The sequence below is a fragment of the Bacillus sp. FJAT-26390 genome (assembly GCF_001682865.1).
In the GTDB taxonomy this organism is placed as follows: domain Bacteria; phylum Bacillota; class Bacilli; order Paenibacillales; family Paenibacillaceae; genus Pristimantibacillus.
Map to the genome: position 1 here is coordinate 1,033,571 of NZ_MAQX01000001.1, position 115,343 is coordinate 1,148,913.

118 protein-coding genes, 4 pseudogenes and 1 riboswitch (2 of these 123 running past the window's edge) are annotated in these 115,343 nt (G+C 46.9%); of the genes and pseudogenes, 48 read left to right on the plus strand and 74 right to left on the minus strand.

The window, feature by feature from the left end:
• Nucleotides 1-875: the 3' portion of an MFS transporter gene (locus A7975_RS04890; RefSeq protein ID WP_082197969.1), read on the plus strand. Its footprint begins 337 nt before the window's first position; the window shows 875 of its 1,212 coding nt (coding positions 338-1,212); its start codon lies off the left edge, out of view; it ends in the stop codon at nt 873-875.
• A gap of 171 nt (nt 876-1,046) precedes the next feature.
• Here the strand turns inward: A7975_RS04890 and A7975_RS04895 are convergent, their stop codons facing one another.
• A complete protein-coding gene (locus tag A7975_RS04895) occupies nt 1,047-1,400 on the minus strand; it encodes a DoxX family protein (protein ID WP_065384339.1) in 354 nt (117 codons plus the stop codon).
• Nucleotides 1,401-1,545: 145 nt separating this feature from the next.
• On the opposite strand from A7975_RS04895, the gene A7975_RS04900 reads away from it, so the two are divergent.
• The gene (locus A7975_RS04900) at nt 1,546-1,890 is read left to right on the plus strand and encodes a winged helix-turn-helix transcriptional regulator (RefSeq protein WP_065384340.1); all 345 of its coding nucleotides are present in this window, start codon (nt 1,546-1,548) and stop codon (nt 1,888-1,890) included.
• Nucleotides 1,891-2,074: 184 nt separating this feature from the next.
• Here A7975_RS04900 and A7975_RS04905 read toward each other — a convergent pair whose 3' ends face one another.
• The gene (locus A7975_RS04905; RefSeq protein WP_065384341.1) at nt 2,075-2,311 is read right to left on the minus strand and encodes a methyltransferase domain-containing protein; all 237 of its coding nucleotides are present in this window, start codon (nt 2,309-2,311) and stop codon (nt 2,075-2,077) included.
• Between the two features lie 319 nt (nt 2,312-2,630).
• On the opposite strand from A7975_RS04905, the gene A7975_RS04910 reads away from it, so the two are divergent.
• The 23 genes from A7975_RS04910 to A7975_RS05010 all read left to right on the plus strand — a co-directional run bounded on the left by A7975_RS04910 (nt 2,631) and on the right by A7975_RS05010 (nt 21,206).
• The gene (locus tag A7975_RS04910) at nt 2,631-3,233 is read left to right on the plus strand and encodes a TetR/AcrR family transcriptional regulator (RefSeq protein ID WP_065384342.1); all 603 of its coding nucleotides are present in this window, start codon (nt 2,631-2,633) and stop codon (nt 3,231-3,233) included.
• A gap of 5 nt (nt 3,234-3,238) precedes the next feature.
• Nucleotides 3,239-3,985 carry a type I methionyl aminopeptidase gene (map, locus tag A7975_RS04915; RefSeq protein ID WP_065384343.1) on the plus strand — a complete coding sequence of 249 codons (747 nt, stop codon included), beginning with the start codon at nt 3,239-3,241 and terminating at the stop codon, nt 3,983-3,985.
• 310 nt (nt 3,986-4,295) lie between these two features.
• Nucleotides 4,296-4,712 carry a MerR family transcriptional regulator gene (locus A7975_RS04920; protein WP_065384344.1) on the plus strand — a complete coding sequence of 139 codons (417 nt, stop codon included), beginning with the start codon at nt 4,296-4,298 and terminating at the stop codon, nt 4,710-4,712.
• The gene (locus A7975_RS04925) at nt 4,709-5,236 is read left to right on the plus strand and encodes a hypothetical protein (RefSeq protein WP_065384345.1); all 528 of its coding nucleotides are present in this window, start codon (nt 4,709-4,711) and stop codon (nt 5,234-5,236) included. Before A7975_RS04920 ends, A7975_RS04925 begins: the two co-directional genes overlap by 4 nt.
• Nucleotides 5,237-5,335: 99 nt before the next feature.
• Nucleotides 5,336-5,419, plus strand: a complete 84-nt coding sequence (locus A7975_RS34680) for a hypothetical protein (protein ID WP_255314212.1) — start codon at nt 5,336-5,338, stop codon at nt 5,417-5,419.
• Nucleotides 5,420-5,497: 78 nt separating this feature from the next.
• Nucleotides 5,498-5,683, plus strand: a complete 186-nt coding sequence (locus A7975_RS04930) for a hypothetical protein (RefSeq protein ID WP_065384346.1) — start codon at nt 5,498-5,500, stop codon at nt 5,681-5,683.
• 455 nt (nt 5,684-6,138) lie between these two features.
• Nucleotides 6,139-6,711 carry a TetR/AcrR family transcriptional regulator gene (locus A7975_RS04935; RefSeq protein ID WP_065384347.1) on the plus strand — a complete coding sequence of 191 codons (573 nt, stop codon included), beginning with the start codon at nt 6,139-6,141 and terminating at the stop codon, nt 6,709-6,711.
• Between the two features lie 141 nt (nt 6,712-6,852).
• The gene (locus tag A7975_RS04940) at nt 6,853-7,467 is read left to right on the plus strand and encodes a cysteine hydrolase family protein (RefSeq protein ID WP_141680201.1); all 615 of its coding nucleotides are present in this window, start codon (nt 6,853-6,855) and stop codon (nt 7,465-7,467) included.
• Nucleotides 7,468-7,559: 92 nt separating this feature from the next.
• Nucleotides 7,560-8,519, plus strand: a complete 960-nt coding sequence (locus A7975_RS04945; RefSeq protein WP_065384348.1) for an aldo/keto reductase — start codon at nt 7,560-7,562, stop codon at nt 8,517-8,519.
• A 151-nt stretch (nt 8,520-8,670) separates the two neighbouring features.
• The gene (locus A7975_RS04950) at nt 8,671-9,285 is read left to right on the plus strand and encodes a cysteine hydrolase family protein (RefSeq protein ID WP_065384349.1); all 615 of its coding nucleotides are present in this window, start codon (nt 8,671-8,673) and stop codon (nt 9,283-9,285) included.
• Nucleotides 9,286-9,341: 56 nt separating this feature from the next.
• A complete protein-coding gene (locus A7975_RS04955) occupies nt 9,342-10,688 on the plus strand; it encodes an MFS transporter (protein WP_065384350.1) in 1,347 nt (448 codons plus the stop codon).
• 51 nt (nt 10,689-10,739) lie between these two features.
• On the plus strand, nt 10,740-11,564 hold the full coding sequence (locus tag A7975_RS04960; RefSeq protein ID WP_065384351.1) for an enoyl-CoA hydratase/isomerase family protein: 825 nt from the start codon (nt 10,740-10,742) through the stop codon (nt 11,562-11,564).
• Between the two features lie 195 nt (nt 11,565-11,759).
• On the plus strand, nt 11,760-12,296 hold the full coding sequence (locus A7975_RS04965; protein WP_065384352.1) for a hypothetical protein: 537 nt from the start codon (nt 11,760-11,762) through the stop codon (nt 12,294-12,296).
• A gap of 218 nt (nt 12,297-12,514) precedes the next feature.
• Nucleotides 12,515-13,054, plus strand: coding sequence for an NAD(P)H-dependent oxidoreductase (locus A7975_RS04970; protein ID WP_065384353.1), 540 nt, complete (start codon nt 12,515-12,517; stop codon nt 13,052-13,054).
• 288 nt (nt 13,055-13,342) lie between these two features.
• Nucleotides 13,343-13,765 (plus strand): organic hydroperoxide resistance protein, encoded by a 423-nt coding sequence (locus A7975_RS04975; protein ID WP_483295904.1) that lies wholly within the window; start codon nt 13,343-13,345, stop codon nt 13,763-13,765.
• Nucleotides 13,766-13,914: 149 nt separating this feature from the next.
• Nucleotides 13,915-14,490 (plus strand): TetR/AcrR family transcriptional regulator, encoded by a 576-nt coding sequence (locus A7975_RS04980; RefSeq protein WP_065384355.1) that lies wholly within the window; start codon nt 13,915-13,917, stop codon nt 14,488-14,490.
• 897 nt (nt 14,491-15,387) lie between these two features.
• Nucleotides 15,388-16,545 (plus strand): nucleotidyltransferase domain-containing protein, encoded by a 1,158-nt coding sequence (locus tag A7975_RS04985; protein ID WP_065384356.1) that lies wholly within the window; start codon nt 15,388-15,390, stop codon nt 16,543-16,545.
• A 136-nt stretch (nt 16,546-16,681) separates the two neighbouring features.
• Nucleotides 16,682-16,828, plus strand: a complete 147-nt coding sequence (locus A7975_RS33985; protein WP_176707645.1) for a hypothetical protein — start codon at nt 16,682-16,684, stop codon at nt 16,826-16,828.
• A gap of 101 nt (nt 16,829-16,929) precedes the next feature.
• A complete protein-coding gene (locus tag A7975_RS04990) occupies nt 16,930-17,724 on the plus strand; it encodes a hypothetical protein (protein ID WP_065384357.1) in 795 nt (264 codons plus the stop codon).
• Complete coding sequence (locus A7975_RS04995; protein WP_065384358.1) at nt 17,721-17,999, plus strand: PqqD family protein; 279 nt, start codon at nt 17,721-17,723, stop codon at nt 17,997-17,999. The genes A7975_RS04990 and A7975_RS04995 overlap by 4 nt, the downstream gene beginning before the upstream one ends.
• Nucleotides 17,992-18,435, plus strand: coding sequence for a S24/S26 family peptidase (locus tag A7975_RS05000; protein WP_082197970.1), 444 nt, complete (start codon nt 17,992-17,994; stop codon nt 18,433-18,435). The genes A7975_RS04995 and A7975_RS05000 overlap by 8 nt, the downstream gene beginning before the upstream one ends.
• Before the next feature lie 37 nt (nt 18,436-18,472).
• Nucleotides 18,473-20,707, plus strand: coding sequence for an ABC transporter ATP-binding protein (locus A7975_RS05005; RefSeq protein ID WP_082197971.1), 2,235 nt, complete (start codon nt 18,473-18,475; stop codon nt 20,705-20,707).
• A gap of 1 nt (nt 20,708) precedes the next feature.
• Nucleotides 20,709-21,206, plus strand: coding sequence for a DUF1854 domain-containing protein (locus A7975_RS05010; RefSeq protein WP_065384359.1), 498 nt, complete (start codon nt 20,709-20,711; stop codon nt 21,204-21,206).
• A gap of 1,252 nt (nt 21,207-22,458) precedes the next feature.
• Here the strand turns inward: A7975_RS05010 and A7975_RS05020 are convergent.
• The 3 genes and pseudogenes from A7975_RS05020 to A7975_RS05025 all read right to left on the minus strand — a co-directional run.
• The gene (locus A7975_RS05020) at nt 22,459-23,253 is read right to left on the minus strand and encodes an SDR family NAD(P)-dependent oxidoreductase (RefSeq protein WP_053376066.1); all 795 of its coding nucleotides are present in this window, start codon (nt 23,251-23,253) and stop codon (nt 22,459-22,461) included.
• Nucleotides 23,254-23,413: 160 nt separating this feature from the next.
• The gene (locus A7975_RS35340) at nt 23,414-23,518 is read right to left on the minus strand and encodes a hypothetical protein (protein ID WP_442950622.1); all 105 of its coding nucleotides are present in this window, start codon (nt 23,516-23,518) and stop codon (nt 23,414-23,416) included.
• Nucleotides 23,497-24,474 (minus strand): annotated as a pseudogene (locus A7975_RS05025) (helix-turn-helix transcriptional regulator); the annotation flags it as partial. The gene A7975_RS35340 and the pseudogene A7975_RS05025, both read right to left, overlap by 22 nt.
• A 271-nt stretch (nt 24,475-24,745) precedes the next feature.
• Between A7975_RS05025 and A7975_RS32825 the strand changes: the two are divergent.
• Nucleotides 24,746-24,947 (plus strand): annotated as a pseudogene (locus tag A7975_RS32825) (IS3 family transposase); the annotation flags it as partial.
• A gap of 6 nt (nt 24,948-24,953) precedes the next feature.
• Here the strand turns inward: A7975_RS32825 and A7975_RS05030 are convergent.
• A complete protein-coding gene (locus tag A7975_RS05030; RefSeq protein WP_065384362.1) occupies nt 24,954-25,712 on the minus strand; it encodes an endonuclease/exonuclease/phosphatase family protein in 759 nt (252 codons plus the stop codon).
• Between the two features lie 268 nt (nt 25,713-25,980).
• On the opposite strand from A7975_RS05030, the gene A7975_RS05035 reads away from it, so the two are divergent.
• Both A7975_RS05035 and A7975_RS05040 read left to right on the plus strand, forming a co-directional pair.
• Nucleotides 25,981-27,867 (plus strand): glycosyl hydrolase family 8, encoded by a 1,887-nt coding sequence (locus A7975_RS05035; protein WP_141680202.1) that lies wholly within the window; start codon nt 25,981-25,983, stop codon nt 27,865-27,867.
• A gap of 95 nt (nt 27,868-27,962) precedes the next feature.
• Nucleotides 27,963-28,970: a LacI family DNA-binding transcriptional regulator gene (locus A7975_RS05040; protein ID WP_331459282.1), complete on the plus strand. Its 1,008-nt coding sequence runs from the start codon at nt 27,963-27,965 to the stop codon at nt 28,968-28,970.
• Between the two features lie 72 nt (nt 28,971-29,042).
• On the opposite strand, the gene A7975_RS05045 is transcribed toward A7975_RS05040, so the two are convergent.
• The 7 genes from A7975_RS05045 to A7975_RS05075 all read right to left on the minus strand — a co-directional run bounded on the left by A7975_RS05045 (nt 29,043) and on the right by A7975_RS05075 (nt 35,719).
• Nucleotides 29,043-29,960, minus strand: a complete 918-nt coding sequence (locus A7975_RS05045) for an MBL fold metallo-hydrolase (RefSeq protein ID WP_255314173.1) — start codon at nt 29,958-29,960, stop codon at nt 29,043-29,045.
• A 16-nt stretch (nt 29,961-29,976) separates the two neighbouring features.
• Nucleotides 29,977-31,011, minus strand: coding sequence for an ABC transporter substrate-binding protein (locus tag A7975_RS05050; protein WP_065384365.1), 1,035 nt, complete (start codon nt 31,009-31,011; stop codon nt 29,977-29,979).
• Nucleotides 31,012-31,048: 37 nt separating this feature from the next.
• The gene (locus A7975_RS05055; RefSeq protein WP_065384366.1) at nt 31,049-31,813 is read right to left on the minus strand and encodes an ABC transporter permease; all 765 of its coding nucleotides are present in this window, start codon (nt 31,811-31,813) and stop codon (nt 31,049-31,051) included.
• Nucleotides 31,746-32,585 carry an ABC transporter ATP-binding protein gene (locus A7975_RS05060; protein ID WP_065384367.1) on the minus strand — a complete coding sequence of 280 codons (840 nt, stop codon included), beginning with the start codon at nt 32,583-32,585 and terminating at the stop codon, nt 31,746-31,748. Before A7975_RS05060 ends, A7975_RS05055 begins: the two co-directional genes overlap by 68 nt.
• A 31-nt stretch (nt 32,586-32,616) precedes the next feature.
• Nucleotides 32,617-33,282, minus strand: a complete 666-nt coding sequence (locus A7975_RS05065) for a Crp/Fnr family transcriptional regulator (RefSeq protein ID WP_053376074.1) — start codon at nt 33,280-33,282, stop codon at nt 32,617-32,619.
• A 209-nt stretch (nt 33,283-33,491) separates the two neighbouring features.
• Nucleotides 33,492-33,857: a VOC family protein gene (locus tag A7975_RS05070; protein ID WP_065384368.1), complete on the minus strand. Its 366-nt coding sequence runs from the start codon at nt 33,855-33,857 to the stop codon at nt 33,492-33,494.
• Nucleotides 33,858-33,907: 50 nt separating this feature from the next.
• Nucleotides 33,908-35,719 carry an SgrR family transcriptional regulator gene (locus tag A7975_RS05075; protein ID WP_082197974.1) on the minus strand — a complete coding sequence of 604 codons (1,812 nt, stop codon included), beginning with the start codon at nt 35,717-35,719 and terminating at the stop codon, nt 33,908-33,910.
• A gap of 158 nt (nt 35,720-35,877) precedes the next feature.
• Here A7975_RS05075 and A7975_RS05080 point away from each other — a divergent pair, with 158 nt between their 5' ends.
• A complete protein-coding gene (locus A7975_RS05080; protein WP_065384369.1) occupies nt 35,878-36,090 on the plus strand; it encodes a hypothetical protein in 213 nt (70 codons plus the stop codon).
• 77 nt (nt 36,091-36,167) lie between these two features.
• On the opposite strand, the gene A7975_RS05085 is transcribed toward A7975_RS05080, so the two are convergent.
• The 7 genes and pseudogenes from A7975_RS05085 to A7975_RS05105 form a co-directional block, all read right to left on the minus strand.
• Nucleotides 36,168-36,809, minus strand: coding sequence for a Bax inhibitor-1/YccA family protein (locus A7975_RS05085; RefSeq protein WP_065384370.1), 642 nt, complete (start codon nt 36,807-36,809; stop codon nt 36,168-36,170).
• 76 nt (nt 36,810-36,885) lie between these two features.
• Nucleotides 36,886-37,092 (minus strand): CysS/YqeB C-terminal domain-containing protein, encoded by a 207-nt coding sequence (locus tag A7975_RS35610; protein ID WP_483295905.1) that lies wholly within the window; start codon nt 37,090-37,092, stop codon nt 36,886-36,888.
• Nucleotides 37,070-37,440: pseudogene (locus A7975_RS34685) on the minus strand (YqeB family protein). Before A7975_RS34685 ends, A7975_RS35610 begins: the two are co-directional and overlap by 23 nt.
• A gap of 175 nt (nt 37,441-37,615) precedes the next feature.
• Nucleotides 37,616-37,792, minus strand: a complete 177-nt coding sequence (locus A7975_RS33990) for a hypothetical protein (RefSeq protein ID WP_176707666.1) — start codon at nt 37,790-37,792, stop codon at nt 37,616-37,618.
• A gap of 194 nt (nt 37,793-37,986) precedes the next feature.
• Nucleotides 37,987-39,522 carry an MDR family MFS transporter gene (locus tag A7975_RS05095; RefSeq protein WP_065384371.1) on the minus strand — a complete coding sequence of 512 codons (1,536 nt, stop codon included), beginning with the start codon at nt 39,520-39,522 and terminating at the stop codon, nt 37,987-37,989.
• 69 nt (nt 39,523-39,591) lie between these two features.
• Entirely contained in the window at nt 39,592-40,509 is a 918-nt protein-coding gene (locus A7975_RS05100) for a helix-turn-helix transcriptional regulator (RefSeq protein ID WP_065384372.1), read from the minus strand.
• A gap of 3 nt (nt 40,510-40,512) precedes the next feature.
• Nucleotides 40,513-40,920 (minus strand): TerB family tellurite resistance protein, encoded by a 408-nt coding sequence (locus A7975_RS05105; RefSeq protein WP_053376082.1) that lies wholly within the window; start codon nt 40,918-40,920, stop codon nt 40,513-40,515.
• A gap of 137 nt (nt 40,921-41,057) precedes the next feature.
• On the opposite strand from A7975_RS05105, the gene A7975_RS05110 reads away from it, so the two are divergent.
• Complete coding sequence (locus A7975_RS05110) at nt 41,058-41,954, plus strand: YihY/virulence factor BrkB family protein (RefSeq protein WP_063846097.1); 897 nt, start codon at nt 41,058-41,060, stop codon at nt 41,952-41,954.
• A 6-nt stretch (nt 41,955-41,960) separates the two neighbouring features.
• Here the strand turns inward: A7975_RS05110 and A7975_RS05115 are convergent, their stop codons facing one another.
• A complete protein-coding gene (locus A7975_RS05115) occupies nt 41,961-42,890 on the minus strand; it encodes an NADP-dependent oxidoreductase (RefSeq protein ID WP_082197976.1) in 930 nt (309 codons plus the stop codon).
• Nucleotides 42,891-43,045: 155 nt separating this feature from the next.
• Here A7975_RS05115 and A7975_RS05120 point away from each other — a divergent pair, with 155 nt between their 5' ends.
• The 3 genes from A7975_RS05120 to A7975_RS05130 all read left to right on the plus strand — a co-directional run bounded on the left by A7975_RS05120 (nt 43,046) and on the right by A7975_RS05130 (nt 45,460).
• Nucleotides 43,046-43,522 carry a MarR family winged helix-turn-helix transcriptional regulator gene (locus A7975_RS05120; protein ID WP_065384373.1) on the plus strand — a complete coding sequence of 159 codons (477 nt, stop codon included), beginning with the start codon at nt 43,046-43,048 and terminating at the stop codon, nt 43,520-43,522.
• 26 nt (nt 43,523-43,548) lie between these two features.
• On the plus strand, nt 43,549-44,562 hold the full coding sequence (locus tag A7975_RS05125; RefSeq protein WP_065384374.1) for a S66 family peptidase: 1,014 nt from the start codon (nt 43,549-43,551) through the stop codon (nt 44,560-44,562).
• Nucleotides 44,563-44,632: 70 nt separating this feature from the next.
• The gene (locus tag A7975_RS05130) at nt 44,633-45,460 is read left to right on the plus strand and encodes an alpha/beta hydrolase (RefSeq protein ID WP_255314175.1); all 828 of its coding nucleotides are present in this window, start codon (nt 44,633-44,635) and stop codon (nt 45,458-45,460) included.
• A 76-nt stretch (nt 45,461-45,536) separates the two neighbouring features.
• Here the strand turns inward: A7975_RS05130 and A7975_RS05135 are convergent, their stop codons facing one another.
• The 3 genes from A7975_RS05135 to A7975_RS05145 all read right to left on the minus strand — a co-directional run bounded on the left by A7975_RS05135 (nt 45,537) and on the right by A7975_RS05145 (nt 47,933).
• Complete coding sequence (locus A7975_RS05135; protein WP_176707667.1) at nt 45,537-46,802, minus strand: MFS transporter; 1,266 nt, start codon at nt 46,800-46,802, stop codon at nt 45,537-45,539.
• A 62-nt stretch (nt 46,803-46,864) separates the two neighbouring features.
• On the minus strand, nt 46,865-47,308 hold the full coding sequence (locus A7975_RS05140) for an Rrf2 family transcriptional regulator (RefSeq protein WP_065384375.1): 444 nt from the start codon (nt 47,306-47,308) through the stop codon (nt 46,865-46,867).
• Nucleotides 47,309-47,423: 115 nt separating this feature from the next.
• A complete protein-coding gene (locus A7975_RS05145; RefSeq protein WP_053376087.1) occupies nt 47,424-47,933 on the minus strand; it encodes a hypothetical protein in 510 nt (169 codons plus the stop codon).
• 214 nt (nt 47,934-48,147) lie between these two features.
• Between A7975_RS05145 and A7975_RS05150 the strand changes: the two genes are divergently transcribed.
• Nucleotides 48,148-49,107 carry an IS30 family transposase gene (locus tag A7975_RS05150; protein ID WP_065384376.1) on the plus strand — a complete coding sequence of 320 codons (960 nt, stop codon included), beginning with the start codon at nt 48,148-48,150 and terminating at the stop codon, nt 49,105-49,107.
• 50 nt (nt 49,108-49,157) lie between these two features.
• Here the strand turns inward: A7975_RS05150 and A7975_RS05155 are convergent, their stop codons facing one another.
• The 13 genes from A7975_RS05155 to A7975_RS05215 all read right to left on the minus strand — a co-directional run bounded on the left by A7975_RS05155 (nt 49,158) and on the right by A7975_RS05215 (nt 66,366).
• The gene (locus A7975_RS05155; RefSeq protein WP_065384377.1) at nt 49,158-50,600 is read right to left on the minus strand and encodes a bifunctional 2-methylcitrate dehydratase/aconitate hydratase; all 1,443 of its coding nucleotides are present in this window, start codon (nt 50,598-50,600) and stop codon (nt 49,158-49,160) included.
• A 25-nt stretch (nt 50,601-50,625) separates the two neighbouring features.
• Nucleotides 50,626-51,747 carry a bifunctional 2-methylcitrate synthase/citrate synthase gene (gene prpC, locus A7975_RS05160; RefSeq protein WP_053376089.1) on the minus strand — a complete coding sequence of 374 codons (1,122 nt, stop codon included), beginning with the start codon at nt 51,745-51,747 and terminating at the stop codon, nt 50,626-50,628.
• Nucleotides 51,737-52,636, minus strand: coding sequence for a methylisocitrate lyase (gene prpB, locus A7975_RS05165; RefSeq protein WP_065384378.1), 900 nt, complete (start codon nt 52,634-52,636; stop codon nt 51,737-51,739). Before prpB ends, prpC begins: the two co-directional genes overlap by 11 nt.
• A 30-nt stretch (nt 52,637-52,666) precedes the next feature.
• Complete coding sequence (locus tag A7975_RS05170; protein ID WP_065384379.1) at nt 52,667-53,809, minus strand: acyl-CoA dehydrogenase family protein; 1,143 nt, start codon at nt 53,807-53,809, stop codon at nt 52,667-52,669.
• Nucleotides 53,810-53,845: 36 nt separating this feature from the next.
• Complete coding sequence (locus A7975_RS05175; RefSeq protein WP_065384380.1) at nt 53,846-54,697, minus strand: 3-hydroxybutyryl-CoA dehydrogenase; 852 nt, start codon at nt 54,695-54,697, stop codon at nt 53,846-53,848.
• Between the two features lie 15 nt (nt 54,698-54,712).
• On the minus strand, nt 54,713-55,885 hold the full coding sequence (locus A7975_RS05180; protein WP_065384381.1) for an acetyl-CoA C-acetyltransferase: 1,173 nt from the start codon (nt 55,883-55,885) through the stop codon (nt 54,713-54,715).
• A 15-nt stretch (nt 55,886-55,900) separates the two neighbouring features.
• On the minus strand, nt 55,901-57,025 hold the full coding sequence (locus tag A7975_RS05185; protein WP_065384382.1) for an acyl-CoA dehydrogenase family protein: 1,125 nt from the start codon (nt 57,023-57,025) through the stop codon (nt 55,901-55,903).
• Nucleotides 57,026-57,228: 203 nt separating this feature from the next.
• Complete coding sequence (locus A7975_RS05190) at nt 57,229-58,173, minus strand: TIGR03943 family putative permease subunit (protein ID WP_065384383.1); 945 nt, start codon at nt 58,171-58,173, stop codon at nt 57,229-57,231.
• Nucleotides 58,170-59,081 (minus strand): permease, encoded by a 912-nt coding sequence (locus A7975_RS05195; protein ID WP_082197977.1) that lies wholly within the window; start codon nt 59,079-59,081, stop codon nt 58,170-58,172. Before A7975_RS05195 ends, A7975_RS05190 begins: the two co-directional genes overlap by 4 nt.
• A gap of 35 nt (nt 59,082-59,116) precedes the next feature.
• On the minus strand, nt 59,117-60,688 hold the full coding sequence (locus A7975_RS05200; RefSeq protein WP_065384384.1) for an ABC-F family ATP-binding cassette domain-containing protein: 1,572 nt from the start codon (nt 60,686-60,688) through the stop codon (nt 59,117-59,119).
• A 110-nt stretch (nt 60,689-60,798) separates the two neighbouring features.
• Nucleotides 60,799-62,934, minus strand: a complete 2,136-nt coding sequence (gene nasC / locus A7975_RS05205) for an assimilatory nitrate reductase catalytic subunit NasC (RefSeq protein WP_065384385.1) — start codon at nt 62,932-62,934, stop codon at nt 60,799-60,801.
• Complete coding sequence (gene nirB / locus A7975_RS05210; RefSeq protein ID WP_065384386.1) at nt 62,919-65,072, minus strand: nitrite reductase large subunit NirB; 2,154 nt, start codon at nt 65,070-65,072, stop codon at nt 62,919-62,921. The genes nasC and nirB overlap by 16 nt, the downstream gene beginning before the upstream one ends.
• 28 nt (nt 65,073-65,100) lie before the next feature.
• On the minus strand, nt 65,101-66,366 hold the full coding sequence (locus A7975_RS05215) for a molybdopterin molybdotransferase MoeA (RefSeq protein ID WP_065384387.1): 1,266 nt from the start codon (nt 66,364-66,366) through the stop codon (nt 65,101-65,103).
• Nucleotides 66,367-66,753: 387 nt separating this feature from the next.
• On the opposite strand from A7975_RS05215, the gene A7975_RS05220 reads away from it, so the two are divergent.
• Nucleotides 66,754-67,995 carry a nitrate/nitrite transporter gene (locus tag A7975_RS05220; RefSeq protein WP_065384388.1) on the plus strand — a complete coding sequence of 414 codons (1,242 nt, stop codon included), beginning with the start codon at nt 66,754-66,756 and terminating at the stop codon, nt 67,993-67,995.
• A 59-nt stretch (nt 67,996-68,054) separates the two neighbouring features.
• On the opposite strand, the gene nfsA is transcribed toward A7975_RS05220, so the two are convergent.
• From nfsA to A7975_RS33510, 9 genes and pseudogenes are all read right to left on the minus strand, one after another.
• Entirely contained in the window at nt 68,055-68,813 is a 759-nt protein-coding gene (gene nfsA / locus A7975_RS05225) for an oxygen-insensitive NADPH nitroreductase (RefSeq protein ID WP_065384389.1), read from the minus strand.
• A 44-nt stretch (nt 68,814-68,857) separates the two neighbouring features.
• A complete protein-coding gene (locus A7975_RS05230) occupies nt 68,858-69,061 on the minus strand; it encodes a CLC_0170 family protein (RefSeq protein WP_053376100.1) in 204 nt (67 codons plus the stop codon).
• Between the two features lie 36 nt (nt 69,062-69,097).
• On the minus strand, nt 69,098-70,339 hold the full coding sequence (locus tag A7975_RS05235) for a Ger(x)C family spore germination protein (protein WP_141680204.1): 1,242 nt from the start codon (nt 70,337-70,339) through the stop codon (nt 69,098-69,100).
• The gene (locus A7975_RS05240; protein WP_053376102.1) at nt 70,305-71,423 is read right to left on the minus strand and encodes a GerAB/ArcD/ProY family transporter; all 1,119 of its coding nucleotides are present in this window, start codon (nt 71,421-71,423) and stop codon (nt 70,305-70,307) included. The genes A7975_RS05235 and A7975_RS05240 overlap by 35 nt, the downstream gene beginning before the upstream one ends.
• A 5-nt stretch (nt 71,424-71,428) precedes the next feature.
• Nucleotides 71,429-73,057, minus strand: a complete 1,629-nt coding sequence (locus tag A7975_RS05245; RefSeq protein WP_082197979.1) for a spore germination protein — start codon at nt 73,055-73,057, stop codon at nt 71,429-71,431.
• 183 nt (nt 73,058-73,240) lie between these two features.
• On the minus strand, nt 73,241-73,912 hold the full coding sequence (rpiA, locus tag A7975_RS05250; protein WP_065384391.1) for a ribose-5-phosphate isomerase RpiA: 672 nt from the start codon (nt 73,910-73,912) through the stop codon (nt 73,241-73,243).
• Between the two features lie 36 nt (nt 73,913-73,948).
• Complete coding sequence (locus A7975_RS05255; protein ID WP_065384392.1) at nt 73,949-74,401, minus strand: GNAT family N-acetyltransferase; 453 nt, start codon at nt 74,399-74,401, stop codon at nt 73,949-73,951.
• A 30-nt stretch (nt 74,402-74,431) separates the two neighbouring features.
• Entirely contained in the window at nt 74,432-74,608 is a 177-nt protein-coding gene (locus tag A7975_RS33505) for a S66 peptidase family protein (protein WP_141680205.1), read from the minus strand.
• Between the two features lie 98 nt (nt 74,609-74,706).
• A pseudogene (locus A7975_RS33510) lies at nt 74,707-74,925 on the minus strand (LD-carboxypeptidase); the annotation flags it as partial.
• A gap of 201 nt (nt 74,926-75,126) precedes the next feature.
• Here A7975_RS33510 and A7975_RS05265 point away from each other — a divergent pair.
• Complete coding sequence (locus A7975_RS05265) at nt 75,127-75,417, plus strand: hypothetical protein (RefSeq protein WP_053376105.1); 291 nt, start codon at nt 75,127-75,129, stop codon at nt 75,415-75,417.
• A gap of 440 nt (nt 75,418-75,857) precedes the next feature.
• On the opposite strand, the gene A7975_RS05270 is transcribed toward A7975_RS05265, so the two are convergent.
• The 6 genes from A7975_RS05270 to A7975_RS05295 all read right to left on the minus strand — a co-directional run bounded on the left by A7975_RS05270 (nt 75,858) and on the right by A7975_RS05295 (nt 83,273).
• Nucleotides 75,858-77,498: a GGDEF domain-containing response regulator gene (locus A7975_RS05270; protein WP_065384394.1), complete on the minus strand. Its 1,641-nt coding sequence runs from the start codon at nt 77,496-77,498 to the stop codon at nt 75,858-75,860.
• A 16-nt stretch (nt 77,499-77,514) separates the two neighbouring features.
• A complete protein-coding gene (locus tag A7975_RS05275) occupies nt 77,515-80,355 on the minus strand; it encodes an ATP-binding protein (RefSeq protein WP_082197980.1) in 2,841 nt (946 codons plus the stop codon).
• The gene (locus tag A7975_RS05280) at nt 80,348-80,713 is read right to left on the minus strand and encodes a response regulator (protein ID WP_053376108.1); all 366 of its coding nucleotides are present in this window, start codon (nt 80,711-80,713) and stop codon (nt 80,348-80,350) included. Before A7975_RS05280 ends, A7975_RS05275 begins: the two co-directional genes overlap by 8 nt.
• Before the next feature lie 196 nt (nt 80,714-80,909).
• The gene (locus A7975_RS05285) at nt 80,910-81,176 is read right to left on the minus strand and encodes a CD3324 family protein (RefSeq protein ID WP_053376109.1); all 267 of its coding nucleotides are present in this window, start codon (nt 81,174-81,176) and stop codon (nt 80,910-80,912) included.
• A gap of 447 nt (nt 81,177-81,623) precedes the next feature.
• The gene (locus A7975_RS05290) at nt 81,624-82,403 is read right to left on the minus strand and encodes a Cof-type HAD-IIB family hydrolase (RefSeq protein WP_053376110.1); all 780 of its coding nucleotides are present in this window, start codon (nt 82,401-82,403) and stop codon (nt 81,624-81,626) included.
• 126 nt (nt 82,404-82,529) lie between these two features.
• Nucleotides 82,530-83,273 (minus strand): RNA polymerase sigma factor, encoded by a 744-nt coding sequence (locus tag A7975_RS05295; protein WP_065384395.1) that lies wholly within the window; start codon nt 83,271-83,273, stop codon nt 82,530-82,532.
• A gap of 184 nt (nt 83,274-83,457) precedes the next feature.
• Between A7975_RS05295 and clpP the strand changes: the two genes are divergently transcribed.
• Nucleotides 83,458-84,042 (plus strand): ATP-dependent Clp endopeptidase proteolytic subunit ClpP, encoded by a 585-nt coding sequence (clpP, locus tag A7975_RS05300; protein WP_053376112.1) that lies wholly within the window; start codon nt 83,458-83,460, stop codon nt 84,040-84,042.
• On the opposite strand, the gene A7975_RS05305 is transcribed toward clpP, so the two are convergent.
• Together A7975_RS05305 and A7975_RS05310 are read right to left on the minus strand one after the other, a co-directional pair.
• Entirely contained in the window at nt 84,029-84,931 is a 903-nt protein-coding gene (locus A7975_RS05305; protein WP_065384396.1) for an NAD(P)/FAD-dependent oxidoreductase, read from the minus strand. The genes clpP and A7975_RS05305 overlap by 14 nt on opposite strands.
• Before the next feature lie 142 nt (nt 84,932-85,073).
• Nucleotides 85,074-86,015, minus strand: coding sequence for an EamA family transporter (locus tag A7975_RS05310; RefSeq protein WP_065384397.1), 942 nt, complete (start codon nt 86,013-86,015; stop codon nt 85,074-85,076).
• A 79-nt stretch (nt 86,016-86,094) separates the two neighbouring features.
• A riboswitch (purine riboswitch) is annotated at nt 86,095-86,203 on the minus strand.
• Between the two features lie 179 nt (nt 86,204-86,382).
• Between A7975_RS05310 and A7975_RS05315 the strand changes: the two genes are divergently transcribed.
• The gene (locus A7975_RS05315) at nt 86,383-88,434 is read left to right on the plus strand and encodes a molybdopterin-containing oxidoreductase family protein (RefSeq protein ID WP_065384398.1); all 2,052 of its coding nucleotides are present in this window, start codon (nt 86,383-86,385) and stop codon (nt 88,432-88,434) included.
• 77 nt (nt 88,435-88,511) lie between these two features.
• Here the strand turns inward: A7975_RS05315 and A7975_RS05320 are convergent, their stop codons facing one another.
• The 4 genes from A7975_RS05320 to aroC all read right to left on the minus strand — a co-directional run bounded on the left by A7975_RS05320 (nt 88,512) and on the right by aroC (nt 92,086).
• Nucleotides 88,512-89,117 (minus strand): NAD(P)-dependent oxidoreductase, encoded by a 606-nt coding sequence (locus A7975_RS05320; RefSeq protein WP_053376116.1) that lies wholly within the window; start codon nt 89,115-89,117, stop codon nt 88,512-88,514.
• A 149-nt stretch (nt 89,118-89,266) separates the two neighbouring features.
• On the minus strand, nt 89,267-89,803 hold the full coding sequence (locus A7975_RS05325) for a GNAT family N-acetyltransferase (protein ID WP_053376119.1): 537 nt from the start codon (nt 89,801-89,803) through the stop codon (nt 89,267-89,269).
• 148 nt (nt 89,804-89,951) lie between these two features.
• Nucleotides 89,952-90,920: a 2-hydroxyacid dehydrogenase gene (locus A7975_RS05330; RefSeq protein WP_053376120.1), complete on the minus strand. Its 969-nt coding sequence runs from the start codon at nt 90,918-90,920 to the stop codon at nt 89,952-89,954.
• A 110-nt stretch (nt 90,921-91,030) separates the two neighbouring features.
• A complete protein-coding gene (gene aroC, locus A7975_RS05335; protein WP_065384399.1) occupies nt 91,031-92,086 on the minus strand; it encodes a chorismate synthase in 1,056 nt (351 codons plus the stop codon).
• A gap of 116 nt (nt 92,087-92,202) precedes the next feature.
• Here aroC and A7975_RS05340 point away from each other — a divergent pair, with 116 nt between their 5' ends.
• Entirely contained in the window at nt 92,203-93,081 is an 879-nt protein-coding gene (locus A7975_RS05340; protein WP_065384400.1) for a LysR family transcriptional regulator, read from the plus strand.
• 50 nt (nt 93,082-93,131) lie between these two features.
• Here A7975_RS05340 and A7975_RS05345 read toward each other — a convergent pair whose 3' ends face one another.
• The gene (locus A7975_RS05345; protein WP_065384401.1) at nt 93,132-94,154 is read right to left on the minus strand and encodes an NADH:flavin oxidoreductase/NADH oxidase; all 1,023 of its coding nucleotides are present in this window, start codon (nt 94,152-94,154) and stop codon (nt 93,132-93,134) included.
• 165 nt (nt 94,155-94,319) lie between these two features.
• Between A7975_RS05345 and A7975_RS05350 the strand changes: the two genes are divergently transcribed.
• Nucleotides 94,320-94,658, plus strand: coding sequence for a winged helix-turn-helix transcriptional regulator (locus tag A7975_RS05350; RefSeq protein WP_053376124.1), 339 nt, complete (start codon nt 94,320-94,322; stop codon nt 94,656-94,658).
• Nucleotides 94,659-94,720: 62 nt separating this feature from the next.
• Here A7975_RS05350 and A7975_RS05355 read toward each other — a convergent pair whose 3' ends face one another.
• Complete coding sequence (locus tag A7975_RS05355) at nt 94,721-94,945, minus strand: S-layer homology domain-containing protein (protein ID WP_065384402.1); 225 nt, start codon at nt 94,943-94,945, stop codon at nt 94,721-94,723.
• 224 nt (nt 94,946-95,169) lie between these two features.
• On the opposite strand from A7975_RS05355, the gene trhO reads away from it, so the two are divergent.
• Complete coding sequence (trhO, locus tag A7975_RS05360) at nt 95,170-96,069, plus strand: oxygen-dependent tRNA uridine(34) hydroxylase TrhO (RefSeq protein WP_065384834.1); 900 nt, start codon at nt 95,170-95,172, stop codon at nt 96,067-96,069.
• 279 nt (nt 96,070-96,348) lie between these two features.
• Here trhO and A7975_RS35345 read toward each other — a convergent pair whose 3' ends face one another.
• Complete coding sequence (locus A7975_RS35345) at nt 96,349-96,513, minus strand: Ger(x)C family spore germination C-terminal domain-containing protein (protein WP_082197981.1); 165 nt, start codon at nt 96,511-96,513, stop codon at nt 96,349-96,351.
• Complete coding sequence (locus A7975_RS05365) at nt 96,473-96,853, minus strand: spore germination protein (protein WP_065384403.1); 381 nt, start codon at nt 96,851-96,853, stop codon at nt 96,473-96,475. Before A7975_RS05365 ends, A7975_RS35345 begins: the two co-directional genes overlap by 41 nt.
• 164 nt (nt 96,854-97,017) lie before the next feature.
• Here A7975_RS05365 and A7975_RS33995 point away from each other — a divergent pair, with 164 nt between their 5' ends.
• Nucleotides 97,018-97,164, plus strand: coding sequence for a hypothetical protein (locus A7975_RS33995; protein ID WP_176707668.1), 147 nt, complete (start codon nt 97,018-97,020; stop codon nt 97,162-97,164).
• Between the two features lie 85 nt (nt 97,165-97,249).
• Here A7975_RS33995 and A7975_RS05370 read toward each other — a convergent pair whose 3' ends face one another.
• The 3 genes from A7975_RS05370 to A7975_RS05380 all read right to left on the minus strand — a co-directional run bounded on the left by A7975_RS05370 (nt 97,250) and on the right by A7975_RS05380 (nt 100,273).
• Complete coding sequence (locus A7975_RS05370) at nt 97,250-97,777, minus strand: hypothetical protein (protein WP_053376127.1); 528 nt, start codon at nt 97,775-97,777, stop codon at nt 97,250-97,252.
• 77 nt (nt 97,778-97,854) lie between these two features.
• The gene (locus A7975_RS05375; RefSeq protein ID WP_065384404.1) at nt 97,855-98,979 is read right to left on the minus strand and encodes a glucosaminidase domain-containing protein; all 1,125 of its coding nucleotides are present in this window, start codon (nt 98,977-98,979) and stop codon (nt 97,855-97,857) included.
• A 286-nt stretch (nt 98,980-99,265) separates the two neighbouring features.
• On the minus strand, nt 99,266-100,273 hold the full coding sequence (locus A7975_RS05380; RefSeq protein WP_065384405.1) for an SDR family oxidoreductase: 1,008 nt from the start codon (nt 100,271-100,273) through the stop codon (nt 99,266-99,268).
• Between the two features lie 141 nt (nt 100,274-100,414).
• Here A7975_RS05380 and A7975_RS05385 point away from each other — a divergent pair, with 141 nt between their 5' ends.
• A complete protein-coding gene (locus A7975_RS05385; protein WP_255314181.1) occupies nt 100,415-100,954 on the plus strand; it encodes a PCYCGC domain-containing protein in 540 nt (179 codons plus the stop codon).
• Between the two features lie 80 nt (nt 100,955-101,034).
• On the opposite strand, the gene A7975_RS05390 is transcribed toward A7975_RS05385, so the two are convergent.
• Nucleotides 101,035-101,550: a hypothetical protein gene (locus A7975_RS05390; protein WP_065384406.1), complete on the minus strand. Its 516-nt coding sequence runs from the start codon at nt 101,548-101,550 to the stop codon at nt 101,035-101,037.
• 183 nt (nt 101,551-101,733) lie between these two features.
• Here A7975_RS05390 and A7975_RS05395 point away from each other — a divergent pair, with 183 nt between their 5' ends.
• From A7975_RS05395 to A7975_RS05405, 3 genes are read left to right on the plus strand one after another with little or no spacing between them, the layout of a single operon-like run.
• Nucleotides 101,734-102,513 carry an SDR family NAD(P)-dependent oxidoreductase gene (locus A7975_RS05395; protein WP_065384407.1) on the plus strand — a complete coding sequence of 260 codons (780 nt, stop codon included), beginning with the start codon at nt 101,734-101,736 and terminating at the stop codon, nt 102,511-102,513.
• 21 nt (nt 102,514-102,534) lie between these two features.
• A complete protein-coding gene (locus A7975_RS05400) occupies nt 102,535-103,320 on the plus strand; it encodes an SDR family NAD(P)-dependent oxidoreductase (RefSeq protein ID WP_065384408.1) in 786 nt (261 codons plus the stop codon).
• Between the two features lie 37 nt (nt 103,321-103,357).
• A complete protein-coding gene (locus A7975_RS05405) occupies nt 103,358-104,746 on the plus strand; it encodes a mandelate racemase/muconate lactonizing enzyme family protein (protein WP_065384409.1) in 1,389 nt (462 codons plus the stop codon).
• Nucleotides 104,747-104,931: 185 nt separating this feature from the next.
• Here A7975_RS05405 and A7975_RS05410 read toward each other — a convergent pair whose 3' ends face one another.
• From A7975_RS05410 to A7975_RS05425, 4 genes are read right to left on the minus strand one after another with little or no spacing between them, the layout of a single operon-like run.
• Complete coding sequence (locus tag A7975_RS05410; RefSeq protein WP_065384410.1) at nt 104,932-105,930, minus strand: mannonate dehydratase; 999 nt, start codon at nt 105,928-105,930, stop codon at nt 104,932-104,934.
• A 30-nt stretch (nt 105,931-105,960) separates the two neighbouring features.
• On the minus strand, nt 105,961-107,304 hold the full coding sequence (locus tag A7975_RS05415; protein WP_065384411.1) for an ABC transporter substrate-binding protein: 1,344 nt from the start codon (nt 107,302-107,304) through the stop codon (nt 105,961-105,963).
• Nucleotides 107,305-107,343: 39 nt separating this feature from the next.
• Nucleotides 107,344-108,174: a carbohydrate ABC transporter permease gene (locus A7975_RS05420; protein ID WP_053376137.1), complete on the minus strand. Its 831-nt coding sequence runs from the start codon at nt 108,172-108,174 to the stop codon at nt 107,344-107,346.
• Nucleotides 108,171-109,133 carry a carbohydrate ABC transporter permease gene (locus A7975_RS05425; RefSeq protein WP_082197982.1) on the minus strand — a complete coding sequence of 321 codons (963 nt, stop codon included), beginning with the start codon at nt 109,131-109,133 and terminating at the stop codon, nt 108,171-108,173. Before A7975_RS05425 ends, A7975_RS05420 begins: the two co-directional genes overlap by 4 nt.
• 230 nt (nt 109,134-109,363) lie before the next feature.
• Between A7975_RS05425 and A7975_RS05430 the strand changes: the two genes are divergently transcribed.
• Nucleotides 109,364-110,269 carry an RraA family protein gene (locus tag A7975_RS05430; RefSeq protein ID WP_053376138.1) on the plus strand — a complete coding sequence of 302 codons (906 nt, stop codon included), beginning with the start codon at nt 109,364-109,366 and terminating at the stop codon, nt 110,267-110,269.
• Nucleotides 110,270-110,326: 57 nt separating this feature from the next.
• On the opposite strand, the gene A7975_RS05435 is transcribed toward A7975_RS05430, so the two are convergent.
• A complete protein-coding gene (locus A7975_RS05435) occupies nt 110,327-111,496 on the minus strand; it encodes a helix-turn-helix domain-containing protein (RefSeq protein ID WP_065384412.1) in 1,170 nt (389 codons plus the stop codon).
• Nucleotides 111,497-111,541: 45 nt separating this feature from the next.
• Nucleotides 111,542-112,189, minus strand: a complete 648-nt coding sequence (locus A7975_RS05440; protein WP_053376140.1) for a GntR family transcriptional regulator — start codon at nt 112,187-112,189, stop codon at nt 111,542-111,544.
• A 495-nt stretch (nt 112,190-112,684) separates the two neighbouring features.
• On the opposite strand from A7975_RS05440, the gene A7975_RS05445 reads away from it, so the two are divergent.
• Nucleotides 112,685-113,875: an ROK family protein gene (locus A7975_RS05445; protein ID WP_065384413.1), complete on the plus strand. Its 1,191-nt coding sequence runs from the start codon at nt 112,685-112,687 to the stop codon at nt 113,873-113,875.
• A gap of 53 nt (nt 113,876-113,928) precedes the next feature.
• Here the strand turns inward: A7975_RS05445 and A7975_RS05450 are convergent, their stop codons facing one another.
• On the minus strand, nt 113,929-115,035 hold the full coding sequence (locus A7975_RS05450) for a DUF4179 domain-containing protein (protein WP_065384836.1): 1,107 nt from the start codon (nt 115,033-115,035) through the stop codon (nt 113,929-113,931).
• Nucleotides 115,035-115,343, minus strand: the 3' portion of a protein-coding gene (locus tag A7975_RS05455; RefSeq protein WP_065384414.1) for a sigma-70 family RNA polymerase sigma factor. The gene runs 255 nt beyond the window's last position; the window shows 309 of its 564 coding nt (coding positions 256-564); its start codon lies off the right edge, out of view; the stop codon is at nt 115,035-115,037. The genes A7975_RS05450 and A7975_RS05455 overlap by 1 nt, the downstream gene beginning before the upstream one ends.

A 115,343-nucleotide genomic window follows, 5' to 3' on the forward strand; every position in this document is an offset into this window, starting at 1 on the left:
GCCCGCTGTTCACGCAAAGCAACAGCTTGATCCTTAACGTGATTGAGGGGACCAACCGTAAGTTCGGGGAGTTCCGCGCGTGGGGTTCGCTGGGATGGGCGCTTATTGCGGTCATAGCGGGTCCAATCATTGGCTGGCTGGGAATCAGCAAGCTCTGGATCATATTCGATTTGATGCTATTATTCGCCATTTTCTTCACCATCCTGATGCCAAGCGGCAACGAAAGGGCGCAGAAAGAGAAGTTTACGAACAAAGGCTACTTAAAGGTGTTTCAAAATAAATATTTTCTGATCTTCGTCTGTTTGGGCGTGCTCATATCGATCCCGAACTCGATTAATATGACCTTTCTCGGCATTTACATTAAGGGTTTGGGAGGATCGAATACGGTTGTCGGTTGGTCTGCCTTTGCCACGGCAATTCTGGAAGTTCCCGTATTTTTATTGCTGGATCGGTATTTGAAAAAAAATTCGCGCACGATGCTGGGCTGGCTGACTGTGATCTGTCTACTCTTCTCGGTTCGCTGGTTATTGATGTCCGTCGCGAGCTCGGCTATCCAAGTTATATTCATCCAATTGCTGCATTCCATTACATTCGGTGGCTATTACTATATTGGGACGCAGCTTACTTCGCACCTTGTACCCGGCGAATACCGCTCTAGCGGGCAAGCCATCTATGGGCTGACGTGGGGAGGCATATCCGGGATCGTCGCAGGGGTACTCGGCGGTTGGATGTTCGAGAATCTCGGAGCGTCCGTATTGTACCGGATTTGTTTTGGCATCACGCTTTGCGGGTTTTTCGGTTTCTTCTTATTGCGGCTATCGTTCCGGACGCTTGGCAGCCATGCCGGCACACAAAGCGCACAAAAAACGATATAGGAGAGTTTTGGAGAAAGAGAACGCGGACCCGTAGAATTGCACGCCTTGACGAGTGGCTCTCCTACGGGTTTTTGCGTTTCTCGGTGAACCTTGGGACACACCTTCTCCTGAACCAGCAAAGTGCAGCCTTTTATTTGCTAACCAAGCGATAAAAATTTGTACAACGTGGGCCTAAAAACGACTGATCGCAACAAATACAGCGAACGCGAAGAAGACGAAGTTCACGCTGATTTCTCGATACTCCTTACGCTTAACATGAAAGAGGGCGCCGAAGAGAACGACTGAGGCAAGTCCTATTGCGGCAATCGGGGTCAAAACAGGCAAGACATTTGTCGCTTGAGGCAGAATGATTCCAAGTGCCCCCAACAATTCTACTAATCCAATAAAGATCACGAACACTTTTGAAACGTCCTTTACCCATCCCCAAGATGCTTTGGCTTTTTCATGCTGAAATGCCTTCAACCATCCTGAGTAAACAAACCCCAGTGCTACGAGACCTTGAACGATCCATAACGCGATATTCATTAATGATGCCACCTCCTGACTACTTATTTGCTACTTGATATAGGTATAATAGACCTTAGTAATAGGTTTAATGAAGTAGGCACTTTAATTAAACCTAGTTAACAAAAAGTTACCTAAACGAAGCAAAGGGAAATGGGAGGGTTCAATGAAATCGTATTGTAAGTTTGAATCGACATTGGATATATTGGTTGGGAAATGGAAGCCTGTCATTCTGCTTCAACTTATTTCGAATGGCATAATGAGATTCAGTGAGCTACAAAGAGCAATACCGGACATAAATAAAAAGATGCTCACTCAACAATTAAGAGAACTTGAGTATAACGACATCGTTTATCGCAAGGTATATAGCCAAATTCCACCGAAAGTGGAATACTCCATTTCAGACTACGGCAGAGGCTTAAGCACTGTGCTACAGGCAATGAACGATTGGGGAGAGACCCATAGCGAGCATATGAACAAATTATATGGGGCAGATCGTTCAGAGAATTAATTTGGGTGAGAAACTATGGCGAGCAGAGGTTATATAAGCATGCTAGGCGTTAGTTAATGTGGAGGGCACCTGTTAAGGTGCCCTCCAACTGGCCGTTTCAGACAGCGGATCCTTTCTTATACCTTTCATCAAAAATGGTCGCATGAGCATAGTTTATGTTTGCGATGTTTCGTTCTTTGGCCTTTTATTCGGCAATTGTAATCATATTAGAAGATATATCAATGGCATGAATTTCTTTTACATCTTCGGAAATCTCATTGGCGATTAATCCAGTTCCACAGCCGTATTCCAACGTTACGTCGCTAGTTGTGAAACGCGTTTTCGATAGTTGAATGATTTGGAGGTAAGTCTTTTGATCCTTCCGCTCGATTTGATCATAATGACTTGCGGTTTTGTCCCAAAAACGTTCAGATTTATTCATTGCCGTTACACCTTCTTTTCTAACGTATTCTTCCTATGGGATACAAAATGCTATTCCTTCGAGTTAAAAACCTCTTAAGATTAATCGAGCAATTTGGTTATTTCGTGTGGAAGTTAACTTCTATGAATGATAGGGTACTATCAGTGTTTTTCCCTTTAACAGGGTAGATAGCATCATTTGCGAGTGGAGGAACCTCTAAGATTCCTTCAAACTAAAGCTTTATCCGAAAGACAGGCGAATCGAAGTACTTGATCCTTACTTCTAAATGATGTATATTATTTTACATTGACATTACAGCAGGTCTAAAAAAGGAGGAGCCATGTCACCACGTACCAAAGAACAGAATGATGCGATCCGGGAGATGAGGATGCACCAAATTATGCAAGCGGCTGCGGAAGTATACTTGGAGAAGGGCATTCAATTGGAAATACGCGATGTTGCGGTCAAGGCAGAGCTCGGCTACGGAACCGTGTATCATTACTACAAAAACAAGCACATGCTTTTGGAGGATTTACTATGGGATGCCTTGAATCGAACGGAGTCGGCTGTAATGCCCGCATTGACGGGGGACGGCGGCAATTTGCTTAAAGCTGAGTCGTTCTCCAGGCTGCTCCTGCGGAAGTGTATCCAGGATCTTTCCGTATTTATTTTGCTTAAAACGGTTTCGGATAATTTTCATCACTTCCCGGGAAAGCGGTTCATCAAGCTGTTTTCCGATTTTCAGGAACGGATCTATTTGCCGTTTGTGGAAATGATTCGTGAAGGAATCGGCTCCAAATCACCGGAAAAAACAGCTAATCTGATATTTGGATCGCTTGTTGGCTGCGCAGCATTGAACATCCACCACAATATGCGGAACGAGATGGAAGCGGAAGATATCGTCGATATGATTTTTTCAGGCATACAGTCAAAGGAGAGATGAATGGAATGGTCATTCTGAAATCGAGAGCAGAAATTGAAGAAATGAGAAAAGCCGGCCGAATTGTAGCTGCTTTTCATCAAGCAATCGCAGATATGATCCGGCCGGGTGTCACGACGCTCGATATCGAGTCGTTCGCGGTGCGGTTCCTGAAGGAGAATGGCGCCAAGGCTTATACGATAGGCTACAACGGCTATCCGTTTGCGACATGTGCGTCTGTCAACGACGTCATTGCGCATGGTTTTCCGAGCCAGGAGCCGCTCAAGGAAGGCGACATCGTCAAAATCGACATCGTCGCGGAAGCGGATGGCTGGATCGGCGATTCAGCTTGGTGTTATGAGGTCGGCGAGGTGTCGGAAGAAGCCCGTAATCTGATGCGGATAACGAAGGAAAGCTTATATCTTGGCATCGAAAAAGCTGTCGTCGGAAACCGGATCGGCGATGTGATGCACGCGGTTCAAACCCATGCCGAGCGAAACGGATTCTCGGTGGTGCGCGATCTGCTCGGTCATGGCGTAGGAAGGGAGATGCACGAGGAACCTAATTATCCCCACGTTGGGAGTCCGGGCAAAGGGTTCCGCTTGAAGGAGGGGATGGTATTTACGATCGAGCCGATGCTAAATGCCGGTAAAGCGTTAATGACGATTGATGCCGACGGATGGACCGCCAGAACAGCTGACGGCTCGCTTTCCGCACAGTACGAGCATACGATCGCCATCACTGCGGATGGCCCGATTATATTGACCTCACAATAGAATTCAATCCTTTTAAATGTTCAAATTTGATTTTTGCGGTCATCTCCTCTTCCAGATTTCAAGCAAAAAAATCGGCCACTGTTCGCGGTTTTGAACATAGCAAGGATGCCGATTATCGCGACATAGATCGAGTCAGACAGCGTAACATACAGTTAACCAAGCCAGAGTTAGTTGATTTACCGCTCTTCTTAATTTGAGCGGTTTTTTTATTTGAATGATTTAATCCTGTTGACTGACGAATATAGTTACAGTAAACTGTACACAATACACTTAACTGTAATGGGTAAAAAATTTTGATTGGAGTGGATTCATGAGCGGGTACACAGCAAAACAGGTCGCGGAGATACTTCAACAGGATGACTCTAGAATGAATTTAAGAACGATAAGGTACTACACACAAATTGGAATGGTACCGGCATTGGAACTAATCGGTAATAAAAGGGTGTACACAGATAGACACATTCACTTTTTTCGAGCCATCATTACCTTAACAAGAACAGGTGAAACCCTGGCATCAATACAAGAGACACTCAAGTCACTCACGATAGAAGAAATAGAAAAAATTGGTCAGCAGATGCATCTGTATGATCCTAATCGGGTATTGGTAAACGAGACGCTCACCATAAGCGAAGATATCGCAATAACGTTAAGTCCTAGGGTTTCTGCCGAATTAAAACAAAAAGTCATTGATTCTGTTTCTCAGCTTTTAAGGGGGGATAAGAGTTGATACTAAATCTGAGACTGGCTAAGTCAATCATGGAACAAGAAGAAGGGATGAATCATTTATGGATTCAACTCTTACCTCTGGAATTTTCAACAATCGAAAAAGCGGAAGTCAGCATTCAATTACCAAATGGATTGTATCGTATGTCCAATCTAAATGGTTATGAAGAAGGTGATACAAATGGTATCTTTATAAATTTGTCCCAAGATAATGATATACTCCTAGAACTGTACACTCAAACCGCAGTTGACTTTGATGAAGCCAGCGTAATTGTTACCTTAAGTTTCAAAGATACCGAGAACCGATGGAAAAAGTTGAGCAAGGTTATAACTATTCGCTTCGTCGCTGATGAGGAGATGGGGGAAACCTTGGAGCTTGATCAACAGGTAATTGAACGCGTGAAAGAGCTAAGAAACCACGCAACAGGCGAGCCTGATTCAAATGATTTAGTTGTATTACAACCCAGGATATATGAATTAAGAAACAATAAGTACGCTTATTTTGAAAAAATGTACCGAGTGGAATAGAAATAGCTTTAAAGCGGAGCTTTTATTCTTTGATGCAACAGGCATAGGCAATGATGTAAGTATTTAGATCAACTCCCCTGGGGGTCCATAACAGCTGGAATGGGTATATTTGATACCATGCAGTTAGTAAAAACGGATGTATCCACCTTTGTGCGTTGGTTTAGCTTAGCCAAGGGAAAATGATTTGCCCTGCCAAACTGTGAGTTTATTCATCGATCAAGTCATCAGAAAAGCTTGAAAAATAAACGATAGGTGGTAAATATGAAAAACGAACAATCACAATTTACTGTGGAATATCAAGATCACTATGGCGTGGTGTATTACCGTAATGTGAAAGCCGCAAATATAGCTGAAGCCAACATGATTATTCGACAAAAGCAACCTGACGTTATTATTCGAGCTGTTACACTTGTTCCAATTGATGAAAAAACTGACAGAGATGATTAATGTATTAGTCCCGCCAAATTATGGCGGTTTTTTTCTTTTATTATGGGAAGGGCAACTGACTTTTTTTTATCATTAAAAGATCGATCAATATAGTGTATGACAATAATAATCTAATATAATGTCGGAAGACAAGAACATGAGCCGATTAAATAACGCATAAATCGCGTTTTTTTGTTTTATCGGTACATATTCATGTCGATGTACAATAATAAGAATATATAGACAAAGGGTGCGGTTTATCATGTTATAAACTGCTTAGCGTACGATTTTTTCCGTATTAAGAGGTGACCCAATTACATTGGAACATTCATTTAAGAACGATCGTTCAAATTTATTCTTGACCGACCGTTCTTAATGTGATAAATTTGCAATACAAGTTTAAGAATGATCGTTCAAAAATGTTTTCGGCCGATCATTCTAGATATGAAAGGTGCTCTTTGAAAGGAGGGATACGAGTGGTCAGAACAAAGGAGTTTGATGAAAATGCCGTTTTGCTTAAAGGCATGCGTTTATTCTGGGACCAAGGATATGAGAAGACATCTATGCAGGAGCTAGTGTCACATATGGGGATTCATAAAGGGAGCATGTATGATACCTTTGGTGATAAAAGATCTTTATATATCAAAGCATTAAAACACTACAGTGCAAGTTTAGAGCAATCGTATAAGCTTCGTATGGTTGGCCTTTCTGCCAAAGAAGCAATCCGAATGTTGTTTGAAAGGGCTATATACCCAGGAGAGGAGTCTCCTTTGGGATGCTTCATTGTGAATACCGCGATTGAGTTGGCAAAGCATGATTCAGAGGCAAGAGATTGCGTCCATCAGTTCTGGGACTATACGGAACAGTTAATGCGTGACCTTATTATAGAAGGGCAACAATCGGGCGAAATTTCCAAAGTACTCAACGCAGAATGGCTTTCTCAATACTTAAACAATGCTTTGATTGGACTACGCGTTATGGTTAAAACGATAAGGGACAGGGAGAAATTACTTCAAATTATTGAAGTGAATATGTCTGTAATAAATTGAGGGTATTTTAACGATGTTTGAAACGAGTAGTTAATTAAAAATGAATGTTACTGGTCAATTTGCACACAATATAAGCAAAAACACTTAGGTTATTATCAATTAATCAAATTAAATTGTGAGATTTGAAGGGAGTGCATACCCGTGTCAAAAGTATACAATCAAACAACAACAGGGCTTCTTTTGGTTGACCCTTATAATGACTTCTTATCACCGGAAGGCAAGAGTTTCTCTCGTGCTAAAGAAGTAGCTGATTCCGTGAATTTGCTCGAACATTTAAAAGAAATTGTTGGCGCTGTACGGAAAGCCGGTATTCAAGTCTTTTTTGTTCCTCATCACAGATCTGAACCGGATGATTTCGAAAATTGGTTGCACCCAACTCCGTATCAACTTCTTACTAAACAAAGGCAGGTGTTTGCTAAAGGTTCATGGGGCGGGGAATTCCATCCAGATTTTCAACCTCAGAAGGAAGATGTGGTTATTAAAGAGCACTGGTCTAGCAGCGGGTTCGCTAACACTGATTTGGACCATCAGCTTAAAATGCATGGCGTACAAAAGATAATTGTTATCGGCATGTTAGCCAATACATGCATCGAAGCGACAGCACGCTTCGGAATGGAACTTGGTTATCACGTTACCCTTGTTAAAGATGCAACAGCTGCTTTTAGCAAAGAAGCTATGCATGCGGCGCATGAAATTAATGGCCCTACTTTTGCTCATGCTCTTCTAACAACAGAAGAACTTCTTGCAATGTTATAAGAAGCTAGAGAAAACTGTTGTTCGCGCCTTAATGTGGCGGATGATCGTCGTCCGTGCAAATTTTGATCTTATCTTAAAAGGAGAGATATGCAATGAAAACCGTTCAGCTAAAAGACATCCAGATTCCGGCTGTTGCCCTTGGTACTTGGTCTTGGGGAACCGGTGCTAATGGTGGGGACGCAGTTTTTGGGAATGACCTGTTTTCTGAGGACCTCAAACCCATATTTGATGCGGCATTAAATGCAGGATTGAATCTTTGGGACACAGCCGCGGTTTATGGAATGGGCGCTTCGGAAGCAATCCTAGGAAAGTTCATTCATGAGAGAGATGATGTCCTGATCTCAACAAAATTCACGCCCCAAAGCGATCAATCAGACGATGCTGTTGAAGATGTCCTCGCCGGAAGCTTAAAGCGGCTTGAAACGGATCACGTCGATATATATTGGATTCACAATCCGAAAGACGTTCAGCGCTGGACTTCCAAATTGATCCCGTTGATGAAAAGCGGAAAAGTCAAATACGCAGGCGTATCCAATCATAATTTGGAGGAGATTAAGCTCGCGGCTAACATGTTGGCTCAAGAAGGACTCCGTCTCTCAGCCGTTCAAAATCATTACAGTCTGCTTTACCGCTCCTCCGAAGAAGCAGGCATAATTGAGTATTGCAACGCCAATGATTTGATTTTCTTCTCCTATATGGTATTGGAACAAGGTGCATTAACTGGTAAGTATCATGCTCAGAATCCTTTTAAAGCGGGAACCCGAAGAGGAGACGCCTTCCATAAAGATGTGCTTGTCAAACTTGAAGATCTGATAGAACTGATGAGAAACATCGGCTTACGGTATCATGTCAACCCTGCTGAAATCGCAATTGCCTGGGCTATGGCCAAAGGAACGGTTCCGATTATTGGCGTGACGAAACCATCGCATATCGCCAGCGCTGTTTCTGCCATTAACGTCAAGTTGACAACTAAGGAAATCGAAGAACTGGAGCAAGCCGCGAAGTCTACCGATGTGGAAATCCGGGGAGCATGGGAAAATAACATGATGTGAATTGGCCGAAGATCGCGTACTGCTGATTGGGCATGTGTAGATGAAAGGAATAGGTCACTATTGAAATGTGAAGTAAGGCATCAGAGCAAATAATTTCAGCAAAACATTAAGAATTAAATACTATTGTTAACTACAAAAGGAGAGTATACCCATGACAAAAGCGTACGATAAAACAACGACAGGACTTCTATTAGTTGATCCGTATAATGATTTTTTGTCAGAGGAAGGCAAGCTTTATCCTCGTACGAAAGAAGTATCGGAATCCGTAAACATGATCAAACATTTAAAAGAGACCGTTGAAGCTGCTCGTAAAGCTGGTATTCGTGTTTTTTATGTGCCTCATCACAGATCTGAGCCAAATGATTTTGATTCTTGGCTGCATCCGACGCCTTATCAACTTAAAGCAAAACAAGGTCAGGTCTTTGCCAAAGATTCATGGGGCGGGGAATTCCATCCTGACTTCCAGCCTCAACAAGGCGATGTGATTATTAAAGAACATTGGGGCAGCAGTGGATTCGCGAATACGGATCTGGATCATCAGTTGAAGATGCATGGCCTGCAAAAAATTATCGTTGTCGGCATGTTAGCCAATACTTGCATCGAAGCGACCGCGAGATTCGGCATGGAGCTCGGCTACAATGTTACGCTCGTCAAAGACGCGACATCGGCTTTTACAAAAGAGGCGTTGCATGCGGCACATGAAATTAACGGCCCTACATTTGCCCATGCAATACTCACAACAGAAGAACTTCTTGCCAAACTATAAAAACTGGCTTTTATTCACAAACCAATGTGTAGGAATAGATAAGGAAGTGTTTCGACATGAATGACAAAGTTGTAATGCCGGTGTGGACCTTCGGACTGTTCATTGTGCTAATGAACACGACGATGTTTAATGTCTCAATTCCGAGCATTATTCGGGATATTGACGTTTCGGCGTCACTTGGTTCATGGATTATTTCAAGTTACTCGATTGGCTATGCCTTATCGACCATGATTTACAGTAGGCTTTCGGACGTACTGCCGATCCGAAGACTGTTGATGGTTGGACTAGTAATATTGGGTCTCGCATCTGTCTTTGGCATCTTTGCTACGAGTTTTCAAGCGCTATTGTTCGCTCGAATTGCACAGTCTGCCGGCGCAGGCGTGACGGCGGGACTCGGTCTTGTTATCGCCAGCCGGTATATACCTTATGAGAGACGAGGCCGAGCGATATCTATGATTTCGGCGGGTGCTGCCATGGCATTCGGTCTAGGGCCGATCGTCGGAGGGCTGATTACCGAATTTATCGGCTGGAACGGGCTATTCGGCTTCACGAGCCTTGTGCTTTTACTTCTTCCTGTTTTACTGCGGCTGCTCCCCAAAGAGCAGCCAAAGCCATTCCGGTTTGATATGCTGGGTGCCGTACTGACCGTTGTCAACTCTGTAGCCATTCTGACTGCCGTCACGCAGCGATCATTTTTCTGGCTGGCAGTCGGAATCATATCGATCGCTGTTCATATCTGGCACCTACGCCGAAAAAATGAATCTTTTATCAACCCGAAACTCTTTGCAGAACCGATGTATCGGAAACTCCTTTTCGTCGGCTTCAGTATCTTGATGATTAATCTCGGGAACTTGTTTATCATGTCGCTGGTACTTGCGAATCTATTCAGAGATTCGCCGCTGATGATCGGCCTTATGATTGCGCCTGGTGCTGTTTTATCCGCCTTTTTAACGCGCTATGTCGGGCGCTTGATAGATCGATACGGTAATATTCGGGTTCTCATTATAGGACATGTTATTTTAACCTTGGTTTTGATTGTATTTTGGTCGATTCTCGACGCATCGCCGGCCGTACTCTTGTTCGGGTACCTATTCTTTTCGCCTGCAGCTTCTGCATCCTTATCATCATTAAACAATGAAACATCTCGCATTTTGCCATCCAACTTGATTGGTTCCGGTATGGGATTTATGCAACTCACTCAGTTCTTCGGCGGTTCGTTTTCCGTTGCATTTTGCGGCATGCTGCTCGACTATCAAAAAAAATCTTCACTTGTCCATGCATATGAATTTGTATATGCCGTCTTGATAGCAGTAGGTGTTTGCTCGTTACTCGTACTGTTTCGGTACTTGCTGTCGAATCACCAATCGAATTCCTTGCCAGACAATGAGGCAAAAAGCACGTAAATCGAGAAAAAAAGCTTGAATACAAAATTATAAATAGATGGAGAAGTGAATATGCAAAACACGTACAAACAATTTACTGTCAATCGAAAAACACCTGCTTATTGGCGAATTACTTTTCAAAATCCGCCTATCAATCTTCTCAATCCTGATACCATTTTCGAACTATTAACACTCATGGATCAAATCGAGACAGACAATGATTTGAAAGTCATTGTTTTCGATAGCGCCGATCCTGAATATTTCATTGCGCACTACGATATGGCGAGAGCCGGCGAAAAACAACAAACACCAAAGGAAATCGAGCTTCCGGCCTGGATTGATTTCGTCGCGCGACTGTATAGAACCTCGGTTGTTACCATTGCAGAAATTCGAGGTCGAGCGCGGGGGGTTGGTAGTGAGTTTGCGTTGGCCTGCGATATGAGGTTTGCAAGCAAGGAAAAGGCAATCTTTGGACAACCTGAAGTTGGTATCGGCGTTGTACCCGGGGGAGGTGCCAACGAGGCTTTGGCTCTTTTGGCAGGACGTGCTAGGGCACTTGAAATTGTACTTGGCGCCGATGATTTCGATGCCGCAACAGCAGAACGTTATGGATGGATTAACAGAGCTATACCCGATTCAGAATTAGACGGTTTTGTGGAAAACCTGGCTCGCAGAATATCGTCATTTGATAAACAGACGCTAAATGATGCGAAGAAACTTCTTAATCGGACCGGAGTTCCTGAAGCTGAAGAAATACTGGAATCTCGAACAGTTTTTATTACAGGAGCGATGTCAGCAAACACGCAGAAAAAGGTGTCGACTGCTTTTGCGCGTGGTCTTGGCAAATCAGGTGATTTCGAGCTTCACTTAGGGCAACACATAGCAAATCTGGAATAATAGCACACTCCAATAACGATTGGTATGGAATAACGAGTGCGATGCTTTTTGCTTCGCGCTCAGCTTCTGTATAGGTGCATATCTATGATAAAACGTTGAGAAATGCGGTCGCTACTTGTCATTTTTTCTTGAATAAACCTGCCTAAGTAACCTTATAATAACGAAGACTTAAAAGTTAGAGAGGGAGGCTTTTCAATGTCCGTGATACGCCAAGACCTTACGCTCACCCAATCAGTCTGTAATCATGTTATCGATGTTCCTGTGGAGAAAGTCGATATTGGGAAGTGGATTTTTTCACTTTCCGATGCTGAATATCAACGATGCTGTCCCCCTGATCATATTGCTGTAGGAACTACCAAAACGGAAGACGGTCGTCCAATGTCTATCAACGTAGAGACAATCGGCACGAGTCTCGCAGTACAGCATTATGTGGGAGAAGTCGTCAATAAAGATTTTTGCCGGATGGTCTCTACATCTGACATCTTTCTTACAAACGGAAGAACTCAAATGCAAGTCATATGGGAGCTTAGCGTAAAGCCTGTCAACGATAATCAGACAGAATTCACTAATTCTGTTCGATCACATCCTACCGACAATTTTTTGAAAATCATCGAGAGTCAGGGACTAACGTTTGAACAGGTCGCGAAGGATCGGCAAAAAGTCGTAGAGGATCACAACGGACGCGAAACGCCACTTTTTGCGGAAAGCATAGCACGTGCAGCGCGAGGGTAATTGCATCCCATAGTCCACAAACCGCGCTTGATAAACATGCTTATCAGGATTATTTGCAGACGGATTAAGTTTAGTTCCATCATACAGCCATCGCCCTCATCTGGTTAGGCCTAGTGAAGGGCGATCTTCTTTATTCGCTTTTTATATACCTGCATTAAGCTGCTTCAATTTCTCATCTGCTACTGAATTTTATTACAATCAAGAATGGAGCTAAGAAAATGAAAACATTAGTCATCGTTGCTCATCCTAACATTGAAGGATCTAGCTGGAATAAATCATGGGTAAAGGAATTGCAAAAGCATGATGATATTACAATTCATGAATTATACAAATCATATCCGGATGAAAACATTGATGTTTCTAAAGAGCAGCAGCTTATCGAGTCACACGACCGCATTATTTTCCAATTTCCACTTTATTGGTACAGCACGCCATCATTGCTAAAAAAGTGGTTTGACTCCGTATTGCAGTATGGTTGGGCGTTTGGTCCAGATGGCACTAAAACAGCAGGTAAAGAAATCGGTGTCGCTATTTCAACTTTCGGTACTGCTGAATCGTACCAAGCAAACGGATTCAATCGCTTTACTCTGCAAGAAATTTTGCGGCCGATCGAAGCACTGGCTCATTTTATTAGCGCTTCGTATCTTCCACACTTTTCACTAAACGACACTACCGATGTTACAGAAGAACGACTAGTGAAAAGCAGTCTTGATTACGTTCAGCATATTAAAACGGTAAAGCCATTCGTGGTCAAATAATAAACGGTTGAGTATCGACGTATTCATAGACACGGTTGTTAGAACAATCAGCCCGCGCAGGGAAAAGTATTTGTAATAACAGGTGGAAGCAGCGGTCATAGGAAGGTTATGGCAACATCAACAACATAACGGCAAAGAGAAAGATCTATCATTTAAAAACGAGAACGATTCGTTCAGTAATTATTTTGGAACGATCATTCATAAACTGTTATATTTAATGGGTAAGATAGCAAGAGTGAAGGATCTAAGAGTTCTACATTGTAAAGGAGAGCAGCCAAGATGGATAAAATGGAAAAGGAATTGTATACGGCTACCGTATTAGTAGAAGGCGGAAGGGCAGGTAAAGCGGTTTCCAGTGACGGTGTTCTAGAAATAGATTTAAAAGTTCCTGTGGAATTGGGAGGACCTGGCGGATATGGAACCAATCCTGAGCAGCTATTCGCAGCCGGATTTGCCGCATGCTTCGAAGGTGCGATAGGCATTGTTCTGAGAAAAAAGAGAATTAAATCTGAAGGCATTAAAATATCGTCGCATGTTACGATTGGCAAGGATGTAAACGATGGTTTTGTCTTGTCTGTAAACATGGACATTTCGATTAAGGGTGTAGAATCTAGTATCGCAAAACAAGTCGTCGAGGAAGCACATGATATTTGCCCATATTCACGAGCAACCCGCGGTAATATCGAAGTCATCACGAAGGTGCTGGATTAATCTCTAAGCATGGATCTCAGAACCTGCCATGTTAGCAGAACTATCGGGACTTGAATGACATAAGATTGAAGAATGATCGATCGAAAACATTTTCGAACGATCGTTCTTCAATTATAATTATAATTATAATTTTGAAAGGAGTGAGCAAGATGGTCAGGCCCAAGGAGTTCGATGAAGATGCCGTACTGCTCAAAGCGATGCATCTATTCTGGGATCAAGGCTATGAGAAGACATCCATGCAGGAACTTATCTCCCATATGGGGATTCATAGAGGAAGTCTGTATGATACCTTTGGTGATAAAAGATCACTATATATCAAAACCTTAAAGCGATATTCCGATATGTTGGAGCAATCGGTAAAGCGAAGGCTAGCGGAAACCCATACGGCTAAGGAAGCAATAAGGCTGCTGTTCGAAATGGTTATTCAACAGCGGGAAGAGTTGCCCGACGGCTGTTTCATCACGAATACCGCGGTTGAATTGGCCCAGCACGATGCTGAAGCCAAAGAATGTGTTCAACTGAGTTGGAACTTCACGGAACGATTGATATGCAACCTGATCGAGGAGGGTCAGCGATCGGGAGAGCTAGCCAAGAATCTCCAGCCGGAGTCGCTGTCCTTTTTTTTGAATAATGCCTTAATTGGACTTCGCGTAATGGTGAAATCGATCACGGACAAGGAAAAGTTAGAACACATCGTAGAGACGAATTTGTCGATATTGAATTGAAGGGATCTGCTAGCGTTGGAATTGATGGATTGATCCAAAAACTCGAACATGAAGAGTTTGACTTCGTCGCCATAGGCCGTGCACTATTGGTTGATCCTTGGGTAACTAAAATCCAGAGGGTCGGACAGACGAATTGATTCCTTCTCTCACAGGGAAATATTTAATATAAACACGGCTTTTTTGCTTGAATAGATGGTTCAAATACTTAATATGATAGTCCGACTTACGAAAGAATATCAAATCAGATGAATAATTGATAAAGCCTAACCACCTTGCGTACTATAAAGCGGGTGGTTTTCATTTCTGACAACTTATTATTTTTACTGAGGAAAACAGCGGCATATAATGTGTAACAATATATTTATATTGATAATCAGATCATAAGAGAGGTATTTGTGATTCACAGACATATGTACAAAAGACATTGCAATCATAATTTCAATGAAGCACTAAAAAATATTATCACATCATGCATTAGAATATGAGTTGTCAACCTATATGATTTTATTTAATCAGTCACTTAACGATTACTCAACGAAGAACGAAACTACAAAGACATAGGGTGTTGGTTATTGGGAAGTCTGTTTAACTTTCGGGCAGAACCTAGCACTTATCAGGAGTCTACGGGGCAGTTAAATCCTAGTTTTACGAGGTAGCAGATAGAGAGAAAAGAAGACTTTCTAGAAAGGCTGATTGCCTTTTTTTGGAGGGTCATTTCGTTTTATAGGTGGTGAATGCCATTACTGCGCGGTGAAGACAGGCGCTTTATCTTTGAACCGGTTAGCCGATTTATCTTGGAGATTAGAAAATTTTCACAATTGGCTTCGTTCGCTTACCCCCTCAAACGACATTATAAATCCGAAACTAGTTTATTAACGAAAGTGAAGGGAGCGGCTCATGAAACACTCGAAAGCGGTAACGCTTATAAGCCGGATCTACCAAAACCAACAACCGTTATTTGATTCCGAGGAGTCGGCTAAAGCAGCAATTGACGATATCGATATTTTTCAAGTCGCTCCCCAAGTTTATTATTTATTGAAGAGCAGCGGCTTATTGGAAGCCGTGCCTTCCGAGCATCAAAGCAGGCTTAAATCGGGTGTGGATGCTGTTTTGTTTCAAAACATGCTGATCCGCTCCGAGATGTACAAGCTTCTTGATGCGTTTGAGCGTTCAGGAATTCAAGTGATCGTGCTGAAAGGCATTCGGTTGTCTGAACGTTTTTTTGGACATTTTTCGGGCAGGGGAACATCCGATATTGATCTGCTTGTACGTCCAGAAGATTTGGAAAAGGCGGTTTCCCTATTGGAGCGCCATGAGTTTATCCGGTATATAGAAGACGATGCGGATCATTTCCATATGCTGTTGAATAAATTTTATGCAAATGAGGATTTCCCGCTGCTTGGGGTGGAGCTGCATTGGAATATTTTGCGCGAACATGTCTCGGATACGGATATGAGCAGCTTTTGGATGGATGCCGAACCGATTTCTGCCTATCAGTTGGTGAAGGAGCTTTCGGCCAAGGACACCTTTTACTACTTATGCCTTCATGGCTATAACCATAATATGTTATCACTGAAGTACGTTATCGATATTGTGCACGTCCTGAGATGCTGCAGCGCAGAAATAGACTACGGCCAGCTCTTTGCACAGGCAAAGAGCGATGGGAACTATGCCAAAGTATTAATTGCGCTGACAATTGTCTATGATTTGTTTCCCGAGCTGCATGAAACCAAGCAGCTAAACGTACGGAGACGCTGGCCGCTTTGGAATATCGAACTGATGCGAAATGCCCAATTCGGGATTAGAAACTGGAGATTTTATGGCTTCCATCTGTTTTCTGCCTTCGTCGCCTATGATTCGGTTAAACAACAGTGGGCGCATCTGCGATATTTACTGCTGCCGCCAAGAGATTATGCCTTGGACCTATTAAAGTATGCCAATAGATCAGACGTCCCGGATTCGAATGAGCCGATGATCAAAATCTATGCCAAAATCTATAAGAGAAGACTCCAATTTTGGATTCGAACCATTCGTGCCAAACAAAAGAAGAATTAATTCGAATATTCTTGTATTAGATTTATAAAAAGCAGGTATTAATACATTTTATCGTAGTATTATTTTACTAAATGTTATAAAAATTATTGACTAACACTATAATATGACATAAATTCCTTGAAAGGAGGTGAATGAAATGAAAAAATATGAAGCTCCTAAAATACTTACGCAGCATACTGTCGAATTTGGAACAGCAAGACCAAGCGATAAAGTCGGTGGCTACGAATGGTGCCAAAAACGTAATTTTAAACCTATGTTTTGCAGGCATTATGTCGGAGGTTAACTAGACAGCAATGATAAATTTTATCTGAGAAGCGGAGCTAACAATCGAGTTTGCTCCCTTCTTCTTCTCAGAAATAACTTCTGAAGAACGGGCGGTGCATAATGACGTACACATTGCATACACAGGTCGGCAGGAGTTCGATCGATTTTCAAATTCAAACTACCTTTTTATATGATGAATTGACCGCGCGTTTTCGTTCTTTTAAAGCAAGCGGAAATCTTAAAGCGCCTGACATTCAGGTGGAGGTCTACGACTTTTACGGGAAACCTTTCGACGACGGGCCTGTCGAGATTCAAGAGAACGGCAGCGAATATGTCTATATCCGTGCGGACTATAAGCTGGTGACAACACCTGATTACAGCCATGCAAAAATGTATGTTCACGATGACCTTGCACTCAAGCACGCCTTAATCAATCTCTACAGCGCCTGGCTGATCCATCGGCGCGCAGGGCTGCTCATCCATTCATCATGCGTGGTGGAGGATGACCGCGCTTGGATGTTCGCCGGGCCTTCGGGCGCAGGCAAGTCGACGGTAGCTGAACTTTCCGTTCCCCGTCCTATTCTTTCCGATGAGGCTACGCTCCTATTGTTTGAGCCGGATGGTTCGATTACAATCCATGATTCCCCATTTCGGAGCGAAATGGAAGAAGCATGCGAGCTTCCAAGCAGTCCCTTGGCAGGCATTCATTTTCTGATCCAATCGCAGGATGTAAGGCGGGTAGGTATCCGCAAAGGCGACGCGCTGATTTCATTGCTGGATAAGGTTTTTTATTGGGAGCATAACAAGCTGGAAACGGCAAAGATGATTGCGCTTTGCAAGCAGGCGGTAGAAGGCGTACCGGCTTATGAGCTGTATTTTCAGAAAAACGATACCTTTTGGAGAGTGATATCATGACGATACTGGCAGACCAAACACTGCTGAGACGGGAAAATATCGAGACGGCTGAGCTGGATGGCGAGTGGCTGCTGCTGAACATCGACACCCACGCCATCACGAAAGTGAACGAGCTAGGAGGCTTTATTTGGTCGATTCTTCCCGAATATCCAACTGTCGCAGAGCTTGCCGAAAAAGTTCGTACCGAATACGACGTTGAGATGGAAGTTGTCCTCGATGACGTTCAGGCGTTTGTTGAGATGCTGATCGAGGCTGGACTGCTAATAAATGCATGATTTGACGCAAGTCATGTCAGCAGTAATCCAGCGTACCGGAAAGATCGAGCTGCCCTCTGCGGGTATCAGCATGTATCCCTTGATCAAGGAAGGAAACGTAAGCACTTTCCTGCCCGTGCAACGGGAAGAATTGAAACTTGGCGATATATGTTTATTTGTTACGGATCAAGGTGCGTTGATCGGACACCGGCTGTACGCCACAAAGCAGTACGGCTCAAAGGAATTATTTATCTTCAAGGGAGATACATGCTTTGAGCCGGATGATCCCTTACCGTTCACAAGTATTCTGGGACGATGGTCCGGCGTTCGCCGTAACAGCCGCTTTCTAGCTGCGAATCATTGGAGATCCAGGCTGCTTGCTGTACTGGCTTTGCGCTTACCTGAATGGCATAAAGTGATTCGCTGGTGCGCAGAAAGAAACGAGCGTTATACGTAACTGCCGGAGAGTGACTTTGACAAAGGAGTATTTTAAATTGAAAACGGAGAATGCGAAGCGGGAAGCTGGTAAACCTGTTAACGGCGTCGCAGTCGAACAACAGGATGCGGAGAATCCATGGCTCCGTTTAAGGTCGGATATGGATTTCACCCTACAACGATTTCGGCATTACGAGGTTGTTTTCAAGACTTTGACCATGGAAATGGTGGACGGGCAAGGGAAAACCATCACGACCTTCCATAAGAATAACATGATCGATGTATCCGTTCGCGAGGCTTTCGGCGGGGCATCGTTTTTTATTATAACCGGTGATGGCGAGATAGAAGCTGCGAGATTCTCGCTTCCGTACATTGAGCCTTTCCGACAGGCTGTTCCCGCGATAAGGAACTGGCTGGCGGAAGGGGACGAAACTGGAGGTCTTACCCTCCCAGCTCTAGAAGAAAGTACGGAAACGTATAGATGCTCTAAATGCGACAAAACTGCCTCTCCCGGTACAAGCAAGTGTTTAAACTGCAGGAGCAAATGGTCCATGCTGCGCAGGTTAGCGGCTTACTGTACCCCGCACCGAAGCCCCATGCTGGTAAGCGCGCTGTTGCTTGTTTTATCCGTATTTATTGAAGTGATCCCACCCTATTTGATCAAAATAATTGTGGATGAAGTGGCCAAACCGTCTGGAAGCTTGAACGTGCTTTTTGCCTTGGCAAGCAGTTTGGCCTTTGTACAGGTGTTATCTGCTGCGATGCAAGTCATTCGAAGCTACCTTGGCGTTCGAATAGGCGGGAAACTGGTAGGGGCGATCCGCCGGGATATGTTCGGCGCTTTGATGAAGCTTTCGATGCGCTTCTTCGATCACCGCCAGGTCTCTCAATTTATCGGTCGCATCCAAGATGATACCGATGAATTAAAAGAATTTTTGACGAACGGCATGGTGTATCTAGTCACTCAGATACTGCTCGCCGTAGGCATCCTGTTAATGCTATTCCATCTGAATTGGCAGCTGGCTGCGATGATTCTGATCCCGACCCCATTCTTGTTTGCCGGATTCTATTGGCTGTGGAAGAGGCTTAGCTCGCTTTGGTATTCGCAATGGCAATCCGCTTTACATGTCAACAATGTGATTGGCGAAGCGCTACAAGGCATTCGAGTCATTAAAGCATTTGCGCAGGAAAATGCCGAGAAAAACCGTTTTGACAAGGTAAATAATCATTGGATCAATCGCACGATTTCCTTCGGTAATCTTTGGCTTGGCGTATCTCCGATTTTTACGGTACTGACGGCTGTTTTCGGCATTGCTGTTTGGTATTTGGGAGGACGATCGGTCATGTCCGGCACCATGTCTATTGGAACATTGACCGCCTTTACGACCTATTTGCTCATGTTCTTCGGGCCTGTTCAAGCCTCCGGGCAGCTATTAAGCTGGCTTAACCGCTCGCTAGGCTCGGCCGAACGGATTCTCGAAATCATCGATGCCAAGGTTGATGTCCCTGATAAACGGGACGCGGTAGAGCTTTCTTCCGTTTCTGGCGAGATCCGCTTTCATGGTGTGCGATACGGGTATGAAGTGGAACGACCGGTGCTAAAAGATATTAACCTCACCATACGTCCAGGTGAAATGATCGGGCTGGTTGGCCGCTCCGGTGCAGGGAAAACGACTCTCATAAACATGATTTGCCGGTTTTATGATCCGAATGCCGGAAGCGTTGCGCTTGACGGGCACGACTTGAGAGATATCCGGCAAGAGAGCCTACGGCAGCATATTGGCGTCGTGCTTCAGGAGACGTTTTTGTTCGATGGTACGATTGCCGAGAACATAGCCTACGGACGTCCGGATAGCCCGCCGGAGACCATTATCTCAGCTGCCCACGCCGCGAATGCCCACGATTTTATTTGTCGTCTGCCGGAAGGCTACGACACGCGCGTCGGGGAACGCGGACACCGCTTATCGGGCGGGGAGAAACAGCGTATCGCAATTGCGAGAGCGCTGCTGCTTGATCCGGAGATTTTGATCTTAGACGAAGCGACGGCATCTGTTGATACGGAGACGGAGCGGCTAATTCAAGAAGCGCTAAACCGCTTAATCCGGGGAAGAACCACCATCGCGATTGCCCATCGCCTATCCACTCTACGTCATGCAGACAGGCTTGTAGTCCTCGACCAAGGCCGCATTGTTGAAATGGGGACACATGAAGAGCTTTACGCAAAACAAACGCATTATTATCGTTTGGTCGAATCGCAAAAACAAACGGCGAAAATACCATCGGAGGTCGGATAAGATGAACCCTTTATTCTTTTTAAACCGCTCTGAGCTGAGTCAAATCCGTTTGTTCCGAACTTCTGACGGTATTTTGCATTTGGAGCAGGAAGGTAAGAGTTTTGCCCGCGTAACGCTTATACGCAGTTTTCCGTATACAATGCCCGACAGGTTCATCTCGGTTCGCTCGGCGGAAGGGCGGGAATTTGCAATGATACAGGATTTGAAGCTTCTCGCAGAAGATAGCTTTCAGGCGGTACGAGAAGAGCTTGACCGAAATTATATGATTCCTGTCATTACACAAATCCTGACCGTTAGAAAAAGAGGCAGCGAGTGGCATTTGCAGGTTGATACGAATTTTGGCCCGGCAGCATTGGTCATGGATAACCTCCATGAAAATATCCAACCCGTAACGGAAAGCCGCTGGATGGTAACGGACAATGAAGGACGCCGCTTCGAGCTGTCCGATCCGGGGCAGATGGATCCCCGAAGCCGTCGATATTGGAAGAAGCTAGTCTGATTAACGGTTTGTAAAAGTCAAGAGGTATTCGTTTGGAATACAAAGGGTCATACGCTTATGACAACACTGATTTTTTTGTTAACTACTTATAGAGAAGAAACGCGCATACGAACAAATAACGAACGCCATAAATTATTATCGACTGAGGATTTTGAATCGGAGAGAGTGACTATACAATATAGAGAAAATATATATGATGCTGAAATTATTGAAGTTAATAATAAAACGTTGTTCTATTCGCTATTAGATGGGCCTGAAAGTCCTCCGATTACGATAAGTGGTTACAATAATAAGGGGAAGAAAATTATAACTCTGATAAAGGCAGTTCCCTCTAAAAGCCGCTTAACGCGGCTTTTTATTATGCGAAACTTTTGCAATGACTCGCTAATATTGGTTTACGAAAATTCTCTCACCACATCTACAAATTGAAGGACCTGTGAGGCGGCTGCAGACCGTGAGCTAACTGAGTCTAAAATGCACCCGCAGGGACCCGCTTATACATGTCCCTTGCGGGTGAAGTCATCATGAAGAGAGGCGAATATATTACAAAAAATGATCGATTATTTAGCAGAGTTTGAGCAACAACACATCAAGGAGGCGTTTTTACTATGAAGTTTAAGCAATCAGGCGCACAAAATCAACGGATTAAGATATACTAGAATACAACCAGTCAGAGCAAGTCCTTGAAGTCCAGCTTATATACATATGTACAAAATACGAGTTTTGTGAAGAAGTGTAGCGATTCATCGTAAAAGGTTAACGTCATCTTATTTTATAATCACTAATTTAACAATTGCTATCTTCATCTCATCAATCTGTTTCATTTGCTGCTTCTCGCGTTTCGTTAGCATTAATCTGATACATCTTTAATTTCTAGATTGTATTTTGTTTCAAATAAATAACGTATTTGCAGTTGATATTCCTCAAACCATTTTTTCTTATAATTTCAGGTGTTTACAGTTCGTATCTATAAAAACAAAAACCAGCGTCAATTTTATTTGACGATGATTTTTGCTTTAACTCTGTGCTTTATTTAAATTGTTAACCATATTAAGCATTGTCGACTAATCATACAGAAATCATTCATTTACATGGTTCATGCTAATAAATGGGATATTTTTGAAAAACGATGATTTATTACCGCTTTGGAGTTTTTACCGATCTTCCAAATAATCATTGCTATCCAATATGCTGCAGTTCATCCGATTTAGCCGTTGTGATTTTAAAAAAATTCAAATTTCCATTTTCGAAATTAAAAAATAGTCGGCACCATTCCCCCATCCATACGGATTGGAGAACCTTTAAAAGCGGATGAATAAGGACTGCATACAAATGCAGCTAGTCTACCTATTTCAATAGGTTTGATAAATCGCTGTATTTCCGATTGTGGCAGGTTTGTAGTCATAAAATCTTTCTCTTTTTCTGAAAAAGTCATATCTTCATTAGGATATATCCCCTCAATTATTTGTTGCACTTTTTCAGAGAGTGTTGGCCCTGGCATGATCGTATTGATTGTAACTTCCCTTCCAATTGTTAATTTAGACAAGCTTTTTGACAATGATAATAGCATAGATTTTGTCATACCATACTGAGGCATTTGCCCTGAAGGCATGATGGCTTCTTCGCTTGCAATAAAGATAATGCGGCCATAATCATTTTTCAACATGTTGGGTAAATAAAATTTAGATAATCCATTTGCAGCGAGAACATTCGTACGGAAGTATTTTTCCCATATCTCATCGTCAACGTCCTCATATTTCATAATTTCATAAATACCCATGTTGTTAACTAAAATATCAACTTCGGGGTATTTCTCGAACAATGCTTCTCTTTGCCCAATATTCACAAGATCGGCTGTAGCATTTTGAGGAGAAGTAGCCGGGAAATCTAGCTTGATTTCATTTACAATTCGTTCTACCTCTTCATCATTCCGTCCATTAATCAGTACATTGACACCTTCTTTAGCAAGTTCAATGGCAATTGCTTTACCTATCCCTTTCGTTGATCCTGTAACTAAAGCTGTTTTATTGTTTAATCCCATATCCATCAATTATTTCTCCTTCTAAAATCTTTTTTTGCCTCGGGTAGTGTTTATAATACCTCGTTTGGTTTGTTCGGTAACTAGCCCATTGCGCCAACGTTCTTTCTTAACACGCCAAATGATAAAACACACAGTTAAGACCAGTTCTCTATATCATTGGTTAGGCTCATAATTCTATTAATGAATAGTCGGTATTTCTATGCGTCCATCTGATATCGAGTTTGTACCTACATGTTCGGTACGCCAATTTGAAGGAGTATCGCCTTCCCATAGGCGGAAGGCTCGGTAGAACGAGTTCTGGTCTTCATATCCTATCAAGAACGCAACTTCCTTAATATCAAGTGAGGGATCTGCCAAGTACTCTCGTGCCTGTTCATGTCTAGCTTGCGAAAGCAGTTGCTTGAAGCTCGTCTTCTCGTCAGTAAGCCGGCGCTGCAGGGTGCGATCACTCATACCAAGCTCCTTTGCAACAGCCTGAATGTCAGGTCGCCCTCCAGTAAGGCTGCGTTTCATGATCCATTTAACCATTTCAGTAATGGAGCGGCTTCGCTGCTGTTCGTCCAAAGATCGATCCAATATGGGGGTCAGAATCTCAAGCAGCTCTTCGTTGTATGATACAAAGGGGCGGCCCAGATCACTTCGCTGCAGTGTCAACCGGTTATATTTTGCTCCAATCCGTACAGGACAGCTAAAGTAAGCTTCAAGGGCTTGTACATCTCCCATAGCGTGCGAAAATTCGACCAACCGCGCCGTCAAATGCTGACCTGTACCGCGGCGCCCAAGCTCCAGAAGAAAAGCCAGCGTGATACCAACCAGCAATGGCGGACAGGGCTGCTCGGTATCCAACCAATCCAACTCGATCGTACAGTGCTCGCCTTCCTCGGCGATACGTAAGCTTTCGGGCGGACACAATTGTTTGTACCGAGCCATTCGGTTTAAAGCGTCTCGGTAGTCACGAGCGTGGTAAGTCGCTAAGACGGTCGGCGGGTATTTCGCGGTTTCAAAGACGGTCGCAAGCTCAACGATTCCTTTGGCAGTGTCACCAATGAGATCGGAATAAGCCTGCCAGATCGCCAAATATTGGGCTGTGGTGACTACTGGGTCAGTAATTATGGTGAGCGGAAGTCGTGCTTTGCGAGCTACGTCGTGCGCGGCAATCCCTAATTGGCGTAGTCCTTCCCAAAATCCTGGAGGGAATTTAATACGGTCGGTTGTTTGAGACTTCATAGCTACGGGCCTCCTTTAGCTTCTTATATATTCGTTTTGGTTTTAGTTATGGTTGTGGTAGGGTGTCCTGCCTGATTGGCGGAACAACTTTAATCGTATCTCCCAAATGTCAATTTGTAACTAGCAGAAAGTGACAACTCACTTGCCAACTACGCCAAATCTTAAGTACAGATCATTTGATTTTGAGCAAACACAATAAAAACCAAGGTTGCATGGGGACTGACCCCATAACGTGAGACGAATCAGGTGTACCAAGAAGCAAGTATAAGGAAAAGGCATTACCATGAGCGTGTCCGCAAGGGAAAGCTCGCTGATAATGCCCTATCGAATCGTTTCATTCCACACTAAAGTCTGAAACGTTCTACCTCGAAGGTCTCACATATACAACGACGGCAATCGCTGAACAGACCGTTCGAGACTACATTTATTACGATAACTTAACTCGCATTCAAACGAAACAAAATATCAAGTCGTTGGAATTAGATTTGAAGAGTTGCGATAACCGGATAATGATCCGATGGGTATCTTCCTTCGTATTTGCTCTTGTCCACATGGGCAGACAAGATCTGGATTTGCGGCGCTGCAAAGATGTAATCGATCGGTTCTCCTTCATCGCCACCTGCAAATCCGTGATAGGTACACCCGGGCTTCGTCTCCTTATGCGATGAGTATGTTTGATGCAGCCCAGCCTGATTGAGAATTTCAACCGTCCTGCTTTCCGGCTCGCAGTTGAAATCTCCGGTTAGGATCGCAGCTGTCCCCGTAACTGCATCCATTCTGTCCCTGATGAGCATGGCCCCCCGATTCCTTGCTTCCTCGCTAATGTGATCAAGATGGGTGTTGAAAATTAGGCACTCTTCCCCATCCGTATGCTGAAACTTCACCCATGTGCATATTCGCGGACAGCCCGTATTCCAGCTCTTGAAACCAAGCTGCTCTGGACGCTCAGAGAGACCAAAGGTACCGCTCTCAACTGGTTTAAGCATGCTTTTTTTATAAAAAATCGCACAGAATTCACCTTGCTCGCCACCTTCCCTGCCTTCGCCTGTCCACTCATAATCTGGAAGCAGCGATGCGAGGCTCTGAAGCATAGGCAAGCTTCCTTCTTGTGTACATATAACGGCTGCTTCTGATGATAAAATGGCTTTGGCTGCCGCTTCTATCCGATTTGGCCAAGCATTTTCCCCGTCCTCTGCGACATGAATGCGTAAATTAAAAGACATGACTGCTATTTCCATAATGGTTCCCTCCAGAGTCAGATATAAGATAAGCATATGGCGACTCTAATGGATAATCAAGCCCTTAACTCTTCTGGTCCGATCATCGAAAGGAAACGGTTAACCGAACATCATGACTGACAAAAGTTTAAGCGCTTTAATTTTTGTTGACATCCATCTTTTGTCATCCTACAATACAGAAGTGACGGTCATTCTCTTTACAAGATGTAAACAAAAAGCTTCTATTATCGAAGAAAGGTCGTGTTGGAAGATGAAAAAAGGCAATCTTATGAAATCGCATTCATTTTTTAATCTCAGGTCTGCTATGTCGATTGCGCTGTCCCTTGTTTTGATGCTCGCTTTAATACCTACCGGATTTGCTGAAGAAGGCTCAACTGCTGCGCAGACGCCGCAAAAGCCGTTTCCGCAGCAAATGGCTTACACAAAAGGCACAATAAAACCTAACCATGTAACCCAGAACCAAATGAATAAGGAGGTTGTACTGCTCTATAAGGAATGGAAGAAAAAATATGTAAAAGCTAATCCGTATGATGCTGGCCAATATTATGTCTGGTATAACGATGGTGGCTGGAATGACGACGCGGTAACCGTATCGGAAGCCCATGGCTATGGCATGCTGATTACAGCCATTATGGCAGGTGCTGATCCGGATGCCAAAAAACTGTTCGATGGCATGTATCGCTATTTCCGCGCTCATCCAAGTCAATTGAATCCCGATCTAATGGCTTGGCAGCAAGCTGATCGTGACGGTGCGATCATCGACGTTAATGGAGCTGATTCGGCGATTGACGGCGATATGGATATCGCCTACTCTCTGCTGCTCGCGGATAAACAATGGGGCAGCGCAGGCGCGATTAACTATCGTGCCGAGGGGATAAAAGTGATTAACGCCATTATGGACAACGAGGTTCACCCAGAAGATCATCACCTCCAATTGGGAGATTGGGTTAAAAACTCGGATAGCGAGCCTAGCTTCAAGCCCTCCACTCGCCCATCGGATTTCATGCTTCAGCATATGAAGGAATATGGCAAAGCAACCGGAGATGCCCGCTGGGATAAAGTGCTCAATACTACTTACGGCATTATGAAAGACGTGCATGCGAACTATAGCCCCGGCACAGGACTTCTTCCCGATTTCCTCTACAAGGATGCTGCCGACGGCAAATACAAGCCCGTCAATGAATTCAAATGGAAGACGGAAAGCGGTCATTTTTTGGAATCGGAATTTGACGGCGCCTACAACTATAACTCTTGCCGCACGCCTTGGCGGATTACGACGGACTACCTCCTTACCGGCGACAAAAGAGCGTATGACCAATTATCCGTTCTGAACAAATTCGTGCAGGACAAGCATGATTCACCAGACCAAATATGGTCGGGCTACTCGCTCGATGGCAAGACTAAGCTAAGCGAATGGGACGGCGGATTGGACTTCACTGCACCATTGATGGTCAGTGCGATGATCGATTCCGCGAATCAGGAATGGCTGAATGATCTGTGGGATTATCACACCGATGCGGTCAATCCGACCGCAGTTGAATGGAGATATTATTATGGCAACTCCATCCGCCTGCTCAGCATGATCGTGGTTTCCGGTAATTGGTGGTCGCCAACAGGCATCGCCGCTACAGATATTTCCGGTCACTGGGCTGAGAATGACATTATTACCTCTTTATCCGAAGGCATTGTAAGCGGATTTCCGAATGGCGCTTTTAAACCTGATTCAGCCGTGAAACGTGCTGAGCTTGCTGTCATGACTGCAAGCGCGCTGAAGCTATCCGGCGAGGGTGCTCCACTCCCTTTTAATGACAATGAAGCCATCGTTCCATGGGCCAAGCAATCGGTTGGCAGGCTCGTCCAAGCTGATCTCTTAAAAGGCTGGGTGAAAGAAGACTTCCTCCCTTCTGCTGAAGTTACGCGTTCTGAAGCAGCAGTATTGCTAGCAGCAGCTTTGAAGCTGCCGCTTGAAGAACAAGCAACGAGCACCGGCTTCTCCGACGATGCTTCTATCCCAGATTCGGCGAAGCCATCTATCAAAGCATTAGGTACCGCAGGCGTTAATTGGTTTAAAGTACAGGATGCACCCTTCCAGCCTAATGCAAGTTTAACGAGAGCGGAAGCCGTCACGATTTTGCGTAGTTTATCGGTTAAGTAATTCTATTGCTGCTTCCTAAGTACTGCATACTGCCAACTTGCCACAAAATGTGGTATGGTAGAAGAATATGCAGTTATGTTCCAAGGAGCGAAGCGATGATGAAAGTTAGTATTTTTGACGTAGCCCGAAAATCTGGATTATCAGTCGTTACCGTCTCAAGAGTGATCAATAACGCGGATACGGTACGTGAAAAAAATCGTAACAAGGTGCTGCAAGCGATGAAAGAGCTGGACTATCATCCAAATGCTGCCGCCAGAAGTCTTGCTAGAGGGAAAACCGGTGTCATCGGCATTATCATCATCACGCTGAATGACTCCTTCCTTGATGCGGTAGTGAAAGAAATCAACGATAAGTTAGAGGCTCACCATTATCTACTAGCCTTGTTTATATCCAAAGAAGACGAAACGGATCTTCATAGCGCTATTTTTCAAGAGGATCGAGTTGATGGCATGTTTATCCTCTCGCCTATTCATGAGGAACGGTATGTTGAGGAACTCACGCGAAAAAACATTCCGTTTGTCATGATTGATAATCAACAGGAAAATTCGACCGTCCCTTCCGTTCAAGTTGATAATTTCCGAGGCGGCTATGAGGCAACTAAACATCTAATCGATCTGGGGCATACAGATATCGTACACATAAGCGGCCCCCCACACTTTCTGAGCAGTAAGGAGCGCATTCGCGGCTACTTAACGGCAATGGAAGAAGCTGGACTTGCTTCCCGCATTGAGCAAGGCAATTTTGATATTAATTCCGGCTACGAGATAGCCGAACGCTGGATCAAAACAACCTCTCTGCCTACTGCTGTGTTCGTTGCAGATGACTTAATCGCATTCGGGGTAATGGATGCCCTTAAGAATAAGGGTTTCCGTATTCCTCAGGATCTTTCCGTCATCGGGTTTGATGATCAGCTCTTCGCTGACCAGTTCCGTCCGGCGCTCACGACCGTTCGACAACCAGTCGAGCTTATTGGAAGCCATGCGATTGAACTGCTGCTTAAACGAATGGAAAACATTCATGCTCCCGTCTCTCAGGAGCCTCTGAAGCTGCAGCCGGAGCTCATTATTCGGCAGTCAACCTGCCCGCCAGATTCCCGTAGATAAAGCTAAAACAGCCAAAGAAGGAGATGCGCCATGCACCTCCTTCTTTGGCTGTTTTTATGGTCTTATTTGCCCCTAAAGCACGAACTCCATTAAGTCTCTGCCCATCGTAATTTTGTTCGGATAAATATCGCTCATCCCCGCTGTATATGCCGCTTCCGCTTCTTCCGTAGCGGCAGGCGCTGGAATATGATGCGTTAAGACGAGATGGGGTACGCCCGCGCGTCTTGCTATTTCTGCGACCTGCAGCGTAGTCGAATGATATTTGGCGGGATTGGATAATGACTGCGCTTGCTCTGGAAATCTAGCGATCAGCTCATCCAGCCATTTCTTATTATATGATTCATGGATAAGCAGATCAGCGCCATGGCTGTATTTGATCATGTTGGCTACGGGCACCGTATCCCCGGAGATAACGACCGATTTGCCATTATACTCGACCTTGTAAGCAAGGGCTGGATAAACAGGTCTATGATCAACCTCGAAGGCTGTAATCTTAATGCCATCGGATTCATACACGACTCCTTCATTGTTCTCGAAATAATTAATCTTCGCGCCTTCATTTGCGGATAAGTTATAATTCACCCTAAGATTGGCATCAAAATCAAACGAATCTCTCATTTTCCCGATAATTTCCTTTGTCGTCGTTGGGCCATAGACGTTCATCGGCACTGAACGTCCTTCAAAGACGCGATCCGGAATGACATGTGTCCGCCAGCTTGAAATAAATACGTCAAAAAAACCTGAATTGTGATCGCTATGATGGTGCGTGAACAACACATCCGATATCCGCTGCGGCATGACACCTGCTTTTATGAGCTGATCTACCGTAGCACCGCCGCAATCTATCAGAAATGCTTTGCTGCCGGCAAGGACGACGATTCCTGATTTGGCCCTTCCGCTAAACGCACGCGGCGTGCCTGTTCCTAATAAAATAACCTTTAAATGCTCATGAAAATCCGAAACTAGCTTATCTTGCGTTTGTATTAGCACACAGATGTCCTCCAAACTATTTATTTTCTTTATTTACTTCATCCAGCAGCGATAAATCGATAAACTCACTTAAATCAAGCCCATCTTCCTTGATCCCTTTTATATATCCAGCATCGAAAGAAACTTTTGCCATCGTTTTAATAACAGCAAGATCAACCGCTTGCGTTAAATTCAAATGGTCCAACGCCGCTTTGATCAGCTCTGTGTCCATCCCTTTGCCGCTAAGCTCTTTCAGTTCATCGCTAATTAACGAGTACGCTTCGGTGGGATGATCTTGAATGAAGTTGATCCCTTCAAGATTGGCGTTTATCGCTTTCTTAGCCAGTTCGCGATGCTCCTTAAGGAACTTATCGCTCGCCATCAGTATCGTAAGCGGATAATTACCGTCATTGGGTGGAATTTTGTCCCAATCAACGAGCACAACGCCACTGCCCTCTTCAACCATTTGGGTTCCCCATGGCTCAGGAATTAACGTTGCATCAATTTCCTTTTGCCGCATCGCAACGAGTGTATCTGCCGGATTCCGTGTAATGAGTTGAACGCCGGAAGTGTTAGTCGTGACCTGTAAGCCTGCTTGCTGCAGCAGCAAGCGGAGAGAAATCTCATTGGTGCTTCCTTTGGTTGGAATGGATACCGTTTTGCCTTTTAGATCGCTAACCGAATGGATTCCGGCCTCTTTGCCTGCAATTAAGACGGCGCCGCCGTTGTTGGAACCGGATATGACCCGAATGTTCTTGCTCTTCAAATATTGATTGATAGCCGGTCCTGGTCCGACGTAACCTAAATCGATCTGGTTTGTCGCAAGCGCCGTTGAGAAGTCCGAGCCGTTGTCGAAGGCTGTCACTTCAATCGTAATGTTTGGCCCGAAGCCATCCTGCAAATAACCTTTCTTTAAGGCGATGAAGCCTGGAGCGTGAGTGACATTTTTTAATAAGCCGATCTTAACCGTTACCTTCTCCTCTGCCTGAGCAGACTTGCTGTCCGAGCCGCATGCGGAAAGAACACCTGTGAGAACAAGCAGCAAACTTACTATTGCGATCATTTTTTTCATCGTTTTGCCTCCAATAGAAATTAAAATGGTTGCGGATCTACTTCTTCGCTGCATGCAAGCCGAAGCGCACTAAAATTTGATCTTCGAGCCGTTTAAAGCAGAGATGGTCGGAAAGCGTTCCGATGACCGCGATAATAATGACTACGCAGAGGATGGTCGCCGTATCGCCGATATCCCGGCTATCTTGAAGCGTCTGACCAAGTCCGGCACCCTTGGCAATGAGCTCGCCTGCAGTAAGCGCCCGCCATGCGAAAGCCCACGCAACTCGTACGCCCGTTATTAATTGCGGGAAGGCAGCCGGAAGCATAACTTGAAAAAAGAGCCGAAACCCGCTGCCTGCTCCCATCATTTTTGCCGCACGCAAATGAATGGTTGAAATTTGTTTAATCCCCGTCCGGCTCGCCATGGACATCGTCCAGGTAGCACCAATCGTCGTAATGAAAATGACAGAGTTATCATTAAGACCGAACCATATGATGGCAAATGGCAGCCATGCAATGCTCGGAACGGTCTGAAGCGCTACGACTAAGAAACCAAAGGTCTCATCAAAAAATCGATAGCGAGCAAATAAAAACCCGAGTGTCGTTCCAATAACGATAGATATCGCAAAGGAAATCAATAGCCGGCGCAGGCTTGCAATGATGGCTTCAAGCATGTGGCCTTCCGTGAACCCATAATAAAAGGCTTGCAGCGTCTGGATCGGGGAAGGGAATTTCCAGCCCCAATCAAAGATTCTATATCCCAATTCCCAAATTACGATCAGGAGAACTAGAAACAGTGTTCTTCTTAATGCGGTATTCATTGCCGAGCTCCTCTCTTACGACCTTATCGAGCTCGTCCGTGAGCGCCTCCATTATTTTGTTCTCATAATGATGAATTAATGGATCTGCATGATCATGCGGCCTTGCCGCCTTTATCGCAAATTGCTGCTTCACTCTGCCAGGCTGCGTCGACATCACGAGCACGCGATCGGACAAAATGACCGCTTCACGAATGTTATGGGTGATGAATAGAATCGTTTTGCGAGTTTTAAGCCAAATATGTTCCAGATCCTTCTGCAAAATATATCTGGTTTGTTCGTCTAAGGCAGCAAACGGCTCATCCATCAATAAAATATCAGGTTCCATGACGAGTGCTCTGGCAATCGCCACGCGCTGCTTCATTCCGCCTGAGAGCTCATGGGGGTAACGATCAATAAATTTGCTTAAATGAACCGATTTGATTTGCTCGAAGGCGCGCTCATAACGTTCCTTTTTTGATACGCCCTGCTGCTTTAACCCAAAAGCGACATTGTCGATAACGCTTAACCAAGGAAATAAACCATGCTCTTGAAACACGACGACGCGGTCGGAGCCCGGTTCTTTTATTGGCTCTCCATTTACGGTAATAGATCCTTCATACGATGACTCAAATCCGGCTATGAGATTTAAGAGTGTAGATTTGCCGCAGCCCGAAGGACCGACGATCGAAACAAATTCACCCTGTTTGACATGGAACGATGCACCGTCTAGCACGGTATAGGATGTTCCTTTTTTCTGTGCGAACACTTTACTCACATCTACAACATCGATCATGCTTGGTCTCTCCCTACTCGGCTGCTTCCTCTTAGATGCTTGACAAGAAGCGGCTCGGATTAATCATAATTATTTTTTTCTTTGTATACGCAATTAGCTCTTTCTCGCGCCACTTGTTCAACAATTCCGTGACGGTTTGCCTGCTGCAGCCAATCACATACGAGATTTCCTCGTGGCTTAGCTGAAGCTGCACTTCAAGCACGCCATCCTTTTGCTTGCCCATCTGGACGAGAAACCACGCTAGCCGCCACGCAACCGGACGGCTGATCAACGTTTCAACCATATCCTGCGTCTGCAGCAGCCTGCGTGCTGTTATTACAGCCAATGAATAAGCAAACCTAGCATCGTCCTTGGCTAATTCAAGATACTGCCTTGATTCAAGCACAATTAATTGGCTATCCGTCAAGCATTTGGCGTAACGTCTGCGCTGAAGATTGGCAAGAATCTCTGCATTGCCGAACACTTCGCCCGGGTAGCGCAGAAATAAAGTGATCCCTTGACCCTCTTGGGAGGATTGGGAAATTTTAATGAGCCCTGATTCCACATAATGCGCTGCAAGAGGAGACTCATTCTCCTGAAAAACAAATTCATTTTTTCTACATTTCTTCGTGACCCCATATTTGCGAAAAACGCCAAGGATGACCTCGTTATGACGATCCATTTCTTGCAAATCGGTCTGCTCCTGTAATTCATCCATTGCCTCAACCACCTCTAGTTCGATCATTCCTGCTGCAATTAATCCGACTATTCGGATGCGTTATATGAAGAGTACCATATTTTCAGGCGCTAAAATGTCGGATAGCTGACAAAAATGACTTTCATGGACATTTTTTTATTTCCATCGCTATAAACAGCAAAAAACCTCGCTTTTAACAAAGCGAGGTTAACTGTCATGATTAGATGGGATTATGCATGAGGATCGGCTTGAGAGATGCCTACGAGCACGCCGGCAGGATCAGTAAAATAAGCAAGATAACCCATCCCGGGCATACTCATTTTGGGAACGACTACGGTTCCGCCATTTGAAGTTACAGCCGTTAAATAGTCATCAATGGAGGTAACCTCAATCGAATTCACCGTTCTCGTTGAGCCGTCAGGGGATTTCATCAATCCGCCGTCAATGCCCGGTTCATCGCTATTGCCTGTTTTAATAAACCAATAATCCTGTGGACCTGGAAATTTCATAAACTCCCATTGGAACGTATTCGTATAAAACGCGATTGCTTGCTCGGGATCAGCAACTTGAATTTCAAAACGCAGCATTCTGCTCATCGGTACTCCTCCTTATACTGTAACATGACCATTATACCGAACGTATGTTTCTATTTCAACGATTGTTTCTCTTTGGTGTCTGTATGCTCTAACCATATATCTTTAAAATCAATCCAGCCTAAGGAGTTGACGCCTACCCCTTTAATGTTCGGGTTGTAAAACGTATTCAGCTTCTTATGAAGCAAAAAGAGGACATGCGTTTCATCCTTCAGCTTTTTCTCGATTTCAAACAGCTGACCCCATCGATCCTCTGCCCGCTCGCAGGCGAGCGCAAGGTCGATTTGTTCTTTCACCCAGCCTAGCAGGAGCGGGTCTAGATGTTCACGCAGAAAGCTGCCGGTCTGTTCATATAGCTCGATTAAGCATACCTCATCCTCAGCAAATACGACGCAATAAAGCAAACAATCGGCGTTATCAAGTACAATCGCGTCTCGTATGCTCATCCAAGTCTCAATTTGGACGATCACTTCAATCCCGAATGCGGACAAATGGCGCTGCAGCCAAATAGCATCCTGTTCATGAATGCCGTAGGTGCTTATCCGAATCGCCTCTCCATCATAACCCGATTGCTTGAGCAGCTCTGCCGCTTCCTCAAATTCGCATCGGTCCGTCCATTCGTTGGAAGCGGCATTTGGATAGAACCCCCGAGCAGGATACATGCGATCCTCTCCAAGCTCCGTTATCATACGGGACCGATCAACGAGAAGATCAATGGCTTTGCGGAATGCAGCAGATCGCTGCGGTCCCTCTTTGCCCAAATTCCATGTGAGCAAGCTGCATCCGTTGCAGATCGATTCGATTTTTTTCCAGCCTTGCTCCGGCTGTATATCTCTTAGGTCGTGATCAACGAGCAGCTGTTCCCAGCTCTTCGTATAGACAACCGTATCCTCTGGCATGATGACAATGACGACGCCGTCCAAATGAGCTCTGCCTTGAAAATAACCAGCGTTCGCCTGCATCGTGAACCGGTCTGCTGTCCAATCCACGAACCGGAATGGCCCTGTGCCAACCGGATGCGTCCAAAATAATTCATCCTGCTCCACCAGGTCATGAGGCACGATCGATAAACCCGGCGAGCATAGAAATCTTGGGAATAGCCAGTTCGGATTAGCTAGCTTTATTCTGACCGCTCGCTGGCCAATCGTTTCAACCTTTACGATGGAGCGTACGAACCAGGCCGACGCGCTGCTGCCGTCTAAACGTTTGAGCGTATAGACGACATCCTCGGCAATCAGCTCCCTGCCGTGATGGAACAAAACTCCCTTGCGGAGATGAAAGGTCCATTCCCTGCCCGTTCCGTCATGCTCCCATGCATGAGCTAATGCCGGAACGATTTTGCCTGCCGCACGATCGTATTGAACGAGGCAGTCGAACAGCTGCTTAATCATATGTGCGCTGAACGCATAATAAAGATCCTTTGGGTCAAGTGTCAAAATAGGCCTGTGAACGGGAAGCCGAAGTATGTCGGATTCCTTGTCGTTAAGCTGCATCGTCCGATATCCGAAATGACCGTTGAGCCATTCTGCGAATACGCTTCTTGCCGCCGTCTCTTCCCCGTAGCAATCTATAAGCTCAAACGCATGCTTATACTCGCCTTTCATGGCAAGCTGCTCCGCAAGCTCAAGCAGTTTCTTCTCTTTGGCATGCAAAAAGGTAATTTGCGAGCGGTTGCCGCGCCCTCGCCCTGCCATCCACTCGATGTAACCCTCTTCTTCAAGCTTCCGAAGGATGAGCTTCACATTGCGGGAGGAACAGTAAAGAGCATCCGCCAGCTGCTCTAATGATACCTCTACTGCTTTGCCTGCTCCGTCCGCACTTGCAAACTTCGTATATAACAAAAAATAACGTTCATTCGTCAGCAAAAAAGCATCCTCCTTTACGCCAATTCGGACGGTTTAAAATAAAAGGGGAAATATATGAAAATGATTATACTCTTTTTATCCCCTTTTAGCGACCGCATAATAAAGAGACCAACATTATACAAAAAAGGACGTTTATCGTTCTAAGGAGGAAATGGAGTATGAGTCTTAACCATTATATCGCTGAGCAATTATGGAAAGATCAAGAGCAGGAATGGGAGCGTCGAGTGCGCCGAGGGGAATTTATCGAATATGGTTTGCCGAAAGCATCCTTTTTCAAAAAATGGTTTTCAAGCCGCAAGGTTAAAGTAAGCCGTCTATCTGTAAATCAAAATTCGCCAAACTGCAGCCATGCCGAAACGATGGAAAAATAGATGAAGCACGCGACTAAAGGAACCTTGACCATTAAAAAAGGTTAATCTCCTTGGAAGAAGATTAACCTTTTGTTTTATTAATCATCAAGCAATGATTTGACGAAACGAAGCGCGTAGAGAATGATGTTCACCAAATCAAGATAAATGTTTACGACCATCAATGGGATATCACTGTCATCAAAGCCTTCTTTGGACATCCGGTTGAAATCATATAACGTATAGCCGATGAAGATAAGTAAGCCAAAACCTGAAAACAACGTCTCCATCATCCCGTCAAAAGGAAAAATAAATTGCAAAAGCCCGATAACGACGAGACCGATCAAGGAAGCGAATAGGAATCCGCCTAGAAACCGGAAATCCTCTTTCGTGAAAGTGGCATAAACGGCAAGGCCGGCGTAGACGATAACAGCTACTGCTACGGTCTGGATGACAATGCCTGAACCCATGGACGCAATATAATAGCTTAAAGCAAATTGAAGCGTTGCACCCGATACGACCATAAACGCATACATCAGCGAATAGCCGATCGCTTTGGATTTACGGAGAAACACAATAGCGATAATAAGACCGATTTCTACAATGAAAAGTGGAATTCTTGCAGCGCTTGGCAGCATCGTGCCGATCAGCATCCCGAACACGGATACAAGTAAAGCAAAGAAAAACGTTAGCATTAATTTTTGCATGGGCTTTCTATACCCGCTTGACTGACTATTAATCATCTTCTTTTTCTCCCCAGCATGAATTTTTTTATATGTCCAATAATAGCATGATTTTCGACTATAAAAAAGAAATATTTTACAAATTAAACTTGCGCCAATATTGGCGTCTATCCTCATCACGCACACAAATGCCTATCTTGCTGAGCTCGGCCTTCAAATCCTTACGATCATCCTTCTCCCCTTTTTGCAGCGACTTTTCACGCGCTTTGAGCACTGCATTTGCGCTTGCCGAAAGTTCGGGCGTATCGGGGACCCAACGTTTATATTCGCTTTTTGGATTCAGGTTTTTCGCGAAATAGCTCCTGTCCCTTTAACCCGTTTATGACGAGCAGTTTCCCATCTAGAAAGGCAGCGGAAATTTTTCTTTGCTTAGGATCGTTTCCTCGTTATTTATTTTAAAATGAACGCTTTGATCAGTTAAGCGAGCAACGAGGCTTTCCTTGAATGCGACGTGCGTTAAGCATAGACCGGCAATTAGCCCAAGGCAGGTGGTTGCGATAATAACCCATGGTCCATGAAGCGAAGCGATGAGCTTGATTATGCCTTCAAATGGAACCCATGGCAGTGCTGCCGCCCACTGTGCGATCGCTGGGATAAACCAACCTAACACTAGGCCGAGCAAGCTTGGCACAACCCAAACGAGCAGTTTTTCGGATGAGGACAATTCAAGTACGGTAGCCTGATTTTTATCCGTGTTCAATTCATTCCCACCCTTTCATCAGAACGCTGTTCACCGCGTCTTTTCATATTTGCTTATAGTTCGGTTTCATTTGCATCATCATAAAATTGGATATATTATCGATCAATCATGCGAGCATATGGGCTTTGGAATCCGTATGGCTCGGTGAAACGACGCCTAGCTCGGCTCCCTTTTGCAACAAATCCCGAAAGCCATCCAAAAATTGCTGCTGCATGTGGATCAGCCGCGCTGCGTAAGTGTCATTCCGACCGATCGTTAACATGAATTCATTGAGCAGGCGCATGATCGCGTAATGTTCTTCATTAGTAAGCTCTCGTTTTTCATAAGTGGCGCCCCTTTATTTTTTAACATCCGGTAGGTAAATTAAATCGCGAATGTTAATATCTCGTCATTGCAAAGGTGCAGAAAACAAAATAAACCCCCGCGCATCCATTTGGAAAGCGGAGGTTTATGTACTGTTTTTTATTGCAGCACGCTCTAGTGCGCCGAAGAATATTCCGTTGATTCCGCCGTAGCATCAAGCTTCTTGCGGCCCATGAAGAAGGCGGACAGCAATGCGAAGCCGACGGGGATGACCGCCCAAGCGAAAGTATGAACGATTGAGGCTGAGAGTGCGGTAGAGAAGCTATCGAGCATATCGGATGGAATTAATGCCCGCGTATCTGGCGAGAGCAGCGCGTGAGGGTCTTTGAGATCAAGCCCTTCAGGCATTCCCTCCTGCTCATTAGTACCGAACAGCGTCGACATTTTGGTCGTAAAATAGTGGCTTTGAATAAGGCCAAACGTTGTAATGCCTATCGTCATGCCTAACGAACGTATAAAGTTCAACGTTGCTCCAGCTGTTCCCCTCTGGCGGTACGACAGGCCATGGATAGCAGCATTGCTAAGTACGGAGAATGACGCGCCGATCCCAAGACCGATAAGTACCATATAGATGGTGATCGTCAGTCGAGACGATTCGGGAGTAAGGCTGGCCACAAGCGCGATTCCTATTGCTAATAAAGCAAGCGTGGGTAACATGATGTTGCGGTACGAAATCTTGTTCATGAGACTTCCCCCGAGTGTCGCGGTAATGACCGATCCGACCATCATCGGCAGCAGGACAAGGCCTGAATTTGTTGCAGACCCGCCGAGCACCCCTTGAATAAAAATCGGGATGTATACCGACGCTGCGATAAATGCGGCTCCGCTGAACAGCGCCACCAGAATACTGGATGCGTACAGCTTGTTTTTAAACAGTCCAAAAGAGATGATCGGCTCCTCCGCTCGCCTCTCAGCCATAAGAAAGGCGATCAACAAAACGGCAAAACCTCCGAACAAGCTCAAAATCATTGGCGATTGCCATGCGAATGATTTGCCGCCAAGCTCAAGAGCGAACATGAGGCAAATGATGGCGCCAATAAGCGTAAACGCGCCTAACCAATCGATTGGCTGCTTGGAATGCTCATGCGATTCCTTGTAGAAAAACGTGACCATGATAAAGGAAATCAACCCTAGCGGGAGGTTGATATAAAAAATCCATTGCCAAGCGATATGGTCGGTAATGAATGCTCCAAGCAATGGTCCGAAGATGCTGGATAAGCCAAAAACAGCACCGAACAGTCCGCCCAATTTACCGCGATTCTCAAGCGGAACGGCGTCGAACATAATCGTGAACGTAATCGGTACGAGCGCGCCACCGCCGATGCCTTGTATAGCCCGAAAGATAGCGAGCTCCGTAATGGATCCAGCCGTTCCGCAAAGTGCGGAGCCAGCCATAAACACGATGATTCCGAAAATAAAAAACTTTTTGCGCCCATACATATCGGACAGCTTTCCGAATATCGGCATGCCGGCCATCTCCGCTACCATATAAGCGGATGTTACCCAAATGAATTTGTCCATGCCTCCGAGTTCGCCTACGATATTGCCCATAGCCGTGGCTACGATCGTATTGTCCATGGATGCCATTAAAATTCCGAGCAGCAAGCCTGCAATGACGATGGAAAGGCTGCTTGATTGACGTTGCTTCACTGATAAACACTCCTTCTGATCTCGTATTTCTTATTATCAGTGTAATAAAAAAAGTATGACAGCTGAGTGTCATACTTCGGAATATCGTTTCAACATTTTTTCAATGGACGCTTTAACCCTGTCTCGAACCTCGGCAGGCTCAACGACGATTACGCCGTCCCCGAAGCTTAACAAGCTCGGAATGAGCCATCGCTCCACCGACCAAGTATCCACTTCCAGCGTCATCGTCAGCGTGCCATCTTCATTGAAGGTTTTTTCCGCGCTATAGTAAAAATCCATCGCACGTGCCAAGTATTCAATTGAAAAATGGAGCATAACTTTTACTTTACTCACTATTTGCGCATCATCATACCGGTTGCCTCTTTCGGGCAATCGACTATGCTTCTGAAAATATTCCGCAGAGGCAAGCAAATTAGCCATCCGCGGCAGCTTAAACTCTCTGAAGTCTTTGCGTTCCCTGCAAAATCCGTATAAATACCACGAGTCATATTTATAAAGCAGGCTGATCGGCTCGACGCACCGTTCCTTCCGCTCGCTCTTGGCATTGACATATTCGAAGCGGACGACGCGGCATTCCGTGATCGCTACGCGGAGGATGCGAAGAGAATCGTTGTAGGCTCCGCTTCCTCCTATGTCCATCGTCAAGCTTGGCGATGCTTCGCCGTGCTGCAGCGTCTGCAGCTTATGGATCGTCTCTAGTGCCCGTTCATCATCAAATACGGTAGACATGCTGTGAAGAATCGTGATGAGCGAGCTTACATCGTAGGAGCCAAGCAGGCTTTTGTCCATTTTATACGAGTCCATGATGCCGTACCCGCCGTTAACGCCTTGAAACGATACGACCGGAATTCCTGCCGCGCATATCGCATCAATGTCGCGATAGATCGTGCGCTGGGACACCTTGTATTTTTCTGCCAAGGCGGAGGCTGAAAGCACCTCATTGTTCAGCAGCATATAGATCATCGAAATTAATCGTTCGAGCTTCATCGGTTAAGGGTTCAAAATAAGCTTTAAGCCTTCGATTTTCAGCTGATCCATTCGAATGACCCAGTCTTTTAAATTTTCATAGGTCTCGTCAGAAAAGCGGAACAGCTTCTGCATATCGTGCGTAATTTTTTTCTCATCGTCATTGTAGTCCCCATCAGCGAATATGAGCAGCAAAATTTCTGCAAAAAAGATTTTTTTCACATGCTCGTCTTCCAGGCCGCCGATGATATCCGAAAGCTGCTTTTCTTGTGAGAAGCTAAAGTCGGTTTGCACGATGTCCATCTCTTCCATAAACGATTGTAAAAAGCCGCGTTCCTTTTTGTGGACAAATCCATCGGCATTCGCTACGAGATGCGCGAGTTCTAGAAATGCTTGTTTATGTTCCTTGGATTGCAGAAAATGTAAAAACAATCGGTCCACTCCCTAGTTTGAAATATGTTTGACTATACTCTTATTCGACAGGTCGGAGTTTTTTCCTACATTTTGAATCAACTTGTTTAGTATTCTTAGCTTTTTGTTTAATTTTAAATAAAGGATGGTGACCGCATATGACGCGAATGACGCAGACGGTTCAGTTTTTGAAATGCTTATACGCCCGTTTTCGCGAGGATGATGTACAAGCGCTTGGCGCTCAGCTTACTTATTATTTGATCTTGTCGTTTTTTCCGTTTCTTATTTTTATGGTCAGCTTGCTTAGCTTTATTGAGCTGTCAGGGGATAGCGTTATCAGTGAGCTCATTCGCATGCTTCCTTCCGATGCGAGCGATACGATTAGCGGCATATTGACGGAAGTGATGAACAACAGCAGCGGCACGCTGCTCTCCTTCGGCATGGTCGCTACGATCTGGTCGGCATCAAACGGCATTAATGCCATTATTAAAGGCTTGAATAAAGCCTATGATCTTGAAGAGGAGCGTCCATTCTGGAAAGTGCGGGGCATCTCGATAGTCTCGACGATTTTTCTTGTGGTCGTTATTATGATCGTCATGGTGATGCTGATCTTCGGAAAAGCGATTGGACAATATCTGTTTGAGTGGTTGAATTATCCGGATGGATTTGAGTGGACTTGGGGCGTTTTAAAATATGTGATTCCCATTGCGGCGATGATCGGAGCCTTTACTCTGCTTTATTGGATCGTGCCGAGCAGACGGCTCGGCTTCAGAGAGGTGCTGCCGGGAGCCGTCTTTACAACCTTCGGCTGGATCGTTACATCCCTTTTATTCCAATTTTATATGAACAACTTTGGCAACTATTCGAAAACCTATGGCAGCCTTGGAGGAATGATCATTCTGTTGATCTGGCTATACATCAGCTCAATCATCATCATGCTTGGAGGCGAAATTAACGCTACTCTAGCCTCGGCGAAATCTAAAATTCCACACTTGAAATCAGCGCGCCATAGCTTTCGAATGCGTCCGAATAATCGTAAAACGATTCATTCTTAAAGGGATTTAATCAGCAATATGCAGCACGATTCTTCCTCGGCCGTGGCCGATCTGGCTTCTCTCATGGGCTAGCTGTGCGTCTGTTAATGGTAAGGCTTGCTGGATAAAGGTTTGGACGCAGCCTTTATCCATTAATGCTGCGATCTCCTCTAGCTGTGCCTTGCCTGGCAAGCTTGGCCTTAATATCCTAACTCCTAATTGCTCCGCGCGATCCGGTGCCGGCTGTCCGGCAATAGAAACAAGCGTTCCTCCCTTTCGGACAACGGACCAGGAACGTGCAAGCGTATCCCCTCCCACCGTATCCAGCAGGTGATCAACTTGGCTTGCATGCTCTTCGAATCGGCTCTCCGTATAATCGATCACCTCGTTTGCCCCTAATGAACGGACAAAACCAACATTATCCGTCCCACAGGTAGCGATAATGTGGGCACCCTTCCACTTTGCGAACTGGACGGCAAACAAACCTACGCCTCCTGCAGCGCCATGAATAAGCACCCGATCCCCTGCCTTCAAGCCGCCTTCATGAATAAGAGCTTGCCAGGCGGTCGTTGCGCCGCCAGATATCGTCGCAGCCTCATCGAAGCTGAGCGAGTCTGGCTTGCGTGCAAGCGCTTCTGCCTTAGCCGTCGCATATTCCGCATAGGCTCCTGCCGTGCTTCGCCCAAACACTGCTTGCCCCTTTTGCAGCGCGGTTACGCCAGGACCTATCTCTTCAACAACGCCTGACAGAGCTGTCCCCGGGATCCAAGGAAACTTAATCGGCATCGGAAATTTTCCCGTTCGAATTTTCCAATCGACCGGCAGCACGCCTGCTGCATGTACTCGAATGAGCACTTCTCCAGCTGCAGGCACGGGACGGGGTATCTGTTCAAGCTGCAGCACTTCCGGTCCTCCGAATTGATGATATCGAATCGCTTGCATCATTTTGGCTGTCATTTGTCTCTCCTCCGTGGAACGAACTTTATTTTGCAAAACCATTTATCGTGGGCTACAATTGAAAAATACAGAGTATAAATATATTGTGTATACTCACTATATCGTTAATAAGGTGAGTATACTCAGCAATTAGGGATTCGTCAAGGAGGATTATTATGACCCCATCTAAGCGGTCTTCATCAGAAGTAATGGTTACAGCAGGCGATGTATTGCAAAGCCTGTTCAAAACGACGCATCAACTCCACCAACAGTTTGAAGCCGAGCTTATTGCGCTGCATATCCCAGCTTACCTGACTGGACCGAGACTGCGTTTTTTAATTGCCGTATCGGAATCCGCTCCTATCCGAATGAGTGATTTGGCTGCCAAAATAGGCATCAAAGCGCGTACCGTCACCCAGTTCGTCGATGCCTTGGAGCATGAAAAGCTGATCGTCCGCGTGCCCGATCCAGAGGATCGCCGCGCCACCTTTATTCAGCTAAGCGACTCCGCTCCTCCGCTGATCCAGAAAGCGCGCGCCGCCATGGGTGAAGCCGCCGAGAAGGTGCTTGCCACTTTGCCAAGCGACAGCCGCAAGCAATTGTTGGACATTTTAGACCAGCTTGAAGCGTCAAAGGCCAACGAACAGATCTGAAGAGGAAAATCGATTAGGAGGACGATATGATTAAATATCCTTTTTTAGAGGAAAGAGCAACGATTGGCGTAACCGCTCCTTCATCAGGTGTGAAAGCTGAAAGGCATGATTTAGTACAATTAGCGACAAGCAGCATGCAAGCTAAAGGGTATCAAGTCATTTGCGGTGAAACGGTTTGGACGCAGCATAAAGCCAAATCCGCCTCCGCTCCGATTCGTGCGAAAGAGCTGAATGAAATGATGCAGGATGACCAAATCCAGCTCATTATTCCGCCTTGGGGCGGCGAATTGTTAATCGAAATCGTTGAACATCTCGATTATGAGCATTTTCCCAACAAATGGATACTTGGATATTCGGATATAAGTGTATTATTGCTAGCTATTACATTAAAAACTGGCATAGCGACTGCTCATGGAACGAATTTCGTTGATCTACGAGGAGAATATTCAGATGCCACGACCGCAAGCTGGCAATCGGTTTTATCAACCAGGGCGGGTGAATCGAATATTCAGCATTCTTCGCCAAAATATCAGAAGGATTGGAATTTTGCCTCCCCTTCACCTTGCGTCTTCCAGCTAACCGAACCGACCTGCTGGGAAACTCACTCCAATGCGAATGCAAACATAAGCGGACGATTGTTGGGCGGCTGCATAGACGTTATCAGGCATTTAATCGGCACGCCATATGGCGACCTGCATTATTTTCAAAAACAAATGATCGATAACGAGCCTATTATATGGTTTCTTGAAAATTGCGAGCTGAATACAGCGGATTTGCGAAGATCAATCGTTCAGATGAAGCTCGCCGGCTGGTTTAACAACTGTTCGGGTATTCTGTTTGGGCGAAGTCCTGCAAATCAGACGTTTGAGGATTATTCGGTTGAGGATGTGTATAACGATCTCTCTGAGGAGTTGAATATCCCGATTGTTTACAACATCGATTGTGGACATGTTCCGCCGCAAATGACGTTCATCAATGGTGCTTACGCTAATGTGGGAGTGGAAAATGGCAAAGGTACGGTTACGCAATATTTTAAATGATTGGTTAATAAAGAACCTCGCAGAAAAATAGGCATATGCTGAACTATCTGATCTTGAGGGGAAATGAAAGATGTATGCCTACGAACAATATGGGATGAACTGGAATTATCCATACGTAAACACCTATCCAATTTATGAACGTCATATGCCTAACTACCCGCCTGCTCTTACCTTCGTGCTTGTTCATGGCTCATGGGCGGATGCAAGCTTCTGGGACGAGACGGCTGCGGTATTGCGGCAAATGGGCCATATCGTGTATACGCCGGAATATGCGGGACACGGCGTGCTGACCGACAAAAACGTCACTCATGGAATGATAACCAAATCCGTCGTTGATTTTATTCTCGCCCATAATCTTCAGCAGATAATTTTGGTAGGTCACAGCTTTGGCGGAACTGTCGTTCAAAAGGTAGCTGAGCAAGTTTCAAACCGCATCAAACGACTTGTATTTTGGGATGCTTTCGTACTGAATGACGGAGAATCGGCATCGGACGAAATTCCGCCAGCCGCTTTGGGCTTTTTTCAGCAGCTAAGGGACAGCTCGAAGGATGATACAATCATGCTCCCCTTCGCTTTTTTCCGCGATACCTTTGTCAATGTAGCGCCCCTCGATGTAGCACAGCTTATATACAATAAAATTACGCCAGAACCGGCAAAACCGCTATTCGAAAAGCTGGATCTCAAAAAGTTTTACAGCCTCGCCACGCCAAGAAGCTATGTTTTCTTTACTCAAGATAATGTGCTGCCTCAATACAGCAGCGAATACGGCTGGCACCCCCATATGTCCGGTCGGCTTGGTCTCTTCCGTTATATTCAAGGAAGCAGCGATCATATGTCGGCAACCAAGATGGATCCCGCCATGCTTGCGCAAAAAATATATGAAGCCGGAAGAGATTGACGGTTAACAGTAAGAGCACGGAAAAAAGGGTAAGCTGCCGGAATTGGCGTCTTACCCTTTTTTTGCGCGTAAATGATTAAGTCAGCGAAGCCGTCTTCCTTGCACCGCGAATGCGAAGCGACATCACGGCTGCAAATAAGCATAAGAAGCCAGCCAGCACGAAAGGAACGGTATAATTGCCAAGCAAATCCCGCATCATGCCTGCTCCGTAGGCAGCAATCGATGCGCCTGCCTGATGGGCAACGACGATCCAGCCGAATATCATGCCGGCCTTCTCCTTGCCGAATGTGTCGGAGGTCAGCTTAGCAGTAGGCGGCACGGTTGCGATCCAATCGAGCCCGTAGAAAACGGAGAAAATCAATAGCTGCGTATATCCCGCACCAAGCGCATAGGGCAGAAAAATAAGCGAGAGTCCGCGAAGGCCGTAATACCATAGCAGCAGCCATCTGCTGTCAAATCGATCCGTTAGCCAGCCTGACATGGTGGTGCCCACTAAATCAAACAAGCCCATAAGCGATAACAAGCCGGCAGCTATGACGATCGGAATTTGAAAGTCGCCGCATGCCGGAATAAGATGAGTGCCGATCAGCCCATTCGTGGAGAAACCGCATAAGAAAAAGGTTCCTGCCAGCAGCCAGAACGTTCCGCTCTTGCTTGCCGATATAAGGACAAGAATGGGCGATAAAAAGAGGTTGCCTACAAATGGCGCTGGCTTAACGACCGCTGTTTCACCAAGCGGCGCTCTTCCTACATCGTAAGGATGGTTCCGCATCCAAATCGCAACGACGGGAATAAGCAGCAGCAGCACGGCAACAACGGAATAGACGGAATATCGCCATCCGATATCACTGGTTATTTTTGCGATTACCGGAAGGAATAATAGTTGTCCCGTTGCTGCGCTTGCCGTAAGCAAACCTATGACAAGCCCTTTATGCTTCACGAACCAGCGGTTCGCAATGGTCACGCCAAGAACGTTGGCAAGCGCGCCTGTTCCAAGTCCAACAAACACTCCCCAAAGGAGTACAAATTGCCAAATTTGCGTAATGAGCGGCGTTAGCGACATGCTCGCCATTAACAGCACCATCGCAATAACCATTATTTTTCGAATGCCGTAACGGGCCATTAATGCGGCGGAGAATGGTCCCATCAATCCGTACAGCAGAATTCGAATCGATACCGCGCCTGAGATCGCGCTGCGGTCCCAGCCGAACTCCTTCTCAAGCGACAGCATCAATACGCTCGGTACAGAGCTGATAGCGGCGGATACAAGCAAGGTTAGAAACGCAATCGCAACGACGATCCAGCCGTAATAAAAGGTTGAAGCAGGACGTTCTTTTATCATGATGTCACCTCTCTTCTCTTCAAATGTAACTGACTTGGTTGTATTTGAACCCACAAAAAATCTTACTCTTTTGCAGCGTGTTCAAGCGTCTCGGCTACAAGCGTAGCTAACGTTGTTTTCGCGAGATCATGACGAAACGCCGCTTCTGCAGATTCATAATATTTATACAAGGCGGGTTGTATGCCTCTGCCGATCGGACATGCGCGATTAGGCTCGCTATGATGCAGTCCGTTTAAGGGCTTCTCCTCTACTGCATCATATACATCGAGCAGCGTAATATCCTCTGCCGATTTTGCGAGTATCCAGCCGCCATTGACACCACCGCGACGCACCTCTACTAAACCAGCTTTATTCAAAGCGCTCAATATACGGCGAATAAACACGGCGTGCGTGTTCACGCTCCGCGCGATCAGCTCCGAAGAAATATAGGGCTGGCTCTTATCATGCTCCATTTCAATTCGCGATAAAATATGCAGCGCTATCGTAAAATGGCTGTTTGATCCCATATCCTCACCTCTCAATGTAACTATATTAGTTTCAATGAACTCGGATGTCAATTGATATTTGCATGTAGAATTTATAAAATAAAAAAAAGCCGCGTTTCCGCGACTTTGCTTGTGTTTATGGGACGTACTGCTGTACGATCTGAACGATTTCCCCGTCCTTAACGGTCAGATGATACGGAAAGCTCTTCATGTTAAGATCATCTTCCGTATCTAATAGCTGAGCGAATTTTTCAACGGTAATCGGTTCATTCCAGACGATATCCGCTTCATTCACATTGCCTGTACGGTTATAAATTTGCATAAGTACTTTGGCATCGTCAGCGATTGGCAAGTCATGAAGGGTTTCATCATCATTGACGATATAATAGCCATCCGGCGGGCCATCAAGGCCTGAATCCCCTTCAAGCTCCAAAAATTTATCAATGGCTTGCTGACCTTCAAACCAATCGATTTGATCAATGGACAACACGTAATGATTATTTTGCTTATGGACGCTTTCGATGTAGCCCGTTTGCATGTTCGGCGTTTGCTCTACCGGTGTATATTCACGGCCTCCCGTCGGCGCAAAGCTAAAGGCCGTGAGACAAGCTATCGCAGCAACAGCGATTAATGTATATTTTTTCATAGCGCAGACGCTCCTTCTATATGGTGTATATTTTTATTCGGCTTACTTATAGAATATAACGTTTGCGGGGGGCAATAAGTTACAGAAAAGCTACAAAAATTTTTAAATGACGAATTGTAATATGAAGTGCGACACCTAGAAAAACAAAAGGCCCATGCAGGCTTCGTGTAAAATGGAAGTTACCACACCACCATTTTGTACAGGAGAAACCAACATGAGCTACTCCCATCTTAACATAATTGAACGAGGACAACTAGAAGCGCTGCATCGATTGGGCTGGTCATGCCGCAAGATTGGGCATGAGCTAGGTCGACATCCTTCTACTATCGCACGAGAACTGGCACGTAGCGGCAGTAAGAAGAACGGGACTTATGCGGCTAGCTCTGCCCAAGAAGCGTCCCATGAGCGGAGAGCTTCTAGCGTGCCTGTCGGTAAATATACCAAGGTACTTGCTGAAGAACTCAAACTGAAGCTGCATGAGACCTGGTCCCCTGAGCAGATCGCCGAGAAGCGTCGTACCGAAGGGAAACCTTTCGTGTGCTTCAAGACGATCTACAGATGGCTATACGGGGGGCGCCTCGCAGCGGGAGCCAACGTACTACGACATAAGGGCAAGCGTCAAAAGCCGATGGAAACACGTGGTCGCTTCCTCGTCGGTACGCCGATCAGCAAGCGACCGAAAGAAGTCCGTAAGCGTACGACGTTCGGTCATTGGGAGCTTGATACCGTGGTTTCCAGCCGTGGCAAAAGCAAGGCCTGCGCCGCTACCTTCATCGAACGAAAGACGCGACTGTACATTGCACTGAAGATGCCTGATCGAACGGCCCACTCGATGGAGGTCGCCTTCGGTGTCGTGCTCAGCCAATACCCACACGGCACTTGCCAGACGGCGACAACTGATCGTGGCAAAGAGTTTGCCTGCTACGCGAGCCTAGAAGCTGTGTATAACGTGAAGGTCTACTTCGCCGATCCCTATTCTTCTTGGCAGAGAGGCTCTAACGAGAACGCAAACGGTCTCCTTCGGGAATTCTTCCCTAAAGGGCATGACTTCGCTTCCGTTACCGATGACCAACTCGCCGATGCAATTCGTTTGATTAACAACCGCCCTCGTAAATGTCTCGGGTGGAGGTCGGCTCACGAAGCCTTCATGGAAGAGGTGTCGCACTTAGCTTGACAATTCGTCAAATATAAAAAGAAAAACCTGCGCTTCACGCAGGCATTCGCTTATATGACAAAAAGGTCCACAAACTGATGCACGGGAGTCGATTCCAACGTCTGCTGGTCACCGCATTGCTCGATGATTCGCTGGATTTGCTTGGCGGGAAAACAGGTTCTCAGATTGGATTCGAATTTACGCTGAAGAAGCGGGATCGCTTCCGTGCGCCTGCGCCGATGGCCGATCGGGTACTCGACTTCTTTCTTCTCTGACGTCGTTCCATCCGTAAAATAAACCTGGATCGCGTTTGCGATCGAGCGTTTGTTAGGATCTAGATAATCCTGCGAATAGGCCGGCTCCTCGGCGGTAACCATTTTCAGGCGAAGCTCATCGATACGCGGGTCTTGCGCAGCCTCATCTTCATAATGATCTGCTGTCAAATTTCCGAACAGCAGGCCGATGGCCACCATGTACTGCAGACAATGGTCGCGATCCGCCGGATTGTGGAGCGTCCCCGTCTTATCAATAATGCGCAAGGCGGATTCATGCGTTGTGAGGACGATTTTATCTATTTCATGCAGTCTATCTTTGACGAACGGGTGCAGCTGCATGGCACATTCGACGGCTGTTTGCCCATGAAATTCTGCAGGATATGCGATTTTGAACAATACATTCTCCATTACGTACGAATCAAAGCCGCGATTGATGGCAAAGGAGTTTCCTTTATAGAGCACATCATAGAACCCCCACCCCGGCGCACTCAGCGCGGAAGGATAACCCATTTCGCCCTGCACCGCCATAAGCGCAAGCCGAACGGCGCGGCTTGTCGCGTCGCCTGCTGCCCATGATTTGCGACTCCCCGTATTTGGGGAATGCCGGTAGGTGCGCAGCGAATGGCCGTCTAGCCATGCCTGCGATACGGCTGCGATAATCTCTTCCTGCGTTCCTCCGAGCAAAGCCGTCACGACTGCCGTCGAGGCGACTTTTACGAGAATGACATGATCGAGCCCTACCCGGTTAAAGCTGTTTTCAAGGGCGAGGACGCCTTGAATTTCATGGGCTTTGATCATGGCAGTCAGTACGTCGCGCATCGTTAAAGGCGCTTTTCCTTCCGCGATGTTATTTCTGCTTATATAATCTGCAACAGCAAGGATGCCGCCTAAATTATCGGAAGGGTGTCCCCATTCGGCTGCCAGCCAAGTATCGTTATAGTCAAGCCACCGAATCATGCAGCCGATATTAAAGGCGGCAGTAATTGGATCGAGCTGATAGGCGGTGCCGGGTACGCGTGCCCCGTTTGGCACATACGTTCCTTTAACGGTAGGCCCTAGCAGCTTCGTGCATTCCGGATAACGGAGCGCGAGCAGTCCGCAGCCGAGCGTGTCCATAAGGCAATGCCGCGCCGTTTGGTACGCCTCTTCGCTATTGATTGTATGATTAGCAGCATACATAGCGATTTCAACTAGCACTTGATCGGGCTCGGGTCTGTTATTGCTGGTTGGCGTGGTCATATGAAGCTCCTCCTCCCCGTTTTTCTTAGGATCGTTGCTCGAATGGAAGCCAAGGCGCAGGCTCGGGTCCGATATAATCCGCATTTGGACGAATGAGCCGGTTGTTGGCACGCTGCTCGGTAATATGCGCAGACCAGCCGCTCAGCCGAGAAATAACAAAGATTGGGGTGAAGAGCGCTGTTGGAATGCCCATTAGCCGGTATGCGGATGCGCTATAGAAATCAAGGTTCGGAAAGAGCTTTTTCTCCTTCCACATGATCTGTTCAATTCGCTCAGAGACATGATAAAGCGTCATATCGCCATCGTTCTCAGAAAGCTTTCTCGACCATGCCTTAATCAAATCCGATCTTGGATCAGAGACCGAATATACGCGGTGGCCAAAGCCCATAATCAATTTTTTGTCCTTCAGCAATTGCTTAACGCCGTTTTCCGCATCACCCGGGCTCGTATATTGCTCGATTAATGCCATTGCCGCTTCATTTGCGCCGCCGTGCAGATTTCCGCGCAGCGTCCCGATTCCGGTCGTTACGGCAGAGTATATATCGGACAAAGTAGAGGTCGTCACGCGCGCTGCGAATGTGGATGCGTTAAACTCATGCTCCGCATACAAGATGAGAGAAACATCCAAAGCCTTCTCATGAAGCTCGCTTGGCTTGTTACCATGCAGCAGCTGGAGAAAATGCCCGGCAATGCTGTCATTATCCGTAGCCGTATCGATCCGGCTGCCATCTCTGCTGTAATGATGCCAGTACAGCAGGATGGAAGCGCAGCTTGCGATTAGTCTGTCGGCGATATCGAATTGATTATTAGAATCGGACTCCGGTTCAAAGGCGGCAAGCGCGGAAATACCGGTACGAAGAACATCCATCGGATGCGTGCTCCCAGGCAGCTGCTCCAAGATCGTGAGCAAGCTTTGGGGCAGCTTGCGCAGATGAAGCAGCTTGTGCTTATACTGCCTCAATTCCGTCTCATTCGGGAGTTTGGCGTATAGGAGCAAATAGGCGGTTTCCTCAAAGGAACCTTTTCCTGCGAGATCACCGATCGAATACCCGCGATAAGTAAGCCCCTTTCCCTCCTTGCCGACGGTTGAAATCGCGGTTTGTCCAGCAATGACCTCGGCGAGGCCGCCCGGTTTTTTAGTCGCCATCGCTTGTCTCCTCCTCCCGTCTGCCATACAGCTGATCAAGCTTTTTCTCGAAGCTGAAATAGTCTAGGTAATCATAAAGCTCTGCACGCGTCTGCATATGGCTAATGACATTTTTTTGCGTGCCTTCCTGCCGGATCGTCTCATATACGAGCTTAGCCGCGGCACTCATTGCACGAAAGGCTGATAATGGGTAAAGAGCCAGACTTACGCCGGACTTAGCCAGCTCATCGACTGTGAACAGCGGCGTTTGGCCAAATTCGGTAATGTTGGCCAGTATTGGCACCTTAACCGCATCGGCGAACGCCTGATAGTCTTCAAGCTTAGTGACAGCCTCCGGGAAAATCATATCCGCCCCGGCTTCGACGCAAGCGCACGCCCGATCTATCGCCGACTGTAAGCCTTCATTGGCAAGCGCATCCGTACGCGCCATAATGACAAACTGTTCATCCGCTCTTGCGTCTGCCGCTGCTTTAATGCGATCAACCATTTCCGCTTTGCTAACGATGGATTTATTAGGCCGGTGCCCGCATCGTTTAGCCGAAATTTGATCCTCGATATGAACGCCGGCGGCGCCTGCGCGATTCATTTCCTTAATCGTGCGGGCGATTTGGAACGCTCCGCCAAAGCCTGTGTCCGCATCAACGAGCAGCGGTAGCTCGGTCGCGCCCGTAATTCTTCTTACTTCCTCCAAACCATCCTGCAGCGACGTAATGCCGAGATCAGGCAGCCCAAATGAGGCGTTAGCGACGCCTGCGCCAGATAAATATAAGGCTCGAAATCCGGCCCGTTCCGCCAATAGAGCTGAATAGGCATGTATCGTACCCGCGACTTGCAGAGGTTTTTCGACGTTAAGCGCCTCGCGAAGACGCTGCCCGGGAGATAGACCCATTTCGCCACCGCCTTTTCGATAAGAAGTCGTCTATTTAAGCAATTGGCTGCTGATTACGATTCTATGAATCTCATTCGTTCCTTCGTAAATTTGAGTAACCTTCGCATCGCGAAAAAAACGTTCCACGGATTGCTCTTTCATGCAGCCCTCTGCTCCCAGCATTTGCACCGCCGCGCTAGTGACCGCAACGGCTGTGTCGGAGGCGAACATTTTGGCGATAGAAGCATTCTTCGTGCAAGGCAGCCCTTCCTGACGCAAATAAGCGGCATGATAGACGAGTAAACGAGCCGCTTCCACCTGTGCGGTCAAATCGGCTAGTCTAGCATGCCGATTCTGAAGCTTATCAAATGCTTTAGCCTCGCCCGTAACATATGGATTAAATCGGCGATTCAGCACCTCGAGCGCGGCTTGCGCAATCCCGAGCGCTTGCGCCCCGATACCGATTCTGCCGCCATCAAGCGAGCCTTTGGCAATCGCAAACCCGTTTCCTTCCTCGCCAAGGCGCTGCGAGACCGGCACTTTCAACTGATCAAATATCAATTCGCAGGTGTTAGAGCCATGCAGCCCCATCTTCTTTTCTTTTTTGCCGACCGTAAGTCCAGGCGCGTCGCTCTCTATAATAAATGCGGTAATGCCGCGAGCTCCCTTGGAAGAGTCGGTAACCGCGAAGGTGACATAGACGTCTGCTGCTCCCGCATTTGTAATAAACAGCTTCGTCCCGTTCAAAATATAATGATCACCGTCTCGCACGGCCGATGTTCGGATGGATGAGGCATCTGAGCCAGCATGAGGCTCGGTTAATGCAAATGCCCCTAAGCTATCGCCAGCCGCAAGGCTGCGCACATATTTTTCAACTTGCTCCTGTGTGCCATATTGATAAATCGGAAAGGTGCCGACTGAAGTATGCACGGACAAAATGACGCCAACCGCCGCGCTCACCTTAGCTATTTCATTAATCGCAATGATGTAGGATACAAAGTCCGCGCCAGCGCCGCTCCACTGCTTCGGAATCGGAATGCCCATTAATCCTGCGGCAGCCATCTTGCGAATCAATGAGCCGGGAAATTTGTCGCTTTGTTCCATGATCGGTACGGCTGGGGCAATTTCTGTCTCAGCAAATTGTTGGACCGCTCTCCGAAGCTCTGCTTGTTCCTGTGTATACCGGAGCTCCACTTCCTTGCCCCCTCTCGGTAAAACCGTTCCCCGCCTTTAATCGTAATTGTAAAATCCACGTTTCGTCTTGCATCCCAGCCATCCGGCCTGCACATATTTGCGCAGCAAAGGACACGGCCTATACTTTGAATCGCCAAACCCCTGATGCAGCGTCTCCATAATAGCTAAGCAAGTATCGAGTCCAATAAAATCAGCCAGCGTAAGCGGCCCCATCGGATGGTTCATGCCAAGACGCATGACTTGGTCCACCGCTTCCGGCTCTGCCACTCCCTCATACACGGTGTAAATCGCTTCATTAATCATCGGCATTAAGATGCGGTTGGAGACGAAGCCTGGAAAGTCATGCACCTCAACCGGCGTTTTGCCCAGTATATGCGTCAAAGCTTTAATTTTCTCGAACGTTTCGTCCGATGTCGCAAGCCCTCGAATAATCTCAACAAGCGGCATCACGGTAACAGGGTTCATGAAATGCATGCCGATAACGAGCTGCGGCCGCTTCGTTGAGGCTGCAATATCGGTGATGGATAAGGATGAGGTATTCGTCGCCAAAATCGTATCCGGACCGCAGATCTGGTCCAGCTGCTTAAACAAAACCTTCTTCGTCTCCATTCGCTCCGGTGCTGCTTCAATGACAAGCTCCGCATTCGAAGCGCCAGCAAGATCCACTGAGCATTCCAAATTGCCAAGCAGCTTCAATCGCTCCTCATCGTTCATTTTCCCTTTTGCGACTAAGCGGGACACTGCCGAGTTGATGGAAGCTACACCTCGCGCAACGGCATCCGTCTCGATGTCGTAAAGCGTCACCAGATGGCCGCTTCGGGCAAGCGTCTGAGCGATGCCGCTTCCCATTTGCCCAGCTCCAATTACAGTAACCTTGCGAAAAGTCATCGTATCACCTCTTCTTCAGCCGTCCACCTGAATCAGTACTGCATCTCCCTGCGCGCCGCCGCTGCAAATGGCGGCAATGCCGAGTCCGCCGCCCCGGCGCTTCAATTCGTGAATGAGCGTAAGCACAATTCTGGCGCCGCTTGCCCCAATCGGATGGCCGAGTGCAACTGCCCCGCCGTTTACATTGACCTTCTCCTCATCCCAGCCGAGTATTTTGCCGCAAGTCAGTATGACGGAGGCAAAAGCTTCATTTACCTCAAATAAATCGATGTCCGGCAGCGAAAGACCCGTTTTCCGCAAAAGCTTCTGTATAGCAATCGCGGGGGCGGTCGCTAAGTACGGAGCCTCGGTTGCAATCGCGGCATGAGCGATGATTTTGGCAAGCCGTTGATACCCGCCTTGCAGCGCCGCCTCGTCAGACATCAATACGAATGTAGCAGCTCCATCATTTAAGCCGGGCGCGTTGCCTGCGGTGATCGTACCCGTTGGACCGTGCAGAGGCTTAAGCTGAGCCAGCTTGTTGCTACTTGTATCGGCGCGCGGGCTTTCATCCATGCTGATAATAGCGCTTGCAGTAGTTGAATAAGGAATGATTTCCTCCTCGAACAAATGATTTGAAATCGCTGAGCACGCGCGCATATGGCTTCTCAAAGCCCATTCGTCCTGCTCCGACCGGCTTATGCCAAATTCTGCTGCAACCCGGTTTGCATGAACCGCCATTTGTACATCGTCAAACGGACAGAGCAAGCCATCATAGATCAAAAGGTCGGTCAGCTCGGTATGTCCAAGCCTGCTTCCCCATCTCGCTTTCTGGATCGCGAATGGAGCATGGCTCATGCTCTCCATTCCGCCAGCCACAATCGTATCGGCCTCTCCCGCACGTATCATTTGATCCGCCAAGGTGATGGCACGAAGTCCAGAGGCGCATACTTTGTTGATCGTTTCCGAGGGTACGCTCCAATCGAGGCCCGCCAGCCTTGCGGCTTGTCGCGCCGGGTTTTGCCCGCAGCCTGCTTGGAGAACCATCCCCATGATGACGCCATCGACCTGATCAGCTGTGATTCCGCTATTTTCGATAGCTCCCTTTATTGAAGCTGCTCCCAGCTGGACGGCTTTCACGTCCTTGAACATGCCGCCGAACTTGCCAAATGCCGTTCTTCTCCCGCCGACAATGAACGTTTGACGCATGGTGGAACCGCCTCCTTATTCCGTCAGCATGCGGTAAAACAAATCGGTCTCCATCCCACCGGTTCCGACTTCGGTTTCCAAACATTTGGCATCCCTTAAGTAACGCTCCATCCGGTATTCGTGCATATAGCCGTAACCGCCAAAAATTTGAATCGCCTCAATTGCTGCTGCGACTGCCGTGTCTGCCGCAAATCTACGGGCAAGCGCCGCTTCCCTTCCGCAGCTTAAGCCCTCGTCCATGCGCCATGCTGCCTGATAGGTGAGCAGCCGTGCAGCTTCGGTTTTGGCGGACATATCCGCCAGCTTGAATGAAATGCCCTGCTGTTTTCCGATCAACAATCCGAATTGCTTGCGCTCCTTGGCATAAGCAGCAGCAGCCTCAAGCGCCCCTTGAGCGATCCCTACAGCTTGCGCAGCCGCGCTAATATGGCTTATATCGATTAAGGATGTTGCTATTTCTTGTCCTTGCCCAAGGTGTCCTATTCGATGGTTTGCCGTAACGATACAATGCTCAAATGTAACTTCCGCGGTCATAAAGGAGCGCAAGCCAAGCTTGCTCACTTTATTGCCTACAATGAAGCCGGACGTGCCGCTCTCGACTAGAAACACACTATAATCGTTTTTCCTTTTTCCCGATCCGGTTTGGGCATAGACCACGCAGTGATCTGCAGCCTCCGCTTGCAGAACTAAGGAATGTCCGCCGTTCAGCTCCCAGTCCAGCCCGGTTTTGTGAGCTCTTATGCTGTTGTTTCCTTGCTTACTCAGAGGCGCGCATGCTCCAAGCCTAGAACCGCTCGCAAGCTCTTTAAGAAATAACGAATGGGTTTCCTTGCTGCCGAATTTATATAGGGGCCACGCCGCATAAACGGTATGTGCAGCTAATGAAGCGGAAGTCGATGCGCACACCCGGGAAAGCTCTTCTAGTACAACGGCATACGTCAACCAATCGCTCCCGGCGCCGCCGCTGCTTTCATCGATTGGAATAGCTGTTAATCCGAGTTCCGCTACCCGATTAAACAGCTTCCTTTCAAATTGTTCTAGCTCATCCCGTTCGCCTGCTCGCCTTGTTACCTCGCTTTCTGCAAATTCCCTGATGACCGATCTTGTCAGCTCCAGCTCCTCGGATATACAAAATTGCATCACCCTCCCTCCCCTTCTCTTGGCAGGTCAAGCATGGTGGACAAAGTTCGACGGTATACGCGGTTACCGTAGTATATGAAGGCGACTGTCTTAAAAATGACTTTCCAAACAAGGTTTAAATAAGCTTAAAATGTAAAATAAAACCATATAGGCACACAAAAAAACCAGCCTATGCAGGCTGGCTTATTCATGTCTTTTCCTATTTAAGTTGTGCGATAAACGTAAGGGTCCTTTGGTTCCTCAATGGACTTCCAATCGGTTACCTTTAATACCGGTATCGTTTGTTTAAAAGGCTGGTAAAGCTCCCAGGTTAGCTTGCCTGTTACATGCACCCAATCATCGTCCTTGATTTGCGTATTTTTTGGAAACTCAACCAGCATCCCGAATACGCCTGAATCCGCAACGCAATGAATGAAGCCGAACCGAAAAATAAAATAATGATTCCCGTCTACCTGCTGTCCTTTATAAGCAAATCCATCAAATCCGATCGTTTTGTCCATAAAGTCCTCCGGTGCATTGTAGATGACCTCCATCCCTTTCAAATAATCCGAATCGGATAGAATGACGGAAGGACGGTCGATAAATTGTGCCAGCTCCTTATTTTTTACGTTGATATAATCGTCCTTGCGATAAAAGACGCTTGAGTCGGGCTTTAGAAATTGATGGGCGCCAACGTTTTTCTCTATGTTTTCCTCAAAGCTCGGGAAGGAAAAGCCCTTTGCTTTTACGAAGCTTGAATCTAGCGCAGCTGCCGGCAGGAAAAGGCCCGTAAAGATCGGCACGAATAAGATGAGATAGCTGAAAAACCGTTTGAGCCTCGTATCATTGCCATGCGAGTGGCCATGATCATGAGCGTGCCCATGCTGATGATTGTGATCATGGTGAGCGAGTTCATGCGCATGCGAGTCATGCTCCATATGATCATCGTGACGGCATTCCTTCTCAGGTGCGGCTGCCTGCTTCTTCTCTTCGGCAATTTGCTGGCGTGAGACGCGCACAAATTCAAAAATGCTTAACAGTCCCATAATGACAACGGCGCTAATCGATAGGTAGGCATATTTCATGTTGATATACTTATTGATATCTCCGGTATAATGCAGCATGAAAAACATGAAAGAAAATCCGAATAATATAAAAAATCGAATCATCCGAATAACCTCCCTACGATTAACGAGCCGGCGAGCGTAAAGAGCGCTACGAGCGCGATTAACGCTACAACAAACTTAGTGCGGTATGTCCCGAGAAGCATCAGCGTATTTTTAATATCGATCATTGGCCCAAATACGAGAAATGCAGATAGTGACCCTACCGTAAATGTGCTTCTGAAGGAAGCCGCAATAAAAGCATCCGCCTCCGAGCAAAGCGAAATGATAAAGGCAAGAGCAATCATGACCAGCGATGAAGTAACCGGATTGCTGCCTAGATGCAGCAAATAGGAAGTTGGCACGAATGTCTGCATGCATGCGGCGATGAAAGCTCCGAGCACCAAATATTTTCCGACGGAGAAAAACTCTTCGATGGCATGAACGACAACCTCATAAAGCCTCTTGCCTAGCGGCATGCGAGCGCCGAGCGCCATTTCCGTCCCCTGCTCGATAGCTGCTGCAGCTTGGCCGTCCTGCACGCGAAATGGAAGCTGCTTGAACATAAAGGAGAGAACGATCGAAACGGTGAAGGCTACGACGATCGATAAGCCTGCGCGAATGCCGACCATCTGCCAATCATTCCCGAAGGCAATGTAGGTAGAGAACAACACGATTGGGTTGATGATCGGTCCGGTCAGCATAAAGGCAATGCCGGCATGCAAGGGCATCCCCTTATTGATTAATCGTTTGGTAATGGGCACGATCCCGCACTCGCAGGAAGGGAAGAAAATGCCGATTCCACAGCCCAATATTGTAGCCAGATATCGATTACGCGGCATGATACGAGCAATCCATTGCTCTTTCAAGAACGTTTGAATAAATCCGGAAATAAGGACGCCGACTAAGACGAAAGGAATAGCTTCCATCACCATGCTGATAAAGATCGTATTTAATTGATAAAAAGTCGTCAAGCATCCTCATCTCCATTGCTCATGCTTCAACCTAGTTATACATTTTGCTGCGAGATCGTGCCGCCTTGCTCAAAGGTAAGGAGCTTGGTCGCTATTTTATCGATAAAGAAGCGATCGTGGCTTACGGTGACCACGGCCCCCGGAAAATGAATCAATGCCTGCTCCATTACCTGGATGCTAGTCAGATCGAGATGGTTAGTCGGCTCGTCCAGCACGATAATCTCAGCTCCCGAGAGCAGGCATTTCGCTAATGCGACCCGCGCTTGCTGACCGCCCGACAGATTTCCGATGACTTTATGAAGATCAGCCTCCGAGAACTGGAGCATCGACAAAAATTTATTTACTTTTTTTCGCGGAGCGTCAAGGCCAAGGCCATAGACGTTAACGGCATGGCTGACGGTATCCTTCTGATCCAGCTCGTCCCACATCCGGTTGAAAAAAGCAAAATTGACGCCCTTGCTAAAGCGTACTGCGCCTGAATCCGCAGGCTCTTGGCCCGTGAACACCTTGATTAAAGTGGATTTCCCGCTGCCGTTGGAGCCGATAATGGCGATGCGGTCCTCCTTCTGAATATCAAAGCTGACATTTTGAAATATCCCGCGATCTCCATAGCTCTTGCTGATCGCTTCCACTTGGCATAGCTGGTCAGGGAAACGCAAATTTTCATAAATATCGGTAATGAGAACATTTACCGGATGGGGCTCCACTCGCTTCTTCATATCAGCCAGCTTGCGCGAGAGACGATCCTTGGACGATTTCCTCTGCGACTTGTTGTCGATCTCCTCCGCTTCCATGAGCAGAAGCTCTTCCTCCCATTCAAACTGCCGGTCAAGCTCTTTCTTGCGCAGCTTTTTCTTGCGAATATAATCGGTATAATTTCCTTCATACTCTTGGAAACGATAGTTTTCGATTTCAATGGTGCGGGTAACCACCCGGTCGATAAACTGCCGATCATGAGAAATAAGCACCATCGTGCCGTTAAAGCGATGCAGCCATTGCTCCAGCCACGTCAGCCCTTCAATGTCCAAAAAGTTTGTTGGCTCATCGAGCAAAACGACATCCGGCAGCTCAATCAGCATTTTGGCTAATGCGGCTCGGTTGCGCCAGCCCCCGGATAGCTGGTCAACTGGCTGCTTCCGCGAATGCTCGTCGAATCCAAGCTTAGTCAGCACCGTATCGATCTCGATCGCAGCGTTCCACCCATCATGATGCTCCATTTGCTCAAACAGCTCCGCTTGGCGATCAAGAAGACGTGTCATTTCACCATCGTCGTCTACGGCGCCAAGTTTCTCTCCGATCTCAGCCAGCTCACGTTCAATGCTCCAAATATGCTCATAGCACTGCTCTACCTCCTGCTGGACAGATCGATTGCCGCTTAGCTCTGAGAATTGGGAGAAATAGCTCACTTTGACCTGAGGATCTACTTCCACTTTTCCCGCCGTAGGTTCTACCCTGCCCAGAATAAGCTTAAAAACAGTCGATTTTCCTGCTCCGTTCCTACCGATGAGTCCGATCCGTTCCCCTTTGCTTATACGAAAATAAATATCGCGAAAAATAAGAGTATCCTCATATTTTTTCGTTACGTTTTCGAGTCGAATCACGCTCATGCCTATCACCTCTGTATATGGTTGTAAACCACGCGCGACCCATGTGTCAAGCCTGACCGCAAGAAAGGACCGCTAGGCGCCTATAATGGCTGCACCTAATGGTCCTTTCTCTACTTCTGAATGCGGAGCGAACTTATCGCAACGGCCGAGGTTTTGAAGCCAGGCATCTTGCAGTGGGGATCAAGCTCGGGACTCGTCGCCTTGTTAACGTTCTGTACGCCGCCCCAGTGCATGGGAACAAATAAGGTATCCTCCCTGATTTTATCTGTGATGCGGCTTCGCACGTTGAAGCTGCCGCTGCGCGAGGTAACCTCTACCCATTCTCCATCCTCAATACGATGCTTCTTCGCTGTTTTAGGATGAATCTCGATATAGCTCTCGATATTCCGAGCGGCTAATGATGGACTTCTGCGCGTTTGGACACCGGTCAGATAATGAGTCAACACCCTCCCGTTCGTCATCGTGAGCGGAAAGTCATCGCTAGGCGTCTCCTGCGGCAGTCGACTGGAAACAGGCATAAAAATCGCTTTTCCATCCGTATGAGCAAACGTTTCCGCAAACATCATTCCTTGATTGCCTTTAACCTCGGTTGATGGACAAGGCCAATAGATGCCTCCCTCACGCCGCAGTCGATCATAAGTTATGCCATAATAATCTGCCAGGCCGCCTCGGCTTGCAAGTTTCAGCTCCTCAAATATTTGCTCGGCTGATTCAAAGGGGAAATACAGCTGCTTGCCCATTCCTTCAGCAATTTGGCACAATATAACCCAGTCATGCATGGACTCTCCCGGTGCTGCAATCGTAGTTTCGCGAAGGAGCACACGGCCTTCCAGATTGGTCATTGTGCCTTCATTCTCCAAATACGCCGTGACAGGAAGCACGACATCGGCTAGTCTAGCCGTCTCAGATAAGAACATATCCGCAACGACTAAGAAATCTAAGCTTTGCAAGCCTTCCTCCACCAAATTTGCATTTGGATTAGAGACGATTGGATTTGAGCCCATTACGAATAACGAACGAATGACGCGCTGATGAACAAGCTCCATCATTTCATAAGCCGATACGCCTTTTCGAGGCAGCTCGGAAGGATCAATTCCCCATACGCCGGCAACATATGCGCGATCCTGCTCGTCTTCAATGCTCCGGTATCCGGGCAATTGATCGCTTTTTTGCCCGTGCTCCCTCCCGCCCTGTCCGTTGCCCTGACCCGTCACGGCACCATAGCCGCAGCCCGGCTTGCCGACTTTTCCCGTTGCGAGCACTAGGTTCAAAAAATTCCGTACCGCCACGTGGCCGTCAGTCTGCTGCTCAACGCCTCTGGCTGTGAAAATAATGCCGGTTTCCGCTTGGCCATAGGCCAGTGCGGCTTTACGAATAGCTTCTACCTTCAAGCCGGTTAAATTTGAAACCTCATCCAATTGAACAGAAGCCAAATGTTCCTTCAATTCTGCATACCCATTTGTTCGATTAGCAATGAATGTTTCGTCCATCAGCTTCTCATCCTGCAATACCTTAAGAAGACCATTGGCAAGCGCGGCATCCGTGCCGGGCTTTAGCTGCAAATGGATGTCGGCAATCGCAGCCGTAGCTGTAACTCGCGGGTCAATGACGATAATGACCGCTCCATTTTCTTTTGCCTTATTGAAATAAGGCATCAAGGTTGGCTGGCATTCGGCTATATTCGTTCCTGCCAAAATAATGCAGCGAGCTAGCGGAATATCGGCCAATCGGCAGGTCAATCCCCGGTCGATGCCAAACGTTTTGTTGCCTGCAGATGCCGCTGCCGACATGCAAAACCGGCCGTTGTAATCGATATATTTCGTTCCAAGCGCTACTCTTGCGAACTTGCCAAGCAGATAGGCGCTCTCATTCGTTAGCGAACCCCCGCCGTATACGCCAAGGGCATCGGGGCCATGCTCCTTGCTAATGTCTTGAAACCTCCTGCTTATCGCAAATAAAGCCTCCTCCCATGTTGCGGGAACGAGCTGCCCCTCCTTCTTAACCAATGGCTGTAGAAGACGATCCATGCTTGTTGCATGCTGATGCGCATTCATCCCCTTCACACATAACCGACCCTCTGAAGCTGCGTTCGGAATACCTTCAATCATATAGGATGGCCTGCTCGAGCCTAATACGGGCAGCTCTTTCGTGATGCGCATCTTACACTGCACGCTGCAAAATGGGCATTGCGTATCCATCATGTAACCTGCTTCCTTCCTGATCGCCGTTTTCAATGACTGCTGCATATCCCTACACCAAGCCCTTCCTTGCTTTGTTTCCCTATGGCCGCAGCACGTGCTCTGCCTGCTAACGCCATACGGTAGGTCGTATCAAGTAATTGCTCTCTGACTTCAATAATCCCTTCTCGCTCCAGCCACTTCCAGACCGCTTCGCCATATTCGGCACGTTCCCGGTAAAGCTGAAGGTAAGCTACAGAAAGCGATAAAGCTACTGCGTCCGACTCTGCTATGGCGATCAACTGCCCTTGCTTAACTGGATGCTCTGCATGCCCGCCGCCATAGATTTCCCAGCCGGCAGGCGCCCCGGTAATGCCGATATCTTGAACAAGTACACCGGCAGGATTGTGAATGCTGGACGAGGTAATAGCTGCCTTCACCGGTGCGGGGAAAAGCAAGCCTCCGCAGCTTTGTTGAAGCTTTGTTCTGACGTATATCGAATCAAATTCAGTGGGAGCTTTGCTCTTTGTGCCCGGGCTTAAAGGTTCGGCAATGAGGCTGAAGCGGCATTCATCCGTCGTGTTACTAGTTAGGTCGGCCGCTTGTGGATGATACAACGCTGAATAATAATGGATTGCTGCCGAGCAAATGGAGCATCCAGACAAGCTTTTCCAGTCTAACGCGGCCATTAATTCATGAGTTGCTGTTAGTGGCTTGCCTTCAATCGTTTCCTTAAGCCGTTCATGGCTAACAGCCGTGCATCCGCAGATGGGGAAAGCCGTGACTGCAGCTTCACCCTTGCCATAGCGCAGAGCATATTGCACGATGGCTGCAACCATAGGCCTGCATCCGCCACAAGAACTGGAAGCCTTCGTACGGTCTCGAACTTGATCGGTCGTTTGCAGTCCATCCTCGGTTACCGCGCGCATGATCGCTGATTTTTGAACCGCGTTGCAGACACAGACGGTCTCACGATCGGGCATCATTTCGGCTAAAGCACCAGGACCGCTGCTTCCTCCTTCGGCAGAAGGACGGTTTAGCTCCGTCACGGGCGCCTCTCTCTTCACTAAGTCGAGCAAAGACATTCCTTCCGCCGTGTCACCGAACAAAATTACGCCGCTAACCGCTCCGCCTTTCATCGTCACTTTTTTGTAGGTTCCGCGAATGCCGTCATACAGCTGGATTGCAGTCTCAGCTTCCTCTTGGCGGATCTCTCCTACCGAAAAAACCTCGACTCCCGATACCTTGAGTTGAGCGTATGGAACAGAACCCAAATAAGGCTCCGACGGATTGCCGCATATGCTCTTCGCGAGCACTTTTCCCTGCTCATACAGCGGCGCAACTAAGCCATATGCAACGCCACGATGCTCCGCACATTCTCCGACCGCATAAATATGAGGCTTGCTCGTTCGCATAAAATCGTCTACCATGATCGCTCTATTAGTAGCGATGCCGCTCTGTTTGGCAAGCTCGACGTTCGGCCTGATTCCGACGGAAATGACGATCAAATCAGCTTCTAACGTGCTGCCGTTTGTGAAGCGGATGCCTTTCGCGCGATTTAATCCGGTTATGCTCTCCGTTTCCTTGCTCAGCCAAAATCGCATGCCCTGCTCTTCCAATTCCTTTCGAAGCATATCGGAGGATATTCGGTCGAGTTGGCGGTTCATTAAGTAAGGTGCATTGTGAATGACATCTGTCTCCATGCCAAGATGGAGCAAGCCTCTAGCAGCTTCAAGACCCAACAAGCCGCCTCCAATGACAGCTGCCTTTTTGTATTTTTTTGCATAATCCATCATCGTCTTGCAATCCTTAATGCTGCGGAAGGAAATGACGCCAGACTTATGAACGCCTGCTATTGGTGGAATGAACGCAGAAGAGCCGGTTGCGATAATCAGGCTGTTATATTCAGCACGAATGCCCGATATGGTCGTTATATACTTAGAATCCGTATGAATGTGGTTGACGGTCTCCCCTGTATATAGGCGAATTCCCCTCTCCTCATACCAAGACCAGTCATTAATGACGATGCTTTCAATCGAAGAATCCCCTTGAAGCACCTTGGATAGCAAAATGCGGTTATAGTTCGGATGCGGCTCATTGCCAAAAACCGTGATCTGAAATTTCTCCGGCGCTAGCTTAATGATTTCTTCAACACATTTGATCCCTGCCATACCATTGCCTATCACAATTAGTTTCTCTCTACTCATCTATGCTCACATCCACTCGTGCAATTTCCTAGATCATAATCGAAACGAAACGAACCTCCTGACCGGCTGATGCCCCTGCCCCGCCTGCCGGAATTTGTACGATCGCATTGGCTCTGGCGAAAGCTGCCACATTGCCGGATTTATCATGGTGCAGCGGCTCAACCATCCATTCTCTCTCGGCACGATAGACAAAAGCTCTTGCGTATCTTGGATATGGCGAAGGTTTAGCTATAGCTTCGATTAACCGGCCTTCCATCCACTCGGACCTGTAATCACTTCTGCCTACCGCCTTCAAAATAGTAGGTCGAAGCAGCAGCTCGACGCCAGCGAAGCAAGCTGACGGATTTCCTGATAAGCAGATTAGCAGCTTGGTTCCAAAGCGATAGGCTGAGGTTGGTGTACCGGGCCGCATTACTACTTTAGTAAACAATGGCTCTCCACCCACACTTTCGGCCGCCAGCTTTACAAAGTCATAGTCGCCAACTGAAACTCCGCCTGTTGTTACGATGAGATCCGATTGCTCAAGCGCTGACCTTAGCGCGTCTTCGATCGTTTTCCGACAGTCGGGTACGGGCGCCTTGCGTATGACAGCAGCGCCAAGCTCGCGCAGCCTTGCACCAACCATAAAGCTGTTAGCGTCGTAAATTTGACCGGACTGTAAGCTCTCGCCTGGCAATACTAATTCGTCTCCGACAGGAATGATCGTGACGGAAGGTTTTTTGAATACATGCACTTCGGTTTTTCCAAAAGAGGCGAGAATTGCGATTTCCTTTGCTTTGACTGCCGTTCCACGGTATAAAACCTTCATGCCCTTCGGCACATCCTCACCCTTCTCGGCAATATGCTGTCCTTTTGGACAAGCACGATCAATCTGAATGGAAGGAAATCCGAGCATATCCTTCCGTTCTTGCACTGCCTCTTGCATGATAATGGCATCATAGCCCGCCGGCACAGGCGCACCTGTGAATATACGAACCGCTGTCAACAATCCCGGCTCAGTTTCATTATTGCTCTCGCTTTGTCCCGGGCGAATCTCACTTCTAACCTGCAATTGTACAGGCCGTTCCTTGCATGCACCGGCAGATGAGGCAGCGCATACCGCATATCCGTCCATAGCAGCACGGCGGAAAGGCGGCAAGGAGAATGGCCCTTCAAAATCATTAGCAAGCACTCTTGACAAGCAATCCTCTAATGGTACCGTTTCATTGGTCGGCTCCTTCATATCTTTGGTCATTTTCATTACGGCAATCGATACGGAAGCCGACAGCGATTGGTCTGTATGTAAGACCGACATGTTATCCCTCCCAGCGAATGATTTGAGCAAAAATGGACAGAAAAAGCCCTTTCCCTCAATTGGGGAAAAGGCATCATTGCCGTAAGTGTAAGCACGCCACTGTGCTGCACTTGTTCTATTAGTCTTAGAGTAGTTCATGTTGAAATTCATGTCAATATACATAACGCATAAAAACTGAATCTAAATAAAAATATTATTGTGTAATGTATATTGACATACATATTACGCGAATCTATAATTCGAGTTGGGGTTACAATGTATGTGATCCCATAAATACGAGGTCGCACAATGATGTGCTGCTCATGGCAATGAAGCCGCTTTTCGTTCCTTTACAAGGACGGATTGCGGCTTTTTAGGTTTATTCTAGTAGATAAGGGAGAGATTGGTATGGAGAGGAAAGGGTTTTGGCAAAGCGGGCATAAGCCCACCTTATTCAGCGCTTTTTTGTATTTTGACATGAGCTTTATGATTTGGGTGTTGATTGGTCCTTTAAGTGTTATTATTGCGGCTGATTATCCGATGAACCCAGTCGAAAAAGCAAATCTAGTAGCTCTACCGATTTTAGGCGGTTCCATACTTCGTTTGGTGCTTGGCTTCATGACCGACTATATAGGCCCCAAACGAACGGCACAATTCGGGATGCTCTTTACGCTCGTTCCTTTAATCATGGGCTGGCAATTCGTAGATTCCCTCAATCAGCTTTATGTCGTTGCTCTGTTGCTTGGAGTTGCCGGCGCTTCATTCGCGGCAGCTTTGCCTTTAGCCAGCCAGTGGTATTCCAAGGAGCATCAAGGACTTGCGATGGGGATAGCCGGAGCTGGCAATAGCGGCACCGTGATCTCGACCCTGTTCGCCAACCGCTTGGCACAGCATTACGGAAGCTGGGAAATCGTTTTTGGACTTGCAATTATTCCGATTGTCCTAGTCCTTATCATTTTTACAATATTCGCCCAAAATAGCCCGAACCGCCCTGCGCCGAAGAAACTCTCGCAATACGCACAAGTATTAAAAGAAGGCGACGCTTGGGTATTCTGCGCTTTTTACTGCGTAACCTTTGGCGGATTTGTTGGCCTATCCAACTATTTGACGATCTTCTTCAATACGCAATACGGATTATCCCCAATTAGAGCTGCCGATTTCACAACCTTCTGCGTGATCGCAGGCAGCTTCTTTAGACCCATCGGCGGCTATCTATCGGACCGGATCGGCGGCGCTCGCATGCTGACCATCCTATATGGCGGCGCAGGCTTAATGCTTGCTGCAATAGCTTCCTTGCCCGCGCTTCCGGTCGTAATCACGCTGCTCTTCATTGGGATGATGTGTCTTGGCGCAGGAAACGGATCCGTATTCCAGCTCGTTCCACAGCGCTTTGGCAACGAGCTGGGCCTCATGACCGGAATCATCGGTGCGGCTGGGGGCTTAGGCGGCTATGCGCTCCCTCTTATTCTTGGAAAGCTCTATCAATCCACAGGATCATACACATCAGGCTTCCTGATTCTAAGTTTCGTTACTCTTGGCTCCCTCATCTTATTGACGGCGATGCAAATGAAATGGAAAAACAAATGGATGTCCAAAGGCGGCAAAGCCCGTCTAGAACCGATTACAGATGCAACCCATGTTAACATTTAAGAGGGATTTATACCGTTAGAAGATCCAAAGCCAAATACCCTTAGCATAGGCTGCAACGCTTATTCTAAGGGTATGTTCTTGTCGTTTAAGAAACGTTTCATATAAAGCCGTTTTGGATTTTGAAGCAGCTTTGCCATCGCCTCCGACCAGCGATCCTTGCGGACACCGCCCGTCCGCTCGAAATAGTAGCTGGAAATGACTTGATCGTAAGCTTGCAATTGATCAACAAGCTCGCTTTGATCCTGATTATAGCAGTCCTCATGATAGACGTTCGCAAGCGGCAATCTCGGCTTCGTATCCGACTGATTGGCGGGATAGCCGACGCTTAACCCGAAGAGCGGAACAACCCGATTCGGCGTTTGCAGCAGCTTTGATACTTCATCCAGCTGATTTCTTAATCCGCCTATGTAGCAAATGCCAAGACCCATCGATTCCGCGGCTATCACGGCATTTTGAGCGGCAAGCGCCGTATCGATAACGCCGATCATAAACATTTCCGTGGAATTTAATGCTTGTTTGATTTGCTCGGCTGCAGCCCCTTCCAGCTCAGCGGCTAATTCCAGTCGGTGCAGATCCAAGCAGAATACAAAAAAGTGCCCGTTTTTGGCTACGTAGGCTTGGTTTCCGGCAAGCTCAGCGAGCTTCTCTTTCTTGGAAGCATCTTTTACGCCAATTATCGTATATGCTTGCACATAGCTCGACGTGGCTGCTGATTGCGCGCTTTGTACGATGTGATGAATTTGCTCATCCGTAAGGGACTCGTCCTTATAAGAACGAATGGAGCGATGGTTCAACAGCATTTTGATCGTATCGTTCAATCTGAATTCCTCCTTTTTCGTTTCATTATGACATGAACTCGTTTTTATTGCAGCACCATTTCGCCTAACAACAAAACGCAGCCCGTCACCAGATTAAACCAGCCGATAAAACTAGAAACTTTGCGTTCCTTGATTAATCCCGCTAGTTTGAACCCTTTTACGTCATATAGAAGGATAAGGATCCCGCTGATGATCCATAGGAAAATAGCGTAGTTGAGATAACTGATCGTATACCCATTGGCAATCATACGTTGGCAGCCTCCATTATTTTTCCGTCAAAGCCACTATTGAGCTTTCATCCCAATCCGGCGCAGCTTCATCGACACGTGAATGTCAAACTCGCATTCCTTGTATACGCTTCGCCATTTCTCGGCCGTTTTGATATGTTTATTCCAATATTGCGGCTGCATGGCCCTAATGTATTCACCAAATCCGAATATATCGGAACCTTTCTGCTGCGTTTTTTTAATGATATCTGAATAAAACTTCACGGATACCTCTTCTTGCTTTTTCTCATACAATTTCAAGATAGCTGGATTATTTAGTTTGCTTTTCTCGCTTAGCTTCTCCTCCATATTCAGCTCGACCGCTACTTTAATCGTGAAATGAGGAATATTATCTTTAATGTGAACCTTAATTTTTGATTTTCGATACGTCGTGTTGGTCATAATGGTATCCGATGAATTATCAAGCTGAATGAACACGCGATAACCGGCAGGATTCACCCCTTTTATTCCTAAGTATCCGGCGATTTCAAGCGGCTTCGTTACCCCAACCAAATGTTCGCCAACAAAATAAGCAAGTCCTTTTATCTCCACGTTTTGCTCTTTTTTCATTTCAACATATGGCAAAAATCCTTCTTGCCCCTTCTTCGAAACATTGCTCCAAAAAATTCCGATATAATCTTTCGGGAACTTCCCCATTCTCATCCCTTCATCAAGGGTAGACATCAAATAAAGCGTTGGCACTCGCTCAAGCTTAGGAGCAGCCTTCATAAATTTAATCGCTCTTCCTTTGGAGATCATCATCCAAGCCATTCTTCGGACCTCGGGATTGCGCCGAAAATAATCATTTACGTTTTCCAATCCTTTTTTGGCTACGGCTTCCGAAACCACGATAACCCGTAGATGGCCAAAAAAGAGTCTGCTTGAAACCTGCTGCTGCAAATTCATGAACGCGTCATCAATGCTGTGGCCAACGACATCAATGACCCAGACGGTCTGCTCGGCGGAGCCGCTGCTTCCTCCGCTTTCACCTGGACCCAGCGGAATTCTGCCCGGAAGGGCGATTTGCACAGCAACGCGCACCATCCCTACTGCGGGTGCCGGTATCGATCCGCTCACATGCGCAACCTCGTCCTCCTCTCGGCTTGCTTCCTCGGTGTTTGCGGTATCAATCGATACCCCAAGCACAACGGCTCGCTCTTCAATTTCCAATCGATCCCAGCAGCCTGTTATGAAGGGGACTATCATAACCACACAGCAAAACAGTTTACCCGTTTTGATCCACTTTTTTGTCCTCAACACGATTACCTCTCTTCTTGCGAAGGATCGATATAAGCAGTAATAGGCCTGGATAGATGATCGTAATGTATAGCCCGATTCGGCCGACATTTTCAATGATTTCATACATTTCTACGATGCTCTGTGGAAGCATTGCCATGACGAATACGATAGGCAGCAGGAAATACGAGAACAATTTATGCTCACGCAGTCGGAATAGCTTGCTCATCGAGTGAATGGTCAAAAAATAACTCGAAAACAACGTTGTAAAAACAGCCGTAACCCATACAGCTAAAAATGCCGCATCCAGCCGTTCCAAAATGTTTGCAGGCAATGAAGTCGCCTTTGCGAGCTCGAGCGTTGGCCAAAGCAGCTGCTTGATCTCTTCTGCTCCAAAGACGCTTACCGCTGCGATCACGATGACAAAATACAAGCCTCCGGCAATAACCATGCCCCACACGCTTGCCTTCATCGCATTCTCAGGTTTTTTCATCGCTGGAATAACAGCCGTTAATACGAATGACCCTTGAAACAATGCAGCAATAGTTAGCGTACCCGTCACCATCCCAGTTGGCTGGTTCCCCAATACGGGCAGCAAGTTGATCAAGTCAGCATTTTTCAGCGAAAGCGCAACGATTATCAGGGCCGGAACAATAAGCAGCGGAAAATAAAACGTATGAATATAAGCAAACGTTATTATTCCATTTCGAGTAGAAATAGCTGCGAGCAGAAGCATGACGATAACCGTCACTTCAACTGGCGTTGAGCGCAGAACCGAAGTCACGACCACCTCGCCAAATTCCCGCGCCGTCAATGAGGTTAGCACCGCAAAGAATGCGATAATTAGTATGCTTCCGATCCAAGCGAGTCCTTTACCGATAATTTCTTCGCTGTATTGCGTCACCGATTTATCTGGGAACCGCATCCCTAATATCGTAATGAGCACTAAACCAAAAAAAGCAAGCAGCATCCCGAGCAGCGTTACAAGCGGAGCAGCTGAATCTGCCGCTTTTACGGCAAACAGCGGCAGCGCAAGCACGCCTACGCCGATAATGGTGCTGACGAGAATGGCAGCGGCTTGAATGACGGTAATCTGGCGAGATTCCATATAAGCTACCCCTCCTGTTGATCTTTATCGTTCTTTGGATCAAGCACATTGGTGTTCGAGTTTTTTAGCTCCTCGTTCGTACTCTTATCCATTCGGGTTGGATCTACGGGCTGAAGGAAAGAAGGCCGCTTGCTCATCGCCCATAACGGTCCTCTAACGAGCAGATCCTTGAAGCCTTGAATTTCTGCGGGGATCAGCGGGCTTAGATAAGGCACGCCAAAAGATTTCATCGAAAGCAGATGGTTGGCTATCAGGATTAGACCAATCATTACGCCGTAAAGGCCAAAGGTCCCCGCCATAATAATTAGCGGAAACCGCAGCAGCCGAAGTGCGAGCGCCGCATTATAAGCAGGAGTAGCGAATGAGCCAATTGTCGTTAAGGCGATAATAACGATCGTAATGGGACTCGAAAATCCAGCTGCCACGGCTGCTTGCCCGATGACCAGCACGCCAACGATGGATAGCGCGCCCCCAACCTGCTGCGGCAGTCGAATCGTTGCTTCCCGCAGTACCTCCATTGAAATTTCGATGATCATGACTTCAATTACAGCTGGAAATGGTACCCCTGCTCTTCCTCCAGCTACGGCAACCGCAAACTCCGTCGGAATAAGCTCTGGGTTAAAAGAGATAATCGAGACATAGATGGACGGGAAGATCAAGGAGAACATTAAAGCAATCAGCCTGGCAAACCGAATCGAGCTCATCAAGACGAACCGTTCGGTGTAATCCTCTACCGTTTGATAGAACTGGCTGAAGACGGTCGGCACTACCAGTGCCAGCGGAGAACCGTCAACTAGGATCGAAACTCTGCCCTCGAGTAAATTCGCTACGACTTTATCCGGACGCTCCGTATATTGGACTTGAGGAAATGGTGAATAATGATTATCCTCAATAAACTGCTCAAGATAACCTGAGTCCAGCACCCCGTCGATATCGATTTTGGACAGTCGCGTATTAACCTCCTTAACAAGCTCAGGGTTCGTAATGCCATCCATGTAACAGATAGCGACCTTCGACTTGGTTCTGCGCCCGATTTCCATCGTCTGGATGCGCAGATCAGGCGACTGGAGCCGGTAACGAATAAGCGATATATTCGTGCCGAGGGGTTCGATGAATCCTTCGCGCGGCCCTCTGATGACCTGCTCAGTTGCTGGCTGATCAATAGCGCGCTTATCGATGTTTCGTGTGCCGATCAATAAAGCTTCTTCTAATCCCTCAACGATTATGACGGTCTCGCCTTTCAAAATGCTCTCGATGAGAGTGGTGAGCGCACCTTCCAGTTTGCTTTCGCTATGATAGAGCGCATCGTTAAGCAAGACGTCCTTGAGTTCAGTTATTTCGATCGATCGACCGATCAGATGCGGAGGAATATACATGAGAGGCTTAACGATATCGGAATTCACCGTGTTTTGATTGATCATATTTGAGTAATAGATAATGGCTGCCGGATGCTGCCCAAATACATGAAAATTCCGGATCGTCAAATCCTCATTTGATCCCAAAATACTTTTGATAAACGTAATCGTATCCTCGATGCGGACACTAATTTTCTCACCCTTATGCTTGTCCAATGTTTGACTTGGACCCGACAGAATCGGCTTCGCTTTCAGCTTTTTAATCCCTCTAAACGCCATTTCTCCACCGACCAATCGACATAAGATGATTTTTGATCCTATTTTTTTACAATATTACTCAATCTTAAGCTTTAACATCTCGCAGCCGGTTTAATCATCCAGACAGTCGTTCCGCAGCTAAAATGCAAAAAAACCTTGAACGGCCACTAACGTGGTCAATCAAGGTTTTTCCCAGAAAAGACGTTATGATTTTAGAAGCTCTTGAACGGTCCCGTCCTGATAACCTACGAAAACATGCGTTGCCATCCCAACAAATAAACCGTTGTCTACGACTCCTGGGATGAGGTTGAGCGTTTGATGAAGCTCCTTCGCTTGTGCAATCGTGCCGAAATGGCAATCCGCGATGTAATTCCCGTTATCCGTCAGATACGGTTCATTCCCAGCTTGCCTAAGAACAGGATCAGCACCGAGCTTGCGCAGCTTTTTAATTGTCAATTCATGTCCAAACTGCACGATCTCCACCGGTAATGGGAATGCGCCAAGCTGTCGAGCCAGCTTGCTTTCGTCAACGATGATGATCAGCTGCTTGCTTGCGGATGCAACGATTTTCTCGCGAAGCAGCGCGCCTCCGCCACCTTTGATGAGATTCCACTCCTCATCTACCTCGTCAGCACCGTCAATCGTAAGATCGATCGTTTCGATTTCCGCAAACGGAAGCAAGCTTATTCCAACCTCTTTCGCTAATTCCTCAGACTGCTTGGACGTTGCGATCGCTTTGATCGATAGCCCTTCCTTTACTCTCTGCCCGAGCTTTTGGATAGCGAAATAGGCGGTTGAGCCTGTTCCGAGTCCAACGATCATGCCATCCTTAACAAACTCTGCCGCTTTTTCAGCAGCTATTCTTTTTGATTCCATTTGTGCACCTCTGCCATTTCGTTTAATGAGCCTATTTTATAGCGTTAAATAATAATGAAAATACGCTTCATCCTTCTCATAACCATTTCGTTCGTACAATCGCTGCGCCGTTACGTTATCGATTGCTGTTGCAAGCTCTAGTCCTTTTGCATCCGCGGCAATGGCATATTGCTTGGCGCTGCCTAGGAGAAGCTGAGCAACGCCTTGGCCGCGATACTGATCGAGCACATATAAATCATTTAAGATGTAGGATGCCCGCATCGATATCGATGAAAACGACGGATAAAGCTGCGTGAAGCCGATGGCCTGATTCGCTGTCCGATCCTTTGCTATAAATAAGACGGATTCATTCTTTTCCAAACGGGCAGCCATAAAAGCTTTTGCCCCCGCAAGGTCGGATTGCTGCTTATAGAATAACCTGTATTGATCAAATAAGACTGCCGCTTCTTCTACGTCTTCAAGCGATGCTTGGAAAACCGTGATATCCATCGTTATTCCTCCTTCTATTTCTAGCATTCACTACTGATCGGAAATCGTAATGGAAATGCCGGATTCCTCTGCGTTTATAATCGCTAGTCCACCAATTGGGAACGTAATCATTGGCGAAGTATGTCCAAAATCGGCATCAGCAATAACTGGAATATGTGCCAGCTCTTTTTTGGAAGCGATAATTAAGGTCATCAGTTCTCTCGTCATATAACCGATTCATAGTCGTCCTCTAAAAATAATATCGCGCCTTCAAGGCCCGGCATATGAAATTAAACCAGTTTCGGCATAAATGGCGTTGCTTAAAGATCAAGGAACGCTTCATGCAAATCTTCAATCCTCGATGGAATGGAAGAAGAAATAAAGGAATCGGATTCTGAGCTATTTTTGGAGAAGGTAACGACAAAACCAAGCTGCTCAAGCTGCAGCTTAGCAAGCTCTATATGTTCTGGCGCAATTAAGGAAAGGCTTTGTGAAGGTGATATAATCCGAATTTCGTCGCCTGGCTTTAAAATATCCGCTCTCATTCTACGATTCCTCCTCCCAAATATTATAACGGTCAGCTAGAAGAATGAACACCTCGGCAATAGACATTTTTTGCGGAATCGGATGATCGCTATTTATGTCGTTAATTATTTCATTTGGGCTGCATCAACCGACAAACATCACGTCTAGTATCTGTTAGTATTTTTGTTAGGTTGTCCCACCACAGAATAGGAGCGCTGATTATGAATACAATAGCGAATGAACATTTTACGAACGAAACGATTGTGTTTGACGGATTTAGCTTTATTGGCTGTACGTTTACGAACTGTGTCATTATTATTACAACGCTGGAATTCAATTTCGAGAGATGCTCATTTTTCGAGTCTTCCCTTCATGTCAATCCGAATCTGTCTATTTTTGCTATCTCCCATAAGCTCTCGCAATCTACGTACGATTCAGAGACAAATTGCTACCGGAACGATTACAAATACCCGCAAACCGTAGTAGAACTGCCCGTCGTGACGACGCGCTAATCAGGATTCTTTACTTGAAAACAAAATTTATCACATAAAAAAACCGCGCTCTGACTGAGAGGGCACTGAAAAGTGGAGTTTTCAGTGCCTTTTTGGTGTCTTTGCAACTTTATTTAAGTGCGTTGAAACCTTTTAAAGCTAGTTAACAGGAAAAACTCCCGTTTATTTAAGCTAAAACTACTGAAAATTATAATTTGAAGGAATTTCTCCCGTTAATTATTCGTTATTCGCCCAATCTCGGTGGATATGATCCGATTATCGGGAGATTTTCCATCTAAATGCTGTTTTTGCCTTGTCAGTAGAAAATTAGATGGAGCTTTTCCTGCTAAATCTAATCTACCAATGCTTACTCTCGCTATACGACAAACGATCCTTAGAATCGTTTCTAAGGATCGTTTAGTCTGTGTTGCGATATGCGGTTTGGTAGATAACTAGATTCATTAGCCTAGTATACGGCTTGCCAGCCGTTCTATACGGAGCACCAGCTCCTGCATATGGAACGGCTTAACCACGTAATCGTCCGCGCCGATTTGCAGAGCCTGAACGATATCCGCTTTATTGTTGCGGGCCGTGAGCATAACGATCAACAGCTGCTGCTCGGGATAGCTTTCACGAAGCCGGGTCAATACCTCTAAACCGTCCAAATCCGGCATCGAGCCATCGAGCAAAATGATATACTTCTCGCCCTCTTTATACCAATCCGAGTTTAGGAAGGACATGCCATCGGCGTACTCAAATGCCTGCACCTTCGCATGGTTTGCCGGCTTCCAGCTGGAGAATCGGTTGATCACAATTTCTCTAATGAGCGCGTCATCATCAACAATGATTACGTTTAAGAACGTATCGATTTTGGCTTCGTTCATTTCATCAGAGTAGACGACGGTTTGATTTCTGCCCCCCCGCTTGCCGCAGTAGAGCGCTTGATCGGCTTCTTCTACGAGCGACTCGGTATGGCTGTTCGCGTTCGATATTTCGGTGATGCCGGAAGAGAACGTAACTTGAAAGCAATCGTCGTTCGTTTCGAATTTAATCGCATTAAATTTCTTTCGCAACTGTTCGACAAGAAGCGCTCCCTGCAAAGCATCCGTGCTAGGAAGAATTAGGGCAAACTCCTCTCCTCCATATCGACAAAGAATATCCTGCGGCCGAATAGCAGCTTGTGCTGTAGCGACGAACGCTTGCAGCACTTCATCCCCTTTGATATGGCCGTAATTATCATTTACCTGCTTGAAATAATCTAGGTCGAGCATGACCAGCGTGAAAATCTGCCTCTCTCGCTTAAAGCTCTCTATATGATGCCGCATCATTTGGTTAAAATGTTTCCGATTGTACGCGCCAGTCAATTCGTCGATTATAATTGAGCGCTCCCAGTCCTTCTTCATGGCGAAACGATTGTCGATCAGGGCAGTGAGAAGCTCAATGTCAAAGGGCTTTGCAAGAAAATCCATCGCGCCGGAGCGATAAGCATGGATTTGATTTGCGACCGAGAAATTACCGCTGATCATAATGATGGGAATATGCTCCTGCCGCGCTTTGTCGACAATTTGGTTTAGCACATACATGCCGCTTTTGTCGGGCAATACGATATCAAGCAGGATGAGACTCGGCTTCCATTCGTAAAATAGCTTTAAACCCCGCTCTGCATTAAGAGCGATGCTCACCGGATAGTTTTGCTGCTCCAAAACCTCTTTGACGTAAGTCACAAAATCAACGTCATCATCAATGACGAGCACCCGATCGCGGTAGATGCTTTGGTCTTCAAATGTAGTCGAACATACAGGAGATGTGTCTTCCACCCCCACTAACCGCTCCGGTACATGAGGAAACAAAACCGTTAAAGGCAGCAGATGCTGCGACCATTCCTCGCGCGGGAGCTCCTTGCTGCTCTTCTCGGAAAACAACAGTTCCTTCGCTTCGGAAAACTTCTCAACCTCCAATAAACCTATCGTCCCGCTGGTCCCCTTGAGATTGTGGAAAAAACGGTGAATCTCCTGCTCCTCCACAGTCTCTTGGCCAGACCAATCCTCAATCGTTTGTAAAATGCGTTGCTGAATCAGCTGTTTATATTTATCGGTTTTCATGAAAAAAGCTCCTTAATTAACGCAGCATGTGCGAAATGGCTGCACTTAGTTTGCCGGGTAAATAAGGCTTCACTAAAAATTCCTTAATTCCCCATTGCGCGGCCTTCTCTTTCTCCTCAAAAGCGCTGGAAATAATGATTGGCTTGTTCAGGAGCACATCTGATTTTTTGATTTTGCCGATAATATCCCAGCCCGTTATTCCTGGCTCAAGCATAAGATCGATCACAACAATATCCGGATTGAGTTGCTCGATCGCTTCTATTGCTTTTTTGCCCTCAGTGAACAGATGGACTTGATAGCCGCTGGATCGCAATTCATCGCTAAGCAAGGCTGATAAGTTATGATCGTTCTCGATTAACATTACATGAATGGAAGATTCGGTGACCGAAAGCTCCCGCTGTTCCTCGTTTGGCAGCTGTACTTGCTGTTCCGCAATTGGTATGGTAACGACAAACGTGCTTCCTTGGCCAAACTCAGAATGAACCTCAATGCTGCCATTATGTCTAGTGACAATCTCTTTGACGATCGCTAGCCCCAGTCCCGTGCCGCCGATTTCTCTCCGGTCCGAGTTGTCAACTCGGTAAAACTTATTAAATAGATTCGGCAGCGCATCCTTAGGAATGCCAAGCCCCTGATCTTCTAATCGAATGACGATATTTTGATCTTTAATGCCGCTAAATATTTTGATTTCACCGCCGTTAGGCGAATATTTGACTGCATTGCTTAGCAAGTTAATAAATACCTGCTGCATTTTGTCGCGGTCAGCGACAACAATCGCTTCTTGTGCTTCATCTTGCCACGTAATTTGATGCTGGTCAGTTGCCATTCGCTGCATATCAATAACTTCTTTAATTAATGGCGTTAAATGAATGCGTTTGAGTTCATAGGTTTGCTTACCGGACTCCATCCTTTGCAAATCGAGGAAGTCATTAATTAATGTCGTTAAACGTCTTGCTTCCTGATGAATGGTCGTCACGTATTTTCTTTGGCGTTCCGGCTTAAGCTCACGATGCAGCAGAAGCTCAGCAAAACCCAGCACGCTGGCGAGCGGAGTCCGCAGCTCATGACTTACCGTGCTGACGAATTCGGACTTCATCCGATCAACCTCATATTCCTTCGTAATATCGCGATGAACAAGCAATAAACCAAATTTTTCACCGTTGCGATACAAAGGCTCGCAATAAATTTGAATAAATCTTCTTTCCGGCTCCGTAATCTCGTAATTAATGCTGTGCTGTCCATTTAAATGACCATGTGTTAGGAGCGCATCCATAAATTGAAGAAGCGGCTCCGAATCCACAATCGAGGATTGGATGAGCGATTTAAATTGACCGAATGGCAAATGAATCGACTCTTCATCCTGATTGAAAAATCCGAAAATCTCCGACATTTTACGATTGATTTGCAGCGTCGTTCCATCCAAATCTACATACTGTATGCCTTCCTGAATCGTGTTCAGCATATCGCTCGTCATTAGCCGCTGCTTCTCGGATTGCTCATATAATTGCAGCTTATCGAAGGCGAGCGAGACCTGCGTCATCATGCCAACGATTTCATCCTCTTCCTGCTTCGCAATCGCCCGGTTCACTTTCGTAATAACCAGGCAGGCCACCATCTCTTCGCCGGCGTTTAAAATAGGCAAGATCAGATCGGTTGCCCGCATCTGCTCCTTATGATAGCCTTGTTCAGCGAACGAACATTCCCGAACCATGCTGTACGACTGCTTCGTCTGGGCTGCGCGCACCACGATGCCCTCATCAATGCTAGCAATAAATTGTAAGGCAGCTGCCTCGGAAATACCGACAGCAGCATAATGATGCTCCCTGTTCATCATGACAATCAAGCCCTTATCGGACTCCGTAATGGCAACAATGTTTGAAATAATGCTCTGCAGCAGCTCTTGCTGATCAAGCGTATTGGAGAGAGATTGCACAAGTTGATTGCGCTTCTCCAAATACTTCTCGTTTTGTTCCATTAGACCAACCGCGCACTGCAGCTCCTCCTGCTGTGCCTGAAGCTCGTCCTGCTGCGCGATCAGCTCCTCATTCTGAGCTAGCAGCTCTTCCTCTTTACTTTGAATTTGGGTCATCATGCTTTGGAACGTGCGCGAAAGCTCGCCAAGCTCATCCTCTCTCGACAAATCATCGAGCTCAATATGTTCTCCTTCTGCAAAGCGGCGAGCATGCAAAGTCAGCTTATTTAGCGGCACTCCGATATCGGTAGCGACCTTCCTTGTGATGAACAACGATAAAATGAGAATGAGAATGATATAACCAATAAATAATAAGGCTTGGAAGGAGAGGCTTTGAATGAGCTTATCGCTTTTCTCCTCGCTGATTAGCCGGGCTTGCGTCTCAAAATCACGGGAATAGCTAATAAGCTTATTGACGGGATTGTCTTCTCCCGCCGATACAAATACGCGAAGCGCTGCGTAATCCTCGGCCTTGGACAGCTCAATCGCTTTTGGCAATAAGTTTTGGAAGTAATTCGTGAAGAAGGATTCGATATTTTTCATAACCTCTTTTTCCGATGCGCTAAGCGGGAACTTCTTGATTTCATCCAAAGCTTTGTCCAGCAATGCCTTTTCGCTAAAAATTTGCTTGTATTCAAAATCCGATAAATAAACGTAATAGCCGCGTGCTCGCAAAATAATTTCATTGGAATGATCCGCAACTTGCGAGACAAGCTCCTGCTTCATCCTCATCTGAGAGGTTTTGGCTTGATAGTCTCTTAAAATCGAAACGGTGCTGAGCAGCACAAAAATAGCACCAACCAAAATGAGCGTTAATGCAATAATCATCATCGACATATAACGTCGCGTTATGCTTTTTTTGTAATAATGCCGAAGCTTAGCCACGAAGCATCTCCTCTACCTTGTCGATCAGCTCTAATGGACTAAAAGGTTTGGACATGAATCCGTCGGCGCCAGCTAGGCGTACCTTCTCCTGCTCGGCTTGCTGGCTTTTGGCAGAGAGCATTAATATTTTGGATTGCAACCGTTCTTCAAGCTGCCGCGTTTTTTCGATAACTTCAATTCCCGTCATTTTTGGCATCATGTAATCGAGAATAATCAAGTCAAAATCGGTTGCCTTAATTTTCTCCAATGCTTCTTCCCCATCTGCTGCTTCCTCAAGCGAGTATCCCTCGTCTTCGAGCGTATCCATGATCAGCATGCGCAGTATAGGTTCATCTTCTGCAATTAATAATGATTTCATTTTCTAATCCTCCACTGCTATGTACTCGTATGTTTCTTTCGACATGTTATGTCATAAAACTACATCGTAACTATTCGACATTCGACAATAAAATCCTTTATTATTAGCGGTTTTAATGAGGTTTAAGGCTATATTGGCAATAAAAAAACATAGAAGCAGTGCCCTTCAAGCGGCCTGCTTCTATGTTTTCTGCTCTTCAGCGTGCTTTAACAATTATTTTGCGTATACTCTCACCCGACAAATGGTATTTTCGCTCCAGATCAGCAACGGTCCAGCCATTCGAGTAATAAAGAAAGATCTCCTTATTACGCTCGGCCAGCAGCTTCCGTGTTCCGCTGACCTCACCCCAATGCGCGCGTTTCTCAGCAGCTTTTGGAACGTAAATCAAATCCCCTTGGATGTATTTTTGCAGTTCCATTAATAAACTAGGGGGAAGCACATCTCTCCCATTTTTGTAGTTCACAATAAACGTCCTCCTCGTACAGGCTCAGCTTGATTAGGTTATTCGTTCCTTTGTTCATCAACATCTTTCCTGCCTCCCTTCGATTTTTGGTAAACCCTGTGCATGTCAGAAACAAAAAAAGCTATGGATGCCTTAACTCCCATAGAAGCTTCTTTCACGATGACACTCTATAAGTATATTGTAAGCATTTACAGATGACAAGAAATGTTTAACAATATTTCCATTTAAGTTATGTGCGTTATTTATATTTATAAAAAGGAGACCTTGCGGTCTCCTCCATCAGGGTGATCTCCGTTTAAACGGAGATCACCTCCATGTTGTTAATCAAATCGATCAGCTCCTTTCCTTATCATTTGTCGGCCCGACTTCATCAGTATATACCGTCTGCCGCTTCCCCTGAAAGTGTAAGAACATTTATAAATAAACTTTACCAAAGTAGTCTGAGACCTAGCTCTTCAGCAAGCCCAGCATTTTCAAGCCATGCATAATCCCATCCTCCGTAACATCCTTCGTTACGTAACGAGCCGCTCGCTTTACTTCGTCAGACGCATTGCCCATCGCAACGCTATGATGGACGTATTGCAGCATTTCGAGATCGTTGACCCCATCGCCAAAAGCATATACATCCTCATTTTTGAATCCTGCACGTTCAATAATCGCTTGGATGCCTCTGGCCTTTGAGCCGCCAGGCGGCAGCAAATCACTTCCGTACAGATGCCAGCGAATAAATCCGAGCTCAGAGAAGTTTTCTTTGTAGTAGCCCTCATCCTCTTCCTTGCAATAAAGCAGGCATTGATAAATCTCTTTTCCAATGTAATAATCCGGATCCAATGGCGGAAGCTTTAACTTTAAGGCTTCATCGCTGTCATCCGAATACGCGGTTTGGTCCGTGCTTGACCGCATTCCATCTGGCGTCATATATACGAGTGGATGCTTGTTCGCTATCGAGATGCGGGAAAGCTCGGCTAAGCGTGCGGGTTCTATCGCATGGCTATATACCACTTCATCGTTATAGACGACGTAAGAGCCATTAAAGCTCACGTAAGAATGGATGTTAAGCGCTTCGCTTATTGGCTTCAGCATAAACGGACCCCTGCCTGTCGCAATCACGATGTCATGGCCAGCCTCTCTCAATTCCGCAATCGCTTGCTCCGTTGATGCAGGAATTTTTTTCGCATGATCAACCAATGTCCCGTCTATATCAAAAAAAACCAGCTTCTTTGTCATAAGTTTTTTGCCTCAATCCTATTGTCTTTCCTTTTATTATAGCCCATAGGCGGAAGGCGCGTCACATTCGGAAAAACAAAATAAACCAACGCCAATCGGCATCGGTTTATTTGATTAGAACAAAACTTATGCAGCCATCTGAACGCTGTAATGGCTTCTAGCTTGGACAAGGGTCTGTTGTTTGCGGCTGACGGCTTGCAGCCTGCGGTTTTGGACGATTCCCGTAATGATAGCGGTGTCTGTAACATCACGCTGCGCTAGCTCGACGAGCAGTTCCAGATCGCCTGTCTGATAAGCCATTGCCATCTCTCTCAGCAGAAAACCCCTATCCTCAACCACTTTGAAATCCTGTGAATCGGATGCCAGCTCGCCCCTAACCGCGTGCAAGGCCTCCCTCGCACGATGAAGCGCTGCTTTGATCGCTCCAGTAGTCGTATGCAGCAGCTCAGCCGTTTCTGCAATTGAATAATCCAAAGCATCCCGCAGCAGAAATACGGTTCGCTGGAGTGGCGATAAGTGGCGCATGAGCGCAAGAAGAGCTTCCTCTAGCCCCAATGTGCTTGTATCTGGCTTTGATTCCTCTTGCATATCTTGTTTGATGATACGTTCATAGTGGTTCTGCCGTCGTATTTGGTCGATCCAAGTATTTTTAGCAATTCGCAGCAATAATGCTTCAGGGTTTGTATGCGCGGTATCGGAATGGATTGCGGCCCGCATTCCTTTGAGCCATGTGTCCTGGGCTAAATCCTCAGCATCCCACTTTGATCCTGTAAGCGACAAGCAATACCGAAGGACGCTTTCCTGCAGCTTCTGGGTGCGCTCTTCGGTGTTTTGTTGTTTCGTATTTTGATTTGTATTCGCAACAATCATCTCATCCTGCCTCCTCAGCTCTATCCCGCCTTACGCTAGGTAAAGGGAGTTCTCCTTACTTTAGTAAACGAATGAAGCTACTTAAAGGATACGCGATATTAAAAATATTTTCACCCGTATCCTTTGGCGGCAGCTAATCGTTTACAAGTCGTAAGCATCCAAAACCATGCAGGAGGTTAAAATGATGAGTAATTATGTTCCTTATGTAGTAGAGCAATCGAGCCGAGGCGAAAGGTCATACGATATTTATTCCAGGCTGCTAAGAGATCGAATTGTGTTCTTGGGCTCGGCCATTGACGATAACGTTGCTAATAGCATCATCGCCCAATTATTGTTTCTAACGGCGGAAGACCCAGGCAAAGAAATATCGATGTACATCAACAGTCCTGGCGGTTCCACATCGGCCGGCTTCGCTATCCTGGATACGATGCAATTCGTGAAGCCGCCCGTGCATACGATTTGTACCGGCTTTGCCGCTTCCTTCGCGGCTATCCTCTTGCTCGCTGGCGAGAAAGGACATCGCTCCGCTCTGCCAAACAGTGAAATCATGATCCATCAGCCGCATGGCGGCGTTCAAGGCCAAGCCAGCGACATAGCGATCAGTGCCAATCGGATATTGAACATTCGGGCTAAATTAAATCAGATCTCTGCCGAGAAAACCGGCCAGCCTTTAGAAAAAATCGAAAAGGACATGGATCGGGACTATTTTATGACTTCGGAGGAAGCGCTCGAATACGGAATCATCGACAAGGTGATTACATCGATGTAGCGATTAAGCTTTTATGAATCCAAATGGCGGCTTGACTGCCGTCTCCCATCGCTATGGTTACCATCTCGGAGTGGGCGGCGACATCTCCAGCCGCCCATACATTCCTCACGCTTGTGAGCTTCGTTCGCGGATCAACAATGATATGCTTATTGTCCATTAGCTCTACGCCAAGCTGCTTCGCAAAACCAGAGCGCACTTCGTTGCCGCCGAATGCGACAAAACATCGCTCGCAAGCTAATGTTGAACCATCTTCCAACACAATGCCATTGAACTGCGCCTGCTCTGCATTCACCGATTGGATCGCTTGTTCTATGTATGGAATGCCTTTGTCCGCTAGTAGATCGAGCAGTTCACGATCGACCGGTGAACGTTCATGATTGATATAGATCAGATCCGAGGTCCAATGTGTAAGCGTGAGCGCCATGCGCGCACCGGCATTTCCTGCTCCCAGCACTAACGTTTGTTGATCTGCTACCTCATATCCATCACAATCCGGACAAATATAGGCGCTGATCCCTAAGCAAGGGATTAGCTCGGGGAAACTCGGAATTCGGTCCTTCACGCCTGTAGCAATCAACAGCCTTTTACAGCGAAAACTTACCTCATCAGCCGTGTGCAGCAACAGGCCGTCTTCCGCTTTCTCTGCACGGACAACAACTGCTTTAATGAAATGAATGCCCAACTGCTCAGCCTGTTGTCTCCCTAACGCGAGAAGCTCGGCACCTCCAATTCCAATTGGAAAACCGATCAGGTTATGATAGCTTCTGCACATCGTTGATCGTCCTTCGGCTGCGTCAATGACAGCTACGTTATGACGATATCTTCCTAGTTGGATAGCCGCTTGCAAGCCCGCAAACCCACCGCCTACAATTATACAGTCATATTGCATGGTTGCTCCTCCTGCCAAGCCAGCATTTGTATGCACGATCGAATGATTATTTATTATTGTTGGAATTAGCCCTTGTTATTCAATCCATAGGATCAAAAAAAAGCCAGCTGCTCTTGTGAAAAGAGCAAGCTGGCTTTCTTATTCATTGAAGGCTTAGTTTTCTTCTTCGTTTCAACAGCTCCGGAAGCGCAATGCCTACGAGGACGACAATTACGCCGGTCCATTGCAAGGCGCTCACATGCTCATTAAGGACGAACGAGGAAAGCAGCACCGCTACCGGAAGCTCCGAAGCGCCAAGTATGCCTGCCATTCCCTCGCCAATATGAGGCACTCCTACTGCGAATAGTACAGGCGGAATAAAAGCGCCGAACATGCCGAGCAGGAAACCGTAGAGCATCAAATCTCCAAAGATGAGGCCATTAAACAAAAACGCCGGCGGGAATAATATAAACACAAGTACCATGCCGCCTGTGATCATCCATACGCTGCGATAAGCCGGATGTACGGCAGGAACGGCTTTGCCGCTGAATAAAATGAACAAGGAATAACTTACAGCTGACAGGAGGCCTAACACAACGCCCATTATATTGAACTTGCCTGTTCCTTGCTCGATAATGCCGGCGGCTAGCATCGTTCCGCCAAATAAGATGGCTATCGTGAAAAACATGATGCCGTTAGGACGCTTCTTCTGGCTTACCGCTTGAATCAGTACGCCGATCCACGTGAATTGGAATAATAAAATGATTGCTAATGAGGCCGGAATGTATCGAAGCGACTGGTAATACAGCAGGCCGGTAATCGCCGTCGGCATCCCGGCTGCCATTAAGATTAGACGGTGCTTCCACGTCAGCTTCGTCATCGTTTTTGGAGCCGCTCCGACTTCATTGCGTGTGCTTGCTCCCCTGCCTCGCTTCTCGCGCCATTTCATAAAGAGCGCAAGCGCCCACGCTAGAATAAAGCCCGTCAGCAGCTGGCTGCCGACAACTTCGCCTAATTTATAGCCATCCCCATAAGCAAGAACGACGATCGTTGATAAGATGCCGTAGCTTGCAGCCCCTAAAAATACCGATAAAATATATTTCATCTGTCTAAATTCCCCTCTCTGCTTGTTGTAAATCGTCATATAAACACAAAAAAATCCTAACGACGAATATAGGATCATTCGCAAATGATCACATATTCGTAGTTAGGAAGTTAAGGCTCCCCGTAGAAACCCTCACCCTGTTCAAGCAATTGCCGTGAGGTTATACGAACTATTTTATTGTGCGGTTACGTGTTTAGCATATCGAATATTACATGACAAGTAAGGTTCTGTCAATAGATATTTATCTGGGAAATCGGACTTTTCAAAAAAGGAATGAACGGTTCTATGCGAAATAGGTCAAAAATCGGTATGGCCTATGGTATGATAAGTAGGCATTATTTTGGATATAGGATGGAGTGATCGACTTATGAGCACAGCGACGATAAATGGAACGGTACGTTCCGTATGCCCCTTCGATTGTCCTGATACTTGCGGGCTCAGCGTTACCTTCGAAGAAGGGAAAATAACAAAAATTACTGGCGACACGGAGCATCCCGTCACTCGCGGTGCGATATGCAACAAGGTTAGACAATTGAATGACCGGGTCTATCATCCTGAGCGGCTTCTCTACCCGTTGCGCCGCACGGGACCCAAAGGGACGTTGTCTTTTGAGCGGATTACTTGGGAAGAAGCCTACGATGAAATTACGGCACGCATGAAGAGCATCATAGCAGAGCAAGGCGCGGAGGCGATATTGCCTTATAGCTTTTATGGCAATATGGGCGTCCTTAATGCGGAAGGCATGGATCGCCGTTTCTTCCACCGGCTCGGAGCGAGCAGGCTTGACCGTACCATCTGCAACGCTGCCGGATCAAAAGGATATTCCTATACGATGGGCGGCTCGATCGGCATTGACCCTGAGGATACGGTGCATACGAAGCTATTTATTATTTGGGGCTGCAATTTGGTATCGACGAATATGCATCAGACGATGCTGGCAACGGAGGCTCGCAAAAACGGCGCAACGATTATTCATATCGATGTGCACCGCAACCGCACCTCCGCATGGGCGGACCGCTTCATACACGTTCGTCCGGGCAGCGACGCCGCACTTGCGCTTGGCTTGATGCATGTCATTATCCGCGACGGTCTTGCAGATCAGGCGTTTCTAGAGCAGCATGCAATTGGCTATGAAGAGCTGGTACAGCAAGCAGCCGAATACACGCCTGAGCGCGTAGAGGAAATTACGGGCGTACCAGCAGCGGAGATTGAGGAGCTTGGCCGGCTTTATGGTACAACCACCCCTTCTTTTATTCGTATCGGCAACGGCCTGCAGCATCATGACAACGGCGGCATGATCGTAAGAACGATATCGTGTTTGCCTGCGCTTACCGGTCAATGGGCCGTTCGCGGAGGCGGCGCGATGAAGGGTAACAGCTGGTACTCGCGTCTTAACGGCGAGAAGATCGAGCGGCCAGATTTAATGCCTGATCCAGACGTTCGCACCGTCAGCATGAACCAACTTGGCGAAGCGCTGCTTGACTTGACGCCGCCGGTTCAAATGCTGTTCGTTTATAACAGCAATCCAGCTGTCGTAGCGCCGGATCAGAACCGGGTAAGAGAAGGTCTTATGCGCAGCGACCTCTTTACGGTCACGCATGATTTATTTTTGACAGACACCTGCAAATACTCGGATATCGTGCTTCCGGCAACGTCACATTTTGAAAATCTAGATTTATACACGTCCTATTGGCATCTTTATTTGCAGCTTCACGAGCCTATCATGGAGCCGGCCGGCGAATGCAAATCCAACTTTACGCTCTTTAAGGAATTAGCGCTTAAGCTAGGCTTCGAGCCCGAGGTATTTGACATTTCTGAGGAGCAAATGATTAACGAAGCGCTCGACGGCAATCATAACCCGTTCCTTCAAGGCATTACATTTGATGAGCTGAAAAAAAATACGTGGATGAAAGCCGGAAACCATCAGCTCCCTCCGCTTACGTCCATCATTCCAACGGCTTCCGGCAAAATCGAGCTATACTCAGAAGCCATGCTTCAAAACGGCTTGCCTCCTGTACCGCAATATACGCCGTTGCGAGAGCCGGAAACGTATCCGTTTCTGCTGACGACTGGTCCAAACCACAGCTTCATCAATTCGACGTTCGCCAATCAGGAACGTTTGCAAAAGCTTGAAAAGGAACCTTTGCTTCACATGCATCACGAAAATGCAGAAGCGCTTGGCCTTTCGGACGGAGAACGCGTAAAAATCCGAAACGATCGCGGCGAGGTGGAAATGACCGTGCGAATCGGCAGCGATGTGCTGCCAGGCGTACTCGTTACGCAAGGCTTATGGTGGGACGATGAACGCAAAGGGCATCAAGCAGTCAATTCGCTTACTCCCCAGCGGTTAGCAGACATGGGCGGCGGAGCTACCTTCTTTTCCAACCGTGTGGAAGTGTTGAAATTAAATCAAACCTAAATGCTGCTGCAAGTGAAAAAAACCTGAGATCCTTTTACGAGGAATTCAGGTTTTTTCTGCTATGCTGGTTCATGGAATTAATAAGAGATGCCAACACGCTCGCGAATAAACGTATTGTTCAAATAAGCGGCAACCGCAAGCTCTGCGGTATCGGCAAAAGATATTTGCGAGCCTCCTGTTGGCAGCACGTCTTTCCGTACGCGATATTCACCTTTTTGCTCCAAAGAAACAAGTCTCGTTGGGCAAATAATCGTCCACTGCAAATCGGATCGAGATAATGCAGCGTAAACCTGTTCATGCTCTTTGGCGGCATCGTGATTAACCCTTTTGTTTTCGGTCGACTGGTATCTTAACAACTCAGGCTGCAGCTCGCTCTGCAAAATGCCGGCAGTTCCAATCGTGACTAGCCTGCTGAGCTTTAACTTCTGCATTGCAGCGATTACATGCTCCATTCCACGAATAAGCGTACCGTTGCCTTCCGTGTTCAAGGAGCAAATTACGCCATCGACGCCTGTCATCGCCTCGAGCACGTCTTGTTCATTTCGAACGTCGCCAAGGTAGCTCCCTGGCCCCAACTGCTCAGGCAAGCGTACGAAAAGCCTCATTTGAATCTCCTTTTCTTCCAATATTCGCCGAATATGTTGACCGGTACTTCCGGTTGAACCAATAAGAAGCAGCTTCATGTGATATATAACCCCTTTTAGATGATCATCGTTCCGTCATGTGTTCTGCTTCAATCATTCCTTAGATGAGCTGAAATGTAAAGAAGTATAAAAAAAGAAGCTGCCTCCCATGGTCAATAACCAGGGGGGCAGCCTCATTCACGTCGTTCTCAAACCGTTTGGCTTGATTGATTAGATAAATAGCTCTCATACAAAGCTGGGCTAACGATCTTTCTTAAGAGATGCATCGGGCCGTCGCCGTTATTGAAGTCGAACACATGAATGCGCTCATAGCCTCTGCGTTCATACATAGGAAGCAGCCAAGGATGCTTCTCAGCGGTTGCCAGCGTGACGGCTGCTGCTCCTACCTTGCCTTGGATAATGTTTTGCTCTACCCAAGTCAACAGCTTGTCGCCCAATCCGGAACCTTGGTAAGCGGGATCTACGGCAAACCACTTCACGAATGGAAAGTCGGTAACCGCCTTTACCTCTTCGCCTTTCGATAGCGTAATCGTCGCGGCAATTACGCCGTCAACCTCAAGGACATAACATTCGTTATTTTTGATGTTATCCTGAATTAGTGCCAAATCTGCATGGGCAGCAGGCCAGCTAAGCTCCAGCTCCCTGATTGTGACATATGCCTCATAAGTAACGTGCAGCAGCCTCTCTGCATCCTCAATAGTAGCTAAACGATACACTTCGCTCATCTATTTCACCTCTGCGCCGAATGGTAGGTTCATCAAAGCCAATATTATCTATCGGATTTGTATGTATTATACTTTACCATCCCATTCGCTCGGCAGCCAATAGAGATTTTCTATCGATCGATTAAGAAAAAGAATGAATCCGCTCGTCCTATTTGAGTTCGTCTACGATACAAGCAGGTGTTTGTCCTGTTAGCGCACTGACTAAATTTTGCGCTGCGAGCATCGCCATATCGAATCTCGTTTGGGTTGTAGCAGAGCCGATATGCGGCAGCGTCAACACGTTTGCCATAGTTAGAAACGGATGATCGGCATCGATTGGCTCCTTCTCATAGACATCCAGACCGGCAGCTGCGATCGATCCTGACTGAAGCGCTTCAATTAATGCCTGTTCATCTACGGTTTGGCCACGGGAGATATTAATAAAAATCGAGCTTGGTTTCATTATATTAAACTCGTTTTGTCCAATTAGCTTGTTCGTTGCTGCCGTTAAAGGCGCTAGCAGCACAACAAAGTCCGAGGAAGCGAGCAGCTCATGCAATTCTGAATACTTAACGCCAAGCTTCTCTTCAGCTTCCGGCTTCCGGCTCCGATTGTAATAGACTACTTCCATATCAAAACCAAACTTAGCGCGCCGCGCAACGGCTTCGCCGATCCGGCCCATGCCGATGATGCCAAGCTTGGCATGATGAACATCTGTGCCGAACAGCTTGATGCCGTCGCCTGACTTCCATTGTCCGTCTTTCACGTAGCGGTCAAGCTCGGCAACGCGTCTTGCTGTTCCCAGTATGAGAGCGAACGCCAGATCCGCAACCGTATCGTTTAATACATGAGGCGTATTCGTTCCGATAATACCCCGTTCCTTCATGGCTGCAAGGTCAAAATGGTTGTACCCTACGCTTATGCTGCTGACTACCTTAAGATGAGGAGCATGCTCCAGCAATTCGGCATCAATTTTCATGCCTGCTGTCAGCAGCCCGCTCGCTTTAGCGAGTTTTTCGTGCAGCAACGTACGCGGGATTGGAGCCGCTTCTTCCCACTTATCGATAATGCAATGCTCGGCTATGTATGCCTCTACCTCTGCTGGCACTTTGCGATCAATAAAAACAGTTGGTTTCATTCACATTCTCCTCTCGGCTTATGTCATCTATAAGCATATCATAAGAAGAGGGAAGCGCGTGCTGCCCGCAAGAAGTTAATCTTGGCTGGCAGACGGCTTCCCTCTGTCATTCATTCATGCATAGCAGCTTGACGCTTGATAAGATCCTCGACTACGATGCAAGCCATCGCTTCGACGACGGGAATAATACGCGGACAAATACATGGATCATGGCGGCCAATCGTTTCGATCTGTTTTTCCTGTCCATAAATATCAATGGTGTTCTGCGGTAGAGAAATGGAAGAGGTTGGCTTAACCGCAATCCGAAATACAATCTCTTCTCCCGTGCTAATGCCGCCAATAATGCCGCCCGCATGATTGGTTAAAAATCCGTCTTTGCTCATCTCGTCATTATGCTCGCTGCCCAGCATCTCAGCCGCCGCAAATCCGGCGCCGAATTCGATGCCTTTTACCGCGCCAATCGACAGCATCGCCTTCGCAAGCTCGGCGTCCAGCTTGTCAAATACGGGCTCGCCAATTCCTGGCTTTACCCCTCTAATTCTGCATTCCACGATACCGCCGCAGCTATCTCCCACCGACGCCAAATGCTCGATTTTCTCAATCATACGCTTAGCCGCTTCCGGGTCACAAGCACGAACCGCATTTTTCTCAATTTCGTCCTCATGGAACGTTTCGCATTTGATGCCGCCAATTTCCGTCGTGTATGCGACAACGCTAATGCCTTTATTTTCGAGAAGCTTGCGTGCTACCGCGCCGCCAGCAACACGTCCCGCTGTCTCTCTACCCGAAGCTCTCCCGCTTCCGCGGTGATCGCGCAGGCCGTATTTCTGCAAATACGTATAATCCGCGTGGCCTGGGCGAAAAGAGTATTGAATATCGCTATAGGCATCAGGCCTCATATCTTTGTTGTGAAGCATAATAAAAAGCGGTGTTCCCGTCGTTTTTCCTTCGAACATGCCTGAAAGGATGCTGATAATATCATATTCCTTGCGCGGCGAAGTTACTGAGGACTGACCGGGTTTTCTTCGATCCATTTGTGTTTGAATATATTGTTCATCCAGCTCGACGCCTGGCGTCACGCCATCTACGATGACGCCTACCGCTTCGCCATGCGACTCGCCAAAGGTTGTTATTTTAAAGCTGCTGCCGTATGTGCTTCCTGCCATTACTTGTTCCTCCCTGGACTATGCTTTGACGCATTCGTATGATGTCCATTATAATTTTGAAAGTGAAATAAATGAAATCAAAATATAGACTTGTTGACATAGAGAGGATTGATATCATGCAAATGAACATGGAGTGGTATCGCATATTTTTGCATACGGCAAAATTAGGCAATTTGACAAAAGCCGCGCAGGAGCTTCATATTACGCAGCCTTCGGTCAGCTATGCCATAAAGCAATTGGAAGCCCAGCTTGAGGTCAAGCTGTTTGACCGGCTGTCCAAAGGCGTGAAGCTTACGCCGGAAGGCGAAGAGGTGCTTGGATATGTTGAAAAATCTTTCACTGCGCTTCAAGCGGGCGAGCACAGGCTGCAATCTCTAAAAAATCTTTCCGCCGGCGAGCTCCGAATCGGCGCAAGCGGTCCTATTATTAAGCATTTGCTTCTGCCCCTGCTTGATACCTTTCATGCTGATCATCCTGCCGTACGCATTCGGCTCTCCCAAGGGAAAACATCGGATATTCGGGCACGGTTAAAAGCCGGCCAGATTGATATTGGGCTTGTTCATATGCCTACTTCTGATCATGAACTGGACGTTCATCACCTTACAGATATTCAGAGCTGCTTCGTGGCAGGACAAGCCTACCAGCAGTATTCGAATGAACCTTTAACGGCGCTGGCGCTTTCCCGCATTCCGCTTCTTCTGCTCTCGGAGGGAAGCAGTACAAGAGCATTTGTCGAGCAGTGGTTCACCGCCCAAGGTGTGCAAGCCGAGGCCGATATGGAGCTTAGCAGCATGGACATGCTTATTGAGCTTGCCGGACGAGGCTACGGAGCTGCGTTCGTCACGCAATCGTTCGTCAAGGAAGAACTGGACAGCGGAAAGCTGCTGCAATTGTGTACGATTCAGCCGATTCCCAATCGCTCCGTCGGCTTTGCCATCCGCCGTGACAGCTCCTTGCCGTTAGTCGCCAGCCGTTTTCTCGAGCTTCTCCGCTAATGGCAAAGAGCCTCTCCGCATGCAGAGAGACTCTTCTTTTCTATCTCATATTATGCTCTGCCGTATTGCTTCGGCGGCGTTACTTCGCCTTTAACGGCTTGTATCGCATGAATGGCCCAGTACGGATCACGCAGCATACCGCGGGCTACCGCTACCAAGTCCGCATCTTCACTTGCAATGGTTGCTTCAGCCAGCTTCGGATCTTCCAGCATGCCAACGGCAATAACCGGAACGTTTAAAGCTTGCTTGATTGCACGGGCAAATGGTACCTGATAACCAGGATAATTGCCAGGCTTACGCGTCCCAGCCGGTCCTTCGCCGCCTGTTGATACGTGGAACACATCGACGCCTGCTTCAAGGTACTGCTTGCTCAGTTCAATGCTGTGGCTAAGATCATAGCCGTTATCCATATATTCGATAGCTGAAATTCGCAAAATAAGCGGCATATCTGCCGGCATCTCGCTTTTCACCGCTTGGATGACTTCAATGCCGAACTTCGCATAATTTTGCCCATACTCATCTTCGCGGACATTTATGCCAGGCGATTGGAATTGATGCACCAAGTAGCCGTGAGCGCCGTGGATTTCAATCGTATCGACGCCCGCTTCAACCGCTCTTCTAGCTGCATCCTTAAATTGGTTCACGATGACTTTGATTTCATCGACAGTAAGCGGCTTAGGCGTTTTGTATTCAGGACCCGCCGAGATCGCCGATGGGCCGACAGGCTGCACCGCGTCTTCCGCTTTACGTCCGGCGTGCGCAATTTGAATGCCTACTTTTGCGCCATATTTATGTGCTTCATCAATAATTCGTTTAAATGCCGGCACCTGCTCGTCTGACCATAATCCAAGATCATGATTTGTGATCCGTCCATCTGGATCAACGTCCGTCATTTCCATTATAATAAGTCCAGCACCGCCAACTGCACGGGATACGTAGTGCACATAATGCCACTCATTCGGGACACCATCCATCGCATCCACAGAGTATTGGCACATCGGCGCCATAACGATTCTGTTTTTTAGCTCAAGATTTTTGAGTGTAAAGGGTGTATTTAAATGTTTTACGGTCATGCGACTCTCTCCTTTGAGTGATTCTATATTTAGATTTCCTAGCTCTAATGTAACCACAGTTAATCAATAAAAGAAAGTAGTGATCTTTTTTTCACATAGTTTCCGAAAAGTTACTTTTGTATTATACTTGGGATTATCCATAAAAATAATGAAGGAGCTGGTCCAATGAATGAGCTTAATCCACTCGTTTTAAAGCGTGGAACGCCTGGTGTCCCTTGCGTCATCGGCGACGTGTTGGACATTATCGGCAACAAGTGGACCTTTCTCATTATTAGAGATCTGCTGGTCGACCATACGCTGCGTTTCAGTGAATTGATGAAATCGCTTGAAGGCATAAGTCCCAAGACGCTGTCGCTTCGATTAAAGGTCCTTGAAGAGCAGGGCATCGTCAGCCGGACCATTTATCCGGAGGTTCCCCCAAGAGTAGAATACACCATAACGGACAAAGGTAAACGGCTTGAGCCGGTTTTTATTGAGCTCAAGCGATTCGGGCTTACCTTGTAAAAAACTTATCTCGCCAAAAAAAGTCTCTACCTCGCAGGTAGAGACTTTTCGTTGTTAGACATCTACATTACGTTTTTTAAATAATCCAGCAAGTTAAGCACGATCTTCAGCGCTTCCGCACGCGTTGCAAATTCTCCCGGCGCAAATCGATTATTTCCTCTGCCATGGATTAGTTTATGGTTGCCTGCCCGGAATGTATGATCAGGATATCTTCTGTGCAGAAGCTTCTTAAGGTTTTTTGAATAGTATAGCGCCCGGGAATCGATAGGAAGAGCGCGCTTCGCCATTTCTAATGACTCTCTAGCGGTCCGGAGCCGAGCATGCAGCCGGCAGCAAACACAATAAAATGACGATCATCCCTTTTTTCATATAAGCCCTCCTCGATGTACGTTCGCTTCATATTGGCTTCTAGCAATAAAAGGTTCGGAAAATGTTATCGGTTGAATTTTCGGGTAAAGTCAACTATAATATAGTATGGTTTTTATTTGTTTACCGGAAAGGAAAGACTACGATGAGCGACGCTAATCCATATCGAATTTTATTGTATTATAAATTTGTAGCCGTACCTGATGCAGAGCAATTTGCTGCTGAGCATCTTGCATATTGCAAGCAATTAAATGTGAAGGGCCGTATCCTTATTGCCGATGAAGGCATTAACGGCACGCTCTCAGGCACTGTTGAGCAAACGGAGCAATACATGGCGCATTTGCGTGCCAACCCGCTATTTGCGGACATCGTATTCAAGATCGATGAAGCCGACCAGCATGCTTTCAAAAAAATATTTGTCCGATACAAGAAAGAGCTTGTTACGCTTCGTTATGACAAGCCGTTGGATCCGAACACGCTAAGCGGCACTCGTCTATCTCCTAAAGAGTTTCACGAATATTTGCAAAGAGAAGATGTCATCGTGCTGGATGGCCGAAGCGACTACGAATATGACCTCGGACATTTCCGCAATGCGATTAGACCTGATTTGGAAACGTTCAAGGAATTTCCGGAATGGCTTCGCGCGAACATGGCGGAGTTTAAGGACAAGCCGATTCTTACGTACTGTACTGGCGGAATCCGCTGTGAGAAGCTCACAGGCGTCATGATGAGCGAGGGTTTCAGTGACGTGTATCAATTAGAAGGCGGCATTGTCACCTACGGCAAGGATGAGGAAGTGCAAGGCAAGCTGTTTGACGGCAAATGCTACGTCTTTGATGAGCGAACTTCCGTTGTGATCAATCAAACGGATGAAGCGGTAGTCGTTGGCAAATGCCACCACTGCCAGCAGCCGGCAGACACGTACATTAACTGTGCGGATGATTCCTGCCACCTTCAGCATATCGTATGCGAAGAATGCCAAGAAACCAAACATGGCTTCTGCTCTACTGCATGCGAGGAACATGTTGTCAGCGTAAATGCTTAAGCAAGAACATAAAAGCCGTGCTTCGATGATGAAGCACGGCTTTGTTTTGGCATCACAGGGATCAACATCGAGATTTTGGGCTGCTCAAGCCTTAAATCGCTGCTTCATTGCGGAGATCACATATACGGCAAAAGGAAACAGCAAAAAACCGGTAATAATATAAAACGTTCCGGCTCTCGCGATGAATCCCCCCACCATCTGAAAATCTTTGGCAGCCAAAACGTGCACAGCAGCATAAGCCAGCATAATGGCATGATAAGCACTTCCGGTTTCGTTAATTCAAGCGTCTCCGATGCTCCACTGCTTCGAATCATATTTTCGGAACTGTTCGCCAAAACCGAGCACATCCGTATTGTATTTCTTTTGGAGCAATTGCAACGATTTTTGAATGTTGGTTTCTACCTCATTCGGAAAGCGAGAAAATAAACGCTTTAGCAGCACCATCAACTAGCAATACCGCGTTATCCAGCGTCAACTGATCCATAATTTCGCCAAAGGTATCTATTTCACTGGAGCTAAAGCCTGTCACTTCTTGTTCTATAAGCAAAGAGCGCTTCGCTGGATCCGATATATCCCAGTTTTGCATCTCCAGCCGTATTTCATTTAATTGTTCCTCGTTCGTTAAGCCATTAAAATAAAGGAACAACCCCGGTACTTCTCCCCCAAGCCTGAAATGAATAAAGGCTGCATCGCTGCAATTCTCCAGCAAGGCTTCAACCTGCCGGCGGGACTGCTCTAACTGAGAAGGTACGACCTGGCATATTTCCATAACGGTTTCGCTCATCGGTTAAAATCCCCTTGTTCATATAGGCTGGATAGTCTGCTTATTATTTTCCAGAACTACATTTCCTATCCAGCCCTTCTGAAACGGAAGGTTAATTAGGCGGAACTTGGTTAACCTAATCTTGCCGTAAAGTATAGGGCAATCAAGCATGTGGAGGTTATCCGATGGCTCGCAACAAAAACAAGTCCATTCCAAGCAAAAATCAGGCTTTTGAAGCAAGCTCCAGAGAAGCGGAAAATAATGTCGCTGCCTCGACAGATGAGAATCGCAATCAAAAAGGCCATGTGCCTAACAGCCCTTCTACCGGCTAGCTGAGGCGCAGAACAAACAAAGAGCTGCCCGTGAGTTTGATCTCACGGACAGCTCTTTGTTATTACTTATTTCATATTACTTATTTCATTTATGGACAATGGACTCCCATCGGTGCTTGTATTGCAAAAGCCGTGGATGCACCCGCTCCGGTTCCTCGGTCAGCACCAGCCTTATTTTGACGATCCATTCCTCAAAGGAGGAAAAAGAAGCGAACAAATTAGCCATATCACCGGTCATGAGCAGAAAAAGCGGCTTAGGGTACGTTTCCGACAAATGTCTTAGAGCAGAATCGATAGGCGTATATTTTTTTCGCTTGACCTCGAGTCGTTCCACTACGACGCTTGCTTCCCCGCGATCCCGCTTCCATTCATGCAGCTTATCCTCCCGTTTATAAAAAGGGCTAACCTCTTCCTTCGACATTCGTTTGATGCTCTGCTCGTGCAAGGGATAGAGAACCAGCTTCATAAATAAACGCTCCTTGGCCAGGTCAGCCGCAAGATCAAGCTCGCGTTCGGTCGTATGCTCAAATGAATCATAATAGACGAGTGTACCTTTGCGCTCATCCTTTGGCGGCTCATAGCCGAACGGCATTTTTTGAACGGTTTCACTCATGCTGATGACCTCCTATGTATCCTATACGAAAGTTACTTAGGAGATGAAAATACCATATCTGATCGGAAAATGCCATGCTAGAGCTTTCGATAATCGCTTTTCATTATATTTTTTACTAAGCCCGACCATTTCGAATTGGCTGGACAATACTTTCGCGCCACCTTCTCGATCGTAGTGAGCCCTTTATCGACGTAGTTTTTAGAAAGGAGCTGTCCGAATTTCCGAACGCTGTCCCCTTTCGTTTCAAAGCTGAACGCTTTGTTGTATTTATCGCCGTCTATCGCATTTAAGCCAAATAAATTATTTTTGCTCTTGGCTAGCTTGCTTTTGCCATTGCCGCTCTCGAGCTTCATGACGGCAATCGTAAAATAAGCGTTAATGCCGTATTCATCCTCGATTTCAAGGATAGCTTGTTCCAAATCATGCCCCGATAGCGCGGTGCCTTCAAATATTTTGGCGATATGCTCCTCCGTCAGCCCCGAATCAGATTCAACGATCGACGTTGGTTTATTTAGATCTTCCACGACTTCCTCATCTATACGTTCGGATTGCAGCGCTCTTTCCACGCTGCGATCATTGAATGCATGGGCCGGTAAGGCATCGCTTGCGGCAGGCATAGACAAAATCGCTACTTTTCCTTTTTGCTTTACTTGTTTGGCGTAGCCGCCATGAATAAATCCTCCCTCTTCAAGCTCAAGCCAGCCGTTATCGGTTTCTGCCTTCACTCGCAAAGCCGTTCCTTGCTCGACGACCTTGACGATGCTTGATTTCGCGGTTGGTTTTGTCCGTACGTTCAAATAGTAAGCGGTAACCTCATATGTATTCGGCTGCTCTTCGGCAACTGCGGGCTCATCAGCGAGCTCTGCTTGCGTTATGGGAGGGATGCTTGGAGGCTGTTCGACCAAAGCGATCGGTGCTCCTGTGCTTGTTGAAAGCGGTGAGGGAAGGGTTGGATCGATGCTGCCAGCACTAGGTACCGGACTTGTCGCCGGACTTGGCACTGGACTTGAGAGATCGGTTTGGTTATCGCTTGGGGCAGCTATCGTAATTTGACTAAAGCCTGCTTCAGCTATTTCCGGCGAAGGTACTGCCACGCGGACATCATCATCTTTATCTAAAGGTTTTACATACATGCCTAATGTAATGACTAACGATAAAATAAGCAGGTAAACGAACAATTGCTGATTCAACTTTTTTCGCATAAAATTACCACTCCCTTAGGTTAATGAGATATACCTGTTGCCATATAAGCAGGTTTATACGGGCAAAATTCGCAGGTACAAAGAAAAAGTGGACGGTCTGTGAAGATTATATGTCGCTGTGTCCTCCAAAAGACGAGTTTTTGACCCACTTTCCGTGGATTTGTTAATTATGAGAAAAAATTTAACAAAATCCGCTCCGCTTTTTCCGCTTTTTGGGAGCGTAAATACGGACGCAAAAAAGCTCTTATTCCCTGGAGAATAAGAGCTTTTTCATGCTATTACCTATCTATTTTTTGTACCCTGACGCGTGTGCTGCAATGATCGAATCCATCTGCTCATTCCATTCCTTGTCCTCGGTACAGCGCTCCGGATGAGCTTCAAACCATGCTACCGTGCGTTTCATTCCTTCTGCAAACGAGACGGTCGCTTCGAATTCGGGAACTAAGCTTTTGATCTTGCTGTTATCGAATACACTCGTTACCGATTTGTCTCCTAGCAGACCGCCCTCCAGCTCGGGATCATGCGAGATAAGAAACTCCGACGAGATATAAACAAGCTTTGGCACTGCACCTGCGGCGTCGCCGATCGCTTCATAAATTTGGTTCCAAGTGAGCACCTCATCAGAGGTTATGTGGTATGCTTGTCCGATCGCTTCTTCCCGGCCTAGCAATCCGACGAAACCTTTGGCAAAATCGGTATTATGCGTCATTGTCCAAAGCGACGAGCCGTCTCCGTGAACGATTACAGGAAGCCCCGCTCTTATTCGTGCTACCAGCGACCAGGGATGCGGCCAGCTGTTTAGCGCGGCAGGAATCATCGTGTCTCCGTAAGTAAATGACGGTCTAACGATCGTTACTGGAAAACCTGTTGCTGCCTGTTCTTCGGTCAGCAGCTGCTCGCATGCGATTTTGTCGCGAGAGTACTGCCAGTATTTATTTTCAAGCGGAGTCGCTTCCTCCGTAATGATATAGTGCTGCGGAGGTTTCTGGTAAGCCGAAGCGGAGCTGATGAATATGTATTGCTTGGTGCGCCCGCGGAACAGCTCGATGTCGACGCTTACATGTTCAGGCGTGAACGCAATCCAGTCAACGACTACGTCGAACCGATGTCCCTCGAGTGCAGCTGCCGCCGCCTTCGAATCTCTTATATCACCGATTATGGTCTTTGCGCCTTCTGGCACAAAATCGTCCCGCTTCCCCCTATTAAAGAGATAAAGCTCTATCCCGCGTGCAATCGCTAGCTTTGATACCGCCTCGCTTATTAAGCCTGTCCCGCCAATAAACAATACCTTCATGACATTCGCTCCTCTGCTTCATGGAATCATTCGAACGCAGCAACTACATCCATCATCTTTGAATTGTCAATTAATAGTACCATATGAGCTAATCTTTTAATATTTGAAAATGATATAATATAGCCACCAAATAGTAAAGGGGTGGCTTCAACTGAAACGATTAGCTTTAACGACCTTCTACTCCGTCGTCTTATCCTCCTGCTGCTAAGCGCCTGCGGCAGCGCAGCGAATTCAGATAAACAGCCGAATGAAACAGCGGAAGTACATAATGCGGAGCATGGCCAGCACCAAACCGCATCCGGCGATCTGCAAGAGAAGACCGCATCGCTAAGCGTTCTTCCGTCTTTTTTGGATGGAGCGAGCGCAACTGTCCAGACGGCATATAAAACAGCGGCAACCGTTACCGATATTTTGCCTTACATCCCTTGTTACTGCGGCTGCGGCGAAAGTGCCGGCCATAAAAGCAATCTGAACTGCTTTATCGCAGAACTGAACGATGACGGCTCCGTCGTCTGGGATGATCACGGCACCCGCTGCGGCGTATGCATTGAAATCGCCGTCACAACGGCTGCAATGAAAGCAAACGGTGTCGAAGCGGAACGAATCCGCCAAATTATCGACGAAACGTATAAAGAAGGTTACGCAAAACCAACGTTAACGGAGCTTCCTCCTGCTTCCTAATCCCTATCAAGAAACGTTTGCGACAGTCTGGAGCTAGAAGCCTTAGTTCTAGACTGTCACCCTCCTATTTACAAACTTCTCTAATTCGCATTGCTTATCCGCTTAAAATGATCCTCCGTTTTTTGGATGACAAATGCGGATTGCTCCCGTTCAGTCCTCCGATCACTCGCAGTAAAATCAGCAAGAAACCGGTCAAGCACGACATCTAGTACGACTTCATCCCCTTTTACAAACACAAGTTGATGAACCGATTCATCAAGCAATGGAAAATCGCCCATTATGAATTCATTTGCTAGGTAAGCCAGATATGAGGTTTCCGTGGTCCATTTTGTCCCCGTTGCTTTCCGCATCTCTTCCCTTGAGAAATAAGGTGGGAACATATACATTTGATCCCAGTCAAAAGTCGTTACTTCCGTCATTTCAAAAGAATCCTTTTGCCTGACCACAGCTTCTAAATGATGAATAAATTGATCCGTATTTTCATTGTTCACTTTGATGGATCGATAGTTTGCATAGCTTATAAGGACAGGCATATATACAAGAACGATAAAAAGCCCAATTAAAGATAAAAGAATCGTTTTTTTATGCTTCTTCATTTACGGCCTCCGTTTAAATTGGCATGATATCCCTATTTTAACACGATAAGAGAGTCGGAATGACGTTTGCAAAAAAACAAACAAAATCATAACTTTACGGCATCGCCATACGAGGGTCAAACTCACTAAGATAAAGCTAAAGGGCTTTTATTCAGCCAATGTCTGCCTTAATGGAGGGGATCTATGCTTTTGCACAAAAAAGTCGTTTTTATTACAGATTCGGATCAAATCAGCGGCAAAGCAATCATTAACCGGTTGACGCAAGGCGGCGCTCATTTTATATTGAACAGCCGTTCGGGAGGCACTGCAATTACTTCGGAGCTAGAGCAGGTTCAGGAGGCTGGCTCGCAAGCGATAGTCGTTAATATTGACCTTTGCAAATCCGCGGACGTCGCGGACATGCTTCAATTCGCGGAGCAGCAGCTAGGCGCCGTTGATGTACTCATCCACAACAATAAGGAAGTTTACCAAAGCTCGATTGAATTTGGCGATGAAGAGGTTTTTACAAAAAGTTTGGCCATCAATGCCAAATCAGCTTTTATTTGTACGCAGCAGGTAGGCAAGCAGATGATGGAGAAGCAAACCGGGAAGATCATCTACGTCTCCTCTATTCACGCCGAGAAGCCAACGGGCTCCGCATTCACCTTCAGCGTATCCAAAGGCGCGGTCAAAATGCTGGCAAAGGAAGCTTCTCTCGTCTTAGGCCGGAACGGCGTCAGCGTAAATACAATCGAGCTGGGGCCGCTGGACGGCGATCATGAGGTTTTTGAAAGCACGCTCTCCACGCTGTATAACGATTATGAATATAAAATACCGAATGCCGTACTTGGCAGCGCGGATGATCTAGCTGAGCTAGTGATGTTCCTCTCCTCGGACGAGGCGCGCTATATCAACGGATCAGATATTAGACTCGATGGCGGCTTTCTGCTGCATTACATGAACTTCAAGATGAAGCGACCTTAACAGCCGGCAAGGAGGCGCAGGATGAGTATGGTTGGAAAAATAGCATTAGTAACCGGTGCAGGAACGGGAATTGGCAAAGGGGTTGCTATCGAGCTGGCTCGCCGCGGCGTTCGGGTTGCGATTCATTACAATCAAAGCGATGCCGGCGCGCTTCACACGAAGCGGCAAATTGATGATTTTGGCGGCAGTGCGATGATCGTCCAAGCCAATGTGGCGCATAAGGACGAAATTGAGCGTATGGTTGAAACCGTTGTTAAACACTTCGGCGGAATGGATATTTTAGTCAACAATGCGGCTTTGCAGCTGAATTATGATTTTTTTGAGCATGACGAAGCCTCGTTTGACCGGATGATGAACATTAATCTGAAGGGATACTGGCAATGCATGCAAGCTGTCATTCCGTATATGAAAATGAAGCAATCCGGCCGAATCATCATCATGTCCTCGGTTCATAGCAAACGCCCTACCGACTTTGACGTCGTTTATTCCATGACTAAGGGCGGCATTCGCATGCTCGGCAGGGAAAGCGCGATTGAGCTTGCCAAGTATGGCATTACCGTCAATACCATCGAGCCTGGAGCAGTTGACGTCGGCAAGCAAAGCGCGCGTGAATCGAAGCCGATCATGACGGCGGAGGATATCGAGAAGCAAAAAAGAACAAGCCGGTCCATCCGTGATAAGTTTCCGCTTGGCCGTGTGGGCCGTCCTCTGGACGTCGCGCAGCTTGTTTGTTTTATTGCATCGGAAGAAAGCGAGTTTATGACGGGCTCTTCAATTAGGCTTGACGGCGGCAGCATGCTGCTTTGATCACCTTTTAACCATAACGTTCAAGGAGTGAATATTCGTGTCCAACAACCCATCCTATGAGGAAACGTTAGCCCATGTCAGCACCCATTCAAACCCTGCCGCGCTTCGCATTACCGACATCCGTTTTACCGATATTGTAGGCGGCCCGTTTCATAGCAGCTTAATTAAAGTGTTCACCAATCAAGGGCTCGTTGGATTTGGCGAGGTGCGTGACGGTGCAGATAAAGTGTACGCTCAAATGCTGAAGGGCCGATTGCTTGGCGAGAATCCATGCAACATCGATAAGCTTTTTCGGCGGATTAAGCAGTTCGGCGGTCATGCAAGGCAAGGCGGCGGCGTTAGCGGACTTGAAATCGCATTATGGGATTTAGCTGGCAAGGCTTACGGCGTACCGATCTATCAAATGCTTGGCGGAAAGTTCCGCGAAAAAATCCGTATGTACTGCGACACCGAGGTAGTCGGCAAAGATACGGGTACGGCGATGGGCTTGGCGCTTAAGAAGCGAATGGAGGAAGGTTTCTCCTTCCTTAAGATGGATCTTGGCATTGGCCAGATTATTAACGAGCCTGGCACGTTAAGCGCTCCGCTCGGCTTCTTGGAGGAAATGCGCAGCATCTCCAAAAACCGCTATAGCAACAATCATGATACGCTGACGGAAGATGAAATTCGTGATATCCGAAACCAGCACTATGACATCCACAACATCCCCCACCCTTTTACCGCGATTCATGTGACCGAGAAAGGTCTGGATATGCTTGAGCAATACGTTGCGGATGTGCGCGCTGTTATCGGCTACGAGGTGCCGCTTGCGGTCGATCATTTTGGACATATCGGCCTAGAGGATTGCATTAAGCTTGGACGGCGCGTCGATAAATTTAATCTGGCTTGGATGGAGGATATGCTGCCTTGGCAGTACACGGAGCAATATGCGAAGCTCTCCCGTGCGGTCGCCACTCCGATCTGTACGGGCGAGGATATTTATTTGAAGGAAAATTTCCGTCCCCTGCTCCAAGCAGGCGGCGTATCGGTTATCCATCCCGACGTGCTGACGACAGGCGGAATATTAGAAACGAAAAAAATCGGCGATATGGCGCAGGAGTACGGCGTTGCAATGGCCATTCATATGGCGGAGAGCCCGATCGCTTGCCTAGCAGCCGCACATGTCGCCGCAGCTACCGAAAACTTCATGGCGCTTGAATACCATTCCTGCGAAGTGCCTTGGTGGGATGACATTATCATAAGCAGCAAGCTTCCGAAGAAGCTTGTGCAGAATGGCTTCATCCATATGACGGATGCGCCTGGCCTTGGCATTGACGACCTGAACGATGAAGTATTGGCGCAGCATCTTCATCCCAAAATACCTGGCCTATGGGAGGCTACAGACAACTGGAATCACTACCACTCAAATGACCGGCTGTGGAGCTGAGACGAAATAAAAGAAGCGGGATGCATTGTTGCATTCCGCTTCTTTTTGACGTTCAACCGCCCCGCACACCGTCCCTCCGCTTAACTATTGGTTTCCTTCGCTTCATCCCATGCAACAAAAAGCACCTCCAACACCGCTATATTAGCAGTAGTCGAAGGTGCCACACTTCTAATTCTACTTGTCTTCTAAACGCTGACGCTTGCCACGGTGCCCCTTGCCGCCCGAGCAGCCTCAGCGGCTTCCATCAAGCCACGAATGTAGCCGATTCCATATAAGCGCCCTAGCAGCTCATAACCTGGGTTAGCGTTGTCCTCGCCTTCCATCGTCGGCACATGGTCCGGCCTTGCCGGCCCGCTAAAGCCTGCTTCATAATAAGCGTGCATCGCCTCAAGCATATTCGTTTGCCCGTCATCGTGGAACGTTTCCTCAAACTTCTCCGGCGTTCCTTTGACATCGCGGAAATGGACGAAAAACATTTTATCCTGCTTCGCAAACTGGCGAATTACGCTCGGAATATGCTCGCCGGCGGTAGCCAAGGTGCCTTGGCATAACGTAATGCCGTTATATTCGCTCGGAACGAGATTGATGGCACGCTGCAATGCAGCCGCGCTCGTTAAAATCCGCGATATGCCTCTTATCGGCGTAATCGGAGGATCATCGGGATGAAGCGCCAGCTTCACCTTCGCCTGCTCCGCAACCGGCACGATACGCTCCATGAAGTACTGGAGATTTTCCCAAAGCTGCTCCTCGCTCACGGTCCCGGCTTCTGTTAACGGCGCATCCTTCATTAAGCTATGGTCATAGCTTGAGACGAGCGCCCCGCCGCGCGTCCGCGTCGTTGTTGAAGTCCGAAACCAGTTGAACTGCGCCATGAAATTATAGCAAAGGACGGGAATGCCTGCCGCGCCCATATTCGTAATAAATTGCTGGAACACTTCGATTTCGGCGTCTCTCCCGGAAGTCCCTAGCTTAATCTCATTGCTTGGCGGCATTGATTCGATAACGGTAAGCGCAAGGCCAAAGTCAGCAAATCTTTGCTTCATACGGATAAGCGGCATTAAATCCCATGGCTTCTCCAGCTTTTCCTCCCACGGCAGTCCTCCTACCGCATGATCGACGCCAAGCTGCTTCGCCAAATGCCATAGCCGAGACGGCTGGGACGGAAATACTTCTGCTAACTGCATGTTTAAAACCTCACTTTCAATATTGGTTAATTAGCCGGCAATTTTCGCTGCAAGCTCCTTGCCCATCTTGTCTATTTTGTTGAACGCATCTTCGATCGATTGCTGGCCAAAAGTAACGGCTTCCATTTCCTTCTTATACGTATCCACCCACTCGGAGAACCCTGCAGCCGGCGGGAAGAACGGCAATGCCTTATCTAATGAAAGATCATAAATTTCTTTGCCCAGCTTATCCTTCGCCTCAAGAGCAGGCTCAAGCTCTTTATACACATCAGGGTTAATCGGAATGCCGCGCGTTAAGCCAAGCGCCCCGCCTGCTTCTTTATCGGAGATAAACCATTTCACGAATTTTTTGGCTTCGTCTTTATTTTTCGAGTTGGCGCTAACGCTCAAAAAGATCGTAGACTGTGCCCATCCGCCGCCAGATGGTCCAACCGGCATGTTGACGACACCTACTTTTCCAGGCATAAGCTGCTCAAGCGCGCTGACGGAGCCCGTCGTTGCTCCTCTTGTCATCACGACCCCCGATGCCATCGGATCGGCTTGCGGATCGTTTTCGAGGAACGCGGCTGCTTTCTCGGCAGGCGGCACGATCTTCGCTTTGCGGAACTCCTCATACGTTTGATAAAAGGTCATAAACAAATCCTTGTCGAGCGTGAACGTTTTGCCGCCATCGGACATGATCGGCGCCTTGCCCATCGAGGTCTGATAATAGTTGAAGCTATCCCATGTCGTCGTATCGCCAATTGGATATTTGCCTTCAGGCAGCTTCGCCCGCGCATCTCTTGCCCATTGGAAAAACTCATCATAGGTCCAATCCTTATGAGGAAGCGGGATGCCATATTGCTCAAGCTCCGTTTTGTTGAACGCGATGCCTTGCGCATTTTGGCTGAGCGGAATGCCATACAGCTTGCCGTCGATTTGCAAATTCGAGATAACCGAAGGATCAACGATGCCGCTTAAATCAATATCGGAGAGGTCCTCCAGCTGCCCGCGGGACACATACTCTTGAATGTATGCAGCATCCATCTGCAGCACATCGGTTATAGACTTCGATGCGGCGAGCGTTGGCAGCTTCTGCCAGAAAGCATCCCATGCCATAAATTCCGGCTTAAAGGTCACGTTTGCATTTTGCTGCGAGTAGATGTCCAGCGCTTTCTTCGTTGCCTCATGGCGGGCATCCGGCCCCCACCACATGATGCTCAGCGTCGTTTTGCCGCCTGCTTCTTTACCGCCTTTGTCGCCTTGCTTCTCCGTGCTCTTCTCCCCGCCATTCGTTTGCTTGCTTCCATTGGTTCCGCCTCCGCTGCATGCTGCCAGCACTAGCAGCAAAGCCAGCATCAACAATCCGAAGCTTTTTGACCAGCCTTTGTTCATCCTCGAACATCCCCTTTACCTTTGTAAAATGTAATGCGGTTATCCTTTGAGACCAGTAGTCGCTATTCCTTCGACAAAGTGCTTCTGCGCAAGGAAAAAGATAATGACCGAAGGAAAGATCGACAGCAAGGACATCGCAAGCAATTGCCCCCACTGAATGTCGAATTGATCGATGAACATCCGCAGCGCCAAGCCTACCGTAAACTTGTCGACGGAGCTTAAATAAAGCACCTGCGCGAAGAAATCATCCCAGCTCCAAATAAAAGTAAAGATCGCTACTGTAACGAGCGCTGGCTTGAGCAAAGGCAGGATGACCCGCCAAAAAATGCCGTAAACGCTTGCTCCGTCTATCGTGGCAGCCTCATCTAGATCCTTCGGAATGCCGCGAATAAATTGGACGAGCAAGAAAATAAAGAATGCCCCTCCCCCAAAAAAATGCGGAAGCACAAGCGGTACGTAGCTGTCTACAAACCCAAGCTTATTGAACAGTATGTACTGCGGAACAACCGTTACTTGGCCCGGCAGCATCATCGTAAGGAGGAGAATCGAAAACCAAAAGCCGCGCAGCTTGAAGCTTAGCCTTCCGAAGCCGTAAGCGACAATCGCAGCGGTAGCAACGCCGCCGATGACATTTCCCAGCTCCATTAGCAGCGTGTTGCCGAAGAAATGAGCAAACGTATATTCGGATGAGAAATGCCAGCCATCCCAATAGTTGCTCCACATCGGCGTTGAAGGCCAAATCGTCGGCAAGCTGAGCTCCTCCGTCTTCTTAAGCGAAGCGCCTGCCCACCAGATGACGGGGTACAGCATAATAAAGGAGAATAGGGTTAAATACAAATGGCTCGACAGCTTGATACGCAGCGAATTCATTTCGTTTTCCCCCCATCCGACTCGTAGAATACCCAGTATTTCGATGCTACGAAATTAATGATCGTGAGCAGCGCGACAATCGTGAGCAAAATCCACGCAAGCGCAGACGCATAGCCCATCTGGTAGTGCTTGAACGCTTTTTCGTAAAGAAACATCGCATACATGTACGTTGAATTAATAGGTCCGCCTTTCGTGATGATGAATGCGGAAGTAAACGTTTGAAACGATCCGATGATCCCAAGCACAAGATTAAAGAACATAACCGGCGAGAGCATCGGCAGCGTAATGCTGATAAACTTCCTTACCTTGCCTGCTCCGTCTACGGAAGCAGATTCATAAAGCTCCTGCGGCACCTGCTTCAGCCCTGCTAGAAAAATAACCATCGTAGAGCCGAATTGCCATGTATTGAGCAAAATCAGCGTGCCAAGCGATGTATCCGGATTGGAGATCCAGCCTACGCCTTCGATTCCAAACCAAGCCAGCACCTGGTTGATATAACCGTCGATTCCGAACATATTGCGCCAAAGGGCGGCAACGGCAATGCTTCCGCCGATTAAGGATGGAAAGTAGATAGCCGTCCGATAGATGTTCATCCCCCGCATGTTTTTGTTGAGCGCCAAAGCGACCATAAGCGAGAAAAACAGCTTGAGCGGAACTGAGAAAAGGACGAACATAAACGTTACGCTGAGCGACTTCGTGAAGGTGGCATCGCTCGTAAATATTTTGGCGTAATTGTCCGTACCGGTCCAAACGGGGTCCTCCAGCAAGGAATAATCGGTAAACGATAAATAAAACGATTGTGCGATTGGCCATAGCGTCAGCAGCAAGAAGCCGATTAGCCATGGGGAAATAAAAATATAACCGGCTAGTTGGGTTGCCCCTTTTTGCTTTCGCTTTGTCTTTGCTGGCTTGTTCTTTAATGCGATTGATGCTGCTCTCTCCGCCTTCACTCCAATCATCTCCTCCCCCTTCGTGGATAATGTTCCCTTACTTTAAACGAAAGCGGTTACATGAATGAAGGGGAAGAAATTATGAAATCGTTTGATTTTATATAGTGTGAAAAATTCATAGATTGGCGAAAAATGCCTTAAGAAAGTCGCATCGACAAATAGGGGAAACTCCCTAACAATAGACTTAGCAAGCAAGGCACACCAGCCTTCAACACACTACTTTCGAAAGAGGTGCTCAGATGAAATTTGATAACCCGGAAGATATGATTCAGCTTACGCCGCTTTGGCAGGGCGAACGCTTCCCTAATGGACGCCCTAAAGTATCCGAGGATGTTCTTCGCCGCATGCGAAAAATTACGTTGGAGGAAGCCTGGGGCCCTCTCTGGAACAGAGGTTATGCTTTTCAGTTCGAAGGCGATTTCAAAATCATTCATCCAAATAAAACAATGGTCGGACGCGCCGTAACAGCCGTGATGGTGCCGAAGCGACCTGATCTACATGAAACTCTACTTAAATACGGCCACGAGCAAGAGGATCGCAAGGGCTTTTTTAATCAATGGGTCATCGACTCCTTGGTTGAAGACGATGTTGCGGTCGTCGATATGTTCGATAAGGTTCACCTTGGCACCTATGTAGGAGGAAATTTGTCGACAGCCATCTCAACCCGTACGAAGCGCGGCGGTGCAGTCATATGGGGCGGCATTCGCGATAATCAGCAAGTCGTTGAAATTGAAAATATTAACGTCTTTTATCGCGGCAGCGACCCTACGGCGATTGCAGATGTTACGATGGTTGGAATGAACGTGCCGACCCGGATCGGCAAAGCGATCTGTATGCCGGGCGATGTCGTGCTCGGAACGCCGGCCGGCGTTATTTTCATCCCGCCTCATCTAGCCGAGCTAACGGTCGTTCAAGCGGAAAAATCCCAGGTACGCGATGTGTTTGGTTTCGTAAGGCTTCGCGACAGCGTTTATTCCACAGCTCAGATCGATGCTGGATGGAATGTAGCTCTTTGGACGGATTTCCTGAACTGGTTCGAAACGGATGACGCAGCAGCGGAATATCGACATCTTACGTGGGAAACAGAGCTTGCCGAAGCGCAAAAGAACGAGCGAAACGGCCCTCAAAGCGATGTCAGGCTATAATAAAAAGGACTCCGTTGGCAGGCATGCTGCCGATAGAGTCCTTTCTTTTCATGAAATCTACTTCCCGATCGATTCCCGGTATTCGCTAGGCGACAAGCCGACCTTCTTTTTGAATATTTGGCTGAAGTATCGTGGATCTTGATACCCGACACGCTCTGCTACCTCATAGTTTTTATAGTGGGTGCTCTTTAGCATATCCTTCGCTTTATCAATCCGAATATCCGTCAAATGCTCGATAAACGTTTTTCCCGTGTTCGTCTTGAATAGCAAGCTCAAATAAGTAGGCGTCATATATACCTTCTGGGCAACGCTTTGCAAGGACGCAAATTGACATTCCTGCTCCATGTGATGAATCGTTTTTTTGATAATGCTGCGATGGCTCTCCTTCTGGTTGTGAGCAAGCACGTCCTTAAGGCCAATCAGAAAATGAATCACATACTGTTTAATTTCTTCCAGCGTCTCAAGCTTCACGATCGACATTACGTCAAATTGCTCGTACGCGCTAACGTTTTCAGCCTCGGCCAGCACGCGCTTCTCCATTCCTACGAGCAGCCTAACGGTCAGATCGTACACGCTTTGCGTATCCAATGGACCTTTATGAAGGAGCTCATTATAAAGAAGGTGCACGTATTCCGCAATCTCATCCGTCGTCTCCGCAGCTTTATACGCGTCAAACAGCGCCTTCTCCTTATCCGAAGGATAGTGCTGCAGCGATTCATATCTCCCTAGCTCGTTATAGTAAATAATTTTTCCCGTCCCTCGGTAAAACTTATATTGCAGCGCGCGCGAAGCCTGCCGATAGGAATGAACAATATCATACAGGTGGCCGCAAGGCTTCCCCACCCCGATATTAAATGGCTGCTGGAAATGCTCCGTCAACATCACCTGAATGCTCTCGATCGGCTCCTTGGACACCCATGAGAAGAGCAAGCCAACCCGGCCCTCCTCATCAACAAACACGATACTGCTGTCCGATATTTTTTTCTGCATATAATCCCGCATCCGCTCTAAGTATACGATCTTCTCATGCTCATCGCCAAAATGAACGGCCGGCTCCAGCAAAGCGAGCGCAGGAAAGGTGTAATAGGGATTAAGCTGCAATCGCGATAAGCTTTCCTTCAAATCCGTCTTGGCAGCGGCAGCGTTTGATACTAAATTCCGGAGGAAACGATCCCTCATCCAAGTAAGAATGACATCTTCTTTAAACAATAATCCCTCGCTCAGCATACTCCATTGCCCCTTTTGTAAGGTTAACTTACGAGATGCATGACACTAATTGAGATGAATCATTTTATAAGAGTGCATATGCTCGATAAAAGTCTGTTCCGCTAAATCTGTATCGCCCGTGCGAAGCACATCAACGAGACGGAGATGCCAATCTGCGAGTCCATCCGTTGAATAATGCCGATTCGAGATGGCCATAAAGCGCATCACTTTTATCCGCATCCGATTCCATAGCTCCAAAATCATATGATTATCGCAGCGTTTATAAAAAAAACCGTGGAACTCCATATCAAGCTCCAATATGTTCAAAATATCATTTTGCTCGTGTGCGAGGTGCATGCGCCGAATGACGTCTTCTAAGTATTCAAAATCATGATCGTCCAGCCGCTGCATCGATTGCCTGACCGCAAATCCTTCGATAATTTCCCTCAGCTCGAAAATATCTTTAATTTCCTTCGCGGTTATATTAGAAACAACCGAGCCCTTGTTCGGGATGCCCGTAATAAAGCCTGCTGATTTCAGTCGTTCCAGCGCTTCGCGAACCGGTGCTTGACTGATGTTGAATTTCTTGGCGATTTCTAGCACGAGCAGCCGTGCCCCCGGCTGAAGCTCTCCTGCAAGAATTTCCTTCTTCAATGCCGTGTACACTTGCTCGCTTATCGAATGAACAGGTGAAATAGACAGGTTTTCGAACATCGCACTCACGTCTCCGTTTCCTATTATCGATTATCGATAATATAGGTCAAAAAAAGAAAGCGTTAACAATTATATTGAAAAAAATAATCGATACGTCCCTCCTTGCTCATTGGATTATCGATAATTTGCTTATGAACCTATTATAGAACGCTTTTTCCGCTAGCACAACCGAACAAATTGTCGAATTATGACAAATTTTCACGTCACGCTGCTCAATATCAGCTTCCTATTCGTATAGAGTGGCTTTTTGCAGATTCGTCTGATTGCATACTCTCTCTCTACGATTCATTTTCCGAAATAGATTCGATCAATCCCAGGTCAGCCTTTTTTGTGCTATGCAGCGGTTCGTAGTAAAGTAAGATGAGCGGATACGAGGCTGCTCTCGTTGAAGTATTAAAATTATTTATAGCGATTGTCTAGTCACGCCTACTCTAAACAGCATATAATAGAAATTGGTTTATATCCGATCTAACTACTTGGACAAATGGAGAATAGATGATGAATGTGAAGCATCCCACTATAAAAAAACAAGTTTTTGATTTTATTATTCGAAATGGATTAGTTTCCAAGGCCGCTTTAATGGAGCGGCTTACGGTAACCAGCACCAGCTTATCACGACTACTGGAAGAGCTGCTGACGGACGGTTTGATATTAGCGTCTGAACTTGGGCAATCTACCGGCGGCCGAAAGCCGATTCTGTATAGGGTAAACCCGAGTCACCGCGCTGTGTTCGGTTTGGAGATTTCGCGGTTCTCCTCCTCAATCGGTTTATACGATCTAAACTTAAAACCGCTGGCTTTCGAGAGATGGAAGATGGACGAGCGTATGACGCCGGAGAGGCTGATTGGCAAAATCACGCAGCTCGCTGAGCGCATGATGAATGAGTGCCAAATTGCGCGCGATAAAATAATCGGCATCGGCATCGGCGCCGTAGGCCCATTAAGCCGTGAGGATGGCATCATGCTGAAGCCTCGCTATTTTCCCGCCGAGGGCTGGATCAACGTTCCGATCTGCGAGTTGCTGGAGCAGCGGTTAGGGCTGTCGGCACTGCTTGATAACGGAGCTAATACGGCAATTATCGGGGAGCATTGGGCGCTTAGGGATGAAGAAGTGAAGCATATGCTTTATGTCCATGCGGGTGTTGGTTTGCGGACCTCGATGATGTCAGGCGGCCAAATCGTGAGAGGCGCCGTCGACATGGAAGGCTCCTTCGGTCAAATGATTATACAAACGGATGGCCCAAGACTCGGCGACGAAGGGAATTATGGGGCGCTTGAAGCGCTCGTCTCGATCCCTGCTTTGGAGAAAAAAATACGCTCACAGCTCAAGCTTGGCAGAGAAAGCTCACTCAAAGGCATACCGCCGGAGGAAATTCAGTTCGACGCGCTGCAGAAAGCTTTTATACAGAAGGATGCTTTTGTTACGGAGCAATTTCTGCAAACGGCAACCTATCTGGGAATTGGCATTGCCAATTTGATTAATATCCTTCACCCCGAGGCGGTTATTTTGGGCGGCCCGCTCGTCAAGGTGCATAAGTCGATCTATGATACCGTTATACAAGTCGCACGCAGCAACATTTATTACTCTCCGCAATATGAGCCCGAATTTACGCAAGGCCAGCTTACGGAAGACGCGGTAACGGCCGGCGCCGCCATCATGCTGCTGCAGGATTGGGAGCTGGATTAACACACAACAAAGAACGATGCTTAAGCTGATGCTTGCATCGTTCTTTTTAACCATTATTTCTTCAATTCAATAACGATATCGTCTGCTGCATACTCCTCTCTTCCCTTTCCGGTTTTTAGTGATACAGGAATCTCTTTTTGTCCATCTTTCGTCATTTCTATTGAACCATGATTGTCAGCAGTATGTTCATAAAAGTTAATACGGGGCGTAAGGATAAGTTTCGTAGCATTCTCGTCTAATTTTTCGAACGTTTTACTCCATCTCATGTTATAGCCGTCCCGATCGCCAGATCCTCCATTTCCTTGACCCGTGTATCGGTTGCCCAGATCATCTTTAATCTCTATATCCACGTCTACCCCATGCCACTTGTTCCTTGTTTTCTCGGAAACGATCTGGTCAAAGTATACGATAAAAGACATTGGCGATACCGCTATCTTCCCTACGTTCACCACCACTCCTTCATGCTCAACGCTTTGGTTAATAACTTGCGTAGTCCTTTCCGTCGCATCTAGTGATAGAGCGAAGCTCCAATTGCCGTTTATTTTCTCCGGAGCTTCTTTGATGGCTAGGCTGTCAATCTTCCATCTTATTTTGACTGAATCCCTTTCTTTGCGAAAATGGCTCGTAGAGGTGAGTAATCCCACATATTTATTTTTATCCACTTTTGAAATTTGAATGCTGCCTCCCGATCCATATGCTCCTTTTATATCTAATAAGGGATGTGAAATAGGATGATCAGCTAATTGTCGTTCACTTTCTATCGAAAAGGTCAAACTAACAGTCTTTCCATCATATATGGCATCATTTATCGTAATCTTAATGCCATTGCTTTCTTGTGACATATTCAATGCAGTGGAGTATTGCTTATAATCCTCATAAAGACCTGTTCTTCCATTATCCAAAAATCTAAAAATATCTCCGATTACAGGAATGCTGACCGCATAGGCAGGAAAGGTTACGCCAAACGTTGCAGCGGATACACCGACTATTATAGCAGCGGCCGCGGCTTTCTTTTTCCAACCCTTTACTTTTTTCTTCTTGTTTATGGATTCCTTTAATGCTTCTTTTACTTTAGCCTTTTCAAAGTCATCGACTTCCATTTCCACAAACTCATGTTCATCGATGTCTATATCATTTAATAATTCATATACATCCTTCATCATACACTACCTCCAAGGCTAAAATTCGCAGCTTCGTGATTAAGCTTCTTTTTCCCTCTATAAATTCGATTATCGATCGATGCGTTCGTAAGACCGAGCTTTGTCGATATTTCCCCCGTTTTTAAACCAAGAAAGAACTTCATAATAAAAATATCCCGATCAACTGGCTCCAACAGGTTAATTAACTTGATCAGCTCCGTTTTGTCTTCCCTCATGATCAGCTCATCTTCTGCTGACCTTTCCGCATGCAATTCCAGCCCATCTGAGGTGAATTCAGCTTTCCTATTCGCTTTTCTGTAGTAATCGAT

Coding starts and splice junctions, on each gene's coding strand:
- A7975_RS05270 (WP_065384394.1), bottom strand. CDS start 77,498: ATGAAAACCGATAAATATAAACAGCTGATTCAGCAACGCATTTTACAA.
- A7975_RS05355 (WP_065384402.1), bottom strand. CDS start 94,945: ATGGCGAAGCGCGCTCTTCCTATCGATTCCCGGGCGCTATACTATTCA.
- A7975_RS04900 (WP_065384340.1), top strand. CDS start 1,546: ATGAAATCGTATTGTAAGTTTGAATCGACATTGGATATATTGGTTGGG.
- rpiA (WP_065384391.1), bottom strand. CDS start 73,912: ATGGAATCAAAAAGAATAGCTGCTGAAAAAGCGGCAGAGTTTGTTAAG.
- A7975_RS05445 (WP_065384413.1), top strand. CDS start 112,685: ATGATGAATGTGAAGCATCCCACTATAAAAAAACAAGTTTTTGATTTT.
- A7975_RS05130 (WP_255314175.1), top strand. CDS start 44,633: ATGTATGCCTACGAACAATATGGGATGAACTGGAATTATCCATACGTA.
- A7975_RS05140 (WP_065384375.1), bottom strand. CDS start 47,308: ATGGGATCAAACAGCCATTTTACGATAGCGCTGCATATTTTATCGCGA.
- A7975_RS04990 (WP_065384357.1), top strand. CDS start 16,930: ATGACGTACACATTGCATACACAGGTCGGCAGGAGTTCGATCGATTTT.
- A7975_RS05135 (WP_176707667.1), bottom strand. CDS start 46,802: ATGATAAAAGAACGTCCTGCTTCAACCTTTTATTACGGCTGGATCGTC.
- A7975_RS05420 (WP_053376137.1), bottom strand. CDS start 108,174: ATGAATTCGCTGCGTATCAAGCTGTCGAGCCATTTGTATTTAACCCTA.
- A7975_RS05115 (WP_082197976.1), bottom strand. CDS start 42,890: ATGACAGCCAAAATGATGCAAGCGATTCGATATCATCAATTCGGAGGA.
- A7975_RS05380 (WP_065384405.1), bottom strand. CDS start 100,273: ATGAAGGTATTGTTTATTGGCGGGACAGGCTTAATAAGCGAGGCGGTA.
- A7975_RS05305 (WP_065384396.1), bottom strand. CDS start 84,931: ATGCAATATGACTGTATAATTGTAGGCGGTGGGTTTGCGGGCTTGCAA.
- A7975_RS05325 (WP_053376119.1), bottom strand. CDS start 89,803: ATGAGCGAAGTGTATCGTTTAGCTACTATTGAGGATGCAGAGAGGCTG.
- A7975_RS05330 (WP_053376120.1), bottom strand. CDS start 90,920: ATGAAACCAACTGTTTTTATTGATCGCAAAGTGCCAGCAGAGGTAGAG.
- A7975_RS05315 (WP_065384398.1), top strand. CDS start 86,383: ATGAGCACAGCGACGATAAATGGAACGGTACGTTCCGTATGCCCCTTC.
- A7975_RS05415 (WP_065384411.1), bottom strand. CDS start 107,304: ATGAACAAAGGCTGGTCAAAAAGCTTCGGATTGTTGATGCTGGCTTTG.
- A7975_RS05100 (WP_065384372.1), bottom strand. CDS start 40,509: ATGAAGCTCGAACGATTAATTTCGATGATCTATATGCTGCTGAACAAT.
- A7975_RS05215 (WP_065384387.1), bottom strand. CDS start 66,366: ATGTCGGTCTTACATACAGACCAATCGCTGTCGGCTTCCGTATCGATT.
- A7975_RS05410 (WP_065384410.1), bottom strand. CDS start 105,930: ATGCAGTTAGCAGAAGTATTTCCGTCCCAGCCGTCTCGGCTATGGCAT.
- A7975_RS05150 (WP_065384376.1), top strand. CDS start 48,148: ATGAGCTACTCCCATCTTAACATAATTGAACGAGGACAACTAGAAGCG.
- A7975_RS05040 (WP_331459282.1), top strand. CDS start 27,963: ATGATGAAAGTTAGTATTTTTGACGTAGCCCGAAAATCTGGATTATCA.
- A7975_RS05200 (WP_065384384.1), bottom strand. CDS start 60,688: ATGAGCGTGATTCGACTCGAAAACGTAACGAAAAAATATGAGGATACT.
- A7975_RS05120 (WP_065384373.1), top strand. CDS start 43,046: ATGACCCCATCTAAGCGGTCTTCATCAGAAGTAATGGTTACAGCAGGC.
- A7975_RS05185 (WP_065384382.1), bottom strand. CDS start 57,025: ATGCAATTTTGTATATCCGAGGAGCTGGAGCTGACAAGATCGGTCATC.
- A7975_RS04920 (WP_065384344.1), top strand. CDS start 4,296: ATGAGCGGGTACACAGCAAAACAGGTCGCGGAGATACTTCAACAGGAT.
- A7975_RS05375 (WP_065384404.1), bottom strand. CDS start 98,979: ATGCGAAAAAAGTTGAATCAGCAATTGTTCGTTTACCTGCTTATTTTA.
- A7975_RS05050 (WP_065384365.1), bottom strand. CDS start 31,011: ATGAAAAAAATGATCGCAATAGTAAGTTTGCTGCTTGTTCTCACAGGT.
- A7975_RS04985 (WP_065384356.1), top strand. CDS start 15,388: ATGAAACACTCGAAAGCGGTAACGCTTATAAGCCGGATCTACCAAAAC.
- A7975_RS05255 (WP_065384392.1), bottom strand. CDS start 74,401: ATGGATATCACGGTTTTCCAAGCATCGCTTGAAGACGTAGAAGAAGCG.
- A7975_RS05290 (WP_053376110.1), bottom strand. CDS start 82,403: ATGACAAAGAAGCTGGTTTTTTTTGATATAGACGGGACATTGGTTGAT.
- A7975_RS05085 (WP_065384370.1), bottom strand. CDS start 36,809: ATGATTAATAGTCAGTCAAGCGGGTATAGAAAGCCCATGCAAAAATTA.
- A7975_RS05020 (WP_053376066.1), bottom strand. CDS start 23,253: ATGGATATGGGATTAAACAATAAAACAGCTTTAGTTACAGGATCAACG.
- A7975_RS05245 (WP_082197979.1), bottom strand. CDS start 73,057: ATGGCGTTTAGAGGGATTAAAAAGCTGAAAGCGAAGCCGATTCTGTCG.
- A7975_RS05230 (WP_053376100.1), bottom strand. CDS start 69,061: ATGATTGCCAATGGGTATACGATCAGTTATCTCAACTACGCTATTTTC.
- A7975_RS05010 (WP_065384359.1), top strand. CDS start 20,709: ATGAACCCTTTATTCTTTTTAAACCGCTCTGAGCTGAGTCAAATCCGT.
- A7975_RS05450 (WP_065384836.1), bottom strand. CDS start 115,035: ATGAAGGATGTATATGAATTATTAAATGATATAGACATCGATGAACAT.
- A7975_RS04980 (WP_065384355.1), top strand. CDS start 13,915: ATGGTCAGGCCCAAGGAGTTCGATGAAGATGCCGTACTGCTCAAAGCG.
- A7975_RS05065 (WP_053376074.1), bottom strand. CDS start 33,282: ATGGATGAATTACAGGAGCAGACCGATTTGCAAGAAATGGATCGTCAT.
- A7975_RS34680 (WP_255314212.1), top strand. CDS start 5,336: ATGGGTATATTTGATACCATGCAGTTAGTAAAAACGGATGTATCCACC.
- A7975_RS04895 (WP_065384339.1), bottom strand. CDS start 1,400: ATGAATATCGCGTTATGGATCGTTCAAGGTCTCGTAGCACTGGGGTTT.
- A7975_RS05055 (WP_065384366.1), bottom strand. CDS start 31,813: ATGAATACCGCATTAAGAAGAACACTGTTTCTAGTTCTCCTGATCGTA.
- map (WP_065384343.1), top strand. CDS start 3,239: ATGGTCATTCTGAAATCGAGAGCAGAAATTGAAGAAATGAGAAAAGCC.
- trhO (WP_065384834.1), top strand. CDS start 95,170: ATGAGCGACGCTAATCCATATCGAATTTTATTGTATTATAAATTTGTA.
- A7975_RS05435 (WP_065384412.1), bottom strand. CDS start 111,496: ATGCTGAGCGAGGGATTATTGTTTAAAGAAGATGTCATTCTTACTTGG.
- A7975_RS05395 (WP_065384407.1), top strand. CDS start 101,734: ATGCTTTTGCACAAAAAAGTCGTTTTTATTACAGATTCGGATCAAATC.
- A7975_RS05400 (WP_065384408.1), top strand. CDS start 102,535: ATGAGTATGGTTGGAAAAATAGCATTAGTAACCGGTGCAGGAACGGGA.
- A7975_RS05125 (WP_065384374.1), top strand. CDS start 43,549: ATGATTAAATATCCTTTTTTAGAGGAAAGAGCAACGATTGGCGTAACC.
- A7975_RS05350 (WP_053376124.1), top strand. CDS start 94,320: ATGAATGAGCTTAATCCACTCGTTTTAAAGCGTGGAACGCCTGGTGTC.
- A7975_RS05030 (WP_065384362.1), bottom strand. CDS start 25,712: ATGGAAATAGCAGTCATGTCTTTTAATTTACGCATTCATGTCGCAGAG.
- A7975_RS05080 (WP_065384369.1), top strand. CDS start 35,878: ATGAGTCTTAACCATTATATCGCTGAGCAATTATGGAAAGATCAAGAG.
- A7975_RS05295 (WP_065384395.1), bottom strand. CDS start 83,273: ATGATTGTTGCGAATACAAATCAAAATACGAAACAACAAAACACCGAA.
- prpB (WP_065384378.1), bottom strand. CDS start 52,636: ATGGGTCTATCTCCCGGGCAGCGTCTTCGCGAGGCGCTTAACGTCGAA.
- A7975_RS04930 (WP_065384346.1), top strand. CDS start 5,498: ATGAAAAACGAACAATCACAATTTACTGTGGAATATCAAGATCACTAT.
- A7975_RS04995 (WP_065384358.1), top strand. CDS start 17,721: ATGACGATACTGGCAGACCAAACACTGCTGAGACGGGAAAATATCGAG.
- A7975_RS05070 (WP_065384368.1), bottom strand. CDS start 33,857: ATGAGCAGAATGCTGCGTTTTGAAATTCAAGTTGCTGATCCCGAGCAA.
- A7975_RS35345 (WP_082197981.1), bottom strand. CDS start 96,513: ATGGTGCTGCTAAAGCGTTTATTTTCTCGCTTTCCGAATGAGGTAGAA.
- A7975_RS05000 (WP_082197970.1), top strand. CDS start 17,992: ATGCATGATTTGACGCAAGTCATGTCAGCAGTAATCCAGCGTACCGGA.
- A7975_RS05145 (WP_053376087.1), bottom strand. CDS start 47,933: ATGAAAAAATATACATTAATCGCTGTTGCTGCGATAGCTTGTCTCACG.
- A7975_RS05320 (WP_053376116.1), bottom strand. CDS start 89,117: ATGAAGCTGCTTCTTATTGGTTCAACCGGAAGTACCGGTCAACATATT.
- A7975_RS33995 (WP_176707668.1), top strand. CDS start 97,018: ATGGCTCGCAACAAAAACAAGTCCATTCCAAGCAAAAATCAGGCTTTT.
- A7975_RS05175 (WP_065384380.1), bottom strand. CDS start 54,697: ATGACTTTTCGCAAGGTTACTGTAATTGGAGCTGGGCAAATGGGAAGC.
- A7975_RS05155 (WP_065384377.1), bottom strand. CDS start 50,600: ATGACCACGCCAACCAGCAATAACAGACCCGAGCCCGATCAAGTGCTA.
- clpP (WP_053376112.1), top strand. CDS start 83,458: ATGAGTAATTATGTTCCTTATGTAGTAGAGCAATCGAGCCGAGGCGAA.
- A7975_RS04960 (WP_065384351.1), top strand. CDS start 10,740: ATGCAAAACACGTACAAACAATTTACTGTCAATCGAAAAACACCTGCT.
- A7975_RS05110 (WP_063846097.1), top strand. CDS start 41,058: ATGACGCGAATGACGCAGACGGTTCAGTTTTTGAAATGCTTATACGCC.
- A7975_RS04910 (WP_065384342.1), top strand. CDS start 2,631: ATGTCACCACGTACCAAAGAACAGAATGATGCGATCCGGGAGATGAGG.
- A7975_RS35340 (WP_442950622.1), bottom strand. CDS start 23,518: ATGGGAAGGCGATACTCCTTCAAATTGGCGTACCGAACATGTAGGTAC.
- A7975_RS04975 (WP_483295904.1), top strand. CDS start 13,343: ATGGAAAAGGAATTGTATACGGCTACCGTATTAGTAGAAGGCGGAAGG.
- A7975_RS05310 (WP_065384397.1), bottom strand. CDS start 86,015: ATGAAATATATTTTATCGGTATTTTTAGGGGCTGCAAGCTACGGCATC.
- A7975_RS05390 (WP_065384406.1), bottom strand. CDS start 101,550: ATGAAGAAGCATAAAAAAACGATTCTTTTATCTTTAATTGGGCTTTTT.
- aroC (WP_065384399.1), bottom strand. CDS start 92,086: ATGGCAGGAAGCACATACGGCAGCAGCTTTAAAATAACAACCTTTGGC.
- A7975_RS04965 (WP_065384352.1), top strand. CDS start 11,760: ATGTCCGTGATACGCCAAGACCTTACGCTCACCCAATCAGTCTGTAAT.
- A7975_RS05190 (WP_065384383.1), bottom strand. CDS start 58,173: ATGATTCGATTTTTTATATTATTCGGATTTTCTTTCATGTTTTTCATG.
- nasC (WP_065384385.1), bottom strand. CDS start 62,934: ATGCAGCAGTCATTGAAAACGGCGATCAGGAAGGAAGCAGGTTACATG.
- A7975_RS04970 (WP_065384353.1), top strand. CDS start 12,515: ATGAAAACATTAGTCATCGTTGCTCATCCTAACATTGAAGGATCTAGC.
- A7975_RS05345 (WP_065384401.1), bottom strand. CDS start 94,154: ATGACCGTAAAACATTTAAATACACCCTTTACACTCAAAAATCTTGAG.
- prpC (WP_053376089.1), bottom strand. CDS start 51,747: ATGGCGACTAAAAAACCGGGCGGCCTCGCCGAGGTCATTGCTGGACAA.
- A7975_RS05365 (WP_065384403.1), bottom strand. CDS start 96,853: ATGAGCGAAACCGTTATGGAAATATGCCAGGTCGTACCTTCTCAGTTA.
- A7975_RS05280 (WP_053376108.1), bottom strand. CDS start 80,713: ATGAAATCATTATTAATTGCAGAAGATGAACCTATACTGCGCATGCTG.
- A7975_RS05340 (WP_065384400.1), top strand. CDS start 92,203: ATGCAAATGAACATGGAGTGGTATCGCATATTTTTGCATACGGCAAAA.
- A7975_RS04955 (WP_065384350.1), top strand. CDS start 9,342: ATGAATGACAAAGTTGTAATGCCGGTGTGGACCTTCGGACTGTTCATT.
- A7975_RS33985 (WP_176707645.1), top strand. CDS start 16,682: ATGAAAAAATATGAAGCTCCTAAAATACTTACGCAGCATACTGTCGAA.
- A7975_RS05425 (WP_082197982.1), bottom strand. CDS start 109,133: ATGATTGGAGTGAAGGCGGAGAGAGCAGCATCAATCGCATTAAAGAAC.
- A7975_RS05060 (WP_065384367.1), bottom strand. CDS start 32,585: ATGATCGATGTTGTAGATGTGAGTAAAGTGTTCGCACAGAAAAAAGGA.
- A7975_RS05440 (WP_053376140.1), bottom strand. CDS start 112,189: ATGTTCGAAAACCTGTCTATTTCACCTGTTCATTCGATAAGCGAGCAA.
- A7975_RS05035 (WP_141680202.1), top strand. CDS start 25,981: ATGAAATCGCATTCATTTTTTAATCTCAGGTCTGCTATGTCGATTGCG.
- A7975_RS04950 (WP_065384349.1), top strand. CDS start 8,671: ATGACAAAAGCGTACGATAAAACAACGACAGGACTTCTATTAGTTGAT.
- A7975_RS05220 (WP_065384388.1), top strand. CDS start 66,754: ATGGAGAGGAAAGGGTTTTGGCAAAGCGGGCATAAGCCCACCTTATTC.
- A7975_RS04905 (WP_065384341.1), bottom strand. CDS start 2,311: ATGAATAAATCTGAACGTTTTTGGGACAAAACCGCAAGTCATTATGAT.
- A7975_RS33990 (WP_176707666.1), bottom strand. CDS start 37,792: ATGCGCCTGCTCAATGAATTCATGTTAACGATCGGTCGGAATGACACT.
- A7975_RS33505 (WP_141680205.1), bottom strand. CDS start 74,608: ATGACGAGAGAACTGATGACCTTAATTATCGCTTCCAAAAAAGAGCTG.
- A7975_RS05430 (WP_053376138.1), top strand. CDS start 109,364: ATGAAATTTGATAACCCGGAAGATATGATTCAGCTTACGCCGCTTTGG.
- nirB (WP_065384386.1), bottom strand. CDS start 65,072: ATGAGTAGAGAGAAACTAATTGTGATAGGCAATGGTATGGCAGGGATC.
- A7975_RS05265 (WP_053376105.1), top strand. CDS start 75,127: ATGAATACAATAGCGAATGAACATTTTACGAACGAAACGATTGTGTTT.
- A7975_RS05240 (WP_053376102.1), bottom strand. CDS start 71,423: ATGGAATCTCGCCAGATTACCGTCATTCAAGCCGCTGCCATTCTCGTC.
- A7975_RS05180 (WP_065384381.1), bottom strand. CDS start 55,885: ATGCGTCAAACGTTCATTGTCGGCGGGAGAAGAACGGCATTTGGCAAG.
- A7975_RS04945 (WP_065384348.1), top strand. CDS start 7,560: ATGAAAACCGTTCAGCTAAAAGACATCCAGATTCCGGCTGTTGCCCTT.
- A7975_RS05370 (WP_053376127.1), bottom strand. CDS start 97,777: ATGAGTGAAACCGTTCAAAAAATGCCGTTCGGCTATGAGCCGCCAAAG.